This is a genomic window from Chryseobacterium jejuense, from assembly GCF_017877355.1.
Lineage (GTDB): Bacteria > Bacteroidota > Bacteroidia > Flavobacteriales > Weeksellaceae > Chryseobacterium > Chryseobacterium jejuense_A.
Genome location: NZ_JAGIPR010000004.1, coordinates 1 through 115343, shown reverse-complemented (window position 1 = coordinate 115343; position 115343 = coordinate 1). Strand labels below are relative to the sequence as shown.

94 protein-coding genes and 2 tRNA genes are annotated in these 115343 nt (G+C 34.9%); 45 read left to right on the top strand and 51 right to left on the bottom strand.

All coding sequences use genetic code 11. From position 1 onward, the window contains the following. Positions 1 to 43: 43 nt before the first annotated feature. From J2772_RS09735 to J2772_RS09700, 9 genes are all read right to left on the bottom strand, one after another. Entirely contained in the window at positions 44 to 808 is a 765-nt protein-coding gene (locus J2772_RS09735; RefSeq protein ID WP_209916085.1) for a hypothetical protein, read from the bottom strand. Positions 809 to 1041: 233 nt separating this feature from the next. Next, on the bottom strand, positions 1042 to 2667 hold the full coding sequence (gene groL, locus J2772_RS09730; protein ID WP_115970371.1) for a chaperonin GroEL: 1626 nt from the start codon (positions 2665 to 2667) through the stop codon (positions 1042 to 1044). Between the two features lie 111 nt (positions 2668 to 2778). Then, a complete protein-coding gene (gene groES, locus J2772_RS09725) occupies positions 2779 to 3057 on the bottom strand; it encodes a co-chaperone GroES (RefSeq protein ID WP_103247361.1) in 279 nt (92 codons plus the stop codon). A 180-nt stretch (positions 3058 to 3237) separates the two neighbouring features. Next, positions 3238 to 3372 (bottom strand): hypothetical protein, encoded by a 135-nt coding sequence (locus J2772_RS24295; RefSeq protein ID WP_262899063.1) that lies wholly within the window; start codon positions 3370 to 3372, stop codon positions 3238 to 3240. Between the two features lie 246 nt (positions 3373 to 3618). Then, positions 3619 to 3801, bottom strand: coding sequence for a hypothetical protein (locus J2772_RS09720; protein ID WP_209916083.1), 183 nt, complete (start codon positions 3799 to 3801; stop codon positions 3619 to 3621). A 117-nt stretch (positions 3802 to 3918) separates the two neighbouring features. Further along, a complete protein-coding gene (locus J2772_RS09715; RefSeq protein WP_209916081.1) occupies positions 3919 to 4641 on the bottom strand; it encodes a hypothetical protein in 723 nt (240 codons plus the stop codon). Between the two features lie 82 nt (positions 4642 to 4723). Then, positions 4724 to 5944, bottom strand: a complete 1221-nt coding sequence (locus J2772_RS09710; RefSeq protein ID WP_209916079.1) for a cation:dicarboxylate symporter family transporter — start codon at positions 5942 to 5944, stop codon at positions 4724 to 4726. Between the two features lie 89 nt (positions 5945 to 6033). After that, positions 6034 to 7320 carry a CitMHS family transporter gene (locus J2772_RS09705; protein ID WP_209916077.1) on the bottom strand — a complete coding sequence of 429 codons (1287 nt, stop codon included), beginning with the start codon at positions 7318 to 7320 and terminating at the stop codon, positions 6034 to 6036. 18 nt (positions 7321 to 7338) lie between these two features. After that, positions 7339 to 8031 carry a DUF2490 domain-containing protein gene (locus J2772_RS09700; RefSeq protein WP_209916075.1) on the bottom strand — a complete coding sequence of 231 codons (693 nt, stop codon included), beginning with the start codon at positions 8029 to 8031 and terminating at the stop codon, positions 7339 to 7341. A gap of 229 nt (positions 8032 to 8260) precedes the next feature. Here J2772_RS09700 and J2772_RS09695 point away from each other — a divergent pair, with 229 nt between their 5' ends. Together J2772_RS09695 and J2772_RS09690 are read left to right on the top strand one after the other, a co-directional pair. After that, positions 8261 to 9289 (top strand): sensor histidine kinase, encoded by a 1029-nt coding sequence (locus tag J2772_RS09695; protein ID WP_209916073.1) that lies wholly within the window; start codon positions 8261 to 8263, stop codon positions 9287 to 9289. After that, a complete protein-coding gene (locus J2772_RS09690; protein WP_209916071.1) occupies positions 9289 to 9987 on the top strand; it encodes a LytR/AlgR family response regulator transcription factor in 699 nt (232 codons plus the stop codon). The genes J2772_RS09695 and J2772_RS09690 overlap by 1 nt, the downstream gene beginning before the upstream one ends. Positions 9988 to 10025: 38 nt before the next feature. On the opposite strand, the gene J2772_RS09685 is transcribed toward J2772_RS09690, so the two are convergent. Further along, on the bottom strand, positions 10026 to 12410 hold the full coding sequence (locus J2772_RS09685) for a M1 family metallopeptidase (protein WP_209916069.1): 2385 nt from the start codon (positions 12408 to 12410) through the stop codon (positions 10026 to 10028). A gap of 67 nt (positions 12411 to 12477) precedes the next feature. Further along, positions 12478 to 13056, bottom strand: coding sequence for a HupE/UreJ family protein (locus J2772_RS09680; protein ID WP_209916638.1), 579 nt, complete (start codon positions 13054 to 13056; stop codon positions 12478 to 12480). A 70-nt stretch (positions 13057 to 13126) separates the two neighbouring features. Here J2772_RS09680 and J2772_RS09675 point away from each other — a divergent pair, with 70 nt between their 5' ends. Further along, on the top strand, positions 13127 to 13627 hold the full coding sequence (locus J2772_RS09675) for a DUF6702 family protein (protein WP_209916067.1): 501 nt from the start codon (positions 13127 to 13129) through the stop codon (positions 13625 to 13627). On the opposite strand, the gene J2772_RS09670 is transcribed toward J2772_RS09675, so the two are convergent. The 4 genes from J2772_RS09670 to radA all read right to left on the bottom strand — a co-directional run bounded on the left by J2772_RS09670 (position 13624) and on the right by radA (position 17070). Then, complete coding sequence (locus J2772_RS09670; protein WP_209916065.1) at positions 13624 to 14217, bottom strand: ACP phosphodiesterase; 594 nt, start codon at positions 14215 to 14217, stop codon at positions 13624 to 13626. The genes J2772_RS09675 and J2772_RS09670 overlap by 4 nt on opposite strands. Further along, on the bottom strand, positions 14214 to 14921 hold the full coding sequence (locus J2772_RS09665) for a VanW family protein (RefSeq protein ID WP_209916063.1): 708 nt from the start codon (positions 14919 to 14921) through the stop codon (positions 14214 to 14216). The genes J2772_RS09670 and J2772_RS09665 overlap by 4 nt, the downstream gene beginning before the upstream one ends. Continuing rightward, positions 14918 to 15589 carry a class I SAM-dependent DNA methyltransferase gene (locus J2772_RS09660; protein WP_209916061.1) on the bottom strand — a complete coding sequence of 224 codons (672 nt, stop codon included), beginning with the start codon at positions 15587 to 15589 and terminating at the stop codon, positions 14918 to 14920. The genes J2772_RS09665 and J2772_RS09660 overlap by 4 nt, the downstream gene beginning before the upstream one ends. Positions 15590 to 15720: 131 nt before the next feature. Next, on the bottom strand, positions 15721 to 17070 hold the full coding sequence (gene radA, locus J2772_RS09655; RefSeq protein ID WP_209916059.1) for a DNA repair protein RadA: 1350 nt from the start codon (positions 17068 to 17070) through the stop codon (positions 15721 to 15723). A 141-nt stretch (positions 17071 to 17211) separates the two neighbouring features. On the opposite strand from radA, the gene J2772_RS09650 reads away from it, so the two are divergent. The 3 genes from J2772_RS09650 (at position 17212) to yidC (ending at position 21692) form a co-directional block, all read left to right on the top strand. Beyond that, on the top strand, positions 17212 to 17781 hold the full coding sequence (locus J2772_RS09650) for a YceI family protein (protein ID WP_209916057.1): 570 nt from the start codon (positions 17212 to 17214) through the stop codon (positions 17779 to 17781). Positions 17782 to 18031: 250 nt separating this feature from the next. After that, positions 18032 to 19642, top strand: a complete 1611-nt coding sequence (locus tag J2772_RS09645) for a CTP synthase (protein ID WP_209916055.1) — start codon at positions 18032 to 18034, stop codon at positions 19640 to 19642. A 256-nt stretch (positions 19643 to 19898) separates the two neighbouring features. After that, the gene (gene yidC, locus J2772_RS09640; RefSeq protein ID WP_209916053.1) at positions 19899 to 21692 is read left to right on the top strand and encodes a membrane protein insertase YidC; all 1794 of its coding nucleotides are present in this window, start codon (positions 19899 to 19901) and stop codon (positions 21690 to 21692) included. A gap of 68 nt (positions 21693 to 21760) precedes the next feature. On the opposite strand, the gene J2772_RS09635 is transcribed toward yidC, so the two are convergent. Then, the gene (locus J2772_RS09635; protein ID WP_209916050.1) at positions 21761 to 22345 is read right to left on the bottom strand and encodes a ribonuclease HII; all 585 of its coding nucleotides are present in this window, start codon (positions 22343 to 22345) and stop codon (positions 21761 to 21763) included. Between the two features lie 621 nt (positions 22346 to 22966). On the opposite strand from J2772_RS09635, the gene J2772_RS09630 reads away from it, so the two are divergent. The 3 genes from J2772_RS09630 to J2772_RS09620 are packed head-to-tail and all read left to right on the top strand — an operon-like array spanning position 22967 to position 27867. Then, positions 22967 to 25927, top strand: coding sequence for a SusC/RagA family TonB-linked outer membrane protein (locus tag J2772_RS09630; protein ID WP_209916048.1), 2961 nt, complete (start codon positions 22967 to 22969; stop codon positions 25925 to 25927). 4 nt (positions 25928 to 25931) lie between these two features. Next, a complete protein-coding gene (locus J2772_RS09625) occupies positions 25932 to 27395 on the top strand; it encodes a SusD/RagB family nutrient-binding outer membrane lipoprotein (protein WP_209916046.1) in 1464 nt (487 codons plus the stop codon). Positions 27396 to 27417: 22 nt separating this feature from the next. After that, on the top strand, positions 27418 to 27867 hold the full coding sequence (locus tag J2772_RS09620; RefSeq protein WP_209916044.1) for a lipocalin family protein: 450 nt from the start codon (positions 27418 to 27420) through the stop codon (positions 27865 to 27867). An 88-nt stretch (positions 27868 to 27955) separates the two neighbouring features. Here J2772_RS09620 and J2772_RS09615 read toward each other — a convergent pair whose 3' ends face one another. Then, on the bottom strand, positions 27956 to 28111 hold the full coding sequence (locus tag J2772_RS09615) for a bacteriocin-like protein (protein ID WP_209916042.1): 156 nt from the start codon (positions 28109 to 28111) through the stop codon (positions 27956 to 27958). 161 nt (positions 28112 to 28272) lie between these two features. On the opposite strand from J2772_RS09615, the gene argS reads away from it, so the two are divergent. Next, on the top strand, positions 28273 to 30033 hold the full coding sequence (gene argS / locus J2772_RS09610; protein WP_209916041.1) for an arginine--tRNA ligase: 1761 nt from the start codon (positions 28273 to 28275) through the stop codon (positions 30031 to 30033). 121 nt (positions 30034 to 30154) lie between these two features. Here the strand turns inward: argS and J2772_RS09605 are convergent, their stop codons facing one another. The 5 genes from J2772_RS09605 to ccoN all read right to left on the bottom strand — a co-directional run bounded on the left by J2772_RS09605 (position 30155) and on the right by ccoN (position 41925). After that, a complete protein-coding gene (locus tag J2772_RS09605) occupies positions 30155 to 31090 on the bottom strand; it encodes a YihY/virulence factor BrkB family protein (RefSeq protein WP_209916039.1) in 936 nt (311 codons plus the stop codon). A 1-nt stretch (position 31091) separates the two neighbouring features. Further along, positions 31092 to 33419, bottom strand: a complete 2328-nt coding sequence (locus tag J2772_RS09600; protein WP_209916037.1) for a BamA/TamA family outer membrane protein — start codon at positions 33417 to 33419, stop codon at positions 31092 to 31094. Beyond that, positions 33419 to 38446 carry a translocation/assembly module TamB gene (locus J2772_RS09595; protein WP_209916035.1) on the bottom strand — a complete coding sequence of 1676 codons (5028 nt, stop codon included), beginning with the start codon at positions 38444 to 38446 and terminating at the stop codon, positions 33419 to 33421. Before J2772_RS09595 ends, J2772_RS09600 begins: the two co-directional genes overlap by 1 nt. A 293-nt stretch (positions 38447 to 38739) precedes the next feature. After that, positions 38740 to 39627: a cbb3-type cytochrome c oxidase N-terminal domain-containing protein gene (locus J2772_RS09590; protein WP_209916033.1), complete on the bottom strand. Its 888-nt coding sequence runs from the start codon at positions 39625 to 39627 to the stop codon at positions 38740 to 38742. A gap of 18 nt (positions 39628 to 39645) precedes the next feature. Beyond that, positions 39646 to 41925: a cytochrome-c oxidase, cbb3-type subunit I gene (gene ccoN / locus J2772_RS09585; RefSeq protein WP_045503174.1), complete on the bottom strand. Its 2280-nt coding sequence runs from the start codon at positions 41923 to 41925 to the stop codon at positions 39646 to 39648. 180 nt (positions 41926 to 42105) lie between these two features. Between ccoN and J2772_RS09580 the strand changes: the two genes are divergently transcribed. The 5 genes from J2772_RS09580 (at position 42106) to J2772_RS09560 (ending at position 46643) form a co-directional block, all read left to right on the top strand. After that, positions 42106 to 42417, top strand: coding sequence for a helix-turn-helix domain-containing protein (locus J2772_RS09580; protein ID WP_245365199.1), 312 nt, complete (start codon positions 42106 to 42108; stop codon positions 42415 to 42417). A 221-nt stretch (positions 42418 to 42638) separates the two neighbouring features. Further along, positions 42639 to 44057 (top strand): amino acid permease, encoded by a 1419-nt coding sequence (locus J2772_RS09575; RefSeq protein WP_209916031.1) that lies wholly within the window; start codon positions 42639 to 42641, stop codon positions 44055 to 44057. A gap of 88 nt (positions 44058 to 44145) precedes the next feature. Next, entirely contained in the window at positions 44146 to 45105 is a 960-nt protein-coding gene (locus J2772_RS09570; protein ID WP_209916028.1) for a DUF2268 domain-containing putative Zn-dependent protease, read from the top strand. Positions 45106 to 45323: 218 nt separating this feature from the next. Beyond that, positions 45324 to 45956 carry an HdeD family acid-resistance protein gene (locus J2772_RS09565; protein ID WP_209916026.1) on the top strand — a complete coding sequence of 211 codons (633 nt, stop codon included), beginning with the start codon at positions 45324 to 45326 and terminating at the stop codon, positions 45954 to 45956. 495 nt (positions 45957 to 46451) lie between these two features. Next, on the top strand, positions 46452 to 46643 hold the full coding sequence (locus J2772_RS09560; RefSeq protein WP_072410777.1) for a cold-shock protein: 192 nt from the start codon (positions 46452 to 46454) through the stop codon (positions 46641 to 46643). 212 nt (positions 46644 to 46855) lie between these two features. Here J2772_RS09560 and J2772_RS09555 read toward each other — a convergent pair. Beyond that, positions 46856 to 46926, bottom strand: a tRNA-Gln gene (locus J2772_RS09555). A 292-nt stretch (positions 46927 to 47218) separates the two neighbouring features. Beyond that, a tRNA-Gln gene (locus tag J2772_RS09550) sits at positions 47219 to 47289 on the bottom strand. A gap of 99 nt (positions 47290 to 47388) precedes the next feature. Between J2772_RS09550 and J2772_RS09545 the strand changes: the two genes are divergently transcribed. The 5 genes from J2772_RS09545 to J2772_RS09530 all read left to right on the top strand — a co-directional run bounded on the left by J2772_RS09545 (position 47389) and on the right by J2772_RS09530 (position 51507). After that, positions 47389 to 48417 carry an AMP-binding protein gene (locus tag J2772_RS09545; protein WP_209916634.1) on the top strand — a complete coding sequence of 343 codons (1029 nt, stop codon included), beginning with the start codon at positions 47389 to 47391 and terminating at the stop codon, positions 48415 to 48417. A gap of 43 nt (positions 48418 to 48460) precedes the next feature. Further along, complete coding sequence (gene arfB / locus J2772_RS09540) at positions 48461 to 48853, top strand: alternative ribosome rescue aminoacyl-tRNA hydrolase ArfB (RefSeq protein ID WP_209916024.1); 393 nt, start codon at positions 48461 to 48463, stop codon at positions 48851 to 48853. A gap of 47 nt (positions 48854 to 48900) precedes the next feature. After that, the gene (locus J2772_RS24290; RefSeq protein WP_262899062.1) at positions 48901 to 49029 is read left to right on the top strand and encodes a hypothetical protein; all 129 of its coding nucleotides are present in this window, start codon (positions 48901 to 48903) and stop codon (positions 49027 to 49029) included. A 688-nt stretch (positions 49030 to 49717) separates the two neighbouring features. Further along, positions 49718 to 50098: a GreA/GreB family elongation factor gene (locus J2772_RS09535; RefSeq protein ID WP_209916022.1), complete on the top strand. Its 381-nt coding sequence runs from the start codon at positions 49718 to 49720 to the stop codon at positions 50096 to 50098. A gap of 434 nt (positions 50099 to 50532) precedes the next feature. Beyond that, positions 50533 to 51507 (top strand): deoxyhypusine synthase family protein, encoded by a 975-nt coding sequence (locus J2772_RS09530; RefSeq protein WP_129054518.1) that lies wholly within the window; start codon positions 50533 to 50535, stop codon positions 51505 to 51507. 429 nt (positions 51508 to 51936) lie between these two features. Here J2772_RS09530 and J2772_RS09525 read toward each other — a convergent pair whose 3' ends face one another. Then, on the bottom strand, positions 51937 to 52083 hold the full coding sequence (locus tag J2772_RS09525; protein WP_209916020.1) for a hypothetical protein: 147 nt from the start codon (positions 52081 to 52083) through the stop codon (positions 51937 to 51939). Positions 52084 to 52159: 76 nt separating this feature from the next. On the opposite strand from J2772_RS09525, the gene J2772_RS09520 reads away from it, so the two are divergent. After that, positions 52160 to 52456: an MGMT family protein gene (locus J2772_RS09520; protein WP_068944649.1), complete on the top strand. Its 297-nt coding sequence runs from the start codon at positions 52160 to 52162 to the stop codon at positions 52454 to 52456. Between the two features lie 574 nt (positions 52457 to 53030). Here J2772_RS09520 and J2772_RS09515 read toward each other — a convergent pair. Both J2772_RS09515 and htpG read right to left on the bottom strand, forming a co-directional pair. Continuing rightward, positions 53031 to 53435, bottom strand: coding sequence for a helix-turn-helix transcriptional regulator (locus J2772_RS09515; RefSeq protein ID WP_209916018.1), 405 nt, complete (start codon positions 53433 to 53435; stop codon positions 53031 to 53033). A 339-nt stretch (positions 53436 to 53774) separates the two neighbouring features. Next, positions 53775 to 55667 (bottom strand): molecular chaperone HtpG, encoded by a 1893-nt coding sequence (htpG, locus tag J2772_RS09510; protein ID WP_209916016.1) that lies wholly within the window; start codon positions 55665 to 55667, stop codon positions 53775 to 53777. Between the two features lie 155 nt (positions 55668 to 55822). Between htpG and J2772_RS09505 the strand changes: the two genes are divergently transcribed. Beyond that, positions 55823 to 58705: a prolyl oligopeptidase family serine peptidase gene (locus J2772_RS09505; RefSeq protein WP_209916014.1), complete on the top strand. Its 2883-nt coding sequence runs from the start codon at positions 55823 to 55825 to the stop codon at positions 58703 to 58705. Between the two features lie 154 nt (positions 58706 to 58859). Beyond that, entirely contained in the window at positions 58860 to 60308 is a 1449-nt protein-coding gene (locus J2772_RS09500; protein ID WP_209916012.1) for a hypothetical protein, read from the top strand. A 139-nt stretch (positions 60309 to 60447) separates the two neighbouring features. Here J2772_RS09500 and recA read toward each other — a convergent pair whose 3' ends face one another. Continuing rightward, a complete protein-coding gene (gene recA / locus J2772_RS09495) occupies positions 60448 to 61449 on the bottom strand; it encodes a recombinase RecA (RefSeq protein ID WP_209916010.1) in 1002 nt (333 codons plus the stop codon). 312 nt (positions 61450 to 61761) lie between these two features. On the opposite strand from recA, the gene J2772_RS09490 reads away from it, so the two are divergent. Continuing rightward, positions 61762 to 62955 (top strand): hypothetical protein, encoded by a 1194-nt coding sequence (locus J2772_RS09490; RefSeq protein WP_209916008.1) that lies wholly within the window; start codon positions 61762 to 61764, stop codon positions 62953 to 62955. Positions 62956 to 62994: 39 nt separating this feature from the next. On the opposite strand, the gene J2772_RS09485 is transcribed toward J2772_RS09490, so the two are convergent. Continuing rightward, complete coding sequence (locus J2772_RS09485) at positions 62995 to 64179, bottom strand: oxygenase MpaB family protein (RefSeq protein ID WP_209916005.1); 1185 nt, start codon at positions 64177 to 64179, stop codon at positions 62995 to 62997. 211 nt (positions 64180 to 64390) lie between these two features. On the opposite strand from J2772_RS09485, the gene J2772_RS09480 reads away from it, so the two are divergent. Next, a complete protein-coding gene (locus J2772_RS09480; RefSeq protein ID WP_209916003.1) occupies positions 64391 to 65131 on the top strand; it encodes a hypothetical protein in 741 nt (246 codons plus the stop codon). Positions 65132 to 65268: 137 nt separating this feature from the next. Here the strand turns inward: J2772_RS09480 and gap are convergent, their stop codons facing one another. From gap to J2772_RS09460, 4 genes are all read right to left on the bottom strand, one after another. Further along, positions 65269 to 66276 (bottom strand): type I glyceraldehyde-3-phosphate dehydrogenase, encoded by a 1008-nt coding sequence (gap, locus tag J2772_RS09475; RefSeq protein ID WP_209916001.1) that lies wholly within the window; start codon positions 66274 to 66276, stop codon positions 65269 to 65271. 33 nt (positions 66277 to 66309) lie between these two features. Continuing rightward, positions 66310 to 67296, bottom strand: a complete 987-nt coding sequence (pfkA, locus tag J2772_RS09470) for a 6-phosphofructokinase (protein ID WP_209915998.1) — start codon at positions 67294 to 67296, stop codon at positions 66310 to 66312. An 83-nt stretch (positions 67297 to 67379) separates the two neighbouring features. Further along, a complete protein-coding gene (locus J2772_RS09465; RefSeq protein ID WP_209915996.1) occupies positions 67380 to 68252 on the bottom strand; it encodes a DUF4846 domain-containing protein in 873 nt (290 codons plus the stop codon). Positions 68253 to 68612: 360 nt separating this feature from the next. Further along, a complete protein-coding gene (locus J2772_RS09460) occupies positions 68613 to 68960 on the bottom strand; it encodes a winged helix-turn-helix transcriptional regulator (protein WP_209915994.1) in 348 nt (115 codons plus the stop codon). A gap of 95 nt (positions 68961 to 69055) precedes the next feature. Between J2772_RS09460 and J2772_RS09455 the strand changes: the two genes are divergently transcribed. Beyond that, on the top strand, positions 69056 to 69694 hold the full coding sequence (locus J2772_RS09455) for a peroxiredoxin-like family protein (RefSeq protein ID WP_209915992.1): 639 nt from the start codon (positions 69056 to 69058) through the stop codon (positions 69692 to 69694). Further along, entirely contained in the window at positions 69691 to 70491 is an 801-nt protein-coding gene (locus tag J2772_RS09450) for a DNA alkylation repair protein (RefSeq protein ID WP_209915990.1), read from the top strand. Before J2772_RS09455 ends, J2772_RS09450 begins: the two co-directional genes overlap by 4 nt. A 984-nt stretch (positions 70492 to 71475) precedes the next feature. Here J2772_RS09450 and J2772_RS09445 read toward each other — a convergent pair. Together J2772_RS09445 and J2772_RS09440 are read right to left on the bottom strand one after the other, a co-directional pair. After that, the gene (locus tag J2772_RS09445) at positions 71476 to 72234 is read right to left on the bottom strand and encodes a TIGR03915 family putative DNA repair protein (protein ID WP_209915988.1); all 759 of its coding nucleotides are present in this window, start codon (positions 72232 to 72234) and stop codon (positions 71476 to 71478) included. Positions 72235 to 72355: 121 nt separating this feature from the next. Next, complete coding sequence (locus J2772_RS09440) at positions 72356 to 73615, bottom strand: putative DNA modification/repair radical SAM protein (protein WP_209915986.1); 1260 nt, start codon at positions 73613 to 73615, stop codon at positions 72356 to 72358. 240 nt (positions 73616 to 73855) lie between these two features. Here J2772_RS09440 and J2772_RS09435 point away from each other — a divergent pair, with 240 nt between their 5' ends. The 6 genes from J2772_RS09435 (at position 73856) to sucC (ending at position 80254) form a co-directional block, all read left to right on the top strand. Continuing rightward, positions 73856 to 75184 carry a hydroxymethylglutaryl-CoA reductase, degradative gene (locus J2772_RS09435; protein ID WP_209915983.1) on the top strand — a complete coding sequence of 443 codons (1329 nt, stop codon included), beginning with the start codon at positions 73856 to 73858 and terminating at the stop codon, positions 75182 to 75184. A gap of 166 nt (positions 75185 to 75350) precedes the next feature. Then, positions 75351 to 76436, top strand: a complete 1086-nt coding sequence (locus J2772_RS09430; protein ID WP_209915981.1) for a hypothetical protein — start codon at positions 75351 to 75353, stop codon at positions 76434 to 76436. 1 nt (position 76437) lies between these two features. Continuing rightward, complete coding sequence (locus J2772_RS09425) at positions 76438 to 76824, top strand: DUF423 domain-containing protein (RefSeq protein ID WP_209915979.1); 387 nt, start codon at positions 76438 to 76440, stop codon at positions 76822 to 76824. A gap of 68 nt (positions 76825 to 76892) precedes the next feature. After that, positions 76893 to 77576 (top strand): hypothetical protein, encoded by a 684-nt coding sequence (locus J2772_RS09420; RefSeq protein WP_209915977.1) that lies wholly within the window; start codon positions 76893 to 76895, stop codon positions 77574 to 77576. A 79-nt stretch (positions 77577 to 77655) separates the two neighbouring features. Further along, positions 77656 to 78933, top strand: coding sequence for a chloride channel protein (locus J2772_RS09415; protein ID WP_209915976.1), 1278 nt, complete (start codon positions 77656 to 77658; stop codon positions 78931 to 78933). 130 nt (positions 78934 to 79063) lie between these two features. Next, positions 79064 to 80254 (top strand): ADP-forming succinate--CoA ligase subunit beta, encoded by a 1191-nt coding sequence (gene sucC, locus J2772_RS09410; protein ID WP_034694875.1) that lies wholly within the window; start codon positions 79064 to 79066, stop codon positions 80252 to 80254. Between the two features lie 144 nt (positions 80255 to 80398). Here the strand turns inward: sucC and J2772_RS09405 are convergent, their stop codons facing one another. After that, positions 80399 to 81283: a mechanosensitive ion channel family protein gene (locus J2772_RS09405; protein ID WP_209915974.1), complete on the bottom strand. Its 885-nt coding sequence runs from the start codon at positions 81281 to 81283 to the stop codon at positions 80399 to 80401. 96 nt (positions 81284 to 81379) lie between these two features. On the opposite strand from J2772_RS09405, the gene J2772_RS09400 reads away from it, so the two are divergent. Further along, complete coding sequence (locus J2772_RS09400) at positions 81380 to 82015, top strand: peroxiredoxin (protein WP_209915972.1); 636 nt, start codon at positions 81380 to 81382, stop codon at positions 82013 to 82015. A gap of 97 nt (positions 82016 to 82112) precedes the next feature. Here the strand turns inward: J2772_RS09400 and J2772_RS09395 are convergent, their stop codons facing one another. The 3 genes from J2772_RS09395 to J2772_RS09385 all read right to left on the bottom strand — a co-directional run bounded on the left by J2772_RS09395 (position 82113) and on the right by J2772_RS09385 (position 85832). Further along, on the bottom strand, positions 82113 to 82703 hold the full coding sequence (locus J2772_RS09395) for a hypothetical protein (protein ID WP_209915970.1): 591 nt from the start codon (positions 82701 to 82703) through the stop codon (positions 82113 to 82115). A 225-nt stretch (positions 82704 to 82928) separates the two neighbouring features. Then, positions 82929 to 83444 (bottom strand): hypothetical protein, encoded by a 516-nt coding sequence (locus J2772_RS09390; RefSeq protein ID WP_209915968.1) that lies wholly within the window; start codon positions 83442 to 83444, stop codon positions 82929 to 82931. 90 nt (positions 83445 to 83534) lie between these two features. Continuing rightward, entirely contained in the window at positions 83535 to 85832 is a 2298-nt protein-coding gene (locus J2772_RS09385; RefSeq protein ID WP_209915966.1) for a TonB-dependent siderophore receptor, read from the bottom strand. 183 nt (positions 85833 to 86015) lie between these two features. Between J2772_RS09385 and J2772_RS09380 the strand changes: the two genes are divergently transcribed. Further along, positions 86016 to 87071: a Gfo/Idh/MocA family oxidoreductase gene (locus J2772_RS09380; RefSeq protein ID WP_209915965.1), complete on the top strand. Its 1056-nt coding sequence runs from the start codon at positions 86016 to 86018 to the stop codon at positions 87069 to 87071. A gap of 114 nt (positions 87072 to 87185) precedes the next feature. On the opposite strand, the gene J2772_RS09375 is transcribed toward J2772_RS09380, so the two are convergent. Beyond that, a complete protein-coding gene (locus J2772_RS09375; protein ID WP_209915963.1) occupies positions 87186 to 89081 on the bottom strand; it encodes an ABC-F family ATP-binding cassette domain-containing protein in 1896 nt (631 codons plus the stop codon). A 342-nt stretch (positions 89082 to 89423) separates the two neighbouring features. On the opposite strand from J2772_RS09375, the gene J2772_RS09370 reads away from it, so the two are divergent. Both J2772_RS09370 and J2772_RS09365 read left to right on the top strand, forming a co-directional pair. Beyond that, positions 89424 to 89936, top strand: a complete 513-nt coding sequence (locus J2772_RS09370) for a 5' nucleotidase, NT5C type (RefSeq protein ID WP_209915962.1) — start codon at positions 89424 to 89426, stop codon at positions 89934 to 89936. 148 nt (positions 89937 to 90084) lie between these two features. Next, the gene (locus tag J2772_RS09365) at positions 90085 to 91740 is read left to right on the top strand and encodes an alpha/beta fold hydrolase (RefSeq protein WP_209915960.1); all 1656 of its coding nucleotides are present in this window, start codon (positions 90085 to 90087) and stop codon (positions 91738 to 91740) included. 165 nt (positions 91741 to 91905) lie between these two features. On the opposite strand, the gene J2772_RS09360 is transcribed toward J2772_RS09365, so the two are convergent. Next, positions 91906 to 92769: a glycoside hydrolase family 25 protein gene (locus J2772_RS09360; RefSeq protein ID WP_209915957.1), complete on the bottom strand. Its 864-nt coding sequence runs from the start codon at positions 92767 to 92769 to the stop codon at positions 91906 to 91908. 65 nt (positions 92770 to 92834) lie between these two features. Between J2772_RS09360 and J2772_RS09355 the strand changes: the two genes are divergently transcribed. The 5 genes from J2772_RS09355 to deoC all read left to right on the top strand — a co-directional run bounded on the left by J2772_RS09355 (position 92835) and on the right by deoC (position 97323). Further along, complete coding sequence (locus J2772_RS09355; RefSeq protein WP_209915955.1) at positions 92835 to 94097, top strand: NAD(P)/FAD-dependent oxidoreductase; 1263 nt, start codon at positions 92835 to 92837, stop codon at positions 94095 to 94097. After that, complete coding sequence (gene trmD / locus J2772_RS09350; protein ID WP_209915954.1) at positions 94094 to 94765, top strand: tRNA (guanosine(37)-N1)-methyltransferase TrmD; 672 nt, start codon at positions 94094 to 94096, stop codon at positions 94763 to 94765. The genes J2772_RS09355 and trmD overlap by 4 nt, the downstream gene beginning before the upstream one ends. Positions 94766 to 95140: 375 nt before the next feature. Further along, complete coding sequence (locus J2772_RS09345) at positions 95141 to 96076, top strand: endonuclease/exonuclease/phosphatase family protein (RefSeq protein WP_209915953.1); 936 nt, start codon at positions 95141 to 95143, stop codon at positions 96074 to 96076. Between the two features lie 28 nt (positions 96077 to 96104). Continuing rightward, positions 96105 to 96575, top strand: coding sequence for an Lrp/AsnC ligand binding domain-containing protein (locus J2772_RS09340; RefSeq protein WP_002976659.1), 471 nt, complete (start codon positions 96105 to 96107; stop codon positions 96573 to 96575). Between the two features lie 4 nt (positions 96576 to 96579). Beyond that, a complete protein-coding gene (gene deoC / locus J2772_RS09335) occupies positions 96580 to 97323 on the top strand; it encodes a deoxyribose-phosphate aldolase (protein WP_209915952.1) in 744 nt (247 codons plus the stop codon). 239 nt (positions 97324 to 97562) lie between these two features. Here the strand turns inward: deoC and dusB are convergent, their stop codons facing one another. Then, the gene (gene dusB / locus J2772_RS09330) at positions 97563 to 98558 is read right to left on the bottom strand and encodes a tRNA dihydrouridine synthase DusB (protein ID WP_045500813.1); all 996 of its coding nucleotides are present in this window, start codon (positions 98556 to 98558) and stop codon (positions 97563 to 97565) included. 164 nt (positions 98559 to 98722) lie between these two features. Continuing rightward, positions 98723 to 101950 (bottom strand): hypothetical protein, encoded by a 3228-nt coding sequence (locus tag J2772_RS09325; protein WP_209915951.1) that lies wholly within the window; start codon positions 101948 to 101950, stop codon positions 98723 to 98725. A 150-nt stretch (positions 101951 to 102100) separates the two neighbouring features. Here J2772_RS09325 and J2772_RS09320 point away from each other — a divergent pair, with 150 nt between their 5' ends. Together J2772_RS09320 and J2772_RS09315 are read left to right on the top strand one after the other, a co-directional pair. Further along, positions 102101 to 102907, top strand: a complete 807-nt coding sequence (locus tag J2772_RS09320) for a T9SS type A sorting domain-containing protein (RefSeq protein WP_209915949.1) — start codon at positions 102101 to 102103, stop codon at positions 102905 to 102907. Positions 102908 to 103078: 171 nt separating this feature from the next. Further along, positions 103079 to 103888, top strand: a complete 810-nt coding sequence (locus J2772_RS09315; protein ID WP_209915947.1) for a T9SS type A sorting domain-containing protein — start codon at positions 103079 to 103081, stop codon at positions 103886 to 103888. A 53-nt stretch (positions 103889 to 103941) separates the two neighbouring features. On the opposite strand, the gene J2772_RS09310 is transcribed toward J2772_RS09315, so the two are convergent. The 8 genes from J2772_RS09310 to J2772_RS09275 all read right to left on the bottom strand — a co-directional run bounded on the left by J2772_RS09310 (position 103942) and on the right by J2772_RS09275 (position 113242). Next, entirely contained in the window at positions 103942 to 106764 is a 2823-nt protein-coding gene (locus J2772_RS09310; protein WP_245365197.1) for an aminopeptidase, read from the bottom strand. A gap of 53 nt (positions 106765 to 106817) precedes the next feature. After that, a complete protein-coding gene (gene pyrF, locus J2772_RS09305) occupies positions 106818 to 108197 on the bottom strand; it encodes an orotidine-5'-phosphate decarboxylase (RefSeq protein ID WP_209915945.1) in 1380 nt (459 codons plus the stop codon). Between the two features lie 122 nt (positions 108198 to 108319). Further along, on the bottom strand, positions 108320 to 108661 hold the full coding sequence (locus tag J2772_RS09300) for a YkvA family protein (RefSeq protein ID WP_209915943.1): 342 nt from the start codon (positions 108659 to 108661) through the stop codon (positions 108320 to 108322). An 84-nt stretch (positions 108662 to 108745) separates the two neighbouring features. After that, positions 108746 to 109285, bottom strand: a complete 540-nt coding sequence (locus J2772_RS09295) for a TlpA family protein disulfide reductase (RefSeq protein ID WP_209915941.1) — start codon at positions 109283 to 109285, stop codon at positions 108746 to 108748. Positions 109286 to 109295: 10 nt separating this feature from the next. After that, the gene (locus J2772_RS09290; RefSeq protein ID WP_209915939.1) at positions 109296 to 109859 is read right to left on the bottom strand and encodes a thioredoxin family protein; all 564 of its coding nucleotides are present in this window, start codon (positions 109857 to 109859) and stop codon (positions 109296 to 109298) included. Positions 109860 to 109876: 17 nt separating this feature from the next. Next, positions 109877 to 110947: a chorismate synthase gene (gene aroC / locus J2772_RS09285; protein WP_209915937.1), complete on the bottom strand. Its 1071-nt coding sequence runs from the start codon at positions 110945 to 110947 to the stop codon at positions 109877 to 109879. A gap of 50 nt (positions 110948 to 110997) precedes the next feature. Next, complete coding sequence (locus J2772_RS09280; RefSeq protein ID WP_209915936.1) at positions 110998 to 112632, bottom strand: LIC_10190 family membrane protein; 1635 nt, start codon at positions 112630 to 112632, stop codon at positions 110998 to 111000. A 52-nt stretch (positions 112633 to 112684) separates the two neighbouring features. After that, on the bottom strand, positions 112685 to 113242 hold the full coding sequence (locus J2772_RS09275; RefSeq protein ID WP_209915934.1) for a glycine zipper family protein: 558 nt from the start codon (positions 113240 to 113242) through the stop codon (positions 112685 to 112687). Positions 113243 to 113600: 358 nt separating this feature from the next. Here J2772_RS09275 and J2772_RS09270 point away from each other — a divergent pair, with 358 nt between their 5' ends. Further along, positions 113601 to 114047 (top strand): hypothetical protein, encoded by a 447-nt coding sequence (locus tag J2772_RS09270; protein ID WP_209915932.1) that lies wholly within the window; start codon positions 113601 to 113603, stop codon positions 114045 to 114047. Positions 114048 to 115343 lie beyond the last annotated feature (1296 nt).

Sequence of the window (115343 nt, the reverse complement as noted above, 5' to 3'; positions counted from 1 at the left end):
TCCAGCATTTATTGGTATAGTAGTTACTTCAGCTCTTTTCCATTTAATGATTACTATGGTGAAAAATTTGAAAATATTTCATTAGATTCAAAAGGTTTAGTAAAGACTTTGGTAATTCATCACTACCTATTTCTAATTCAAAACGAAATACTCTTGCTAGATAAATTGTATTATATATAGTCTGTATAGTATCTGGTAGCATATATCCCACATTTTTATTAAATATGGTTTTCAATTCTTCTTTATCATTAGAAGTCAATCCACTAGTATTTAAAATCTCATTGAATGTTAAAAAACAATTATCAGTTGATATTATAAAAGATGATATTCTACTACTTGACTCTTTAATCAGGGTTAGATTTTGTAGAATTTCTTTTTTATTATGTAAAGCTATCGTTAACCTTTCTTCTCTCGTTTCTGTAAAATAAAGGTTAATTCTTTCCAAATTTTCATATAAAAAATAGATGCCTTCATTACTAGAGGTTTTAACATTGTTATTTACTAACTCCAATTTTGCTAATCCTTTTTCATATCTATCCAGTTGAACATATACAAAACTAGTCATTCGGTCATGAAGATATTGATATTTTGATTCTTTGAAATCTCTTCTTTGGGTCATCATTGAGATAATCACCCCACAAAATGCTAACGCTGAAAAAAATGTATTTAGTGCTCCAAAACTATCGCCAAATAGGCCTTGTTTACTTGAATCATCTATAAATAAGTTTAAACAAATTGGATAAAGAATAATTATAAAAAGGATAATTGCGATTATATATATTGGTTGTTTTATAAAAAAATTCTTCATTATAATAGGAAATTTGAAACTGTGATTAACACTCAAATGTATAAAACTTTAGTATAAAATATTAATAATAAGGTTAATTATTGTTAATTAGTTATCTGTCTATTTAATAACATGCTAACATCTTTACTAATTTAAAATACTTAGATAAAGCTTCCTTACGGAAATCCATAAAACCAAAACCGCTCTACAAAGCAGAGCGGTTTATATATTAAATTTGTCTTAGCGACGTGCTATTACATCATTCCTGGCATTCCACCACCCATTGGCATAGCTGGTTCAGCGCTCTTTACTTCAGTGATAACACATTCAGTTGTAAGAAGCATTCCAGATACAGAAGCTGCATTTTCAAGAGCAACTCTTGTTACTTTAGTTGGGTCAATGATACCTGCTTCAAGCATGTGAACATACTCGTCAGTTTTAGCGTTGTAACCGAAGTCTCCTGATCCTTCTGCTACTTTAGCAACAATTACAGAACCTTCACCACCTGCGTTAGCAACGATTTGTCTTAATGGCTCCTCGATAGCTCTCTTAACGATTTTGATCCCTGTAGTTTCGTCAGAATTGATCCCTGTAAGGTTGTCTAAAGCTGAGATTGCTCTTACTAAAGCAACACCACCACCTGCAACGATACCTTCTTCTACAGCAGCTCTTGTAGCGTGTAGAGCATCATCTACTCTGTCTTTTTTCTCTTTCATTTCTACTTCAGAAGCAGCACCTACGTAAAGTACAGCAACACCACCAGCTAATTTAGCTAATCTTTCCTGAAGTTTCTCTCTGTCGTAGTCAGAAGTTGTAGTTTCCATCTGAGCTTTGATCTGAGCTACTCTTCCTTTGATTTTAGCTTCGTCACCACCACCGTTTACAACAGTTGTGTTATCTTTGTCGATTGTTACTTTCTCAGCAGTTCCAAGCATATCTAAAGAGATGTTTTCCATAGTGAAACCTTGCTCTTCAGAGATCACCTGTCCACCTGTAAGGATTGCGATATCTTCTAACATTGCTTTTCTTCTGTCTCCGAATCCTGGAGCTTTTACAGCAGCAATTTTAAGAGAACCTCTTAGTTTGTTAACCACCAAAGTAGCTAAAGCTTCACCTTCCACTTCTTCAGAGATGATTAATAAAGACTTACCACCTTGTGCAATTGGCTCAAGAACTGGAAGTAATTCTTTCATAGAAGAGATTTTCTTCTCTACTAAAAGGATATATGGGTTTTCAAGTTCAGCTAACATTTTCTCAGGGTTAGTCACGAAGTATGGTGACTGGTATCCTCTGTCAAACTGCATACCTTCTACAACATCTACCGTTGTATCGATACCTTTAGCTTCTTCTACAGTGATTACCCCTTCTTTACCCACTTTTCCGAAAGCTTCAGCGATTAAAGCACCGATAGTCTCGTCATTGTTAGCAGAAACTGAAGCAACTTGCTTCACCATTTCTGTAGAATCTCCAACCGTTTTAGATTGAGATTTAAGGTTTTCAACAACAGCAGTTACAGCTTTGTCAATACCTCTTTTAAGATCCATTGGGTTAGCACCAGCCGCTACGTTCTTAAGACCTTCTCTTACGATAGCTTGTGCCAATACAGTAGCGGTAGTAGTACCATCTCCTGCAATATCATTAGTTTTGGACGCAACTTCTTTTACCATTTGCGCACCCATATTTTCTACTCTATCTTCAAGTTCGATTTCTTTTGCTACAGAAACACCATCCTTAGTTACGTGTGGAGCACCGAAAGATTTTTCGATTACTACGTTTCTTCCTTTAGGACCTAAAGTTACTTTTACTGCATTTGCTAATGCATCAACTCCTCTCTTTAGAGCGTCTCTTGATTCAATATCGAATTTTATTTCTTTAGCCATTTTATTTAGATATTAGATGTTAGACGTCAGATGTTAGACGCCAAGCATTATTTGAAAATTTATTTTTTATTCAGTTTTAAGTCTGAAATCTGATGTTTTGTATCTGGAGTCTTATCCAATTACTCCAAGTAAATCTCCCTCTTTTACGATTAAGTAATCTTTACCTTCTAATTTCAATTCAGAACCTGAATATTTTCCATAAAGAACTTTGTCACCTACCTGAACAGTTGTAGGCTCATCCTTTTTACCAGGACCTACTGCCACTACAGTACCTTCTTGCGGCTTTTCCTTTGCAGTGTCCGGGATAATAATACCTGAAGCTGTTTTAGTTTCTGCTGCGATTGGCTCTACCAGAACTCTGTCTGCCAATGGTTTAAAGTTTACTGACATAATATATTTATTTTTTAATTATTTCTGTGTTGTAATTCTCTAAATGTATGCCATGAGACATTGATGGCTGAAATGGCAGAGTTTTATTTCCGAATGTGAAAATTTGGCAGAAAAATAAAAAACAAAAAGCCGGAAATTTCCGGCTTTTATTGTAAGTGTTTAACTTTTTGAATACTGTTTTTATGGACAGTGTTGTCCCGGTCCGATCCATAGGATACATTGTCCTTTGTAATTGTACTCACAGCAATAACGTCCTGCCGCTCCGCCGTTGATTGATTTCTGAGCATCTCTGCTTAGTAATTTTGCATTTTTCATAGTTAATAATATTTAATTTGTATACTTCCTGAACATTTAAAGTCAATCAGGATTTTGACATTTGGTGTTTAAGATGATATCAAAGATAGTATTTTTCCTTAATATGTGATATATTTATTTAATAAATTTTAAATATAATTTGTTGGTTATCAGTTGTTAGTTGTTCTTTTGGTTTTGTAGATAGAAAGGGTGTGAAAAGAAGAAGCCGGAAAAATATCCGGCTTTTATTTGTTATATAAAACTGATTTATGGACAAAACTGCCCCGGCCCAATCCAACGGATGCATTTCATATTGTCATCATAATCACAACAAACAAGTTTTGCAGCAGATCCTCCATGAATGGATTTCTGAGTGTCTCTGTTTAATAATTTTGCATTTTTCATATGTGTAATACCTTTGTTTTTGTATTCCTGAATATTTAATGTCAATCAGGCTTTTTTGACAGCTGGTGTTTTATTGTTGATTCAAAGGTAAATGTTTTTAATACAGGTTGTTAAGTTGTTTGTAGACAAAGGGTGGGCGTTTGTGTTTTGAAGGACAAGTTTTTACGGGATCATCTCTAGAAACATTTTTCTTCCACCCATATCCATTTCCTGTTTTACAATTTTTCTTGTTTCAGGATCAATATAATAAGTGACAATAGAAGCTCTGTTGCTTATATCATCATTTGTTTTTACAGCCCAAACCAGCTTCCCTTTGTATTCTGCTTTTTGAGTATCCAGAATGTAGGCTTTCATCATTCCTTTTTTCTCAGATTTTGGATTGTAGTCGAAAATAGAAATTTCGGTAGAATAGTTTTCTTTTAAAGGAAGAAACCTTATCAGGATAGCATAGCTGCTGCTGTCAAAATAATGGGTGGCAGGGATTTCAATGATATCCTTTTTTTGAGATTTTTTATCCAGATAATATCCGCTGACTTTATCCTTACCGGATTTAAGGACCATATCTCTCATCATATTGTAAGATGAATGATAGATCGGAGTAAAATCAGAGGTTTTTACAAGAGTGGAATCTGTCCATTTTGCATCCGGAGCCTGCTTCAATTTTACAGTTGTTCTGATTAAAAGATCTGTTTGGTTTAATTTTTTTAGTTCCGTAATAATACTTCCGATTTCTGTTTTTGATCCTGCATTATCAGCGTACCATAATGCTTCAGATGTTTCATCTTTAATCAATTTTGAATTGATAACTGCATTTTGTGGAGAAAGCAGTTCTTGTGAAAAAAAATGAGTACTGCTTATCAATAAAAGAAAAATAAATGTTCTCATAGTCTTTTTATTAATTAGTTATTCTAATCTTTAAAAAGTTACATGCTTGAACATTAATAGTTTAGGTGAGTGTGAAATCAAATTAAGCAGAAGGAATTTCACTTTTCTGATGCTGATTTATTTTAGAGATAATAGCTCCCGAAACCGCAATGCCAATAAAATTGGTTACCGATCTGGCTTCATTCATAAAACGGTCTACAGTATAAAGAAGGGCAATATCTGTTAATGGAATTTTCCCAAATCTGTTCAAGGTAAAGATAAGAGCCAAAAATCCTGATCCGGGTACACCAGATGCTGTTTTTGAAGTAATGGAAATAATGATAAATAGCCATACATAATCATTAAAGCTTAAAGAAATATTATAAAACTGAACAAGAAAACAGCAGGTTACCGAAATGTAGATACAGGCTCCGGCAAGATTAAAATTATACCCCAAAGGAATAATGAATCTTAAAATTTTTCTGCTATACCCTTGAGATTCCATTTTTTCAAAAATTAAGGGGAAAGCGGTCTTTGAAGATGAAGTGGTGATGACCAGAATAATTTCCTCCTTGATATCCAGTAAAAATTTCCACAGGTTAAATCTGAACAGGTAAGAGATAAAGGCTAAAACCCCAAAAATAAATACAATGTCTGCAAGATAAACTGTTGCTACCACTTTACTTAATGGTAAAAGAGTATTGATCCCATACATCGCAACTCCATAAGCAATATTGCAGAAAATAATAAAAGGAAGAATAATATAAAGGTATTTAATAACAGTGTAAAACAGATTGGTCCCACGATCCAGGAAATTCAGGAACTTTTCCTTTTTTGAGGAAAAGTTCATAGTCACTCCTATCAAAATGGAGAGAAAAAGAAAAATACCATGTCTGTTGAGATACAAAACAGTAGAAAGACGTCCGTCTTTTATTTCAAAAGTCTTTGGAAGAGTAGTATTAATGCGGGTAACATCAATTCCGGTATCGGAACCGGGTTGCATTACTAAACCAAAGGTAAGACCTAATATTATCGCTATTGAGCTTACTGTCAAAAAGTATAAAATGGTTTGCAAAACAATATTACTGGCATTTTTAATTTCGGACAATTGGCAGATTCCGTAAATGATCGCCATAAAAATAACAGGAAGAATAAAAGCTTCCAGAATCATAAAAAAATACCGGCTTACTACTCCCAGTTTTATACTTTCTTCAGGAACATAATGCCCTGCCAGTACACCGCATATGATGGCAGTAAACACATACAAAGTAAGGTTTTTGAGGTATTTACCGGTGAACGTTTTTTGAGACTGCAGGAAATTCATCTGGAAATTAAACTGTCTTTACAGAACAGATTTTTAAGTTTGATTATTATTTGTGAAGTTGAAGATACTCATTATTCATCAAATTTTTATTATATCGTTCCGAGAATTAAAGCTCCTATAAGCATGATAATCGATGATCCGATCGCCCACTTTAATGTGTATTTCAGATGGTCTGAATATTCCACACCAGCTAATGATACCAAAAGATAGGTGGAAGGAACAAGCGGACTCAGCAAATGCGAGGCCTGCCCCACAAGGCTGGCTCTTCCCAATATTTCAGGTGCAATATCCAATTGACGGCCTGTAGCCTCAATGATTGGCAATATTCCAAAATAATATGCATCATTAGTAAGAAAGAAGGTAAGCGGAACACTGAAAATGGCGGTAATAATATTGAGATAGCCACCCCAGCTTTTAGGAACAATTTCGATCATACTGTTTCCCATTGCCTGCATGATTCCTGTTCCGTTGAGGATTCCTGTAAAAATACCTGCTCCAAAAATCATTCCTGCTACGGACAAAGCATTTCCTGCATGTTTTGACATGATCTTTTGCTGATCTTTTAGTTTAGGATAGTTGATAACAGACGCAATACAAAATGCAATCATAAAAGCTATTCCCAATGGGACAATGTCCAATATCATAACAGTAAGCAGAACGAGTGTCAGAAAAAGATTAATCCAGATCAGCTTTGGACGAAGTAATTTCGGATCAGCTTCTCCTGCAATGTCACTAGCACTGTATTGAGTATATTTTCCATATTTTGTAATGCGTTTTTTTTCCTTTCTCCCTAAAATATAAGCGACGAATATTACCCAAAGAATTCCTAAAGCCATAATAGGAATCATAGGGACAAAAATTTCTGTATGTCCCAGTTTCAGGGAGCTCATTACTCGTGCAGTAGGTCCTCCCCAGGGTAAAATGTTCATAATCCCTCCGGCCAGCATGATAATACAGGTTAGGGTAAGTGGATTCATTCCTTGCTTTTTATATAATGGAAGCATAGCGGCTACAACAATAATATAAGTAGAAGAACCGTCACCGTCAAGAGAAACCAAGGTAGTGAGAATAGCTGTTCCTATAGTAGTTTTTACAGGATTATCTCCAACTGCTTTTAAAATAAGATTTACTAAGGGCTCAAAAAGTCCCGTGTCTATCATTAAGCTGAAATAAAGAATTGCAAAAATGAGCATGACGCCGGTAAGGGCAATTTCTTTGACTCCGTTTTTCATCATTTCTCCCAGATGTGGGCCAAAACCCGCTATCAGTGCCATTGCTGCAGGAATAATAACTAAGGCGGTAAGAGGAGTCATTTTTTTATTCATGATGAGCACCATAAAAATAATGATCATCAGAAATCCAAGGAGGGTAAGCATAGGTGATTGTATTTGAGGTTATTTATTTTTATTTTTTCTCCAGTCAAAACTGTTTCGGTAACCAACATAAGCATAGTTACTTGTAGATCCGGTTTCCAGCTGGTTGATAAAAGCTACTTCTATAGCTGAGTTTTTCCCGACTTTTATCCCTATTCCGGCTGTTAATCGGTTACTGTCAAACGGTTCCTCTTTCACCACATTCATTCTGATTTCATTTTTCAGAATACCATAGAATTTTTCTTTTTCTCCGGTTTTGTTGAATGGAATTCGTAAAGAAATTAGGTATCGAAGTCTTACAATAAATTCATCAGGATTACTGATAAACCGTTCTTCTACCCGAAAACGATGTGATATGGAGGTTCTTCCGATATTACCTCCCAGACTCACTTGCTGGAAGGGTCTTTTTTCGTACCTCTCTCTTTTGGTGTTGTCAGATTTATAGGAGTCCAGGATAAGAAACATCATTCCCAAAGCAGGCTTTACCTCATTGGCTACCTCGTAATCAACATAAGCAGAGACCAGAAAGAGCCTGGTATCATAAGCTAGATCAAAAGACCGATATTGGGAAAGAGCAGTTAAAGTACTTTTGTCTGTCAATTTTGCCGACATAAGATATTGAAACCACATATTGTAATTGTCACGGCTTTGCGCATACACCATTTGGTTAAATCCCAATAAGAAAATAGCGATTAACGATAATTTGATTTTCATGTAACATTGAATTAATATCCTGCTGTTTCAAATATATTTATAAGAAGAAGCCGTGAATTTATTTTTCAATCAATGACAGTTTTTATCAGTGAACTGCAATCCCGGGTAAAAAAGGTCTTATATTTGGAAGATTGAAAATTGGATATTTTAGATGTTTTTTATTATCAATATTATATTTATATTGTTGGTTTTTAGGGTTTTACTTAATGGTAGGATTCTGAAAAGGCTGATGGAATATCATTGGGGGTTTTTGCTGAAATTTCAGCATGCCTTATTCTTTTTACTCTTTTTTATCATCACTTTTTTCACCGAAAATTACTTTTTAGATGTTCCGGAACTCGTCTGGTCGGTATTATTTGTGATTGTTTTCAATATTGGGATTTACTATTTGGTGTACTTTTATCTCGTTCCCCGATTTTATCTTTCCAATAAGTATCCTGAGTTTATTCTGTATGCCTTTATCTGTTTTCTGGTATCAAGTCTTTTCAGAATTTTACTGGAACCAGCAGTGTTCAATATGGAATTTAATGAGATGTTATCCAATACCAAATTTTTATACAATGTCTACACGGCACAAGGGATTGTGATTTTGGTTGCCTCATTTTTGGGGATTACGAAAGATAAATTTTTGATTGAACAGGACTTTAAAGAATTAGGAGAGGAAAAAGATGAGCTGTATCTTGCTCTTTTGAAATCCAAATTAAATCCGCATTTTCTGCTGAATACACTCAATAATATCTATTCTAAAAGCTTTAATCCGTCTGAAAATACTTCAGAATCTATTTTGCAGCTCAGTAGATTGCTTCAGTATGTTATTTATGATACCAATAAAGAGAAAATTACCCTTATGCAGGAGTTTTCATCCATTAAATCACTCATTGGGCTTTACGAGTTGAAGTATCATAATGTATTGGATATTGATTTTGATATTGATGATGAAGAAATTCTGGAACTTATTGAGATTCCACCCTCTGTTTACCTTACATTATTTGAAAATGCCTTGAAACATTCAGCAGTAGGAATAGAGGCCGATAGTTTCATAAGAGTCAATTACAAGATCCAGGATCAGGAATTTGTATTTGAAATCAAAAATTCTGTAACACAAAATAAAAATCTTATCGAGAATTCCAATGATAACGGATTGGGAAATGAAGCTGTTATCAGTATTCTGGAGAAATATTACCCTGAAAGGTTTACTTTTATATCCAAAGCAACCGAAAACAATACATACGAGACTCTTTTAAAAATTAAATTATAATGGCTAACCTGACAATTGTAGGTGTGGATGATGAATATCCCGCATTAGAACTTATCCGGCATTATTGTGCAAAGATAGAAGATGTTGAATTGCTGGAAACCTTTCAGAATTCTGAAGATGCCCTTCAATACTTACAAAAGAATAGGGTAGACCTTGTTATTTTGGATATCAATATGCCTTATATTAATGGGATTGATCTTTTACTGCAATTGCCCTACAAACCTCTATGCATATTTCTTACCTTGGAAACACAGTATGCAGTAAGAGCATTTGAACTGGATGTTGTGCATTATCTTGTGAAGCCCGTAGATTTTGAAACATTTAAAAAAGCAGTCTATAAAGCAAAAGATTTTTTGCAGTTTAAACAGTCTGCAGAAGATAAAAAACAGGAAGATTTTATTATGTTTAAGTCGAATTATATCATGAATAAAGTGCTTCTTAAAGATATAAAATGGGTTCAGGGTTTTGGAGAATATATTATCCTGATGACCCATCTGAAAAAATATATGATTCTGGAGCGGATGTCCAATTTTGAAGAAAACTACCAGAATTTAGGGTTTATCAGAATTCACAAATCATATATTGTACTGTCTTCCCATATCAGTTCATATGATTCGAATACGATCTATTTGAAAAATGGGGAACAGCTTCCACTGGGAAGAACTTACAAAAAACACCTGAAAGAATCCTTTGGTTAAATAAAAAAACAGCTTTAAAGCTGTTTTTTTATTTAGGGTTATATTTTTCCTGCTGCCTGCATCGGATTTACTTTTCCGTTTGAACTTCCTCTTACAGGAGTTCCTTCCTGTTTCTGCTTAAAGAGCTGGAATTTGGAAGTCTCACCACCGGAGCCATTGTTGGTCCATAAGTTATTGTTTGTATCAATATCAGCCGTTTCTCTCATCGGATCTAACTGAATAGATTTAAGCTTCTTATCAAAATAATACGTTTTGGAAACTTTTTGTTCATTCAGTCTCCAGATCTGTGCAGAAGATTTATCATATAATTTTGAACCATCTTCAAAAGTGAATTCAAGAATAATTGGCATTACCAATCCACCTTTATTCAAAAAGTCGATCTGATAAGCCGTAATATTTTTGAATTTTTCCTTATCCTTAGCATCCAAAGGTAGAGTAGCATCCACTTTAGTTGTATACTCTTTAGTGCTTACCTTTTCCTGACCTCTGTCATATTTGTAGTAGAAATCCTGAGCCTCTTTATCCTGGTCAACATAGAAGGTGATATTTTTATCTTCTCTGTTTCTGATTTTTGAAAGGTCTTCAAAACTGTTTACTAAAGGCTTATCAACCTGATATTTTATTTCTTCAGCTGCTTTTGGATTCGTTTCCAGGTTAGGTGTTGCTACTGTTACTTTATCGATGGCAATATCTACGGGATCAGTTCCATAGAACCACCCTCTCCAGAACCAGTCAAGGTCTTCACCACTGGCATCTTCCATCGTACGGAAAAGATCTGCAGGTTCAGGGTGTTTGAAAGCCCATCTTTTTGCATAAGTTTTGAATGCTTTATCAAAAAGTTCTCTTCCCATAATGGTTTCACGAAGAATATTTAATCCTGTAGCAGGCTTTGAGTAAGCATTTGGACCATATTGAACAATATTTTCAGAATTGCTCATGATAGGTTCCAATTGATCTTTCGGAAGCTTCATGTAATCTACAATCGTCCATGCCGGACCTCTTTTAGATGGGAACTTATTATCCCATTTTTCTTCGGTGAGATATTCTGTGAAGGTATTTAATCCTTCATCCATCCATGCCCATTGTCTTTCATCAGAATTGATGATCATCGGGAAGAAGTTGTGACCTACTTCATGGATAATTACCCCGATCATTCCGTTTTTAGTTCCTTCAGAATAAGTACCGTCTTTTTCTGTTCTTCCGAAGTTGAAACAGATCATCGGATATTCCATTCCACTGGCCGCTTCTACAGATTGAGCTACCGGGTATGGGTAGGGAATAGTAAATTCCGAATAGGTTTTAATCGTATGAGCTACTGCTTTTGTAGAAAACTTTCTGTAAAGTCCATAAGATTCTTTAGGGTAAAAACTCATGGCCATTACTTTATTATTGTTTTCAGGAATCGTAACACGCATTCCGTCCCAAACAAATTTTCTGGAAGAAGTCCATGCAAAATCTCTTACATCATTGGCTTCAAAAACCCATGTTTTTCTTTGCTTGGAATGATTTTTCTCTGCTTTTTTAGCTTCGTCTAAGGTTACAATTTCTATAGGTTCAGAAGCGCTCTCTGCTTTTCTGTATCTTGAAAGTTGGTCAGAAGTTAATACCTGATCGTAGTTTTTACATTCTCCTGTTCCGCCTACGATATGGTCGGCAGGTACATTCATAGTGACTTTGTAGTTTCCGAAAACCAGTGCAAATTCTCCTCTTCCGGTAAACTGATGATTTTGCCAGCCCTGGAAATCACTATACACGCACATCCTTGGATACCATTGGGCCATTGTGTATAAGTCATTACCATCTTCCGGGAAGTTTTCATAACCGCCACGGCCACCCATCTTCATTCTGTTGGAAATATTGTAGTTCCAGTCTACCTTGAAAACAAATTTTTCTCCTTTTTTCAAAGCTTTTGGAAGGTCAATACGCATCATAGTTTTATTGACGGTGTATTTTAAAGGACTTCCAGAAGCGTCAGTTACTTTTTCAAGCGTAACTCCGTAACCATTATCTTTTACAGGAAGTTCCGTAACCTTAAGCTGTTGGTCAGTTGTTGACGGACGGAGTACGGAAGAATTATCATAACCTGCATTTCTTACGCTGGAATGCTCATTTTCATCCAGCTGAAGCCAGATGTAATCCAGCTCATCAGGAGAATTGTTGTAATAAGTAACTGTTTCCGAACCTTTCAGATTTCTTTTATCCTCATCAAGGTAGGCAGTAATGTTATAGTCAGCTCTGTTTTGCCAGTAGGCATGCCCTGGCGCTCCGGAAGCTGCTCTGTAAATATTAGGTGTTGGTAGAATAGTTCCCAGCTGTTCAAACTTGTTTCCATGATTGCTGCCCGGGTTATTCTGAATATTTTGTGCGGTGAAACCTGTATATGCAAATACAGAAAGTGAAAGTATAACAACTTTTAGTTTCATAACCGAAATGATTTAATAATTATCAAAGATAGTAATAAGCAGTTGAAATAATAAAAATATTTCACGTTTAGAAAGGAATTCTTTCCAAAGTCATTTTTAAGGATAATGCAAAGACTCCGGATGAGACAAAAAGGATCCAATCTTTTTTATTCACCTTAAAAAGGGTAAGCAGAATAAACAGCAATATTAAAATTGCTCCAACAATAACGATTTGTCCTAGTTCCAATCCGATATTAAAACCTAATAACGGGACTGCAATACTTTGACTCTTAGTGATCATTACTCTTGCTGTGTTGGCAAAGCCCATCCCATGAACCAAACCAAAAATAAGGGCAAGGTAGTAATTGGCACGCATTAACGTCTGTTTCTGGTTCTTCATAATGATATTGTCCAGGGAGGTGAGAACGATGGTTAAAGGAATTAAAAATTCAACCCAATCCGAAGGAACTCTGAAAACATCAAGAATACTTAAAGCTAATGTAATGGAATGCCCAATAGTGAACGCCGTTACGAGAATAAGAATTTTTTTCCAATCACTATAAGAGTAAACGGCAATTAGAGCCAGAACAAAAAGCTGATGGTCTAAGGCATCAAGGGAAATAATGTGTTCCCATCCAAGGTTTAAATAAAATAGAAAATCCTGCATCATAAAGTAAAATATAATGCGTACGAAAATAATGATTAATTTCGTACACATTATTTAAAAGTCGGGATTTATGAAGAAATTATGGCTATTGTTGCTCCCAATTGTTTTTTTATTGTCTTTTACAAAAGTATGGCATCCTTATCACGTAGGATCCGTAGAGATCAACTACAGCTCTAAATCTAAAACCTTTGAAGTAACAGGAAGATTCTTTCTTGATGATCTGGAGAATGGCCTTGGGAAAAAGTATGGAGGAACTTTTCATTTTAATGATGACAAGTACAAAGCAAAACTTAATGAAGCACTGTTCAAATATTGTCAGGAATATTTTAAACTCAAAACAGATAATAAATTTCTTAAAATCAATTATATAGGATATGAAGAAGACCAGGAATCTGTAAATGTTTATTTAGAATCAGAGCCTGTTGCCAATCCTAAAAAAATAGAAGCGGCTGTAAGTTTACTGTACAACCTTTTTGATGACCAGATTAATATTGTTCATATCATTGTAAAGGGAGACAGAAAGAGTGAAAAATTAACGTATCCGAACCGATATCTTTATAAACAGTTTTAATTTTTCGGTTGAAGACGTATATTAATGTCTTTTGCATGAGCCAGTAGGTCCGGAAAAAAATCATTGTAGCACTCTTGAAGAAAGTCTTTATTATTTAGAAAAGCTTCAAAAACAGGAATATCCTTATCCAGATACTTTGCTTTGTTCAATACATTTTGGATACTGAATTTAATACCCCAGTCTTCACGGTAATTATAAAGCCAGTCGTCCTGCTCCATTTTGATCAGCATTTTCTTGAAATTTTCCGGGAGCCATTCTTCATTAGTATTTAAAACTTTGTAGACGTGTAAAGAATGTGCCTTCCATTCTGCTAGAGAGTTTAAAGAGAGATCATTAGCTACAAAATAATCCATAGAGACATCTACAAATGCACCTGCATATAGTCTTACTAAGGGAGCGAATACTTTTTTAGCTTCGTGAATGGCAGGGTGAGAGTCTGTGAAAGTGTCAATGGCTCTGTGTAAAGTAATTCCATCCTGAATATCCTTAGGAAAGGAAAAACGATCCCTGTTTCGGATAAAATCTTCCAAAAACTGACCAACAATTTGTCCATCAGTGAAAGTGAGAAGGGAGTGAGCCAGATAATTCATAAACGAATATAAAAATTTTTAAACAAAATTCGGCTATTGCTTACTGTTTCCACCCAGACTCCTTTTTCAATTTTGTGATATTTAAACTCAATGTCGTTTAAGATCACTTCTTCCGGGGAAATCAAACTCAGATGAAGTTCATCATCATGTATCTCGCATTTAAACTGAACAGGAAACGGAAAAGAATTCTGAACCTGTAGGTCTTTGTAACCATAGACAACTGTACAATCCGAACCTAAGGGTGTAAAACGTTCCTCATCTTTATAAATATCCATAGAATGTGGATGTCTTTCTAAAATCTTTAAGCCGGATTGAAGAGCCAAATAATATAAAATAGAGGAGAATTGGCAGATTCCGCCACCAAAATCACTGGAAATTGTATTGTTGATGAGGTTTCTTCCTTCCTTAAAATTATTCTTTGCACTAGGTTTTCCAACCATTTTCCAGAAAGAAAATACTTCGTTGGGATGAATGATAAGATTGTGAATTTTATCACCTACAACTTTTAAATTGTGAATTTTGTTATGATGAAACGCTCCGCTTTTGATAGGCTGCCGGAGTTTAATGGAATATTCGCCAATATTTTCTGAACGATATTCTTTGGGATAATTATAATTGTTTTTTTGATCATCCAGATACCGCTGCAAAAGTTTTATCTGCAGTTTCAATGAATGAGGAATCCAGTTTTTCAATCGCTGTTTCATACCTTTTCTAAAACACTAATGTGATAAGATGCCCAATTTTTCAGAAAGGTGTGGCAAAGAAAGATATCCAGCGGCAGAAAGAATTTTCTTATGGCTTTCGGTAATCTGTGAATAGGAAAAAATAATACTCCTGTTGTATTTTTAACTTTCCATTGGTCTTTTGAAAGTTCTGTAATTTCTGAAACTGAAAAGCTGTTGCCGGCATGCCAGTCTTCCTGTGGAGAAACAGATTTTTTTCTGCTTTTTACAGGATAATCAAAGATCAGAATCCCTTTTTTGTTTAACTTCTGATAGCATTCATTCAAAAATGCCCTCGTTTCTTCCTGATTTTGATGCATGATAACGTGAAAGCAAAAAATACAGTCAAACTCATCATGAAAAGGAATTTCTGAAATTTCACCCACAGCCAGACTTTTTTCAGGATATTTTTGACGGGCAATATTCAGCATATTTTCACTGAAATCTGTTCCATGGGTAGCAAAATTTAATAGCCTGCCTGTTCCACATCCCAGATCCAAAACCCTTGTATATTTTTTATCTTTGAAAAAAGAGGTTAAAAAAGCTCTTTCCTGATGGTCAATATATTTTCCGTAAGAATTCCCGAAACGGTTCTCATCATAAGATTCAGCGAGGTTGCTGTAATATTCCAGAATACTTGTTTTCATCATTTGAAAATCTTTTGTTAAGATCTTTAATTTTATTGATTTCTACAATTTTTATTCCGGATTTTTGATTTTTTTTAATAAAATAACCAACCTGGATGATTTTTTTAACAAGATTAATTGTGCTTATTTTTTCTCTAAAAAAGTCTTTCGTGGAAATCTTCAATTTTACTTACTTCTTCAATCTTGATTCCGAATTTTCTTTTCGGAATTTTATTAAGATTAGAAACAAATATCTTTTCATACCCCAATTTTTCAGCTTCGGTAATTCTTTGTTCAATCTGGGCAACCGGACGAATTTCTCCACTCAGGCCAATCTCTCCAGCAAAACAATAATGTTCTGAAATGGCTATATCTTCATTGGAGGAAAGAACAGAGGCAATCACGGCTAAATCCAAAGCCGGATCATCTGTTTTTATTCCTCCGGTAATATTAAGGAAAACATCTTTAGCTCCCAATTGGAACCCTGCTCTTTTTTCAAGCACAGCCAGAAGCATATTCAATCTTTTTGAATCAAATCCTGTACAGCTTCTTTGAGGAGTACCATAAACGGCTGTACTTACCAATGCCTGAATTTCTAAAAGCATCGGTCTGTTTCCTTCCAACGTTACCGCGACAGAATTTCCGGAAAGTTCTTCAAACTTCTTGGTGATAAGGATTTCCGAAGGATTTTTAATTTCCTTCAATCCCTGGGAAATCATTTCATAAATTCCGATTTCGGAAGTGGATCCAAAACGGTTTTTGTTGGCTCTCAATAATCTGAAAAGGTGGTTTCGGTCTCCATCAAAATTTAAAACCACATCTACCATATGTTCCAGTACCTTTGGCCCGGCAATCTGGCCATCTTTGGTGATATGACCTACTAAAAATACAGGAATGCTGTTTTCTTTAGCGTATTTAATGATTTCGTTGGAACATTCTCTGATTTGAGAAACCGTTCCGGGGGAACTTTCGATTAATTGAGACTGTAGTGTCTGAATAGAATCGATAATCATGAAATCCGGTTCCAGTTTTTTAGCTTCATGAAGAATTTTTTCCAGCGAGGTTTCTGTAAACAGGAAGCAGCTTGGATTTTGAATATCCGTTAACCTGTCGGCTCTCATTTTAATCTGAGAAGCACTTTCTTCCCCGGAAACATAGAAAACTTTTTTCTTCATTTTTAAGGCAAGCTGAAGCAAGAGAGTAGATTTCCCAATTCCCGGTTCACCACCAATTAAAGTAACGGAACCTAAAACAATTCCACCGCCAAGAACGCGGTTCAGTTCTTCCGAAGGTGTTTTAAGTCTCGGTTCTTCACTGGTTTCTACCTCAATAATATTGATGACATGTTGTTTGGTTTTTGAGAAGGGTACCGCTTTGCTATTGGGTTTTTCCACTACTTCTTCCACCAGAGTGTTCCATTGTCCACAGTTTTTGCATTGTCCCATCCATTGGGAGTACTGGGTTCCGCAGTTTTGACAGAAATATGCCGTTTTCAGTTTTGCCATACTGCGAAGTTATAAAAAAAGCATTTTTTTTCTGAGGTTTAAATGGATTTAAATATGAAATACTAACATAGATCAACGATAGAAATATCTTTATATCTTAGCTTTGTTCAAATTAAAATATTAATGTAAAATATAATTATAATGAAAAAACTATTTTTATCCTTCGTATTCGCATTTTTAAGTACTTTTTCTTTTGCACAGAATAATTGGGACATAGATCAGATGCACTCTTCAATAAATTTTACTATTGAACACATGGGGATCAGCTTTGTTCAGGGGAGGTTTGATAAATTTGGCGGAGATCTTACAACAAAAGGTAATAGTCTTGATAATGCTGGGTTTAATATCAATATAGATGTTGAAGGTATTAATACAGGAGTAGAGATGAGAGACAAACATCTTAGAAGTAAAGATTTTTTTGATGCGGGAGAGTATTCAGCCATTAAATTTACAGGAACTTCCGTTTCCAAAGAGAAAGATGGATCATACATATTTAAGGGTAAACTTACCATTAAAGACGTTACAAAAGATTTTAGTGTACCGGTAACCTTAGGAGGGATTACAAAAAATAAAGAAGGTAAAGAAATTATGGGGCTTCGTGCAAAATTTACGATCAACCGTTTTGAGTATAATGTGAATTATGATCCTACAGCAGCAGGTATTGCTAAGTGGGTGGAGATTAATACTTATCTTGAATTGATTAAAAGATAATTTATACTTATATCAATGAATTAAAGAAAGTGGATCCAAAATTGTTTGGATCCACTTTCTTGTATTAAGTATATTACCTTTACATATAAAAAATAAAGAAAGTTATGGCTTAACACTGTTTATGTATTCCAAACATAAATAAAAAAAATACTCAGGTTTTATAGTTGATTGAAGGGTGTTTTCTTATTTTCAAAATCTAAAAGATTGCTTCGTGTCTCTTTTTCCCATAACTTTGCACAAACCTAATCTAATGAGTAAAAAGAATACAAAGTACATCTTTGTGACAGGAGGTGTAACTTCATCTTTGGGAAAAGGAATCGTGTCTGCTTCTTTGGGACTATTGCTAAAATCACGCGGTTTTAACGTAACGATCCAAAAACTTGATCCTTATATCAATATCGACCCGGGAACTTTGAATCCTTATGAACACGGAGAGTGTTATGTGACTGAAGATGGTGCGGAGACGGATCTGGATTTAGGCCACTATGAGCGTTATCTTGATGCTCCTACATCCCAAAACAACAACGTTACTACAGGAAAAATCTACCAGACTGTAATTGAAAAAGAAAGAAAAGGAGATTTCCTTGGAAAAACAGTTCAGGTTATTCCTCATATTACTAACGAAATTAAACGTAGAATTAAAATCCTTTCTAAACAGAACTACGATATCATCATTACTGAGATCGGAGGAACAGTAGGGGATATTGAATCTTTACCATACATTGAAACTGTTCGTCAGTTGAAATGGGAGCTGGGAGAGAATAATTCTATGGTGATTCACCTTACCTTATTGCCTTATCTGGCTTCAAGCGGAGAATTAAAGACAAAACCATCTCAGCACTCTGTTCGTCAGTTGATGGAAAGTGGAATTATGGCTGATGTATTGGTTTGTAGAACTGAGCACAAAATTCCAAAAGATCAGAGAGCAAAATTAGCTCAATTCTGTAACGTTCCATTAGAAAACGTTATCGAATGTAAGGATATGGAGACAATCTATGAAGTTCCAATGTATCTTCAGAAGCAAAACTTTGACGATGTAGTATTGAAAGAACTGGAGCTAAAGAGCGATAAAGATGCTGATCTTAAAGACTGGAAAACTTTTGTGAAAAAATTCCAGAATCCTAAAAGAACTGTTGAGATTGCGTTGGTAGGAAAATATATATCCCTTCAGGATTCTTATATTTCTATTGCTGAAGCTTTCAAACATGCAGGAGCTGACCTTGAAACGGAAGTGAAAGTAAGATGGGTATACAGTGGAGATATTACAGAAGAGAATATCAAAGATACACTGAAAGGTGTAAATGGAATCCTTGTAGCTCCGGGCTTCGGAGACAGAGGAATTGAAGGAAAAGTTCTTACTGCTAAATATGCAAGAGAAAACAAAATTCCAATGTTGGGAATTTGTTTAGGAATGCAGATTATGACTATTGAATTTGCAAGAAATGTTTTAGGACATACGAAAGCAAACTCTATGGAATTTGATACTGCAACTCCTGATCCTGTAATTTCAATAATGGAAGAACAGAAGAATGTAATTGATAAAGGAGGTACAATGCGTCTTGGAGCATGGAAGTGTGCTTTGAAAAACGGATCTAAGCTGCACGATATCTACGGAAGCAAAAATATTTCTGAAAGACACCGTCACCGTTACGAATTCAATAGTGATTATCTTCAGGAATTTGAAAAGAATGGTTTCTTAGCTACAGGAACAAACCCGGAAACAGGATTGGTGGAAGCATTGGAATTACCAGGTCACCCGTTCTATGTTGGAGTACAATACCATCCGGAATACAAGAGTACGGTAGCTACACCGCATCCTTTATTCAGAGCTTTCATTAAAGCTTGTGAAACTTCTAAGTAAGAAATTTTAGTATAGGAAGAGTGTAATATTCAACCCTCCGCAAACAAATAAGGTAATTTTTTACCATAAACGTCTAAATATAAACTCAGGTTGATTTTTCTCAGCCTGAGTTTATTATATACTAATGTATTATAGTATAGAGTTTTGATAAAAAAACAGTATTTTTGTCAGCTCAAATTTGCTACAGATTTATAAGTTTTCTTATAGAATTGTAGTAAGCCAATAAATAGGAAATTTTAATTATAACAAAAATAAAATGCAACAAAACAACGGAATCGATAAGAAGCAGATGATTAGTTTCGCGGTTTTATGCCTGATTCTTTTTGGCGCGATGTTCTATTTCCAGAACAAGCAGATGAAAGAAGAAGAGTTAAAAGCTCAGCAGCAGAAAACGGAACAGGTGAAAAATGTCGTAAAACAAACTCAGGCCACCAATATCAATCCAAATGTAACTCCTAATGCGATTCAGACAGCTAATTTGTCTAACAAAGAATTGAATGTTGAATTCTCAAGTTTAGGAGGGCAGGTTTCTAAAGTTCAGCTTTCAGAATACAAAGCATACAATAATAAAACGGATCAGGCAGACCTTCCTCTTTATCTCATCAATAAAAATAATTCAAACTACGGTTTTCAGTTTAAAGATAAAACAGGAAAGGTTATCAATACTAAAGATTTAGTTTTCTCACCTACTGTTAATGGAAATGCTGTAACAATGACAGCTAACTATAATGGCGCTGTTATTCAGTTTATTTATACATTACTTCCGAAATATACTCTTGATTTTAAAGTAAGAACTCAAGGTCTTGCTGCAGTTACTTCTGATAACAAAGCAGATTTTATCTGGGATTACAGCGTAAGAAACCTTGAAAAGGGAAGAGCCCAGGAGCAGTCTCACTCAGAGTTCTCATATGCTTTCAATAATTATAAAGATTATGATTATGATGGAAGAACTACAATGGAGGAGGAGAAAGAGACTCTTAACTGGATTGGAGTAAAACAACAGTTCTTTACTTCTGTTATTGAAGCTAAGAATGGATTTACTCAAAGTAAAGGAAATCAGGAAAATGTAGAAGAAGGAGAGTATCTGAAGAAACTTAATTATGAAGGGTTCGTTCAGATGACAGGAAGTGAATTGAATCAGGATTTCACATGGTATTTTATGCCATTGGATTTACCACTATTGAAATCTTATGATAAAAACTTTGATGAAATTCTTCCATTAGGTTGGTCATTCATCGGAGCAATGAACCGTTATTTCTTCATGTGGTTATATGCAATTATTGCGGGTTGGGGATTATCTGCTGGTTGGGTGATTTTCGCAATGACAATTATTGTAAAATTAATCTTATCTCCAATTATGTACAAACAGCATAAGCTGAGTGCAATGATGAAGGTAATTCGTCCGGAAATCGATGAAGTAAATGCTAAATTCAAGGATGCAGATCCGATGAAGAAACAGCAGGCTACAATGGAAGTATACCGAAAAGCTGGAGTAAATCAGATGGCAGGATGCTTACCTGCATTGGTGCAGATTCCAATCTTTTATGCATTATTCCGTTTCTTCCCGAACTTTATTGACCTGAGAGGGCAAGGATTCTGGTTTGCAAAAGATCTGACAGCTTATGATGATTTGATTAAGTTACCATTTAAAATTCCTTTCCTTGGAGATCACCTAAGTATCTTTGCACTGGCTTGTACAATTGTTATCTTGATTTATACAGTAATGACATCAGGAAACATGCAACAGCCACAACAGGAAGGAATGCCAAACATGAAAGTATTAATGTATATCTTTCCGATTACATTCTTATTCTTCCTGAATACTTCAGCATCTGGTCTTTCATGGTACTATTTTGTATCGAATGCAATTAACATTCTAATCATTCTTGTGATTAAATATGTAATTCTGGATGAGAAGAAAATTCATGCTCAGATTCAGGCTAATAAAGAAAAACCGAAAACGGAAGGTAAATTCCAGAAGAAGATGAGAGAAATGATGGAGCAGGCTCAACAGCAACAACAGTCGCAAGAGCAAAAGAAAAAGAAATAATCTAACATACAAAAAGAGAAGCAATTTGCTTCTCTTTTTTATTTATAAGGAATTCTTACTTTTTTCAGTTAATCATATTTTAATCTGAATGATTGTCTGTGGTGTATTGTTGGTCCATGTTTGATGAGCGCTTCCTGATGCTTTTTTGTAGCATATCCGAAATTGGTATTCCAGCCATACTCTGGGTATTCTTCATGAAGTTCAATCATTAATCTGTCTCTGTAATTTTTTGCAAGAATAGAGGCTGCAGCAATAGATAGAACTTTTGAATCACCTTTAATGATGCACTGATGAGGAATATAATTATAAGGATGAAATTTATTACCATCTACCAGAATAAGCTCCGGTGTTATCGTGAGTTGGTCTAACGCTCGATGCATGGCATGAATACTTGCATTAAGAATATTGTGTTCATCAATAAATGCTGGTGGTAGTTCTGCAATAGCATAGTTTTTCACATTATCCTTGATGTAGCTGTCCAGATCCATTCTGGTTTTAAACGTTAGTTTTTTTGAATCATTAACCAGATTCTGTTTGAAATCATCATCTAAAATGACAGCTGCCGCAACTACCGGCCCGCTTAAACAACCTCTTCCTACTTCATCACATCCCGCTTCGATGTAACTGTCTGTCCATTTATGTAATAATTCCATGTTTATATGTGATATACGAGCTGTAAAATTAAAAAAAACGAATGTATTAGCTTCATATTTTGATTGTTTTTATGAAAACAGTCAAGAATAGAAATATGACCAGTTGAGTATAAGTTAAAAACTGAATTTTATAGTGAATACCAGGAAACAAACTGATATTACAAAATATAAATCTGTTTTTTTGAAAGTATTTTATTTATGATTTTATTATATTAATTTATTCATATTTTTTATTGAAACTGTAATCTATTTTTCGCTGTTTGCTCGACGTTTTTAGCCTTTTTGGGGAGTAAAAAAAATATATGCTCAGCATTGCATGTGGATGAAAAACGTAAATTTTATTCTAATAATAGTGATTTATACTATTGTAAACCAAAGTGTTAATGCGGTTTACGGTAAATATGAATATAGAAAATATCAATAATTGACGTCATTGATGTATTCAAAATAAAATATCGATTAATTTTCCTTGTTTTTGTTAAAAAGAGCGATTTTAACTTAATTTAATAGTTTATTGTCTGTATTAATTTGTAATTATTGAATAATCAATATTTTTTTCAAAAAATTCTTTGTGTTGTTAGGAAAGTTTTACAAATTTGTAGGGTACAAAATTAATTTGATATGAAGAAACTAACAACAGGTCTTCTTGTTTTAGTATTGACTTCTTCTATTGCAGTTGCAAATGCTCAGCAAAAGAAGGACACTATTAAAACAAAAGAAATTGAGGGCGTAGTAGTAACCGCTCTTGGTATTAAAAGAGAAAAAAAATCACTGGGTTATGCTTCGGAGGAAGTAAAAGCAGCGGAATTAACTGGCGGAACTACTAATACAGGAAACGTAGCGTCTCTTCTATCAGGGAAGGTAGCCGGTCTACAGGTAAATACAAACAACAACTTCGGTGGATCTTCCAACCTTTTGATCAGAGGATATAAATCCTTATCAGGAGGATCTCCGCTTATTGTAATTGATGGATCTCCAGTAAATAATACAACTGTTTCAACGGGGGCTTCATTTGACTACGGGAACTTCCTGTCTGATATTAATCAGGAAGATATTGAGTCCATCAACGTTTTGAAAGGTGCAGCAGCATCCGCTCTTTATGGAGAAAGAGGTAGTGACGGGGTAATCCTAATTGTTACTAAAAGTGGAAAAGGAAATGATGATGGTAGTTGGGGAGTTACCTTAACTTCAGGAATTACAGCTGGATTTATTGATAAGTCTACCTTCCCTAAGTACCAAAATAAATATGGTGCCGGTTATGTAAGAGACTCTTGGAATGAAGATCCAGGTCCTGGAGGTTATAACTATGCAAACTTTGTAGATGATGCATCTTATGGTCCTAGATTTGATCCTAATCAATTAGTATATCAATGGGATTCCTATGATCCTCATTCACCTAATTTTGGTAAAGCAACGCCTTGGGTTGCTGCTAAGAATGGGCCAATTAAATTCTTTGAAACACCAATCACTTATGTTAATACAGTTACAGTAGAGAAAGGAAATAAGACCTCAAATCTTTCCTTATCTTACTCTAATATGCTTTCCAATGGTTTGATGCCAAACTCAGAATTGAGAAAGAATACAATCTCAGCAAGATTTAATCACGATTTTACAGATAAATTACATGCCTCAGTTTTCACTACTTTAACGCTACAGGATACAAAAGGTAGAAATGAAACAGGGTATTCTGATAACCTTATTTCAGGTTTCAGACAATGGTGGCAGACCAACGTAGATGTATTGGCATTAAGAGATGCTTATCAGAATAATGGTGGTAGTAATTTCTCATGGAATAGATCATCATCTGAGAATGCGACTCCTCAGTACTGGAATAACCCTTATTTCCAAAGATATCAAAACTATCAGTCTGATAACAGAACAAGAATATTCAGTTATGCACAGTTGAAATATGATATTTCCAAGAATTTTGGAATTACAGGTAAATTATCCTATGATGATTTGCAAATGGTTGTAGAAGAAAGAGTAATGAACGGATCTCTACCACAGGTATTTGGAGCATCAGGGCTGAATGTAGGTTCCGGGTATGCCAGAACTAACGTGAAAAATTCCGAATTAAACTTCGATTTATTCTTCAACTATAAATTCAATATTACTGAAGATCTGAATGTGAGTGGGATTGCAGGAGGGAATGTTAGAAGGAATTTGATTGATAATGTATATATGAGTACTGAAGGTGGATTATCTAAACCAGGATTGTTTGCCATTTCGAATTCAGTAAGAACAATACTTCCTCCAGATGAAAATTATTCAAAATGGGTAACTTCAAGTTTCTATGCAACAGCATCTTTTGGATATAAGAATTTCTTATTCGTAGATGCTACTTATCGTCGTGATCAGTCTTCAAACTTACCTAAAGCCAATAACAGCTATGGTTATCCATCTGTAACGGGAGCAGTAGTACTTTCTGAATTAGTGAAACAGCCATGGTTAAGCTTCTGGAAAGTAAGAGCCAACTATGCTGAAGTAGGTTCTTCTACGGATAATTATAGATTGGTTAATACATTTAAAGCAAGAGGTGAAGGACTATTTGACCAGCCGTCTTTCCTTGCCAATCCGAATTTAAAACCTCAGAGATCAAAAGAAACCGAATTTGGTATGGAGGCGCAATTCTTCAAAAACAGATTAGGATTTGATGTTGCGATCTATAAAACAAAAACATTTGATCAGATCATCAACTTACCAGTATCTCCTGCTACAGGATATAGAACATTCCTGGTAAATGCCGGACAGATTGATAATAAAGGGGTCGAAGTTCAATTGAATGGTGTACCATTTAAATCAGATAACTTTACATGGGAGGTTAATGTTAACTGGTCTAAGAATGAGAACAAAGTAATCGCATTAAATGGAAACTCCCAAAACTACCTATTAGCGAGATACCAAAACGGAGTTACTCTTAACGCTAGAGTAGGAGAAGCTTTTGGAGCCCTTGTAGGATCAGATTATCTTTACGATGCTAACGGACAAAAAGTAGTAAGTGCAACTAACGGAAGATATTTGAGAAATGATAATCAAATTATCGGAAACGTTACACCAGACTGGGTTGGAGGGGTAAGAAACAGCTTCCGTTATAAAGATTTCTCACTAAGTTTCCTTATTGACGTTAAACAAGGTGGTGATGTATTCTCTCCGGATATGGGATATGGGATCGCAACCGGACTATATGAAGAAACAGCAGATTATAGAGAAAGCGGAGTAGTTAATCCAGGTGTAAATCCAAACGGAAATGTAAATACAACACCTACGGCTCAGCCTCATATCGGAGGACGTGTAGATGGATATAATGCAATGCCTAATAAGAGATTTGTTTATGATGCTTCTTATGTGAAATTAAGAGAAGCTAGTATTGGATACAATTTACCAAAGTCTATTTTAGCGAATACAGGTATCAGAGATGCTAAAATTTCTATTGTAGGCAGAAACCTTTGGATTATCCATAAAAATTTACCTTATGCAGATCCGGAAACGGGAACTGGTAACGGATTGGCTGCTAAAGGACAGTCAATTGGATCGCTGCCAACCACTCGTGATATTGGTATTGATGTAACTTTAAAATTCTAAAAAAATGAAAAAAATATTTTTAATCATAGGGCTTTCTTCATTAGCATTAACGTTTACTTCGTGTGAAAGAGACATTACTTCACTGAATGAAGATCCAAAACATCCAACAGAAGTTCCTTCAGGAGTGCTTTTTGCAAGTGCTGAACATGCTTTGATGGATCAGATGTTATCAGCAAGCGTTAACCGTAATATTTCCAGATTCTTTACTCAGCAATGGTCTGAGACAACCTATCCGGATGAGACAAACTATAATATGACGGCGAGACCAATTCCTGGTAACCATTATAATCGTATGATGGCGTCAGCATCTGCTACAATCCCTTCTCCAGGAGTTTTGTCTGCACTAAGAGATGCCAGAAGGTTTCTTGAAAAAGAGGATGTAGATCCTGTAAAGAAAAAGAATAACATCGCAATGATTGAATTAGTAAATGTGTATGCATGGGCTAATTTAGTAGATACTTTTGGGGATGTGCCTTATTTCGGAGCATTAAAAGCTACAGCAGATAATCCAAATAATATGGCTGAAATTCCATATGATGATGCTAAAACGATCTACTTGGATCTTATTAAGAGAATTGATGCAGCTATTGCCATGATGGATACTTCTGTAAAAGGATATGACAGAGATCTGATTTATAAAGGAGATATGGTTAAGTGGAAGAAAATGGCTAACTCTTTAAAGTTCAGAATGGCAGTTACATTGGCAGATGTTGAGCCTGCGCTTGCTAAGACTTATGCAGAAGCTGCATTTAATGGAGGACTATTCACTGATAAGAGTGATAACTTCGGGTTGCAGACTTTCCCTTCAGGATTATTATCTAACCCTGTTTATCAGGATGTAATTCAGTCTGGTAGAAATGACTTTTTACCTTCAGATGTATTGGTTGATTTTATGAATACTACCAATGATCCAAGAAGAGATGTTTGGTTTACCAAACTTAAAGGGGCCTATGTGGGCGGACTTTATGGTGAAAATAATGTTTTTGATGACTATTCTCACTTTACAGATGTTATTTCAGGGGAAAATGCTCAAGGATTTTTATTGGACTATACTGAAATTATGTTTTTGAGAGCAGAAGCTGCTGCAAGAAATTTTAGTGTAGGTGATAATGCTGCTAATTTGTATGGGCAAGCGATTAAAGCTTCTGTAGTGGAATATGGAATGCCTGATACTGCAGCAGCTACAATTATTGCTAATAATCCATTTAATGCTGCGAACTGGAAAAAATCCATCGGAGAACAGTCTTGGGTAGCAATGTTTAATAAAGGATTCCAGGCATGGAATTTTACAAGAAGATTAGACTTTCCTGTATTTGTGAACCCAGCAGGTTCAAGAGTGGAAGGAGTTCCTGTCAGAATGTTTTATCCTGTTGATGAATACTTGGTAAATAGCAGCAATGTTAAGGCTGCCGCTGCTAAAATTGGTGGTGATAAAGTAACTACAAAAATCTTTTGGGATAAATTTTAAATTAATAATGTAAATAGAGTATATGAGGTTTTTTATAGGAATTCTTCTTTTATTAGGAGTTGCATCATGTTCAAGTGATGACGATGCGAATGTAATTGTACAGGAGGTACAAGTTAATGGAAACTGGCAACCGTATAAATATGAATACAGAGGTAAAGACGTTCAGCTTAATGACTGTGACCGTAAAGGGCAGCTGCTTATCAATGCTGATTTCTCTGGAGTATATGAAAGATATTCTATTGTAGAACCTACTGGTAACTGTAATAAAGTAGAGTCTTATACAGGTAAATGGACCTATGATAAAATGAATCATATTCTTACTCTTACTTATACGGAAGGAGGAACTTCGAAAACATTAACAAAAGAAGTTGACGGATATTCAGAAACCGAACTCAGAATACTTGACAACAGTAAAAACTTAGATAATGTGCCTGGAAATGATGAAGGAATATTAGTTTTTAGAAAAGGATAAATATTCTTATAAGATAAAACCACCTTCGGGTGGTTTTTATTTTTTTATAGTATCTATATGAAAAAAGAGGTCTTTATGACCTCTTTTTTTATCCACCGCAATTTACAGATTTTGGTACACAGGCTCCCCATTCCTGGCATTGTTTATAGCCATCAGGGCATCTTCCCCATGGTTCGCAGCAAGGTGCATTTCCTGCAGTAATTTTTTTAAGGCTAGTTTTCGTGATTTTCTTTAGATTTTTCATAATAAAGTTTGGTTTGATTAGATAATAAATATATAAAAAATATAGACAAGGCTTTGATTTTCAAAATAATTATTCAAAAATATTCCAAATAATTGAATGTCTTCCTTTGCATTGTAGACTTGTCTTTTTTATTTCACTAAATTTGTACTTTAAATTTTGAGATGAATATTAAAGATATTATAGAACAAAAACTTTCAGAGGTCATTTTAAATGTATATCAGTTAAAAGACATCAATCTGGAAATTCAGGAAAATAAAACGGAATTTGAAGGTGACTTTACCATCGTTACTTTTCCGTTGGTAAAACAATTGAAGAAAAATCCTGAAAGCATCGGGGTTGAACTAGGAGAAGCTTTAACAGAGCAGACTGATATTTTTGAAAGCTTTAATGTGGTAAAAGGATTCCTTAATGTTAAGGTTAAAAACCAACTGTTTGTGGATAACTTCAGATCTGTTCAAAATGGTTTTTCAACAATAGATAAAAAAAATGCTACCGTAATGGTAGAATATTCTTCACCAAATACTAACAAGCCACTGCATTTAGGACATATCAGAAATAACCTGTTAGGATTCTCTGTGGCTCAGATCTTGAAAGAGGCAGGATATGATGTCGTTAAAACCCAGATCATCAATGACAGAGGGATTCATATCTGTAAATCTATGTTGGCCTGGGAGAAATTCGGGAACGGAGAAACTCCTGAGACAACCCATACTAAAGGAGATAAATTTGTTGGAAACTACTATGTAGAATTTGACAAAAACTATAAGAAAGAAATTACTGAACTTGTAAGCCAAGGGGTAGGGGAAGAGCAGGCTAAAAAAGAAGCCCCAGTAATGAAAGAGGCTCAAAAAATGCTTTTGGACTGGGAAAATGGAGATGAAACGGTGAGAAACCTTTGGGCAGAGATGAATTCATGGGTATACAAAGGATTCAATGAAACGTATAAGAGATTAGGCGTTGACTTTGATCAGGTTCAGTATGAAAGCAATACTTATATTTTAGGAAAAGATCTTATCCAGACAGGTTTAGATAAAGGAGTTCTATATCAAAAAGAAGATGGTTCTGTTTGGTGTGATCTGACAGATGAAGGACTTGACCAGAAATTATTGTTACGTTCTGATGGTACTTCGGTTTATATGACCCAGGATTTAGGAACTGCTGTAGAGCGTTTTAAGCAAAACAATATTCAGAAACTTATCTATACGGTAGGTAATGAGCAGGATTATCATTTCCAGGTTCTATTTAAGATCCTGAAAAAATTAGGATATGAATGGGCAGATCAGTTATTCCACCTTTCTTATGGAATGGTTGAATTACCGGAAGGAAAAATGAAATCCCGTGAAGGAACTGTAGTTGATGCTGATGATTTAATGCAGGAAATGTATGAAACAGCAAAATCTAAAGCTCAGGAACTAGGAAAGCTTGAAAGCCTTTCTGAAGAAGATAAAGAAGCATCTTACGAAACGGTAGGATTAGGAGCTTTAAAGTATTTCATGCTGAAAGTTGATCCTAAGAAAAAAATGCTTTTCAATCCTGCTGAAAGTATCGATTTTAATGGAAATACAGGACCGTTTATTCAATATACTTACGCTCGTATTCAGTCATTGTTATCAAAAGCAGCGTTTGCATATACTGAAACTGCCGATGTAACTTTGAATCAGTTTGAAAAAGAACTAATCATGCAGTTGGCTAACTTTAAAACAGTAGTGGCAAAATCTGCTGAAACGTTAAGTCCTGCTTTAGTTGCAAACTATGTATATGACCTTGTAAAATCGTATAACTCATTCTATCAGAATAATCCGATTCTGAATCAGGATGATGAAAATATCAAACAATTCCGTCTGAATCTATCAGACCTTGCCGCAAAAACGATCAAAAAATCGTTAGAGTTGCTGGGAATAGGAACTGTAAACAGAATGTAAAAAATGAGCCTCCTGATTTCAGGAGGCTTTTTTGTATTGATATCCTTAGTGATCTAGAAGTTGCTGATTTTTTTAACGAATCTGAAACCTTGAATCATCTAACTCACACCCCATACCACAATCATTCACTCTTCTCCTCATGCATCTGTTTCAAACTGTCTGCATACAGTTTGGCGGCACTCCATCGGGCATGTTTGGACAAGGTGACTTTATAACCTCTTTTGTAGGTATAGACTTTAGTGAATTTGGCTCCAAAAAATATAAGCATACAGGAGTAATTAATCCACATCATAATCAGAATTACGGTTCCCGCAGCTCCGAATGCTGAAGTAGGTTTAACCTGATTAAAATAAAGACTCAGTAGAAATTTTCCCAATGTAAATAAAACTGTTGTTAAAAAAGCTCCCCGCCAAACAGATTTCCAGCTGATCTGTACATCAGGAAGAACTTTAAACATCAGAGCAAATAAGAGCATGACGAGCCCAAAACCAATCGAAAAATTAACAATCTCAACAAGAAGGTAGGTTTCAAATCCAAAATATTGCGTGATGATTTTATTAAAAAGACTGATTAATGAAGATAGAACCATGGTAATCATGAGCAGAAATCCAAGAATCAGAATCATCCCAAGTGAATTGGCTCTATCCAGTAAAAACTTAAGTAAAGCTTTCTTGGGAGCAGATTCTACATCCCAAAGTGCATTTAATGAAAGCTGAAGTTGAAAGAATAGAGTAGTGGAACCAAAAACCAATGCTCCTACCCCTACTGCTTTCATAAAAACATTCTGTTTATCAATTAAGGCTCCTGCAAGCATTCCTTCGATACTTTTGGCTACATCAGGACCCATAATTCCAATGATTTGGGTACTTATCTGTCCGCGGATAGCTTCTTCCCCAAAGAAATTACCCAATACCCAGATAATAATAATTAATAATCCCGGGATGGAAAAGATAGCATAATAGGCAAGACTTGCTGAATCTTTTGATGCAGAAGAATTGTTCCATTCTGTAAAGGTGTCCTTGAGGACTTCCCAGAAAAACTTAATATTATGAATCATCTTAAAATGGATATCCGATGGCAATATTTAAAACAAGATTATCTTTTCTCCAGCTTGAGTCTCCGAAATTGATTTTATCGAAAGCCCACCTGTCTCCTTTCTGATAATAAGGAACTCTCAGTGGCATAGCAAGGTCCAGTCTTAGAACCAAGATGGAAAAATCCAGCCTCAGACCTACTCCGGCTCCTACCGCAATTTCATTTAAAAAGTCTTTTGAAAATTTAGCACCCGGTCTGTTTTCATCGTCGTGAAGCAGCCAGATATTTCCGGCATCTACAAAAACTGCTGCATTGATGAATTTGTATAGGTTAGCACGGTATTCAGCATTCAGTTCCAGTTTAATATCTCCGGACTGATCAAAATAAGTTCCTGGATCCATCGTTCTTGGGTCAAAACTTCCCGGACCTAGTGTTCTTGCACGGAAAGCTCTGATGCTGTTACTTCCTCCAGAGAAAAACTGCTTGGAGAAAGGAACAAATTCTGAGTTTCCATAGGGATAGGCAATTCCTGCAATGAGCCTTGTTGCTAATGAAGATTTCTCCGTAAGCTTATGATAAAATCTAAAATCATTTTCAATCTTAGCATATTGACTGAAAGGGATGCCGAAGATCTTTTTCTCTTTATCCTCTTTTACATTCGCTCCGGTAACCAAACCTGTGAGATTTCCTGCCAGATCAAGAGTGCCTTTATAATAAAAGGTATTCTTTCTCGGAAGCATAGTATTGGTGTAGGTGTATGAGTAAGTAGGACCAAAGATAAGCTGCTTTTGAACAATTCGTTTCATAGCTGGATTATTGACCGAGTTAGCTTCATATTCCGCGGTAACTTTTTCCGGAGAAACCAGGGTGATGTCAATTACTTTTAACTCATGTTCTTTTCGGGCATTTTCCTTCCATAAATATCCGAAGGAAGCAGTGAAATTATTAAGTGTGTAATATTTTGTCCTGTTCTGGAATTCATACCCCAATGTGATATTCGTTCTCGGAACAAATTCACTTGAAGAATGAAAACGGAAAGGAGCTACAATTCTTGGAATAGAAAGCTGAACATTGGTTCCGGCACGGAAAATATTATTCGCATCCTGAGCACCTCCCATCTGGAAGTCAAAAGCGCCATAGATAGATGCTTTAAATTGTTCTGCTCCTCTGAAGAAATTTCTATGGGTCCAGTTCAGATTAAGCTCACTACCTGCATAATTGGCGGAATTGGTTCTTCCTAATGCTTCAAGGCGTAAAGACTGAATTTGTCTTGGGGTTAATAAATAATAAGCATCAAATTTATGACTCAAAGAATCCGAAGTTACAAATTCATTTTTTACAAATTTGAATACTCCTAAACTGATTAACCGGTTCAGGGTAAGATTGTGATTGGAACGATTGTAAAGATCCCCCTTCTTAAAGTACAAAGCTCTGTCAAAAATCTTCGGTTTGAATTTATGCTGAGGATCAATCACGTAAATGTCATCAAATGCATGTTTACTCAGTGAATCCTTGTTCATCGGAACACTGTATTTCCCGTCTTTTACATCCTGAATATTATAATTCGGGAATACAATCACTTTATCAATGCTGAACTGTTGGGTGGCTAAAGGTGGAGTATTATCCTTTAACTTTACATTCAGTTCAACTTTATGGTTTTTGTTGACAGTACTGTCTGCCTGTACAATAATATTATCCGGATGGAAATAATAAAACCCTCTTTCCTTTAAATTGTTATCAATTCTTTCTCTTTCTGCTTTAATAACGTCCAGGTCAAATGGTCTTCCGTTTTTAAGAAGCGTCTTTCCGGCTATATTCTGGATTTCCTGATTAACAAGCGTAGAATCTTTTTGAAACTTGACACCATCAACCAAATATCTTGCTCCTGGTTTTAAGGTATAAATTACCTTAGCTTTTTTATTTTTTGAAACTGTATCATAAGTGGCTCTTGCATTGAAATATCCTTTGTTTTCAGAATAGTTTTCAATGATATCTTTATTGAATTCACGGTCTACATCTCCTAATAATACAGGCTTTTCACCCATTTTATATTTAAGCCAGTAATTGAATCCTTTGTCTTTTTTAGGTTCCTTGGCAATATTGTAGAAATAAAGCTTGGGACGCATTCCTAAAAACGTAGAATTCGGTTTTGGAGTAAGATTGGCTTCCAAAGCAGCCTGAAGGTCTTTTTTTTCTTTTTTGGAAATGGTGTCACTTTCAATCTTCACCTCAGCACCTGTATACAACATCTGGTTTTCTTTCAAAAACCTGGTATTACTACAGGAAACCACTGCCGAAGCTAATCCGGAAATCAACAGATATTTACAGTATGTTGGAAATGTATTACTCATTATTTAAATTCTACCACTTGATTGTTTTGATTCTTTTTAGGCTTCTTCTCTTTAGATTTCTGGAAAATCTCACGGAATTTGTCATAATCCAGAGTGATGATAAATCCAATTCCGGTTTCTATGATCTGCCCCTGAAGAGCCACTTGATATTCATCCTTACGATAAGCTCGCAACATATATCTTCCATCTTTGGAAAGACTGTAATCTACAGAAACATTTCCTGCAATATTGGTCATGTTTTCATTCTGACGGGCTTGTCCTTCCAATCCGAAATTACTTCCTACCGTTACTTTCAGCCTGTCATTCAATAATTTTTTACTGATGTCTACATTCAGATCGGTTCTTGTATTTTTCTGTCCGGTGGAATAATCTTCCGAAGAATCCAATCCGAAATTAAGATCTACGCCTTTAATAAGTCCTGATGCCAGATTATTCAACTGCTGAGAAAGAATTTTACTCACACTCTGTCTTGCCATCGTTTCCGCAGACATTCCTGCTCCGCTTTCAAATGGATTTTCTCCAATGAAACGGTTCAGAAGGAGTAAGGCAAATACCTGCTTATTCAATTCAGATTCCTGAGTTCTCAGCTGAGCCAGTTTCTGATCGATAACATCTTTAACATTGGATGATATAGCATTGTTCTTTTCATCTGTTGTAATATCAAAAGTAAGCTGTGGCTTTAACAGTTCGCCCTTCATTTTTAATAGTGTATTGAAAGGAACTCTCTGCTTATACTGATTCATAATGGAAGCACTTTCATTACTAATCTGCTGTTCCACAAGATCAATAGGAGGAGCTTCAGTTTTATACACTGCCGTAATATCCATAATCGCCATGGTAGGTTCTCCTGTCCAGGTGATGGTACTTCCTTTCTGGATATCAAATTTACGCTTCAGGAAACTCACCGAAAGGTCATAGCTTCCTTTGTTCACTTCATAAACTCCTACCAATGTGGTTTTTCCTGAAGGATCAATACCACCGGTTAATTCAGCTTCTCCTTGTAGCTGTACGAAATCACCATTTGCTTTATCAATAACGATTGATAGTTTCGCTTCTTTGCTTACTTCAATATTAACGCTTACATCCATTCCTTTGATGCGGCTTTGAGCATTCAGGGAATCTGTTTTGATTGTTTTGTTTAAAACTACCTGATCCTGGTCTACAAATTCTACAATACCATCTCTTTCCTGTAAAGAAGGATTAGATTGAGGAAGAACAAACGTGAAATCCGTATTATCTGCAACGCTCAGTCTTCCATCTACTTTTGGTAAGTCCAGATTTCCTCGGATACGAAGCCCTGCATCAATGGCAAGAATACCATACATCATGGCATCGTTTGATTTCTGTGAGTTAACCACCTTGAAATCCTTAGCGTTTACATTAAGATTGAATGCGAAATCTCTGTAGGTTTGGGTAAGAACCTGTCCGTCCACAACCAGAGCATTTCCATCCTTATCTTTGATCTTAAACTTATTGAATTCAATACCACGACTGGTAAAATCAATTTCATCATTCAGTTTTCTGAAATCACTTCCTGTTTTTGCAATTTCCAGCCCTGCATCATTAAACTTTACTTTTCCAAGAATATTCGGTTGGGCCGTTGTTCCTGTGATTTTCAGATTTCCGGAAAGATAACCTTCCGTATTCGTAATGGCATTCATAGAGAACCCTTGAATACTCTTCATTTGAAGTTGATTGATGGCCATATTCAGGTCGAAAGAACTTGAAGCGGTATTATAATCTCCAAGAATTCTTACATCATTATTGTTTCCGGAAAGGGCGATATCAGCATTTAGAAGTTTCGGTGAAGAATTGTTTACTTTTACTGCCAGATTTCCGACAGGGCTTCCATATACAATAAGATTGGAAACATTGAGATCAGAGGTGAAAGTCATATCTTTCATTACATCTCTAAGCTGGGCTGTTCCGTTAATGGTTCCTCTCGCCAGAACCGTATCTTTTTTGATCAATTCCGTAATGGTTTCGATTTTAAAATCTTTCAGTGCAATGTTCAAAGGGCTGCTTGGGCTTTCACTTTCTGACTGAATAGAAATTTCGCTTCCGCCATTACTTAATCTGAAATTATCTGCTAAAATTCCTTTTTTGCTGATCTGAATTTTATTGTTTTCAGCAATACTCCAATCGCTGTAGTTTAGTTTTAAACCATTTGGATTCAGGGAAACTTCTGTAATATCATTTAATGATTTTGCATTTCCGGCAATCAGGAATTGGGTAACATCTTTATCATCTTTGGTGGTGATATTATAGTTGATCGTATTGTCAGCAACATCCCCATCAATATTGATTTTTTTCAATGAAAAGCTCGAGCTTTTTAAAGCAGCAACGTTCAGTTTATATTGTAATGCCTGATTTTCATTAGTGATTTTTAATGTTCCTTTTTCAATGGTATTTTCACCATACAGCAATTGAGGAATCTGGCCATCCATCTCAATTTTTTGAGAATCGGCATCATAATTTCCTGCCAGGTTAATGGTTTCAAAGCTCTTCAGATCCGGAACAAATTTTCTGATCAGATCATCATTTTTAATTTTTGCCGTAAAGGTAAAATGCTGTCCCGGGTCAATTTTTTGTGTTTTATCCGGTTTCTGGAACTGATAATACTGATTAATGGTCTGCGTTAAAGCTCCAAAAATCTGTGTAAGTTTATATTTACCCTTCAGTTCAACATCTGCAATCTGAGAATTGAAAATGATCTGGGTGGAATCTGTAGTGGAAGAGGCTTTCAGATGAACTTCCCGTACAGGATACACTTCTTTGGTATCTGAAAAGGCAAAGTCTTTAAGGTTTAAATAGCCATTCAGGTTATTCGGATCCAAACTGGAAAAATCACCATCTATTTTTCCGGCAAGAATCATCGGTTTTTCGTAGAAGCCAAGTTTGTTGACATCCAGTTTGATGACCTCTCCATTCACTTTGACAGTCGGATTTTTTTCATCATAAATTCCTGAAGCGCTTAGCAATAAGCTGGCGTTAGGATCTTTTGAATTTAAAACAATATCGTAAGCTCCTTTGTTGACCTTACCGGTTAAGTCCATATTCTGATAGCGGTAGCCTTTGTAAGTGGCCGAAGCAACGTGCCCTTTTAAGCTGGCATTGGCATTTTTGAAATCAAAACTTTCTCCTTTAGCAGAAATCTGTGCGGTGATAGAACCTATCTCTTTATTCTGGATGATTTTTCCAACCTGTATACCCTGAAGATTGGCTTTTACATCATATAATTCATGATTTTTTCTACGCATATCCAAATTGGCAACAATGGCTGCATTTCCAAGGGTAGAGTAGAGATTGAGGTCTGTATTGACCATTTTAGTGGTTCCCTTTGCATTTCCTTTGATGCTGAAGGTTGATGGAAGGGAAATATTGGATGGAATTGTGTTCTTTGGAACTAAATTGAAAATCGTTTTAGCGTTGGAAGAAAATTCTCCGATTCTTAAGTCGTAATGCAACTGATCGGGATTCATTGCATTTTTAACTCTTCCGGATGCATTCACTCTTAACTGATCCAGTCCTGAAACTTTAAGATTCTGGATTAAAAGATCATTTACGCTTCCTTTTACATTCGCATTAACATTCAGGATAGCATTTGGGTATTTATTGAATGGAACCGTATTTTTTAAAGTAGGAACCAGATTTAAAATATCAGAAAACCCGATTTTGGAATCTTTAATATTAGCGGAAATCTTTACAGCACCCAAATTGGAAGTCAGCTGATCGATGGAGTTGTAATTTAAAATAACCTCATCGCGTAATAAAGTTTTTGGAGTTTGCAGATAAAGGTCTTTCAGATACGCTTCTTTTTCTGCATATACAAAATCCGTATTGAATTTCTGGATATCCAGACCTCTTGCCTCCTGAATTTCTGCTGAATTAACCGTTCCTGCAAAGGTATTGTTCTCCATTTTAAAACTTCTCACCTCCACATTCATTTTAGAGAAGTTCAGGTGATTGAAGTCTATACCTTGTTTAGTAGGAGCAATGGCGGTATTGTTATAGGCTACTTTTACATCATTTACAACCAACTTTCCTAAAAGAAGCTGCATAGCCTTATCCTGGTCGGAAACTTTGGATAGTTCCGGTTCTTTTTTATTTTTCGGATTGGCATTTTGAGCCGGAAGATAAAGATTGGCATTGATGTCTGCACCGGAAAGGAATACATTACCAACGTTGAATGCATTATTTTCCAGATCAAGCTTGTTGATTTTTGTGCTTAATTCTTTGAATACAACTTTAGCGTAGGTTTTTGTATTTTCATCACCGTAGTCAATATCAAAATTAGTAAGCTTGATTCCTCTTAAGCCAATATTCATAGGCTTTTTTTCATTCAGAGAATCTACTTTTTTCTCAACCTTTTTGGATACTTCTTCTACAATGCCCTGTTTAAGTTTTAATTTTAATCCATCAAGATTAATATCATTAACAGCATAGGTATTTTTATTGAGATCGAATTTCTTTACCCTAGTATCAAAAGATTTAAAATAAAGATTAATGTCATTCTTCGACTGCTGGTCATTGAAAGTAATGCCAACATCTTTTAAAGTGATTTTATCGAGAGAAATAATGAAAGCTTTGGAAGTACTTTCTTCCTTATCACTAGTTGCAAAGGCATCAATGATATAATCGAAATTGAATTTACCATCCGGTTTTCTGACTACATTGGCTCGGGCGCCTTCCAAATCTACAGAAGTAATATCTGCTGTAGAGTTGATGAGCTTCAGCATATGTAAGCCTACATCCAGTTTTTTTACCGCTAAAAGGGTGTCAACATCCTGTCCTTTGAGGTAAAGGTTTTCCATCACAAGACTGTTGGGGAATCCGATGTAGACTCTTTCCAGACTTACCTTGGTTTTAATTTTTTGCTCCAGATAGACAATTAGTCGGTCTTTGATGAAGTTTTGAACAGCAGGAAGTCTTAAGCTTAAGATCAACAGGGTAAGAATTACCAATATTGAAATAAAGGTTATTGCAATACGCCTTAAAAGTTTGGTAGTGTTGATTTTCAGTTTCAAAAGTGAGAAGGTTTCTAACAAAGATAATAATACTATTTTATATGGTCTTTGTTGTGATACCCTTTGCGAATACAAAAATCCTGCCTTGGCTGCCTTATTATGGAATTTTTAGTTGTAGTTGTCAAGTGAATAGTTGAGTAAGGCGAACCAAAGCGCGGATTTTATTTTTTAAAAAGCCCCCTTTTATCATTTTTAATGTTGAAAAGGTTAGTTAGCAAAAATGAAAATTCAAATGTTATTGTAGTTGCAAAGGGGGCTTGGCATGGTTTATATAAATTAAGATAATAAATTTTCTAGTTGTTGCCGTTTTCCCATTTCACGTCTTCTCCCTGTGGTGCGGCACCACCCTGAGCTTGGGTAATAGGAGCGGTTTCCTGGTTGATATGATAAATATAGGCTGCAATTTTTTCTGCATCTCTTCCGGTAATGGTTCCTTCCTTAATGAAAGGTCTCATCGTAGGATTGTTTGGAGAACCGTTTTCAAGCATCCAGAAAACATTTTTAAATAAACTTTTTTCTTTAATGTTGATCCAGTGTGTATCGGTAAGGTTAGGACCAATACCTCCTTTTCCTCCGTCTCCGTGACAGGTTACACAGTTGGTTTTAAACAATTCCTGACCTTCTGCGATATTATCTGCACTATATTTTGCGGACTCCAGATTAATCTGCGGAGCACTTTTTTCATACTCTTCAATAGAAGCCAGCATCATTTTAGATTCTTTTGTGTATTCAGCTTCCGGGTGGGCATAATCTGTGAAAGAAAAAGCTACCAGATACACGGCGCAGAAAATACATCCGAACCAGAACAGACCTATCCACCATTTTGGAAGAGAATTGTCAAGCTCTGTAATTCCATCAAAACCGTGGTCGATCAGGATATCTTTTTCCTCTGTAGCAGATTGTTTTTTGAAAGCAGAGTTCCAAAGCTTCTGATAATAAGGAACACTTTTTTCTTCCAGATACTGTTTTTTCTCTTCCTCAGAAAGTCTGCTGAAACTTTCGTTTTCAATCATGTCTCCAATGGAGTTCATAATCATCAGCAGGATAATCGCAATCAATATCAGTGCCCAGAAAAACGGGGAGGAAAAATATCCTGAATCACTGGCGAACATTTCAAAGGCCATGATTGTTAAGCCTATCGTTGTTGCGATATATATTGAAATTGGGGTTCTCGTTTTCATTACATCAATTTTTAATGATTACTCTGCACTTGCGGTTTGGATCTGTGTCGTTTTAATATCGGTTCCTAATCTTTGCAGATAGGCGATCATTGCTACAATTTCTCTTTGTTCAAGCGGTACATAGGAAGCTCCTTTTGCTGTTTTTTCTTTTGCCATCTGATCTTTTACATCATTAGCTTCGGAATAAATTCTCTGTACAATAGCTTTTGACTGGTTGTCTGCCCATTGGTTGGCAGAATCAATCTGAGCTTTTGTATAAGGAACATCAAATGTGTTTTTCATTAACTTCATTTTATCCACCATTTGAGTACGGTCCAGTTTATTGGTGATTAACCAAGGGAAACGTGGCATGATAGAACCTGCAGAAGTAATTCTTGGGTTGTACATGTGCTTAAAGTGCCATGAATCCGGGTTTCTGCCTCCTTCTCTGTGAAGGTCCGGTCCTGTTCTTTTAGAGCCCCAAAGGAATGGCCTGTCGTAGATAAATTCCCCAGCTTTTGAGTACTGGCCGTTCTTTCCTTCAAATCTTACTACTTCATCACGGAAAGGACGGATCATCTGAGAGTGGCAGGAGTTACATCCCTCACGGATATATAAATCTCTTCCTTCCAGCTCCAATGGGGTGTATGGTTTCACTGCAGTGATGGTAGGAACACTTTGCTTCAGTGATAAGGTTGGAACAATTTCTACAAGTCCACCAATCGCAATAGTAATGAAAGCCAGGATAGAAAGTAGGGTAGGTGTTCTTTCCAACCAAAGGTGTACGCCTTCGCCTTCTTTTCTTGTTCCCCCGATATTGGCTAATGCCGGAGCTTCCGCAGGAACATTTTTCTGGAATGAACCCACTTTAATAGTTTTGATGACGTTGATAACCATTAAAATCGCTCCTGAAAGATATAGAATACCTCCTAAGAATCTCATTTTAAAGTAAGGAATAATCGCAGTTACTGTATCTAACCAGTTTTTCCACAATAATGTTCCGTCCGGGTTGAATTGTTTCCACATTAATCCTTGGGTAAACCCTGAAATATACATGGGTACTGCGTAGAAAATAATTCCTAATGTTCCTAACCAGAAGTGCCAGTTAGCCAATTTTACAGACCACAGTTTAGTTCTCCACATGATTGGAACCAGGTAATATACCACTCCGAATGCCATGAAACCATTCCATCCAAGAGCTCCTAAGTGTACGTGACCGATAACCCAGTCTGTATAGTGACCAATTTTATTTAAAGATTTTGTTGCCAATAAAGGCCCTTCGAAAGTAGCCATCCCATAACAGGTAACTGCTACCACGAAGAATTTAAGGATAGGATTTTCTCTTACTTTATCCCAAGCTCCTCTTAATGTAAGAAGACCATTCAGCATTCCTCCCCATGATGGTGCAATCAACATGATAGAGAAGCCGGTTCCTACAGCCTGTGCCCATGCCGGTAATGCTGTATATTGCAGATGGTGAGGGCCAGCCCAAAGGTATACAAAGATCAGCGACCAGAAGTGAATAATGGATAATTTGTATGAGAATACCGGTCGCTGAGCTGCTTTTGGCATAAAATAATACATAAGACCTAATACAGGGGTAGTTAATACGAATGCAACTGCATTGTGACCATACCACCATTGTACTAATGCATCTTTTACACCTGCATATACAGAATAAGATTTCCAGCTTGTGAAAGATAATGGAACTTCAAGATTATTGAAGATGTGAAGCATAGCTACAGCAATCCATGTGGCCAGATAAAACCAGATTGCTACATATAAATGTCTTACCCTTCTTTTAGCAATAGTTCCAAACATATTGATCCCGAATACAATCCATGAGAACGCAATTAAAATATCAATAGGCCACTCATGTTCAGCATATTCTTTAGAAGTATTGATACCCATTAAGAAAGTAATCACTACGGTTACGATCATAAACTGCCATGACCAGAAGTGAATCCATGAAAGAGTATCACTATACATTCTCGTTTTCAATAATCTCTGCATACTATAATAAGCACCGCAGAAGAAGGAGTTACAAACGAAGGCAAAAATAACGGCACTCGTGTGAAGCATTCTGATTCTTCCGAAGCCCATTGCTCCCTGAGTGTTAATCAATCCCTGAATATTACCCGAAGCTAAACTTTTAATTGTTGTGTCATCTGTACCGAATAAAAATTCAGGTAATTCAGGATAAAAAAGCATCAATGCGGCAGTAAGCCCAAGCAGAAATCCGACGAGTCCGAATGCAACTGTTGCATAGAGGAATGCCCTGACAATATTATTGTCATAATTAAATTTTTGCGTCTCCATAAATTCCAATAGTGTTTACCGAAGTGATATTTGCTCTGAAAATGGGTTATTTTTTGCCGTTTTCTATGTTAAAAGTAAATATCATGTAACGTGTATAATGTTTTGCCAAAGGTATTTATTAACTTTGTTGAAGGCTAATAGCTAAACTTCTAAAATATACCGAAAACTACTAAAACAGAAATGATGAAAATATGTGGACAAAATATCAGAAAAATTCGTAGGAGCAAAGATCTTACACAGGAATATATGGCTTTCGAAATGGGTATTTCCCAAAAGGCATATTCAGATATTGAGAACTCTAAGGTGAAGATCAATCTGGAAATCCTGACTAAAATCTCAGATATTTTAGAAATCAAACCTTCCGATATTTGCAGTATTTCTCATAAGTGTGGGACCGATGATGGTTATGAAAATAAATATCAGGGTCTTGTAGAGTATATGAAAAAGAATAATATCCCGATTCCAAATGAATATCTGGAGAATAGAAAATAATACAGATATCCTACACAGGATTTAAAATAATTATCCAATCAATCAGCCTTTACCATTGAGTGAAGGCTGATTTTTTATATTTATTATAGAGTACCCCCGAAATGATAAGGGCGGTATATTTGTTTTTCCTCTTTTACTTTACTTGATTTCTCAATTTACCCCATGGAATGTGAATTTCTCTGAAAAGTTTTTATATATTTAGCAACCGAATAATTCATTCAATGAGCAACGAAAATAAAACAGGACAAAACGAGACTTTAGTTAGAGGATTAACAAATCGACATATACAATTAATTGCGCTTGGAGGTGCCATAGGAACAGGATTATTTCTGGGAATCGGGCCGGCAGCAGTATTGGCTGGCCCCTCAGTAATTTTAGGGTACGCCTTAGCCGGAATTATTGCCTTTTTTATCATGCGTCAGCTGGGTGAAATGGTCGTTCAGGAACCGGTATCGGGAAGTTTTAGTCACTTTGCCTATAAATATTGGGGAAATTTTCCGGGTTTTGCTTCAGGGTGGAACTACTGGATTCTTTATATTCTCGTAAGTATGGCTGAACTTACAGCCATTGGTCATTATATCCACTTCTGGTGGCCGGAAATACCGCTTTGGGTGTCCAGTTTATTCTTTTTTGTAGTAATCACTGCACTTAATCTTGCCTCTGTAAAGGTGTATGGTGAAACTGAGTTCTGGTTCTCCATCATCAAAGTAGTAGCCATTATTGCAATGATTGTTTTCGGAGTTTATCTGTTGATAAGCGGAACAGGAGGAGAAAAAGCTACGATTACCAACTTGTGGAATGACGGCGGATTCTTCCCGAAAGGATTATTTAATAAAACCGAAACCGGATTCTCCGGATTATTTGCAGCAATGGCCATGATTATGTTTTCTTTCGGAGGATTGGAACTCATCGGAATTACTGCTGCTGAAGCTAAAAACCCTGAGAAAACAATTCCACAGGCAACCAACCAGGTGATCTATAGAATCTTGATTTTCTATGTAGGAGCTCTGGTAATCTTATTCTCGCTAAGCCCATGGAGAGAAATTACAGAAGGTTCAAGCCCGTTTGTAATGGTGTTCCAAAACTTAAATGGGTTAGAATTCAGCCTTTTTGGTAAAGTGATTCAATTCAATACATTGATTGCGAATGTTCTTAATGTTATTGTGTTAACGGCAGCTCTATCTGTGTATAACAGCAGCGTTTACAGTAACAGCCGTATGCTTTTCGGATTGGCTCAACAGGGAAATGCCCCTAAGTTTCTGAAGAAATTGAATAAAAATTCTGTTCCTATCAACGCTATTCTTATTTCTTCATGTTTTGCAGGAATCTGTATTATCATCAATAAGCTGGTGCCGGAAAAAGCATTTCAGTATCTGATGGCTCTGGTAGTATCTACTTTGATTATCAACTGGCTGATGATATGCTACACTCATTTGAAATTTAAAAAATCGATTACTAAAGAAGGCGTTCAATCGAAATTCCCATCTATATTTTATCCGATTTCCAATTACATCTGTATTGTATTTTTAGTGCTTATTTTAGGATTGATGAGCATTACAGGAATGGAAATTCAGGTAATTCTGATTCCCATCTGGATAGGATTTTTATTTGCTATGTATAAATTATATAAACCGAGTTAAAAGGTTTAAAAATACAATATAAGATATGGTTTTTGGAAACTTTTTTAGGATTACAAAAACCATTTTTTATTTAAAAAAAGTAATATTGATGAAATATCTTTTTAGTTTTCTGTTCATGGGTTTATTTTTTGTTTCAGCTGTTGCTCAGAAGCGAGACTTTACTGTTTATATTGAAACTTCCGACATCAGGAATTTTTGGATAGCCTATGATGAGATTCAGAAGACAAGTAATCCGGAAGACAAGATATCCATATTTCAAAAATTGTATGTGGATAATGCTACTCCTGGATTAAAAGATTTTATTAAGTCAAGAAACCTTACTTCTGAACAATGGATTGAGTCTTTTGATGCAAAACCAAAGTTCTGGAATTCTATTAGAAGTAAAACAGAGAACATTCAAAAAGACTTTAAAAATATAGAAATCCTTTATCAAAATTTCAGTCGATTATATGCCGGTTTTTCTCCGTCAAAGATATATTTCACGATAGGAAACCTTAAAGGTGGAGGAACGGTCATTAACGGAAATCTTATCATTGGTTCTGAATTGGCTGCTTCCGATGCTACTGTGGATTATTCGGAGCTTTCCAGGAATTATCAGGACAGAATGAAGATCAATTCAGGAATTATCTTTCTTACGGCTCACGAGTTGGTTCATACCCAGCAAAATTTAAGAGATGCAAAAACAAACTTATTAGGTCTTTGCTTAAAAGAAGGTTCTGCAGATTTCATAGCTGAAATGCTAACTGGAAAAAACGTTGAAGCATCTTACATCAAATATGGAATGCAGCATCAGTATTCTTTGTGGAACGATTTTCAAAAAGAAATGAACGATAGCGACTTTCAAAACTGGTTATCCAATACCACTACAATAAAAGATAAACCGGCAGATCTAGGATATTTCATGGGATATATAATTACCAAAAGATTTTATGAAAGATCAAAAGATAAAAAATCTGCTGTCAATACCATTATAAATCTGGATTTCAGCAATACATCGGAAACAGAAAATTTTTTAGAACAGTCAGGATATAAAACCGATATAAAGTAAAAATATTCATGCTGTTATTTTTAGTGCGAGTAATAATAATTGACCTTTAGATAAGGTGAATCATTAAAAGCATGATTACATAATGATGGTTTGATTTGTTTTTTGTACATTAGTAAGTGGTTATATTTCAAATTATGGTGAAAATTTACTCTGTTTGAAATACCTGCGGATAAGCCGAAACCCGTTAAAAGAAATAGGCAATACCAAAAAAGACACTTATGGCCAATTTATTTCAAACACTTACCAACACAGTTAAACATTGGTATATTCCATTGATCTTTGGAATTATCTTTCTGATCTGCGGTTTTTATGTATTCAGTGTGCCGCTTGCAACGTATGTAACACTTTCTATCTTTTTTAGTGCTTCGTTCCTGTTCTCGGGGATTACAGAAATATTCTTTTCCATACAGAATAGTAAATCTCTTCAGGGATGGGGTTGGTTTCTCGTAAGTGGTCTTTTGACTACAGCAATTGGGATTTATCTGATCGCTTATCCTCAGATTTCAATGTCTATTCTTCCGTTTGTGGTAGGGTTTACCCTTTTATTCCGTTCTTTTCAGTTGCTGGGCTTCGCTTTTGATCTGAAAAGCATGAAAATAATGAGTTGGGGGAATGTAGCCCTTGCCAGTGTTGGAGGAATTATATTTTCTTTACTGTTGATATTTAATCCAATATTTACAGGAATTTCTTTGGTGACATTAACTGGTGTCTCCTTTATTTTCATGGGAATTGCTTCTATTATGCTGGCTTTGGACCTTAGAAAGGTTAAAAAAATTCCCGGAAAAGTAAGCCAAGAACTTAGAGATAAAATAAGATCTATACAGGATGAAATTGATGATCTCAAAAAATAATTTAATAATCAAATGATAGTAAAGACCTCTGATGGAGGTCTTTTTTTTGTTTTTCCTTGATTTTTTGTTGAAGTATATTGTATTTTTATCTCAGTCATAAATAGGAGAGCTATTGATGTACTTCCACTCAATCTCTAACTACATGTTAATTTCTGTTAATGAGTATGGAGAAATAAATAAAAAAATAAAAAGTGCTTGTTTTCAATAAATTATGTGTATATTTGTAAAATAATCAGGCTCCTGCCGACGCTTCTTCTGAAACTTTTGAGTTTACTCTTTTTATCAGTTTTCGCTTTTACAGCCGCTAATTTTTGTCGTCAACATAACAGGTGCAGTACCTTTTTTAACTTGAATATTTTCAAGATTCTAAAAAATATCAACATCATTTCTTGCTTACAAATCGATTTATTATTGTTTTGATATAATTATCAAGGCAGTAATGGCAACAGCCAAAAACAATTTATCAGTAATACAATAATTTTATAATACATTACAATGCAACAAGGAACAGTAAAATTCTTTAACGATGCCAAAGGATTTGGTTTTATTACACCATCAACAGGTGGACAAGATGTTTTCGTACATACTTCAGGTTTAGTAGATAATATTCGTGAAAATGATGTCGTAACATTCGATTTACAAAACGGAGCAAAAGGCGTTAACGCAGTTAACGTAAAAATAGCCTAATCTCTGAGGGTTAATAATCTTCAATCGTGATATAAGCAGATAATTTATTTTATCTGTTTTTTTTTGTTCGAATAATTACCTATCTCACTGTAATTGTATGTTTTAATTATTGACATCGGCTAACATTTATATACTAAAGCATTAATGAAATCGTGGCCAAGTGAACGAAAGTGACCAAAATAAAAAAACCATCCTTTAAAAAGAATGGTTTGTAGACCCACAGGGATTCGAACCCCGACTGACGGTACCAAAAACCGGAGTGCTACCGTTACACTATAGGTCTGTTTTTATTTTGGTGATGCAAATTTATATAATTTTTTGTTATTTGCAAATACCTCTTTTAAAAATTCTACTCCTTTGAGGAAAAAAACTAGAATTCAATTTTTTTAGCATACTAAAATGCAACAAGGAGACCAGGCAGAGAAGCTTTGATTAATTTAAAATAGATTTTATTGTAGAAATTAGCATAGATAGTTTGTGTAATTTCCTCAATTTACGTGACTGAGTCAATTCTCATCAAAAGTATTCTATCATTCTAAAAATAAAAAAAACCATCCTTAAAAAAGAATGGTTTGTAGACCCACAGGGATTCGAACCCCGACTGACGGTACCAAAAACCGGAGTGCTACCGTTACACTATAGGTCTGTTTTATTTTGGTGGTGCAAATTTACAGTTTTTTTCTTTAGATACAAGAACTTTTTGGATTTTTTTTTAAATTTACTGTAGATTTTATTCATGGAAAATATGCTGATAGACTTCAATAATCTCAATATTAATCAATTATCCTTCAATTCTGAATTTGAAAAAAAAGTTAGAATTTTTTTAGAAGAATGGACTTCTGAAGGAGAAACGGTAAAAGTACAGACATCAGGTTCTACAGGAGCTCCTAAAATTTTCGGGATCGAAAAAAAGAAAATGATTAATTCTGCAGTTATGACCTGCAACTTTTTAGGTTTAAAAGAAGGTAATGTCGCATTACTATGTCTGCCCGTAGAGTACATTTCAGGTAAAATGATGGTAGTACGCTCTATGGAAAGAAAACTTAGGTTAATCATAAGTGAACCATCTTTACATCCTGTTGAAAACTTGGATCAGGAAGTAGATTTTTGTGCTATGACTCCGCTTCAGGTAGAAAATTCATTAGATAAACTGCATCTAATCAAAAATCTGATTATTGGTGGTGCCACTGTTTCTGAAAGCTTGAAAAATAAAATTCTTCAGCTGAATTTGAAGAGTTCAAACCGTATATTTGAGACCTATGGAATGTCTGAAACACTTTCTCATATTGGCTTAAAACAACTGATGCCTGAACCGGAAGAGTATTTCACTGTTTTCGAAAATGTTTCTATTTCCTTGGATGAAAGAGGCTGCCTGACCATTTTTGCTCCTAATGTGAATGCTGAAATGTTGGCAACTAATGATTTAGTTGAAATTAAAAATGATAAACAGTTTAAATTTCTGGGAAGAATAGATAATGTCATTAATTCTGGTGGAGCTAAAATTTTTCCGGAAGCGCTTGAAGCGTTAATCAAGAAAGAAGTCCCGAATGAAGCTATCTTTATAGGACTACCCGATGAAAGTTTGGGCCAGAAATTGATCTTAATTATTGAAGGAAATCAATCTGATGATGTTGTTGATAAAGTTTCAGAGATTTCTTTTGAGAAGAATTTCCATAAGCCGAAAGAAATTATTTTTATCAATAAAATCCCAAGAACACCCAATGGAAAGGTAAGCAGAATGGAATTGTATAAACTGATTAATGAAAATAGTTAAGAACCTCTGACTCCGGAATTTAAACTCTCAAAACTAAAAAACAATGAAGGATTTTTCAAAAGAACTCAGTTTCAAAACTTCCCGCAGCAGTGGAGCAGGAGGACAGAATGTGAATAAAGTGGAGACTTCGGTAACTGTGCTTTGGAAAGCTATGGCTTCTGAATTTTTTAATGAGGATGAAAAAATATTGATTCAGGAAAAACTGAAAAACAGAATCAATGCAGATGGATTTTTATTTTTAACCGTTTCTGAAAGCAGAACCCAGCTGATGAATAAAAATAAAGCCATCGAAAAAATAACGGAAATTGTAAATAAAGCACTTGTTGTTCCTAAAAAAAGGACAGCTACAAAGCCTTCCAGAGCTCAAAAGCAAAAGAGATTGGATAGCAAGAAGAAGCTTTCTGATAAAAAAGAAAATAGGAGGTTTAAATTTTAGTTGCTCCTTTCACTGAAAGTCCTTTTTTTGCTGGAAATTTTTCAAAAATGATAAAAAAACTAATGCTGCTGGGAGCTATTTCGACTTCTTTATTTTCTTTTGACCAAAAGTTTTCATTTGTTCCTTCTGTAGGATACGCATGGAGGATTGCGGAAACACCTTCAGGATTTTCATAACAGGAAAAGGATTATATCAAAGGCTTAAAAAACGGACTTCACTTTGACCTTTCTGCTTATTATCACGTAAATAATATGGGCATCGGACTGACATTTTCCAATTATAACGAGCCAACGAAACATAAATTGATTCTTGATGCTGCATTAGGGGTTATTTCTTATACAACAAAAACAGGTAATGTAAAAGGAACCTGATCTAATTTAGGATTAGATGTAGGTTTTGGCTATCAATATGCTCTGCGTGATCATCTTTTTATAGGTCCTAAATTAAGTGTAACGGCAGGAACATTAAACAAAATGAAAATTAACGGAACAACAGTTGACCTAGGAGATGAAAAAGAAGGATTAACCAGAGTTTCTTTAAGTGGAGTCGTTACATTCCATTTTTAAGTTATATCTTTGTTAGAGTTAAAACAAAATAATAATGACAGCAACTATCTTTTTATCTGCAGAGCGTCGGGGAACAGGATTGTTGCTGTCATTACTTTATCTACATACAGATTCTTTTCTTAAAAGTTCTAAGGACTTTATCAATTAAGCCCTGTCAGGATCCAAGACGGGGAATTATTCCGGATTTTTATTTATTGCTTTTTTTTGCGGTTTTCTATAGAAGGAGACAAATTTATGTCTGGATTCTACATTGGATCGTTTGGGAAATACTGCATTTTAATCTTAAAAATTGAAAAAAATGTCCGATTATATTACGGTAACCACTGGAATTTATGATGCTATAAAAGATACACTTAGAAGAAAAAAGGTAAGCATCGGTGAAGAGAAAAGACTAGCTGAAGAACTGAGAAAAGCCAAGCAGGTACGGAGAAGAGATCTGCCTGCTGATATTGTAACAGTTAACAGAAAAGTGACTCTGAAAGATCATACACAGGATTTTGAACACGAATATATTTTTGTGCCTTCTACCAGAGAAAAGCTTAAGAAAAATAAACACTCCATTCTTTCCAATATTGCTTTGGCTGTTGTTGGATATAAAGTAGGAGATATTATTGACTGGCCTTTCAGGGAAGGTGAGAGAAAAATTGAAATTGTAAAAGTGGAAGCCTGGGAAGGATAAAACTTTTGCTAAATATCATATAGGGTTGAATTTACAAAGAAAGCGTAGTCCATTTTTGGGCTGCGTTTTCTGTTTTTTTGAGAACAGATATAAATATTGGAAAAACGCAAAAGGGCGCAATTTTTTTTACATGCACGATGTTGTTAAGAAGCAAAGATTTTATCTGCGATAAAATTGTATAATGCTAATTATTGCCACCATGCACAAGTAATTTTATTTTCCCTTAGCCTATGTGCTTATGTGGTTTAAAATATACATCCTGCTAATCAGAATCCTTTGTGCCCTTTAGTTATCCAACAAAAAACATGTAAGCTAGGGAATGTTTTTAATTTACTTATTTAACAAATGATAAAAAAGTGCCCCTCAATGAGACTTTCTTCAAGTGCTTGGGCTGCATTCCGTTTTTAAGTTTTATCTTTGCAAAAATTATAAAAATGAGCAAACCGATAACTGAATTCATAGAAAAGTATTACCTGCACTTCAACGCAGCTGCATTGGTGGATGCCTCTAAAGGATATGTTGCACATCTTAAAGATGGCGGAAAAATGATGATTACTTTGGCAGGAGCAATGTCTACTGCTGAATTAGGAAAGATTCTTGCAGAAATGATCCGTCAGGGGAAAGTAGATTTTATCTCTTGTACAGGTGCCAATCTTGAAGAAGATTTAATGAACCTTGTAGCACACTCGCACTATGAAAGAGTTCCTCATTACAGAGATTTAACTGCTCAGGATGAGTGGGATCTTTTAGAAAGAGGTCTAAACAGAGTTACCGATACTTGTATCCCTGAAGAAGAAGCTTTCAGAAGATTACAGAAGCACATTGTGGAAATCTGGAAAGATGCGGAAGCTAAAGGAGAAAGATATTTCCCACATGAATATATGTATAAAATGATCCTTTCAGGAGTATTAGAGCAGTATTACGAAATTCCTAGAGAAAACTCTTGGATGATTGCTGCTGCAGAAGCAAACTTACCAATCGTAGTTCCGGGATGGGAAGATTCTACAATGGGTAACATCTTCGCTTCTTACTGTATCAAAGGTGAGCTTAAAGCAACTACCATGAAATCAGGTATCGAATATATGACTTACCTTGCTGACTGGTATACTAAAAACTCAGCTGGAAAAGGAGTTGGATTCTTCCAGATTGGTGGTGGTATCGCAGGAGATTTCCCTATCTGTGTAGTACCAATGTTATATCAGGATATGGAAATGCATGACATTCCTTTCTGGTCTTATTTCTGCCAGATTTCTGATTCTACTACATCTTACGGTTCTTACTCGGGAGCTGTTCCCAATGAGAAAATCACTTGGGGTAAATTGGATATTACTACACCGAAATTCATCGTTGAAAGTGATGCAACAATCTGTGCACCATTAATGTTCTCGTACATCCTTGAGAATGCTTAAACAATAAACTCTTAAAGAGATTACAATAATAGCGCTTCCATTGTTGGGAGCGCTTTTTTATTTTATGCTTTCAGATTTTGTCGCAAAGATTTTATCTGCAATAAAATTGGGCGCTGCCGAATAATCGCCACGAATACACGAATAAAAAAGTGAATAATCCTATGTGTCTAATATATTAGCATCAATAAAAGAAATTTGGGCATTCGTGGCAAAAAATAAAATTGTGGTTTTGCTTAGAATCTTATATTGAGTGACGTCGAAATGTTCTTGCGTTTTAAAAATACATCCAATACTGACTAAAAAGCTTTGCGGCTTTCCAACCAAGCTCACACTTAGTAAAAAAATCTGCATCATCAGCTAAATCTGCGAGCCAACATGTAAGCATCATTGGGATCTGGGAAAATCTGTGTCATCTGTATGAAAATAAAATTAATCCAAAGAATTAACCAGTACAAAATAACGATATGCAAGAATTCCCTTTTCTATTTTTGTCAGCCTGTTCGGATTCTTCTTACTCAGCTTTGGAAGAACCTTTTTATTGATTACATTCAGTAAACGAAAAAATGATTTTTTCATATCTTTATTTTTTAATGAAACATCATTGAGGTTGTAAGAGTTCAAAAATGATGCAAAAACTTAAGATACTTTTTATATGGACGAAATTTTCAAACAACAGGTATATGAAGTAGCAAGGCTTATTCCAAAGGGAAGAGTTTCTACATATGGCGCTATAGCGAAAGCAGTAGGCTATCCAAATCATTCCCGTCATGTAGGAAAGGCAATGGGGGGTTGCCCTGAAGATGTGCCTGCTCACCGTGTTATTTCAAGTTCAGGAACATTATCGGTCCCGGAGTTTCAAAAAAAACTGGAAGCGGAAGGAATTACTGTAGAAAATCTAAGAATAAAAGGCTTTAAAAAACTGTTCTGGGATCCTATGAATGAGTTATAGTTATTCGCAGAATTTTTTCAATAAATATAAATTTGCGTATTCGTGGCAAAAATATGGAGTCTTTTTGTAGACGCAAAGTTTTCATTTTTGCACCGCAATATTTCGAGGAAGCAAAAATGGAATCAATGAAGTTGATTCTTACGAAGCTTACACATAACCATAATACCTCATCAGCGACGAAGTCGGCATTCTTAGCTTCCTAAAATAAAACATTCGAATCACTAATTCTTTGTTTGAAAAACAGAATGGATTTAAACCATTAAGAAAAATGAAGATTATAAGATGAGGTTAAGTTTTATCAAAGATGAATTTAGGATACAGCTTAATCAATAGCTTTAGCTTTTCCCTTAACTTTTCTTATCTTATTAAAATCTTAATGGTTCAAATATTTTCGAGACTTTATTGTCAGCTTAGTTCAATTAATTTGTTAATTCCAACTTAATTTTCAGCCTATTTATTTGCAAACTAACATAGAATATCAGAAAAAATTTCTAATTAAATATTATGAAAAAAAATATCACCCATACAATTAATCTGAGTGATACAAATATTTTTACAGTCTAAAACCGTATTATTATTTCTTTGCTCTTATTGAAGGACTTTGAGAACCTTTTAATTCTTCTTTCAGCCTTGCATTTTCTTCTTTTAATAAAGTAATATAGTCTTGTAAATTTTCAATAACGGCACCTGGAATATTATCATAGTTATTCTGGTTAGTAATGGCTCCTGCAGAAATAGATTTATCATTAAATACAGGATGGTCATAATTAACAACTACGGCAGCTTCCTCTTCTTCGTAAATATCTTCAACCGGTACTTCTAAGAAACGGGCAAGCTTGTCCCATTCATCTTTTATGATTTTTACATCACCACTTTCTTTTCTGCTGTAATTAGATACATCCGTAGCGATGTAATCAGCTACCTGCTGCTGAGTGTAGCCTTTTTGCTTTCTGATGAGACGTAATTTTTCTTTTTGCATGACCGACATTTTATACAAAAATGGCAAAAAAGCGCAATGTATACAATAGAAAACTGAAAAAAAGTGCTGATGAATTTTCACTATTGAGAGAAGATGAACCACAAAAGTCACAAAAGCTTTATGATTTAACATTTTAGTGCACTTAAGTAAGCTCAAGGAAAAGTATACATCAGAAGAAAATCGAAGATTTTAAAAAACTTAAGTGTTCTTCTCAACAGAATAATTTTTACTTCATAAAACTAAAGCATGATGTGTGTGAAAAATCCTTTGCATCTTTTTATTTTCCAACCTTCCTGGAAAATAAAAAAGACTGTTTCATTCGAAACAGTCTTCAGTCAATTATTTTTCAAGTTGCTTATAGCTTCTTTGGATAAAATCAGTCAGGTCTTTTCCTTTCAGAAGATTTTGAGATAACTTGGCTAAATCTAAAGCGTATTTGATTAAACTTTCTTTTTCCTCAGCATTCTCAGTTTTTAAGATCTGATTAGAAAGTTCACTGTTGGAATTCACCACAAGATTGTACATCTCTGGGAAGCCGCCCATCCCGAACATACCGCCACCGCCGGTTGCCTGCATTTCTTTCATTCTTCTCATGAATTCAGGCTGGGTAATAGTAAATGGAGCATCACTGCTGTCAAGATCTTCGAGCTGAACTGTGAATTTAGAATCCTGAATTGCTTCTTCTACATTCTTTTTCAAAGATTCCTTTTCAGTTTCGTTTAGTTTTGAAATAACAGGTTCATCTTTCTTGATAAGATTGTTGATATGGTCTGCATCTACTCTTGCGAATGATATATTTTCCTTCGTAGTTTCCAGCTTCTGGATAACATGTGAAATGATTGGAGAGTCTAATAATAACACCTCATATCCTTTATCTTTTGCAGACTGAATATAGCTGTGCTGTTCGTCAGCATTAGTTGCATAAAGAACTACCAACTTATTATCCTTATCAGTTTGTGTAGGGGTGATTTTGTCAACCAACTCATTCCAAAGGAAGTATTTCCCGTCTGTTGTTGGATATAAAGTAAATTTATCAGCCTTTTCAGCGAATTTCTCTTCTGTAACAACTCCGTACTCGATTACTACTTTAATGTCATTCCATTTTTGTTCGTAGTCTTCACGGTTTTCATTGATTAAAGAAGCCATTTTATCAGCTACTTTTTTAGTGATATAAGAAGAAATTTTCTTTACAGCACCATCTGCCTGGAGGTAAGAACGGGATACGTTCAACGGAATATCTGGAGAATCAATTACCCCTCTTAGAAGCATTAGAAAATCTGGAACAATACCTTTTACCTCATCCGTCACAAATACCTGATTTTGGTATAATTGGATCTTATCCTTATCAATATTTAAGTTGTTGCTTAATTTTGGGAAGAATAAAACCCCGGTAAGGTTGAAAGGGTAATCAACATTCAGGTGAATGTGGAATAGAGGTTCTTCAAACTGCATTGGGTACAGTTCATGATAGAACTTCATATAATCCTCGTTGGTAAGATCACTTGGAGCGATAGTCCATGCCGGAGTAGGGTTGTTGATGATATTATCCACTTCTTCAGTTTCAGCAACAGCATCTTCCGGAGCATCTTCCGGTAAAGGAAGTGTATGTGTTTTTGTTCCGAACTTAATAGGAACAGGCATGAATTTATTATACTTTAATAACAGTTCACGGATTTTTCCTTCTTCTAAAAATTCTACAGAATCTTCTGCAATGTGAAGAATGATTTCTGTCCCTCTATCAGTTTTATCAGTAGTTTCTTCAAGAGTAAATTCAGGACTTCCATCACAGATCCATCTTACAGCAGGCTCATCTTTGTAAGATTTTGTGAGGATTTCTACCTTTTCAGCTACCATGAAGGCAGAATAAAACCCAAGTCCGAAGTGTCCTATGATTCCTGAATCTTTTGCAGTATCTTTATATTTTTCCAAAAACTCTTCAGCTCCTGAAAAAGCAACCTGATTGATGTATTTTTCAACCTCTTCACCAGTCATACCGATACCTTGGTCTATGATGCGTAAAGTTTTTTGTTCTTTATCAATTTTAACCTCAAGCTTCGGGTTTCCATATTCAACTTTTGCTTCACCAATACTTGTTAGGTGTTTTAGCTTCAGAGTAGCATCTGTAGCATTAGAAATCAGCTCTCTTAAGAATATTTCATGGTCACTGTAAAGAAACTTTTTAATAAGTGGGAAAATGTTCTCCACTGATACATTAATATTTCCTTTAGTCATAATATGTTAGATTTTTTAATTTTCAAATATTTCTCAAAAAAAATACCATCGTACAGAAAGTGACAGAATGACATTTTTTCAAGTGATACAAGCCCAGAATAATGTGGATTTGTCAAAGAAATATCATACTTTTAATCCTTTAAAAATTTTTAAAAATGAAGATGAAATGTACAGTTTTTATTCTGCTCATGATGGCCTGCTGCCTGTATGGACAGAAGAAGCCCTTGGACCATTCTGTTTATGACAATTGGCAAAATATAGGTTCGAGAAAAATCTCCAATGATGGAAAATGGATTGCCTATTCTGTGGATGTTCAGGAAGGAAATTCTAACCTCTTTTTATATTCAGTTAAAAATAAAGCTTCAAAGACATTTGCGAGAGGAACAAAAGTAGATTTTACGAGTGATTCCAGATTTGCTGTTTTTCAGATCCGTCCGTTGTATAAGGATATAAAAGCGGTAAAAGATAAAAAGCTTAAAAAAAATAAATTAACAAAAGACAGTCTTGCAATAGTTGATGTTTTGAATGGCCAAGCGGAAAAAATTCCGAATGTAAAAACATTTAAAATCCCTGAAAAAATGGGCTCTTATATTGCCTATCTTCTGGAAGATACCAAAGATAAATCTTCAGATAAAGAAGACGGTGATGAAAATAAAGAGGAAGATAAAAATGTAAAGCCATTGCAGTTGGTTGTACGAAATCTTTTAGATGGAAAAAGTACAACATATGATAATGTAATCCGTTATGAGTTCAGTAAAAATGGGAAACAACTAGCTTTTGTAACCAAGAAGCCGGACGAAAAAAAGGATAAGAAAGAGGAAAAAGATGCAACAGATGAAAAATCTGCGGATAAAAAAGATACTGACAAATCAAAACCAAAGAAATATGCCCTTGAAACTGTCCAGGTAGTAGATCTACAGAAAGGGGTTGTTACTAAAATTTCGGAAATGGAAGGCGATTTTTCACAGTTGTCTTTTGATGAAGAAGGAAACCAATTGGCATATGTGGGAACTTCTTCCGCACAGAATGATCTGGTAAAGCTGTATAATTTATATTACTTTAATGTTAAAGGAAATAAAAAGGAAACTGTAACCAATGAAAATGCCCAGATGAAAAAGAATTGGGTAGTTTCTGAAAATCGTTTACCTCTATTCAGTAAAAACGGAAAGCAGTTGTACTTTGGAGTAGGGCCAAAACCTATTGCAAAAGATACTGCAATGATTGCGAATGACCATGCGGTGGTAGATATCTGGAATTACAGAGATGATTATTTGCAAACAGTACAGCTAAAAGAATTGAAAAATGATCTGAAAAAATCTTACGCTGCAGTAATGCAAACTGAAAAACCGGATTTCTTTAGGAATATTGATGGTGAGGATTTAGATACTTTGCGAGTGGTAAACGAAGGAAATGCTGAATTTGCATTGGGTGTTACCAGTTTGAACAACCGTATTTCTTCACAATGGGAAGGGTCAACAAAAAAGACCTATTTCGCGATCGACAATAAAACAGGAGAAAGAACGGAAATCATTAAAAATCTGGATGGTTCAGTGGCTGTATCTCCCCTTGGGAAATTTATTGTGATTTTTGATAGCGAAAAAGGGCAATGGTTTAGCTATAACGTGAAAACAAAACAGAGCTTACCACTCACTAACGGGTTGCCTGTTTCCTTTGTGGATGAGGAGTTTGATATGCCGGATTTTCCAAGCCCTTATGGACTTGCATCATGGACGGATAATGATGAATCTGTTATTATCAGAGACCGTTATGATCTTTGGGAATTTTTCCTGAATGGTTCAAAAAAGCCAAGAAATATTACGAATGGATTTGGACGTAAAAATAAAATAACATTTGATACTTACGAATTAGATAAGGATATTAAAAGTTTAAACCGAAAGTCTTCTATCTATTTGTCAGCATTTGATAATACTTCCAAGGCCAATGGGATTTTTAAAACATCTGTTCAGTCGAATGTTGATCCTGTAAAAATTCAAATGGAAGATGTATGGGGATATCGTAGCCTTCAAAAAGCGAAAAATGCCGAAGAATATATTGTAGTAAAAGAATCATACACAGATTCTCCTAATATTTTTACAACATCAGATTTCTCAAAACAACAAAAGCTGAGCAATACCAATCCACAGCAAAGCTATTATAATTGGGGAACAGACGAATTGGTACATTGGACAACTCCAAAAGGAAATACATCTACAGGAGTTTTATTCAAGCCAGAAGATTTCGATCCGAATAAAAAATATCCAATGATTGTTTATTTCTATGAAAAACTTTCAGATAATCTGAACCGTTATGTTGCTCCTTCACCTACACCTTCAAGATTAAATATTTCTTATTTTGTGAGCAATGGATATTTGGTTTTCACACCTGATATTTCATACACAGATGGTTTTCCTGGAGAATCTGCGATGGAATATATTAATTCCGGAGTTGAAAAGCTAAAGCAAAATTCTTGGGTTGATGGGGCTAAAATAGGAATTCAGGGACAAAGCTGGGGCGGTTACCAGGTAGCTTATCTTATTGCTCATACTGATATGTATGCCGCAGCATGGAGTGGGGCTCCTGTTGTGAACATGACTTCTGCGTATGGTGGAATCCGATGGGGTTCAGGAATGAACAGACAATTCCAGTATGAAAAATCACAAAGTAGATTAGGAAAAAATTTATGGGAAGCTCCGGATCTTTATATTAAAAACTCACCACTTTTTACAATCGATAAAGTAAAAACTCCGGTGGCTATTATGAGCAACGATCAGGATGGAGCAGTGCCATGGTATCAGGGAATCGAAATGTTTACAGCATTACGCCGTCTTGGAAAACCAGCATGGCTTCTGAACTATAACGGTGACGATCATAACCTTATAAAACGTCAGAACAGAAAAGATATTCAAATTCGCGAGCAGCAGTTTTTTGATTATTATCTCAAAGGAGCTAAAGCTCCGGTCTGGATGACAAAAGGGATTCCTGCCACTCAAAAAGGAAAAGATTGGGGATTTGAGTTGACGGATGATAAACCTAACTAATAAAAAACTCGGCGGAGCCAAAGGCTCCGCCGAGTTTTTGTTTTAAAATATATCTCAAAAAATATAGCAAAGGAGAAACTGACACAATGGCATTTTTTTTATGATGGGCCTATTGTGAGCTTTTATTATATTTACCGCCAATTTTAACAACAATATGGGAATCTTTGATTTTTTTAAGAAGAAAGACAGCAGACAGGAAAATGTCAGTGCTCCGGTTCAGCAGCAGGCAATGCCAGAGGAAAAAGTAGTAGAGCAGGTAGTGGAAGAAGAAGTGGTAGATATAGTGCCGGAAACTCCAATACAGCCAGAGCCTGTGGAAGAGAAAAAGGTGAATGAATTATATGAAAAGATCAAAATTTATGGTGATTATGTAGTGTATTCTATTGCGCTTCAATTGAGAGGAGATTTTGCTCCAATTTCGGCATTTGAAAATGAGAATGGAGAAGTAGAAGGATTCGCTTATATGATTACAGATCCTACTTATGGGCTTTCACCACAGATGGTATTGAGCAATATGAAAGAAAAGTTTGAAAATGAGTTGAAAGAAGGAAAGATCAAGTCATATGCTATCCTTTATCATTCTCAGTTCAACAATGATGGTAACCATGCGTTGGCGGTAAATCCGGAAGATCTTAAAGCTATTACACTTTCTTATCATTTTAATGATTCTGAAAAAGGTAATATTGCCTTACCTTATGTTTTCGAAAATGAAAATATTACGTTCAAAGGTTTTGCTGAATTCTCTCATGAAGAAAACAATGAGATTATGAATAACCAGCTGGTAGACGGAAAGGATTATTTTACCAACAGAGAGGAGATCAAGAGCCCGGAAAGTACCAATGAAGCCGGGATCATCATGAAGAAATCAAATGTTCACTCTCTTGCCAATATGTGGGGCGGGATTTTTGGTTTTCAGAACTTCCAGACTCAGGAAAAATTTTCTCAATATTTGATGGAGACTATGGCTCTGTACAGAGTAGATGAGATCGCTGTAGACGAAAAGGCTAAGTTTACAGAATTTAAATATGTAACATTCAAAACCATTATTTCAGACGATTTTAATACCATTTATCCGGAGGTGAAAACAGATTTCTCTCTTGAGTTTGAAACGAAAGAAATCCGTGAGTGGGAAAATGTTGAGAACAATGAAGCTATTGTAGGAGGTCTTGGAAGGGATACTTTCGGACTGTGGTTCTTCCCTACAGATTATGCAGAAAATAAAACTCAATATCAGACGCAGAATAAGCTAAATATTAATATTAGTGGAATTATTTTCGTGCTTGATCTTCACGAAAGTTTTGAGTTACCGGATGGTACCAAAACAGATGAAGAGTTTACAGCATACAAGCCTAGCCAGGATCTTCCTGATTATGGATGTATTGACTTTATTGGTAAGGTGCTGGACATTCAAGAAACTGAATTACTGCCAGACGGAAGTGTGAAAGGATTTATCCTGAAACTAAGATTGATTACCAATTCAGAAGTAGAAAGCTTCTTCACTGTGGATGCTTTCGTAAGCAAAGAAAATATGAGATTTGAAATGCTTACAATAGGAATGCAGGTAGCCGGAGCAATGCAACTTCAAGGTAAAATTGTAGAATAAAAAAATAGAAATATAAATGGGCTGTTCTAGAATGTTCAGCCTTTTTATTTTTTTGTATAACGATCAACACGAATCTATTTTGTGGATAAAAACAAAAAAAGACAGTCATTAGACTGTCTTTTTCTATTTTTTTGAAAACTTATTTGTTTTTCAATTCTTCTTTGATTTTGTTTTCCAACTCTTCAGCAAGTTCAGGATTGTCTTTTAAAACATCTTTTACAGCGTCACGCCCCTGACCTAATTTAGATTCTTCATAACTGAACCAAGAACCGCTTTTCTTCACAATTCCCATATCCACAGCTGTGTCAAGAATTTCTCCTACTTTAGAAACTCCTTCACCATACATAATGTCGAATTCTGCCTGCTTGAAAGGTGGAGCTACTTTGTTTTTCACGATCTTCACTTTCACACGGCTTCCGATAGCTTCGTCACCTTGTTTAATTGGTGCACTTGCTTTTCTGATATCAATTCTTACAGAAGCGTAGAATTTAAGAGCGTTACCACCGGTAGTTGTTTCAGGGTTACCGAACATTACACCGATCTTTTCTCTTAACTGGTTAATAAAGATTACAGTACACTTCGTTCTTGAAATAGTAGCTGTAAGCTTTCTTAATGCCTGAGACATCAATCTTGCGTGAAGACCCATTTTAGAATCTCCCATTTCTCCTTCAATCTCTGCTTTTGGAGTAAGAGCTGCAACAGAGTCAATAACAACAATGTCAATTGCTCCTGAACGAATCAGGTTATCAGCAATTTCTAAAGCCTGTTCTCCGTTGTCTGGCTGAGAAATAATAAGGTTTTCCAAATCGATTCCCAGTTTAGCAGCATAAGTTCTGTCGAAAGCGTGCTCAGCATCGATGAATGCAGCGATACCACCTGCTTTTTGAGCCTCAGCAATAGCGTGAAGCGTCAAGGTTGTCTTACCTGAAGATTCAGGTCCATATATTTCAATGATTCTTCCTTTTGGATATCCTCCTATACCTAATGCGATATCTAATCCTAAAGATCCGGAAGGAATTACCTCTATTGTATTGTCTATAGAAGCATCACCTAAAGTCATTACCGTTCCCTTTCCGTATGTTTTATCTAGCTTGTCAAGCACTAATGCAAGTGCTTTTTTCTTATCATCAATGTTACTCATCTCTATTAAAATAATTTCTCAAAAATACATAATTTATAGATCAAAAACTAATATTATTTATCCCTGAAACCGGTTTTTAGAGTTAAAAAATGATAAAATTTTGAAGCTGATGTTATTCATAACGAAGCAGATGCAGAATGTGGTATTGAGAAATGTTGAAAAAATAAAAATCTGTGTTTTTATGCTGGCAGAATAAGGATGCTTGTGTTAAATATTACAATTGGAAATTTTATATTAATGAGTATACACAGAGTTTTATTTATCCAATATAAAAAATGATTACCTTAAAACATTGTTTTTTAAGATCATTCTATGGACAGAAAATTAAAACGATTCCTGATTAAATCTTTTGCTGTACTAGCCGTCGTACATTTTGCCTACTTTATGTACGGATATGTAAAGTTTAAAGGTCTTGGGGATATTAATATTTATACAGAATTTTATAGATTTAAATTTTACGATGATGTCTCTATTTCTCACGTTTTCGTAACCGGTCTTTTTTTGTTTTTCTTTGTTATTTTTCTTCTTAGAAATCATTCCAAAAAAAGAAACGGACTTTCAAAAAATTTGGGAATTGGGATTGTACTACTATTAATTTCTTTTTTTTCTCTGACTTTTTTCATCAGTTATAGTTTTGGCTTTAATGCAAAACTACGAACTGAATTGCCTGAAAAGGATCTTAATAAAGACAAAATGCTGTTGAATGTTTTACAGCCTTTTTTATACAATTATACTTCCTACAGTTCAGAGAAACTGTTTAATCCCAAAAATATTTTATATCCCAAACCTTACCCTGTGGTTGAACTGAGAGATACGGTGTATTACGAGCCGGGTAATAATAAGGATTATTCCTCAACAGAATCCAGGTATTACAGTATTGATACCCTGACAATACTGAGTTCTGATCATGAAAAATTAAGCAATAAATCGAGATCGGTGCTTGACATTCTTGGGCTTGATGCCGGGGAGCTGGAAAAAAGAATTATTTCTAAAAAGGAGATAGGAGACAGTACCGAAATTATATTTCAAGGAATAGAAGTACATCCTCAATATGATGAGAAAATGTGTATTTTTCTTGAAAACAGACTTTTGTTCTCTTCATTGCATAAAGTTCCTGAACGGGGGCAGCAGTATCAAAACGCAGTCAAAAGATATAATTTGCTTTACAAATATAGTCAGGACTCATTGCTTTACTCATTTCAGAGATTGGATGTCCTTTTTAAAAAATACAATATAGAAACGCAGATTGTTCCGAAAGAGCTTACTAAAGATGTCTTTTATTACCGGGATCACCAGCAGGAGCCTCTGAATGCAATACGAAATACTCACGAAAGGGGTGATTTAAAAGATAAATTTGTAACCCTTGACCGTTTGTTTTATAAGCCGAATTATCTTCATCCTTCCATCGTGGGGTTTTTCATCGGTGCTGTTATTGGCGTTTGGTTTATTTTATTTTTACTGTATCTGATCTGGAATTTCAGGAACAGAAAGCTTTCTTCAGATTAACATAATTTTGAGCTTTTTGTTTCTTTGAAAAACAGAGATTTAATGAAAATTTGAATTTTGAGTGATATTCAGATAATCCTTCAATACTTTCATCTGATCTTTATTTCCTCTCTTTATTCTGGCATTCCGGCTTACGAGACGATCATACATTCTATTGAAAAATATTTTTGATTTTGGAAATAACATTTTGTTAGAAACTTCCGGAATTTGTAGTCTTTTACAAACTTCATCATCCAGCAGAAACCAGGTACAGCAGATGTGCAGATATCTCAGATTTTTTCGTTGAAATTTGAAATTTAAAATAGGATTTTCCAGTGACTCATTAAGTAAAGAATGAGCGAGAAGAACAGAATCTTTATCAGATGGAGGCTGAATGGAAGTCCATAAATAAAAATATTCTGTAGCCTGTTTCTTGTCATCAGGAAGAAGTTGCTCTGGGATTCCAAGAAGGTATCCTACATATTTCCACAGATGGAAAATTCCCTGTTCTTCTTCAACAGAAAAAGTATTTCCTAATTTTTGAAGACTATGAAGAAAAACCAGACTGAATCCAATATAAGTCGCCATCATGTCCCATGAATTGATGGGTTCTCCCCAGTTGTCAGTATCCCAATCTTTATAGTGTTTTTTGATGGAAAGTCTTGCGTAGGAATGAATCAACCTTGTTTTTATAGCAAATTCATATCCTTTAGCATGAATTTCCAATGCATTGTATCGGGTAACATTCACCCAGAAATCCAAAGTTTCCGAAAGACGTTTCACCGCTCCTTTTTTCAAGGATTCTGTCACAATGAGCGGTTTGTTGAGGTAAGCGTAGTCATAGCCTCCGATCAGGCAATAATCTCTCAAAGAAATTAAAGAATCTAGGTTGCTTCTCATACAGAGTTCAGCGCCGCTTTTTAATAAATTATAATCCAGCCAGTCTGGAACTTTCTGAGTTTGTGCGAACAATTTTTTTACACTTTCAGGAATATTATCATTTTCGGAGACTCCATTTCTGATATAACCTTCTATTTCCCTTGAAGCTTCATGGAATTTTTTAGTAAAATAAACCTCTTTTACCACATCATCTCCGGTTTCATCTACATGATAGAAGAAAGAGGCATATTGTTCAAAATCTTTAAAGCTCACTTCAGCACCGGAAAATTCTATTAATAATTTTCCGTTACCGTTCTCCCAAAAATTTCTGAAATGCGGAGAATCCTTAAATCGAGGTTGTATCATTGTTCATTCCTTTATCTATAAAAGTACAAGTTTTACACCGAAATATTATGGTGAGATTTGTCAGGATTCAAGCTCATTCTTTCTATAAATAGAGCTTAAAAAGTTTTTAAAATTCTTTAAAAATACCACAAAAGGGTAATTTCTTGATGCCTATAAAAATCTAAACTTTGTGTAATTAATAATTAGAATTTAACCCTGAAAACTAGAAAATATGAAAACAAAAATTTTATTACTGTTTCTGCTTTGGGCAAGCATTGTTTTGGGACAACGAAAAGCTTCAATAGAACAATTTCAACTATTTAAAAGTCAGGATAATAAAATAGAGCCAACTTTGTTTTGGGCACAATATGATGCTACAAGGCGAGGTTCAATGCTTTATGTGGATCAAAATCAAAGAATAAGGATGCTTTCTGAAAATCCCCCTGATGCAGCTATGGAAACTATTATGGGAATAACAGCAAAAGTAAAAGGTCTACAGGGTGATGTCGGAGAAGCAGAAGCTGCGTTTAATGCTCAAAAAAGTGTAGCTGATCTGGCAAAACGAACTGCAGCAGTTAATATGCTACGAGATGCTCTTTATAGACTGAATGAATTGTATTATGCGACAGCAGATGAAAAAAAGGATATTATACAAATGCTTCAGGATTTTAAAAATAGTAGTATCACACCAAACGAAAAAGGAATTGATATAAATTCACTTTCTGTATTTCAACCAAGCATGTCTAGTAATGATATAAAAAGTTTATTTGATAAGGTAATAACAAGTACTAAGGAAATTGCAGTGGCAGAAGCAAGTGTTGATTTTGAAGCAGAAAAATCTAAACAAGAACAAGCAAAAGCTGCAAGCATAAAATTAAATATCATCAATTTAGCATTGCAAAAAGTGGAAGGAAATATGTCCAAAGAAGAAATCGCTAAGTATATAAAAGAAATTGAGCAGCAAATAAAATGAAAAACCTATTTAGTTTTTTAGATAAGTAATTATGAATATGTGGGAAAAGAAATCTATACTATAATAAATAAATTAAAGACAAAATAATAAAAAAACCTTCCCATTGGGAAGGTTTTATATTACTCATTGCTTATTACTTATGATAAAGAAGCAGCGTGTACAAGCATATCCACTAACTTGTTAGAGTAACCCATTTCGTTGTCATACCAAGAAACAAGTTTTACGAAGTTAGGAGAAAGCATAATACCAGCGTCTTTGTCGAAGATAGAAGTTCTCTTATCTCCTACGAAGTCCTGAGATACTACTGCATCTTCAGTATATCCTAGGATACCTTTCAATTCACCTTCAGAAGCAGCTTTGATTACTGAACAGATTTCTTCATAAGAAGCAGCTTTTTCAATTCTCACTGTTAAATCTACTACAGAAACGTCAACAGTTGGTACTCTGAAAGACATACCTGTTAATTTTCCGTTTAATGAAGGAATTACTTTTCCTACTGCTTTAGCAGCACCTGTAGAAGAAGGGATAATGTTGTTTAGAGCAGCTCTACCACCTCTCCAGTCTTTCATTGAAGGACCATCAACAGTTTTCTGAGTTGCTGTTGTAGCGTGTACAGTTGTCATTAAACCTTCTACGATTCCGAAGTTATCGTGGATTACTTTAGCTAAAGGAGCTAAACAGTTTGTAGTACAAGAAGCGTTTGATAAAATTTTGATATCATCAGTAAGTTCCTTGTGGTTTACACCCATTACGAACATTGGAGTATCATCTTTAGAAGGAGCAGAAAGGATTACTTTCTTAGCACCAGCAGTAATGTGTTTTGCAGCACTGTCTTTATCTAGGAATAAACCTGTAGATTCTACTACGTAATCTGCACCAATTTCATCCCACTTTAGGTTACTTGGATCTTTTTCAGCAGTAACTCTGATTTTTTTCCCGTTTACAACAAGATCATTTCCTTCTACAGAAATTTCACCTGGGAAAATACCGTGTACAGAGTCATATTTTAACATGTAAGCCATGTATTCTGCATTGATTAGGTCATTGATTCCTACAACTTCAATGTTGTCTCTTTCAGTCATTGCTCTGAAAACAAGACGTCCAATTCTACCAAAACCGTTGATACCTACTTTAATTGTTGACATAATAGTTTGTTTTTATTAGATTTATAAAAATAATTAGATTGCTAAAATTTCTGAAATCAACATTAAGTCTTTATTGATTTCGTTATGTTTTTTAATGGCTTCTTCAATAGGTGTATACACCACATCGTTGGAGCGCATTCCTGCCATTACATTGGTTTGGCCATCCATTAATCCTACTACTGCACCATACCCAAGTCTGCTGGCCAATACTCGGTCTGCACAACTAGGAGATCCTCCTCTTTGCATGTGTCCTAAAACCGCTACACGAATGTCATAGTCAGGGAATATTTCCTTTGTTTTTTCTGCCAACCCATAAACATTGGCTAGTTTTTCACCTTCTGCTACCACTACAATGCTGGATGATTTTCCTGTTTTTTCAGCTTTTCTGAACTTTGCAAAAAGATCATCCATACTGTCTTTTTTCTCAGGAATTAAAATATCCAAAGCACCTGTAGCCAAACCACTGTTTAAAGCGATAAATCCTGCATCACGCCCCATTACTTCAACAAAGAAAACCCTGTTGTGAGAAGTGGCTGTATCACGGATTTTATCAATCGCTTCCATAGCAGTATTCAACGCAGTGTCATATCCGATGGTATTATCTGTTCCGAAAATATCATTGTCAATAGTTCCCGGAATACCGATTACTCTGATTCCGAATTCTTCACTGAAGATCTTGGCACCGGTGAAAGTTCCGTCTCCACCAATGCATACCAATCCGTCGATACCCAGCTTTACGCAGTTATCATAAGCTTTCTGACGGCCTTCTTTAGTTCTGAAATCAGCAGATCTGGCAGACTTTAGAATTGTTCCACCTTGGTTGATTATATTTTTTACGGAACGGGCTCCCATTTTCAGGAAATCATTGCTGATAAGGCCATTGTAGCCTTCCCTTACCCCGTAGCATTCAATATTATAGTAATTGGCGGTTCTTACTACCGCTCTTAATGCTGCATTCATACCTGGAGCGTCTCCTCCTGAGGTAAGAACTGCAATCTTTTTTACAGCACTCTCTTTCATCTAGTAAAAAATTTCGAACACAAATTTACAAAAACAAGTTCAGATTATCGTAGTAACTTTTCAATTGTTTTGAATATATAGAATTAAAAGCGTCTGAAATTTGTCGGTTTGAAAATATACCGCGCCGTTTTGGTCTCAGGAGCATCCACATCAAGGTCATACCATGGCGAAATATTTTTTTGGAAAGGGTTGGATAACAGATGTATAGATTGAGCAGGTGTAAATCCTTCACTCAATAAAAATAATTTTTTCCCTTCCTTATTCTTACAGACCCCGGCAATAAAAACCACATGTCCCGGGCTTCCCGGAGTGATCAGAATGTCTCCGGTTTTTAAATCTGAGTTTTTTAAGACTGGTTTGGTTTCCTTATTCAGTGAAATAGTTCCCGCATAATTAAAGATAAGGTCCAGATAATTTCTGAAACCCTGATAAGAATCATCAAAACCAGCTGTTTTTCTAAAGCTTACAGAATTGCCATTAACGAAAGCTCTTGTCCCATTTTTATAATCATTCCAGCTGAGAAGATGACCGCTGGTAAAATGAAACTTAATATCATCCGTTTTTTTATTTTTATATAAATATTCAGCTCTTAGCCGAATTACGGCATCCGCACATTGCTGGAGGTCTTTATTTCCGGTATCAATATCAAAAACAGCTTCATGAAGATGCTGTGTGGAAATAGGAGAGCTATCATATTTTAAAATCTGGCTTCCATAAGGCTTTAATTTAAAGTTTTCAATGAAGTATCCGAAAGAATCAGGTTTCTCTTCATGCCACTGATAATCTTTAGGCGGGGAAAATCTTTTCCTAACTGTATTTTTATCCTTATTGATTTGCACTGAAGTTTCAGAAGTTAGAATTTCAGATTCCTCAGAATTTCGGTTTGATGTAGTTTTATCTTGAGTACAGCCCAATAAAACCATGCTAATTACCACTCCTGAAATAATTTTTTTCATATTCATTTGATTCGGTTACAAATATGGGATTTTTTGTGAAATGTTGAAATATCAAAATATGCTTTTATTTGTAAGGTTTTTTAGCTATGAATGCATGAATAGAATAATTTTGAATGCTTCTATATTGTTTAGAACTTATTGATTAAAAATACAACCACATAGATTGCTATGTTTTATATAAATAAGATTATTTGTGCGTTTATGGCAATAATTTTACAGCATATAATTTTATTGCAGATGGAATCTTGCGCCTTAATAACACAATCTATTCAGAATAATTTTGTGTCTTTGCGCTTTTCAAAACAGTTAAATGCTAGCAGAATAAGAAATCTGCCAAATCAGTGAGATTTAAAAGCAATTTTAAACTTCAGTATTCTCCTCTTCAGGAATCAAAAGTTTTCCCCAATCATTCAGCTGCCAAAGAATAGCAACCAACTTTTCACCTAGCTCTGTCAATGTATATTCAACTCTGGGAGGTAGCTCATTAAAAGATTGTTTTGTGAGAATACCATCTTCAACCATTTCTGTCAGCTGCTGGTTAAGAACTCTGCGGTCTACTTTTGCGATTCCACGCAAAAACTCACTTGGACGTTTCTTTCCCTCATTAATCTGCCAAACAATAGGAATTTTCCATTTTCCACTGATGGTATTAACAGCAACTTCCAATGGACAGATTTTATTTTCTTCAGCTCTTCCCTTTATTTCCATAAAATTGACTTTTTTATCCCTATGGGTGAAAAATATGCGTTATTGCTTATTTATAACCACTTTTAGACCTTTGTAAAAATAATAAAATTAAAAAAATGAATACACTGGCAAAGCAGATCGAATATTTGAATCAGGAATTATCTTCACAGCTTCCACTGGAAATACTGAATGCATTTGCAAAGTCTATTGAAGATTTGAAAACAAAGAGAATGGAAGAAAATAGTGTTCAGGTTGGAGATCAAATGCCTGAGTTTTCATTACCAAATGCTTTGGGTACAATAATTAATTCTGAAGATATTCTTAAAAATGGAAAAATAATTTTAGCCTTTTATAGAGGAAGCTGGTGTCCTTATTGTAATCTGGAATTAAAATTTTTACAGGACAACCTTTCCAGAATAAAAGATAAAGATGCTACTTTAATTGCTGTTTCTCCACAAAGGCCGGATCATTCTTTAAGCATGACAGAGAAAAATAATCTTGAATTTGAAGTATTGACGGATGTTGATAATAATTTTGCTGAAAAATTAGGTATAGCTTTTCAGTTGCAGGATTTTGTACTTCCTTATTATAAAGATCTGGGAATACATCTTTCCGGTTTCAATAAAAACATGGACAATACTTTACCAGTTCCAGCTGTTTTTGTGGTGGATGAAAATAAAGTGATTACTTATAGATTTTTAGATATAAATTACATGAATAGAGTAGATGTAGAAGAATTAATAGAAGCATTATGACAGAAAAAAGAAAAGGAGCCCGTTCCATTAAAGATATTCCTGCTGATATTTTAATCCAATTGAACCGAGGGGAAATTGAAACAGCCAATCTTACAGAATGGCTGGCAGTAGATCAGAGACTTTTATTAGAAAATTTATTACAACAGAATAACAGATCAGAGTATTTAGAACCCATTGTGAAAAAGATAGACCAGTTAAAGAAACAAACGGTCAATACAATCAATGAAACTATTGGATTGGGAATTCTTGATTTTGTACTTAAAAATGAGGATGCAGAATTTCTTTCAAAGTTATCCACACATCCTGCAGACTTGGTTCGTTGCTGGGCTGCTTATACCGTGGGACGGAATAATACTTTTAATACTGAGGAGAAATTTAAAAAAATTCAACCCTTTGCTTCAGACACCCACTTTGGAGTAAGAGAAATCTGCTGGATGACGGTACGTCCGGATATTTCAAAGAATCTTAAAGAATCCTTGTCTATTCTATCAGAATGGACGAAGCACGAAAATGAGAATATCAGACGCTTTTCCAGCGAGTCTACAAGACCGAGAGGAGTGTGGTGTGAGCATATTGATGCATTAAAACAAAATCCGGGATTAGGATTGGAAATTTTAGAGCCATTAAAATCAGATTCTTCAAGATATGTACAGGATAGCGTGGGGAATTGGTTGAATGATGCCAGTAAATCCCAACCGGAATTTGTAGTGGAAATCTGTGATGAGTGGCTCAGGGAAAGTAACACAAAGGAAACTCAATATATTATCAAAAAAGCCTTACGTACCATTCGTAAATAAAAGTTATCCACAATATAGAATTGTAGAATAAATAATACTATATCTTTCACAAATCTAGCTGATTATTAAATGTCCTTACTAAAAGGTTTTTCAAGAATAAGTCTAATAAATCGAGCTGAAAAAGTTATCCACAATATCAGAATATGAATTAAAAACTTTCTCAGATTTTCCCCATTCAAAATCTCAATTTAAAAAGTAATCATCTGTGCAAATCTGCGTATTCTGTGGTTAAAAAAGTTATCCACAATATGGAAGTGTAGAATAGATAATGCTATATCTTTCACAAATATAACTGGTTATGGAATGTCATTATTAAAAGGTTTTTCAAGAATAAGTCCAATAAGGAGAATTGAAAAAGTTATCCACGATGTCAGAATATGAATTAAAAACCTTCTCAGATTTTTCCCATTCAAAATCTCAATTTAAAAAGCAATCATCTGTGCAAATCTGCGTATTCTGTGATTAAAAAAGTTATCCACAATATGGAATTGTAGAATAGATAATGCTATATCTTTCACAAATATAACTGGTTATGGAATGTCATTATTAAAAGGTTTTTCAAGAATAAGTCCAATAAGGAGAATTGAAAAAGTTATCCACAATGACAAAATATGAATTAAAAACCTTCTCAGATTTTTCCCATTCAAAATCTCAATTTAAAAAGCAATCATCTGTGCAAATCTGCGTATTCTGTGGTTAAAAAAGTTATCCACAATATGAAATTGTAGAATAAATAATACTATATCTTTCACAAACCTAGCTGGTTATAAAATGTCCCTACTAAAAGGTTTTTCAAGAATAAGTCCAATAAGGAGAATTGAAAAAGTTATCCACAATGTCAGAATATGAATTAAAAACCTTCTCAGATTTTTCCAATTCAAAATTTCAACTTAAAAAGCAATCATCTGTGTAAATCTGTGTCTTCCGTGGTTAAAAAAGTTATCCACAATATGGAATTGTAGATTCGAGTCTTTCAATTTAAGATCACCATTTCTCAGTTAAATACTTCCAATATCTTTTGGGAACATGCTGTACATGTAGCTTCAGATTTTTTCTTTCAACAATATTGGTCTTGGTAAAATATCGTTGCCAAAGCGTTTGATAATTCTTTTCATCATCATGAAACTTCTCCTGATAATTCTTGATCTCTAATTTCTCCTCCGGATAAAAGAAGTCAGAGGTTTCCAGATCATAAAGGAGTCCATAATTTCTTCGTAAATCAAAGATCATCCACTTCTGATCCTGGTAACGATCACTAAAATGTTTTCTGATTAAAGGAAGAACATTGAAATCAGGATCTATTTTTGCAAAGAAAATATCATCCTGCATTTTCTCGAAACGGACAAAGGCTGTCATGCGGTGACTTTCTCTGTCTACAGATTTACAGATTTTGGAAATCTTCATGATGTCAGTATCTGCATAGTTTTCCAGGATGTTTTCTTCAGGATTCTTTACAGATTGTTTTACGGCTGATAGTATTACTTTTTCCAATTCAGGATCTTCAGAGAAAAAAACTTTTAAGAGCTTATGAATACCCTGTTTCCTTAGATTTTGCTCCAATTTTTTTAATACTCTTTCTGATTTGTCAGTTTGGGTAACGACCTCATGAATCTCTGCAAAAATATTTTCCTGACGAAACCTTTCCCTACTCACAATTTCCACATCTTTATAACGATATTCAAAAACTTCGAATATTGCTGTGAAAAGGCCGTCAAAACTAGCGTCGTAGAGTAGAGTGGTCATGTGTAATTGGGTAATTTAAAAATGTAACTATTGAGTATTTCTGGTCATTCTGACGATGATGTCTTTGTGTTTTAATAATTTGTGATAATTTGTTAAAATATTCGTGTCATTTCTGTTTAATCTAAAATAATGTCAACTGCTGTGAAAACTGATTATGAAATTTTGAAGAACTTCCCCCCACCAATAATTTTCTAAAATTTTTATCCGTTAAATATTTCAGATAGGCATTCCCGGCATTGAAATCAATAAAATATTTAGCTCTGTTAACGGCTGTTCCTAATCGTTTCAAATGATCCAAATTTAAAACCTGAAAACGTCTCGCACTCACAATTTTTTGCGCAGATTTGACTCCAATTCCGGGAATTCTTAATATCATTTGATAATCGGCAGTCTGGATATTCACAGGGAACTGGTCCAGATGTCGTAATGCCCAACTTAATTTAGGATCTACTTCCAAATCCAGAAAAGGAACATTGGGATCAAGAATTTCCTCAGCTTTAAAACCATAAAATCTCATGAGCCAATCCGATTGATAAAGCCTGTTTTCACGAAGCATAGGCACTTCAGTAGTTAGAGAAGGAAGTCTGTTGTCTTCCAAAACCGGAACATATCCGGAATAATACACTCTTTTCAGATTGAAGTTTCTATAAAAATGATCTGCCACTTTGATGATTTGCAGATCATTTTCGTTAGTAGCTCCTACAATCATCTGAGTGGATTGTCCGGCTGGAGCAAACTTAGGTACCTTCTTTAAAATCTTTTTCTCGTCCTGATATTGGATAATCCCTTTTTGAATATATCTCATAGGGCTAATCATATCCTGCCTATTCTTTTCAGGAGCCAATAATTTGAGCCCGCTTTCTGTAGGGATTTCCAGGTTTACTGAAAGTCTGTCTGCATATAAAGCGGCCTCCTGCATCAGCTCATCACTGGCTCCCGGAATAGATTTTAAATGAATATAGCCATTGAAATTTTCTTCCAGACGCAGTTTTTTGGCAACCCGGACAAGTCTTTCCATGGTTGTATCTGCATTTTTAAAAATTCCGGAACTTAGAAATAATCCTTCAATATAATTTCTCCGATAAAAATTAATAGTAAGGTCTACCACTTCTTCTACTGTAAATGCAGCTCTTTTAATATCATTTGAACTTCTCGATACACAATAAGCACAATCATAAATGCAGTGATTGGTCAATAAAATTTTGAGCAAAGAAACACATCTGCCGTCTTCGGTATAGGTATGACAAATCCCACTTACGGAACTATCTCCTAAAGCCCCTTTTTTATTCTTTCTTGTTCCTCCGCTTGATGAGCATGAAACATCATACTTGGCAGCATCAGCAAGGATTTCAAGTTTTTCTTTAAGGCGGTCAAAATTCATACTATAAATGATTTGATATAATTTGTATCAATATATTGATTAATAGGTGTTCAAATTTAGTTCTAAAATTGATAAGTATCAATCTTTTTTCATAGAAGTTATCAACAAAAAAGAGCCTCAAAATCATTATATTTACGCCTCATTAAAGTTTATATCTTGAAATCGCTATGATTTGCGGGCACAAATAAGAATGAAACGACGCGATTGCATATAACCTTTGAAAAAATAAATTATCTATATATGAATCATAAACCAATTGAAGGTTTTTCCAAGCTTTCAAAGCAAGGGAAAATCGAGTGGCTTGTAAGCGAATATCTTGAAGGTAATCAAGAATATCAAAATATATTGAAACAATATTGGAATGAAAATGCAGATCTTCAGAAGCTTCATGAAGAATTTTCTGAAAATACGATATCCAATTTCTATATGCCGTACGGAATTGCTCCGAACTTTTTAATTGATGGAAAACTATTGGCATTACCAATGGCCGTTGAAGAAAGTTCAGTAGTAGCAGCAGCTTCCAAGGCCGCAAAATTCTGGATTGATAAAGGAGGTTTTAAAACAACCATTATTAATACTGAAAAGTTAGGACACACTCATTTTATATTCAATGTAGAGTCGCACAAATTATTACACTTCTTTAATTTTAGTTTAAAGAAAAAATTGTTTGAATCTACACAGGATATTACTGCCAATATGAGAAAACGTGGCGGTGGAATTCTGAACATCAGTCTTGTGGATAAAACTGCAGAAATGCCGAATTATTACCAACTGAAAGCAAGTTTTGATACGGTAGACTCAATGGGAGCTAATTTTATCAATTCGTGTCTTGAACAGTTTGGGAAAACTTTGAGACAGGAAGTAGCAACCAGTGAAGATTTCACTCAGGATGAGAAAAATTCATTACAGATTGTGATGAATATCCTTTCCAATTTTACGCCTGACTGTATTGTAAGAGCTGAGGTTTCATGTAAAATGGAAGACTTAAAAGATGACAGCGGAATTTCTCCTGAAGAATTTGCTTCTAAATTTAAACAAGCCGTAACCATTGCTGAAATTGAACCTTACCGTGCAACAACTCATAATAAAGGAGTAATGAATGGAGTAGATGCTGTTGTAATTGCAACCGGAAACGACTTCAGAGCAACGGAAGCTTGTGCTCATGCCTATGCTGCAAGAGACGGACAATACAGGTCTTTAACACACTGTACAACGGATAATGGAGTTTTCAGATTCTGGATAGATCTTCCGATTTCTGTAGGTGTTGTAGGAGGTTTAACGAATCTTCACCCTTTGGTAAAATTCTCTTTAGCATTACTTGGAAAACCATCCGCTCAGGAATTGATGAGTATTCTGGCTGTTTCAGGATTGGCACAAAACTTTGGTGCTCTACGTTCATTAGTAACAACTGGAATTCAGAAAGGGCACATGAAAATGCACTTACTTAATATTTTGAACCAATTGGGAGCTACTGAAGAAGAGAAGGAGCATTTTGTGACTTACTTCAAAGATAAGACGGTAAGCCATCATGAGGTAATCAATGAGTTTAACAGAATGAGAGAAAACTAATGTTACAGATTATTCTGCCTATTATATTTCTCATCTTTGGATTCTTTTTGAAGAAAACAACTTCACCGGGCTTCCAAAGTTCAAAGAGATTTGCCAATATGTTTATCATACTGGGAATTTCTACTTTAGTGGCCAAGTTTATTTTAATGTATTTAAATTCGAAATAGTGAAAAAAAGTGTCTTGTTTTTCATGCTGATTTCCGGATTAAGTTTTTCACAGAAAAATTTAAAAATATCGAATTTACAGCCAAAGACTGAAGACTCAACTTTTCCGGTGGTTTCCTATGCAGAAAATCCCTTAGTGGAAAGCAAAATAAATACATTTTTACAGGTCAACGAATTGGAATATATTCCCAATTCAGGTTCTAATCCTTTTAAACTGGTTTCTACAGGAACAACTTCTTATTCTAATTATGTTTATTTCTATAGTTGGGAAAAGCTGGAAACGCCTAAAAATATTTTGAGTATCGGGATGGATGGAGAAGCTTCTGGTGCTTATCCTGAAAACTTTGCGATCTGGAAGAATTTTGACCTGAGAACCGGGAACTTTATCAATGTTCAAGATCTGTTTCAAGTTAATTCAATTAAGACTATTGAACATTTGCTTGAACAGAAAGTAAAGAAAAGAGTTAATGATTTTTTGGCTGAGTTGAAATCTGCCAAAAATCCACCCGAAGAAACAGAAGATCAGATCGGTTTATATGAAGGTTGTTATACAGAACAATCTTTGGATGATATCCAATATTTTTTTGGAAAAGATAAGCTGACATTTGTAGCCGCAAGATGTTCCAATCATGCAATGAGAGCCTTGGATGATCTTGGAAGTCATGAACTTGAATTGACATATAAAGAATTGGAAAAATATTGGAGTCCTTATGCCAGAAACTTGCTTAACGGATCTGAAAAAGTAGGGGAAACTAGCTTCAGAAATAAGCTGTACAAAGGAAAAATTGATGGGAAATACCCCATTACAGTCCTTGTTACCCGTTTTTATCCGAATAATGATAAACCCGGAATAAGTTCTTTTCATGCAGAATATTGGTATGATAAAAATAAAAAGCTCATTAAATGGGACGGGCAGCTGAAAGGAAATCATATTTCCATCACAGAGAATGACCGTTATGATGATGCCACTAGTCAATGGATCCCGAGAGCTTTTTTAGAGGCAGAAATGAACGGAAATAAAATTTCCGGAACATGGCAGGATTATAAGACAAAGAAAAATTTAAGTATAGAATTAGAAGAGTTATAAAATGAAAACAATTACCCTGATTTTTGGAGCAGTTTACGGAATGGTTTCTGTTATCCTTGGCGCATTCGGAGCTCACGCCTTAAAGAAAATATTATCGGTGGAAAGACTGGAAAGTTTCGAAACCGGAGTACGATACCAGATGTATGCAGCCTTTTTCCTGCTGATCATCGGATATATTTTAAAATTTGAAACTTCCACAGAAAAATGGACATCCATTTTAATGATTGCCGGAACACTGTTGTTCTCAGTAAGTATTTATTTCCTGAGCCTACAGGATTATTTAGGAGCCAATCTTAAGTTTTTAGGACCTATTACTCCGCTTGGTGGATTATTGATGATCCTGAGCTGGGGAATGTTGATTCTTTATTTTGCTAAAAATAGAATTTAATCTTGCAATTCAGGCAAAAAAGAATATTTGCAATATATTATATAGGTTGTTTACAGAAAAATAAAACCATGAATCAATGTTTTTTATTACTTGTTATTGCTCTGACAATTTCTTGTATAAGTGTTCAAAAAATAAATGCACAAGGGAAGAAACTGTTAAACAGAAATATTTTAGTAGAAATAAAAGATATACAAAATCGCTTTTCTGATAGTATTAAACGTTATGATTACAAAAAAGATGAGGTTTTATATACTCAAAAGTATAAACTTTTTTATGGTGAAAAATTAAAAAATCTGAAAGATTTGTATCAAAGCATCTATGACAAAGAGGTAATAATCGGAAAAATAGATCCCAACCTATCATTTAAAGCAACCAACGGAGTACAGATTGAAAACAACGTACCCCAAACAGAAATCATCCCTCTGGAAGCGGAGAAAAAGAAATCTATTGATATTGCTGAGGTTGAAAATTATCAACAGCTTGCCGAGTTGAAAAAACAGTTGACGGTGAATTTCCCTGTTTATTTAATAGAGGATTTTGCCGGCGGAATCTATCGTTGTAAGTTGAATTTTACAATTGATGTAGATGGGAAGTTCAAAAAAGTAAAGTATAGTGAGTCATCTGATACAGAGTTTAGCATTATCAGCGGATTGTTCCTATATGCTATTGGCGGTTTGGAAAAACCTTTGATTTATAAAGACAAACCAATTATACAAACCTTTGCACAACCTATTGTATTAAGATTCGAATAAATAAAGAGCGTATTGTAAAAGTTCTCATCATCAGTAAAGATAAATGATGAGATTCTTTTACTATTTACAGTTAATTAAAATGAAAATCAATAGAAGGAGACGCTTAATCAAAACATTTAATCTCTTAGATCAACCTATCAGATTCAATCCTTTTGTATTCAGCCGTACTTTTTTCATGTGGGCTTTTACAGGTCTAGTAGGAGGTGTTATTGCTGGCGGATATTGGATCGTGCTTGAACATTTTACCGAATTTTTAGCTCACTTTCAAGGTTGGCAGGTGATTCCAGCCATGGCCATTTGTGGTCTGCTGGCAGGACTGGTGATCCATTTCATAGGAGATCCCGGAGAAATCCATCTGATTGTAAATAACATCAGATTTAATAAAGGAAAACTAGAACCCAAAAATAATCCATCCATGATTCTGTCTTCACTTTTTTGTGTAGCATCAGGGGGAAGTCTAGGGCCGGAAGCACCTTTAGTACAGGTTACCGGATCTACAGGAACCTGGCTTGGGAAAATCTTCAGATTGAAAGGCGAAGAGCTTCGTTCATTAAGTATTGCCGGGATGGCTTCAGGTTTTACCGCTCTTTTTGGAGCTCCGCTGGGAGGAAGTCTTTTTTCCTTGGAGATTCTTCATCACAAGCATGCCGTTGAGTATTATAAAGCCATTATTCCTGCATTGGTAGCCAGCTGTTTCAGCTATCTGATGTTTGCTTTGATTATCCATCTTGGAATTGGAGCAACATGGGATTTGAAAGCCTATCACTACACCGGCGTATATGATTTTTTATATGCTGCTTTATTCGGAATTGTAGGAACCCTTTTCGGTTGGATTTTCATCTTTGTGGTAAAATTTTTCAAAAAGATTTTTGAATACAGAAAATTCCCCATCTACATCAAAACATTAGTAGGAGGAATTGTTTTAGGGATTATTGCTTACAATTTTCCCATCACAAGATACTTTGGACATAACGAGATCAATCAGTTGATCGGTGGGAATTTCGGATTGAATTTTCTGATCTTGGTTTTGATCTTTAAAATATTAGCTATTGCCATCACGGTAACTTCTGGTTGGAGAGGAGGTTTTATCATTCCGTTGTTCTTTGTAGGAACAACTTTGGGTTTAATTATCCATAATTTATTTCCAGGTGTAGACACTACTTTGGCTATTGTAAGCTGTATGGCAGCTATTAATGCCTGTGTAACAAGAACTCCGATGAGTACAACCATTATTCTGGGAACATTAACCCGGTTTACTTATTTTGTTCCGATATTGTTTGCCAGTCTTACGGGATATTTCTTGGCTCCAAAGATTCCATTTATCGGATCTCAGTCTGAAAAATTAGCGGAAGAATAAGGAAAAATGTATAAACATGTCAAAAATCAAGGAAGTAATCTTTAATTTTTGAATGAAGAATCTTGAACTTCCATGTCTTTTTAGTAAATTTGTCAACCTTTAAATATTAAAATAAAATAATAAAAATAATATGAATCTTCACGAGTATCAATCAAAAGAGATTTTATCAAAGTATGGAGTAGCTATCCAACGTGGTTTCGTAGCAAACAACGTAGATGAAGCTGTAGCAGCTGCTGAAAAATTGACTGCTGAAACCGGAGCTCAGGCTTGGGTTGTAAAAGCACAGATTCACGCAGGTGGTCGTGGTAAAGGTGGGGGTGTTAAGTTTTCTCCAAATATGGATAAACTTAAAGAAAACGCTCAGAATATCATCGGAATGCAGTTGGTAACTCCACAAACTTCTGCTGAAGGTAAAAAAGTACACTCTGTTTTGGTTGCAGAAGATGTTTATTATCCTGGAGAATCTGAAACTAAAGAATTTTATGTTTCTATTCTTTTAGATAGAGCTGAAGGGAAAAATACAATCGTATATTCTACTGAAGGTGGTATGGATATTGAGCACGTTGCAGAAGTAACTCCTCACTTAATCCACAACGAACTTATTGATCCAGCTATCGGTCTTCAAGGATTCCAGGCTAGAAAAATTGCTTTCAACTTAGGTCTTGAAGGAAATGCATTCAAAGAATTTGTGAAATTTATTTCTTCTCTTTACAATGCTTATACAGGTATTGATGCTTCTCTTTTCGAAATCAACCCAGTGTTGAAAACTTCTGATAACAAAATTATCGCGGTAGATGCTAAAGTAACTTTAGATGACAACTCATTGTTCCGTCACAAAGACTTAGCTGAATTAAGAGATACAAGAGAAGAAGATCCAATGGACGTAGAAGCTGGTGAAGCTGGTCTTAACTTCGTAAAATTGGATGGTAACGTTGCTTGTATGGTAAACGGTGCTGGTCTTGCAATGGCAACTATGGATATCATCAAATTATCAGGTGGTAACCCTGCTAACTTCCTTGACGTAGGTGGTACTGCAGATGCTCAGAGAGTACAAACGGCTTTCGGAATCATCTTAAGAGATCCAAACGTAAAAGCAATCTTAATCAACATCTTCGGAGGTATCGTAAGATGTGACAGAGTTGCTCAAGGAGTTGTAGATGCTTACAAAGCTATGGGTAGCCTTCCGGTTCCATTGATCGTAAGATTACAAGGAACTAACGCTGTAGAAGCTAAAAAATTAATTGATGAGTCTGGTCTTCCGGTTCACTCTGCAATTACTTTAGAAGAAGCTGCAAACAAAGTAAAAGAAGTTTTAGCATAATCTAAAACTTTCAGATAAAACAAGAAACCGTTCCATTTTTGGAACGGTTTCTTGTTTTTAAACCGCTCCAATCATTTGAAGCAGCTTTCTATTATGTTAATGTATCCACAAACATCTGTGAAATTTGTGGGAAATTAAAATCAATTATTTATCCTGACTTTCCGGTAAATTGCTTTCTCCATTGGTAATACTAATACTTGTAGGAGTCACCAGCTGAATTTTATCCACATCAAATCTTTCTTTAATATTTAAATAGGCCTTACTTTTCACCTGTGCCAGATTCGCTCCTATTTTGATCCAGAACTTAACCTGAAGATTGAAGGAACCTTGTTTAAGATCAGTAAAAATAACTTCCGCAGTATCTAATTTATCTACATTATCAAGATTTTTAACTACTTCAAGAATGCTTTTTTGTGCTTTACTGATGTCTTCATCAGCAGGAATTTCAAAGTTTAGAATAATTCTGCGCTGAGGGGATGCTGTAATGTTGTAAAACGGAGCATTAAAGACTACCTGATTCGGGATATAGGCTTTCTTTCCATCGTCTGTAAGGATTTTGGTTGTTAAAAATCCAATCTCCTGTACCGTCCCGGAATGAGCTCCTATAGTAATATAATCTCCTACTTTAAAGGCTTTATCAATACCAATTAACATTCCAGAAAAGATACTTGAAACAAGGTCTTTTAAAGCAACCCCGGCAATAACCCCCGCTACTCCCAAACTTCCGATAAACTTCCACAGGAAACCACTGAGGCCCATAATTTCTAGGGAAATAAATGTTCCCATCAGCATAATTAAAAACCTGAATACGCTGATTAAGGTAACTAATGAGCTCTCTTTCTGGCTTTTTGGGAAGAACTTGTGAAATAATTTTACGGCAATTTGGCTCATGTATTTACTTGTAATAAGAAAGAATGTAAATACTAAAATACCGACAATCAGTTTAGGAGTAAGCTCTGCAAACGTTACATACCAATTTTCCAATACCTTATACACCATGTCTATGTAGGTGAGTCCGGTTTTCTCCATGAATAAAATTTTACATTAAAGATATAAATTTTCCAGGAAAATTTTGTTAGCATTAAAAAGTCTACTAAATTTGTAGACTAACAAACGCGAAATATTATGTCAATCAAATTAGGAGATACAGCACCCAACTTTCAGGCAGAATCGTCTTTAGGGGATATTAATTTTTATAATTATCTTGGAGATTCATGGGGAATTTTATTTTCACATCCGGCAGATTATACACCCGTATGCACTACAGAGTTGGGATATACTTCTAAATTACAGTCCGAATTTACCCAAAGAGATACCAAGGTGATTGCTTTGAGTGTGGATGGGGTAGAGGATCATCAGAATTGGGTAAAAGACATTAATGAAACCCAAAATACAGATGTACAGTTTCCGATTATAGCTGACAAGGAAAGAAAAATTTCTGAGCTCTATGATTTTATTCACCCTAATGCTTCAGCTACAGCAACGGTACGTTCGTTATTGATTATTGATCCCGCTAAAAAAGTAAGACTTATTATTACTTATCCTGCTTCAACGGGAAGAAATTTTAATGAAATCCTGAGAGTATTGGATTCTTTACAGCTTGTGGATAATTATCAGGTGGCTACTCCTGTAAACTGGCAGAATGGGGATGATGTAATTGTTCCACCTGCTGTTTCTACAGAGGATGCCATCAAAAAATTTCCTAAGGGAGTTACTGAGATAAAGCCATATTTAAGATATACGCCTCAACCGAATACATGATTTATTTGATTTTTTATAGTTTAGTTTTAATTTGTACGAAAAGCGGCCCGAAATTTATTTCGGGCCGCTTTCAATTTTTTTATAAGTATTTCAGTGATTACTTAACGTCATTGATGATTTGTTTACCCTTTGAAGTTGGTAAATAAATACTGAATCCTACGTTGAAAGTTAAAGTAGAAGTTAATCCCTCACTACCAAATCCTGCAACACCATTATATTTTACTAAACCTTCCACACCAATGTTTGGAGTAATAAAGTATGAATAACCAGGACCTGCTCCAAAATCTAAACCTGTTGTAGAATTAGATCCTTCAGTAGAAGTACCTCCAACACCTGCATTTCCTTCAAAGAACCATCTTCCATGGTGTAATAGGTTATCTACTCCTTTTTCACCCGGAGAAATATAATACCTACCTAAAGCACCAACTTTATAAACAAAATTAGTAGGTGATCCATTTGTTACTTTATTAAATCCTAAATCTACATAGCCTCCAACAGCAACATTGTCTTGAATAAAGTAAGCTGCTTTTGGCTGTAATGAAATATTATATCCACCACCTGTATTTAAACCAAAGTTACTGGCTACGATGCTACTTCCTACCATCCAATTACCTTTCTGAATCTGAGCGTTTGCAGTTGCTGTTAATCCTGCTACGGCTAATACTCCTGTTAAAATAAGTTTTTTCATAATTTATTATTTTAATAATTAAATGTTTATTATTCACGAATTATAGAAAAAACAATAAATGTGCCAGACTCTTAATTTTAGACAATTTTTCTAAATTAATGTTAATAATATCAATAAGATAGGATGCGTGTTTTTAACTTTATTATTGAATATTTCATAATTAATGATGAAAATGCTAAGAGGTCAGGAAAGTGATATTACTGAAGTTTTAAAAAATCTTAATTCTTAAATACACAAAAGAATAATAGATATAATAAGTCCTGCAATCGTAAATTTGATGCCTCGTTTGAAGGCTTTTGTTTTAGGATTAAACATCCAGAAACTTGAGATCACAAAGAAGAAAAGAGCCACTCCGAAAAATACACTTAAAGGCGCAATAGCATCTTTAGACTGTGATTTGTGAAGAGAAACCATTTTATCCAGTACAAAAGGTAATTCCATTTTTGAATACTTAGCTACCCCTGTTGCGGAATCATAAGTTCCTCTTTTAAAGTGAAGAAGAGTACCTTCAGTCTTTTCCACTTCAAGACCTTTCATCTTGAGTTCTTTTTTCAGTTCTTTTTCAGATAGGTTGGCAGATAAAGTCTTTTCATACTTTTTTTCACTCTTTAGAAAATCGGTGTCTCTATAGACCAAAATAATTCCACTTACAGCATACACAGCCATTATACCAGCCAGGAAATATCCCAGATAACGGTGGGTAATTCTCATGAAACTTCTTGTGTCTTTAATCTTATCCATATCGTTTTTGTTTTGTTTTTAAATTTCAAAAGTGGAAACTGCAAAAATGCAATTTCCACTTTTAATAAAGAAGTCATTATAAAGTTAATTCTACAGCTTGTATGTCAATGTAAAATAATAATTTCTTGGAGTAATTGGGTTTACTGAGTAATTTTCGTGAACGTTGTAGTTTACAACATCAAATAGGTTACCCACTCTTCCCTGGATAGAAAACTTATTCCACTCGTAACCAACAGATACGGAAACAGTAGTGTAGTCTTTTAGATCAAACATTCTACTCACGTTGTTTCTACTTGTATTTGTAGATTTTGAATCATTCCATCCCGCGATTCTGTCTCCAATGTAGTAGATTCCAGCTCCAACTTTTAATCCTTTTACATAATTTGTAAATTTATAGAAAACAGAAGCATTCGCTGTTGTAGCCGGTGTTCTTACCAATCTTTGTTTTTCAACGTATCCCTTTTCAGGAGTGTCAAGGTAAACAGAATTGTTATAAGAGAAACCTCCGATGATAGATAAATTTTCTGTCGGATTTCCTGTAATGTCTAATTCCACACCACGGCTTCTCATATTTCCTGCAAATTCTTTAAGATTGGTATCTGTTGAATTTACTGGTGCTGCATTGGGTGTAGTGCCAGGGATGAACCAATATGTTTGATAATAATTGTTGTACATAATCTGGTAAGCCGTTAAATTAACAGCTAAAGCATTGTTCCAGAAATTCTTTTTAACACCAATTTCATATTGATCAACTGTTGATGGCTTTATGCTTTGTTTTGATAAATTGGTTAACTGATCTTGAATTTGCGTAGCAGATTGATTGGTATTTACTGTACCAAATTGATCTGAAGTATATCCTGCATTGGAAGCAAACGAATTGGTATACGTTGCAAATACCGAAAGATTTTCATTTGGAGCATAAACCAACCCTACTTTTGGTGAGAATGCATTATCAGATGTTGAAGAATTTGCTACTTCAAATTTCTCGTTTGATCCAAAACGAGTGGTCAATGTAGGCATATTTTCTACATAAGACCATCTTAACCCGGCAATTACTTTTAGTTGTTTTGTTAAGCTGATAAAATCTTGTGCATAGATCCCAATTCTTCTTGTATTGATTCTGTTTCTTGTATTAAGAGTAGAATTTGGCATAGCAATATTTCCCCATGTTGAAGGATCATCTAAATAGAGAAGGTTTTTTGGGTCTGTAACATTATAAGCATAAGCATCTGCTTGGCTATAATCTGCATCTGAACCAATTAATACCTTATGGTTGATTTTTCCAGTATTGAATTCTCCATTGATGTTTACTTGTGCAGAAGTATAATTTTGTTCGTTGTAAGTTTTACCAAAAGGTCTTTTCCATGATAATCTGTTGGGATCTACCAATCCAGTTTTATCTTTAGTGTCATAGATCCATTGTACTCTTTCAGAAGAAAAATAATCTTTCGTATAGTTTTGATAAGAAGCTGTAGCATTTAAAGACCATCTTTCGTTAAATTGATGATTAAAAGTTACGTTCGTAGAAGCTTGCTGCACATTTTGATATTGCCAGTCGGTTCCGTAGAAAATGTTTCTGGATAAACCATCATTCAATCGGTAGCTTTGGTCTTTTTCAGTAATAGACCCAAGTCCGAAATCCGGAGTGAAGTTATTTTTAAGGTAATCTGCCTCAACTATTAATTGAGATTTATCACTTAAATTAAATAAGAATGAAGGATTGAAGTAATATTTTTCAGATTGTACAACATCTCTGAAACTTTCAGCATATTCATATGTTCCGTTTACTCTGAAAGCAATATTTTTAGATAATGGCCCGTACACATCAACTGTTGGCTTGTAAGAATTCCAGCTTCCGCCATTTAATCCTATGCTCCCCCCAAAATTGAATTTAGGCTTTTTCGTAATCATGTTGATAATACCACCTGCAGCAGTATTTCCGTAAAGCATAGCGTTGGCTCCTTTTAAAACTTCAACTCTTTCAAGACCACTTACCTCAGGGAAAACTCCACTGTTTATTCTTGATCCATTCTTGAAAATATTATCATTTCCTAAAATAAATCCACGTCCACCAAAGCTATCCTGAGAATTTCCTCTGGATGAAGTGATATACATCCCGTTTACATTCTGAAGAACATCACTCAATTGTTTTGCCTGCTGTTGCTCAATGATTTCATGTGTAACAATAGCAATAGGCTGAGGGGTTTCCATTACCGTCAGATTAGACTTTGTAGATAATGGTCGCGCCTGGTTGGGATTTCCTGTTTTATGAAGATTAATATCTTCAATTGTTTGAGTTCTGATGGTGTCTGCTTCAACGTTTTTCAGCTGCGCACTGGCTGAAACAGCGATAAATAGAAGACCTAAGGAAAGTAATTGTCTTTTCATTTTATTTTTATGTAGAACAGTTTTAAATAAGGCGCAAATGTAAGTATTTGTTTAGAATAGTTAAAAATAATTTTATGATTTTTATCACATCTTTTAAAGGTCAGGTATATGGATTGTTTCTATCCTTATTGTTAGTGCAGTATCCAGCGTTTTTTATGAATATATTTGTTGAAAAATTAAAATATGCAACTGGTAAAAGCAGGGCTTTGTGCCTTTGGTATGAGTGGAAAAGTTTTTCACGCGCCTTTTTTAAAAGAACATCCGGGGTTTTTCATTTCTGCAGTCGTGGAAAGAAGTAAAGAAGAATCTAAAGAGAAATATCCTGAAGCTACTATTTACCGTTCGGTGGAAGAAATGCTTCAGCATGCAGATATAGAATTAGTGATTATCAATACGCCGGTTCAGACGCATTATGAATATGCCAAAAAAGCTCTGGAAGCAGGGAAAAATATCATTGTTGAAAAACCTTTTACAGTAAATGTAGAAGAAGCAGAAGAATTGGTAAAGCTGGCAGAAGAGAAAGGATTATTTTTAAGTGTATATCAAAACAGAAGATTTGACCGTGATTTTCAACAGGTGCAAAAAGTTTTAAATGATGGAAAGCTGGGAAATATTAAAGAAGCCGAGATTCGTTTTGACAGGTTCCGTACTACACCAAGTGGAAAGCAGCATAAAGAAAATCCGGATCAGATAGGTTCAGGTTCATTGCATGATCTTGGAGCGCATCTTGTAGATCAGGCCGTACAGTATTTCGGGTATCCTGAAAAACTTTTTGCCGATGTATTTTCCATGAAAGGGCCGGCATTCGCCAATGATTATTTTGAGATCCTGTTATACTATAAAAATGATCTGAGAGTACGACTAAAATCATCGGTATTTACTAAAGAAGACCATTATGCCTATAAAATTCATGGAGACAAAGGAACGTTCCTGCAGGAAAGAACCGATAATCAGGAAAATGAATTGGTGGGCGGAGCCATTCCTGTCTATGGAAAAGAATGGATGCAGCCTTTGAAAGAAGCAGATGGAATTTTAAATTATCTGAATGAAAATTCAGAAACAGAAAGAATATTTACTTCAAGCGAAGCAGGAAATTATATGGGTTATTACCAGCAAATTTATGAACATATTGTTTTCGGATATCCTTTACCATCACCAGGAAAAGAAGTGATTCAGAATATGAAGATCATCGATGCTTCACTGAAAAGCTCAAAAGAAGAAAAAGTAATTATACTATAAATGATTAAATGTTATGAATGAGTTCAAAGTTCAAGGTTCATTATAGTCAGAAGTAGAACTTGTCTGCTCTTTTACTCTCAAACTCTTTGAACTCATTCATAATTCATCTATTTTTTACATGATTTCCTGAAGTTCAAGCCATCTCATCTCATGATTCTCCAGCTTTTCTGAAACTGTTTCCAGTTCAGCAGAAAGCTTGGCTATTTTTTCATAATCGGATTCGTTGTTAAGCTGATCCAAAATTTTTGTACGTTGCTCTTCCAGTTCAGGCATTTCTTTTTCAATGGTTTCTAACTCTCTTTGTTCTTTGAAAGTTAATTTCCTTTTCTGAGAACTGGACGATGAAGGAGTTTCTGTAACAACAACCGTTTCTTTTACCGGTTCAGGCTTTGCAACAGTATTTTTTTCTAAAGCTTCTTCACGGCTTCTGGCTTCACGATATTCCGAGAAGTTTCCTACAAAATCTCTGATTTTTCCATCTCCTTCAAAAGCAAGAACGTGATCTACAATTCTGTCCATGAAATATCTGTCGTGAGAAACGATGATTAAAGATCCCTGGAATTGCTGCAGGAAGTTTTCAAGAACAGTTAGTGTAGGAAGATCCAGATCATTTGTAGGTTCGTCAAAAATCAAGAAGTTAGGATTCTGATATAAAATATACATCAGGTGTAATCTTCTCTTTTCACCTCCCGATAATTTTGAGATAGGAGAGTATTGTGTTTGGTCGTCAAATAAGAATAATCTAAGGAATTGCGATGCTGAAAGACTTTTTCCATTCGCTAAAGGATAAAATTCTGCAATTTCCTTAATGAAGTCAATCACACGTTCATCCTCTTTATAAGTAAGACCTTTCTGGGCAAAATATCCGAAAGAAATAGTTTCTCCCGTTTCAATTTCTCCTTTGTCTACTTTTTCCAATCCCTGGATAATATTCAGTAGTGTAGATTTTCCGGCTCCGTTTTTTCCGATGATTCCTACCTTTTCACCACGTTGGAACTGATAGTTAAAATCTTTTAATAAGATTTTATTTCCAAAACTTTTATCAATATGTTTCAGTTCAAGAATTTTATTTCCCAGACGCTTCATTTCAAAATCAAGTTCAAGACCTTGTTTTCTGGTATCAGTTTTAGCAACCTTTTCGGTTTCATAAAAGGAATCAATTCTACTTTTGGATTTTGTGGTTCTTGCTTTAGGCTGTCTACGCATCCATTCCAATTCTTTTCTGTAAAGGTTGTTGGCTTTATCAATGGTAGCGTTAAGATTATCTTCACGAATCATTTTATTTTCAAGATATGTAGCGTAGGAACCATTGTGAACATAAAGATTTTTGTCTTCTATTTCCCAGATAATATCACAAACACTGTCTAGGAAATATCGGTCATGGGTAACAAGCAGTAATGTTATTTTTGCTTTGTTCAGATAGTTTTCAAGCCATTCTACCATATCCACATCCAAGTGGTTGGTAGGTTCATCCATGATTAGAAGTGTGTGTTTATGTTCAGCTCTGGTTTCTGTTAATAGTTTAGCCAAAGCAACACGTTTGACCTGTCCTCCGGAAAGAGTTCCCATTTTAGCCTCAAGATCAGTGATTTTAAGCTGAGAAAGGATCTGCTTCATCTCATTTTCAAGATCCCATGCTTTGTGGGCTTCCATGTCAGCCAATGCTTTTTCAATAAAGTCATGATCTGTAGAATGAAGAGATTTGTGGTAGTTTTTCAAAGCAAGGATAGGTTCAGAATCCAAAGTCATCATGAATTCATCAATGCTTAAATTGGAATCAAAATCAATTTCCTGATCGAATAAAACAACCTGAATATCTTTATTAATGATCGCAGTGCCGCTGTCTGCAATTTCTTTACCCATTAAAATTTTCAGAAGGGTAGATTTTCCACTCCCGTTTTTGGCAACAATGGCAATTTTGTCTCCTTCATTAATATGAAAGGAAATATTTTCAAACAAAACTTTGATGCCATAAGATTTGGTAAGATTTTCTGCAGAAACGTAATTCATTGGGAATTAATAGTTTGATTTTAATTTTGAACTGAACGGCAAAAATACGAAAATGTAACCATAAAATTTTCCAGAACCGGCTTTATAAAAACGAATATTTATGATTTATTAATAAACTATATCCATTGCCTTAAAAAACAATTCGGTAAATTTGATGATAGAGGTTTAAAAGTAGGAAGCTGGAAGAGGGAAGCTGAAAGTTATTATTGAACATGTTTTGATGAAGTTTTATCATTTCAATCATTAAAGACGGACTCCATTTATATGGGGAGCTTAGTATATTCCGCCATCCAGCTTCCAACCTCATAATATTAAAAAATAATAAAAATCTGATTTGAAGCAATGAAAAAAGTGATTATTGATATGGATGGGGTAATGGCAGATGTATATCCTCAGCTGATTGAATTTGAAAAAAGAGACTCTGGAATAGAAGTAGAACCTGATGCGATGACAGGCAAACCAGAAATGGACATTTTTCCCAATGGGAAAAAACATGTGAATGAAGTAGGGTTTTTCAGAACATTGCCGGTAATGGAAGGAAGTCAGAAAGCAATAGAATACCTGAATAGCAAATACGAACTGTATATTGTTTCTGCAGGAATGGAATTTCCGAACAGTTTAAGAGAAAAATACGACTGGCTGGCTGAGCATTTTCCCTTCATTACCTGGGAGCAGATTGTTCTTTGTGGAAGCAAGAAAGTAGTGTCAGGAGATGTAATGATTGATGATTATCCTAAAAATTTAGATCATTTTTCAGGGCAGAGACTGATCTTTACCCAACCTCATAATGAACTGATCGAAAATGAGACCTATAAAAGGGTGAATTCATGGGAGGAAATCATGGAGATTTTATAGAATAACAGCGGTAATTAAGCGTTTTTTAGAATTAATGCTCTAAAATGGGAAATATTTAGAATAATTTTAACTAAAAAGGAATTTAATTTAATAAGATGTTATGAATGTTGATGATTTTAAATAGATATGTTTGCATCAAACTTTTAACATGAAAAAACTTAGTGTTTTATCCTTTATTCTTACGGTTTCTGCCTTCAATGCACAGGTTGTTTCCGGAACCATTATTTCTAAAAATGAAAATCAGCCTATTTCTTATGTGAAGATTGGGGTAGATAAGAAAACTATTGGAACGATTTCGGACGGAAGCGGAAATTTTTCAATCGATCTTACTGGTCTGGACCCACAGCAAAAAGTAAAAATCGAAGTACCCGGATATGATCTGTATGAAGAAACAGTACAGAATTTCAAAAAGAACGATCAGCAGAAAGTATTTTTGAATGAGAAAACTAAAACCATCAAGGAGATTGCTATTAAACCTAAAAAGCTGGTAGATAAGAACTGGGGTGTAAAAACGAAAACCAAAAGTATTTTATATTTCGTTAATCCGGCAGGAGATAAAGCTGGTTTTCTGGGTGAAACAGCTTTGGAATTTAATGCAAAGAAAAGGTCTAAAATTAAGAATATTAATCTGAATATCGCCCGATATACTTCTACGGAACCGGTTATAATGCGATACAGCATTTATAGTGAGAAAGACGGTTTTCCGGATAAAAACTTACTTGACGAAGAAATTACAGTACAGCTTACTGAAGATATGATTAAAGACGGAACTTATACACTGGATGTTAATGACCATAACATTTGGGTGAAAGGAAAGTTTTTTGTAGGAATTCATTTTTTAAAAGCATTTAACGGAAGCATTAAAATCAGTGCTGCATTGTTCAAAACAGGATTCATCAGAGAGTTTTATGGAGACTGGAAAAAAATGACTATTGCTGCACCAGCTATTAATATCGACGTAAAAATGGATAAAAACGGAAAAGATACAAAAGACGATGATGGTGGCTATGTAGATGATGATGTCTCTCAGGGATGGATGGCAGATAATTCAAAAAATATAGAGGAAGCCAATCAGTCTATATATGGTAAAAATGAATCTGCAGGGAAATATTTAAAACTGAAAGATACTGATATGTATTATGAAGTATATGGTGAAGGTGAACCTTTGGTATTGCTTCATGGAAATTCAGGCAGCATCAAAGATTATTATCAGCAGATCCCGGTTCTATCCAAGCAATATAAAGTTATTGTGGTAGATACAAGAGGACAAGGAAAAAGTAAAGATACTTCCAAAAGAGATTTTACGTATAAATTATTTGCAGACGATGTAAAAGCATTAGCAGACGAGTTGAAGCTTGATAAAATTAATATTGCCGGTTGGAGTGATGGTGGAAATACAGGGCTTGAATTTGCACTGAAATATCCAGAACGTCTCAATAAATTGATAACGATCGGAGCCAATACTTTTCCTGAAGGAGTAGAAGAAAAGCTTATCGAACGTTTTACCAATCAGATGAAACAGTTGAATGATATGGCCCCTGAAGAAACATTTGGCGAACGCAGACTTTTAAAAATCATGTTGACGCAGCCTAATATTAGTAAAGATGATTTAAATAAAATAAAAAGCCCGGTTCTCGTTATTGCAGGAGATAGAGATGTTATCAAACCGGATCATACGGAATTTATTTCCAAACAAATTCCAAATGCTAAAAAGAAAATTTATAAGGACACCACCCACATGGTTCCTTTTGAAAAACCGGATCAGCTGAATGCAGACATTTTGAATTTCCTTGAGAAGAAGTAGGAAGGAAGCAGGAAGATGGAGGCTGGAAGTTAATGTAGGTTTGTCGATTTTGGTATGGTAATTAAATTGAACAGATTTCTTTTGGACGGTTGAGAAAATAAAGCGTAAAGTTGTTTTTTCAAACTTCGAAAACTTCCATCTTCCCGCATCTATCTTCCAAGCTTCTTAATCCAATGTCAGTCTTTTCAAAGACCAGGAATTACCATTGTAAATATCAAGATCTACCTTTGTATTAATTCCGTGAACAATTCCGTTTTCTGTAAATTGCCAAAAATCCCATTGGCTATCGGGAGATGGAGTAGGAACATCATTATAGTTGGCCAGCCATAGAGGGTAGCCTTCAAATTCCCCTTTCAAAAAATCTTTATAATAATGGTAGTATGTGTAAATGATAGGTTTCTCACCATAAGTCTCTTCTACGATTTTACACCATACCTTCAGGTCTTCTATTAATTTTTTATTCGTCTTTCGTTTCGGAATTTTTTCAATATCCAGAATAGGTGGTAAATCTCCACTTTCCAGTTTTACATTCGCTAAAAAATTATTTGCTTGGATCACCGGATCTTCATCAGCTCTGTAAAAATGATAAGCACCACGGATCAGATTGTGCTTTTTAGCCATTTCCCAAAACTCATCAAAATGTTTATCCGCACTTTTATTTCCCATGGTTGCCCGCATTACTACAAACTCAAGAGGAATGGTCTTGTTGCCAATGCTGAGGCTGTCCCATTTGATGTCCTCCTTATTTTGATAGTGAGAAACATCAAAGCCATAGGTTTTATCAAGATTGTTGGCTAATATTCTTTGAATTCTTGAACTTTCTTTTTCGCTGTTATGAAGTTTTTTATGGGTAAATTTATTAAAGTACAACGCATAGTAATAGCTTACGGATTGCTTAAGATAAAATCCCGTCCCGATTAAAGCTACAATTAAAATGGCTAATATCACCTTTCGACGGAAAAAATAGCTGTTCCGTCTGTTCTTATGGATCTGTTTGGCAGTTTTTTTGGTGTACTTTTTTGGTGTCATAAAGTTTTGCAAAACTAACTTTTTTCACTACTAAATGCTAAATAAAATCAGTAAATTTGTGTATTATGGAAACACGCGAAAAAATCATCATTATAGGAGGAGGATTTGCGGGGCTGCAGCTTGCAAAAACATTGAATAACAAGAACAAAAAGGTTATTGTTCTGGATCGTATGAACCACCACATGTTTCAGCCGCTTTTTTATCAGGTAGCCTCTGGAAGAATAGAACCTTCCAACATTTCTTTCCCATTCAGAAAGATTTTTCAGCAATCCAGAAACACTCAGTTCCGAATGACAGATGTAAAGGAAATTGATGCCGCTAACAATAAAGTTATTACTGATGAGGCAGAATTCACTTACGATAAACTTATCATTGCAACAGGCTGTAAAACTAATTTTTTCGGTAACAAAGAACTTGAAGGGAAAGCCTTCGGGATGAAGAATACCCAGGAAGCCATCAGTATCAGAAATCACATTTTGATGACCTTTGAAAAACTGATTATTGAAAAAAGCCGTAGCGATGACGGAAATTGGAATATCGTTATCGTAGGGAGCGGACCCACCGGTGTAGAGCTTGCAGGTGCTTTTGCCGAAATGAAAAAAGATATTCTTCCAAGAGATTATCCTTATATGAATTTCGATCATCTGAAAATCATTCTAGTAAGTTCTACAGAAAAACCTCTTGCTGTAATGAGCAGCGAAGCTCAGGAGAAATCTGAAAAATATATTAAAGATCTTGGGGTAACCTTTATGAGTGGAGAAGTGGTTACAGATTATGATGGGGATAAAGTGCATTTGAAAAGCGGGAAAGAAATACCGTCTAATAATGTCATCTGGGCTGCGGGAGTTACAGGAAATGTAATCGACGGTTTCCCTGAAGAAAAATTAGTGAGAAACAGATATATCGTAGACCGATACAACAAAATAAAAGGGTATGATAATGTGTATGCAATCGGAGACATTGCTTATATGGAAACCCCTAAATATCCACAGGGACATCCACAGGTTGCCAATGTAGCCATTAATCAGGCCAAAAACCTAGGAAAAAACCTGTTGAAGAAAACTCCGGGTGAATGGAATGAATATGAATACGATGACAAAGGCTCTTTAGCAACCATAGGAAAGCACAGAGCCGTTGTAGATTTACCATTTATAAAATTCCAAGGATTTTTAGCATGGTATTTCTGGATGTTTCTCCATTTAATGCTAATTTTGAGCGTTCGAAATAAGCTGGCTATATTCTTCAACTGGATGTGGAGCTATATCAACAAGGATTCTTCCTTAAGATTAATTATTATACCTACTAAGAAAAACGGAACATTACAATGAGAATTGATATCATAAGCGTACTTCCAGAATTGATGGAAAGTCCATTTAAAACCTCTATTTTAAAGAGAGCAATGGACAAAGGATTGGCAGAAGTACATTTTCATCACCTGAGAGACTGGGCAATTAATAAGCACAAACAAATTGATGATGAACCTTACGGAGGCGGAGCTGGAATGGTGATGATGGTAGAGCCATTGGATAAATGTATCTCAGAATTGAAGTCTCAAAGAGATTATGATGAGGTGATCTATCTGACACCGGATGGAGTAACGCTGAACCAGAAAATTGCCAATTCTCTTTCGATAAAAGAAAATTTGATTTTTCTTTGTGGACATTATAAAGGAATAGACCAGAGGGTGAGAGATCTTCATATTACCAAAGAAATATCTATTGGTGATTATGTGCTTACCGGTGGAGAGCTTGCTGCATGTGTATTAGCCGATTCTATCATAAGACTGCTTCCGGGAGTTTTAAATGATGAACAAAGTGCTTTGACAGACAGTTTCCAGGATGATCTTCTGTCGCCACCCATTTATACTAGACCTGAAGTCTATAAAGGGCTGGAGGTTCCTAAAGTTTTATTAAGCGGAAATTTTGGGAAAATTGAAGAATGGCGTCACGATGAAGCAGTAAGAATTACTAAAGAAAAACGTCCTGATCTTCTTTAATACAGCGTTTCAGGGTGTTTAAACCCTGTTTTTTTTATTTATTCTATTTGTCTACAGATTAAATGGAATAATATTTGTTATTATTGTAGATGAAAAGGAAAATATTATAAATTTTGGTCTTTTAATTGAATTTTTGTTTTCATTATTTTAAATTTTATTCATTATTTTAATTTCGATATATTGAATGGAATTGTAGGTTAATTGAAAATTTAATTCACTATTTGTGGTTTTATTGATTTTTTTTATTACATTTGAAATATTTCTTATTATAAATTGATTTGCTGGTGTTGTGGGCAAATTAATGTGATTTGAAAAAAAAATAAATTTACGATTAGAAAAAAGAACATATTAATTAAAGTATAGAAATTTGTGTTGATGGAACTGTTCTCTTTTTATAATGTTGAAAATTTATTTTTACCCGATCCTAAACCTGTTCATAAATTAGATCCTACAAAGTCAGGTTTAAGAAACTGGGATGAGAGAAGATATAAAAATAAACTTTTTAAAATCTCTCATGTATTTCAATTGATGAAGGAGGAAAATGGAGTATTGCCATTTATTATAGGATTATCCGAAGTTTCCGGAAGGAAAGTTTTAGAAGATCTTGTAGAAATGGAGCCCTTTAATTCTGAATATGGAATTGTACATTACAATTCTATGGACGAAAGAAAAGTGGATGTAGCCATGTTATACGATAAAAATAAAGTAGAGGTTATAGATTCTGAAACCATTACTTTCTTTTTTGAAATAAACTATAAAAACACTGGAAATTACGACACTACGAGAGACGTACTTTTTTCGAAAATTAAATATAAAGGGGAAATTATTAATGTCTTTATCGCCCATCTTCCCTCTAAGCGCGAGAAAGATATCAATAAACCTAAAAGAGCCTTTATATTGAATGAGGTCCGGCAGCGGATCATGAAAATTGTAGATGCTGATAAGGAACATGTCATATTGTGTGGTGATTTTAACGAAAACCCGGATGATGAAAATTTAGTTCAAATTCTCTATGACAACGATCATGAGAAGGTTTTGATGAATCCTTTTCAGGAGTTGTTTTCTACAAGAAATTACTCTACTTTTCATTATAAGTCTGGCTTGTTGTACGATCAGATTATGATGTCGAGGTCCCTTCTTGACAATAGAACGCTGGCTTTTCAGGAAGCCCGTGTTTTCAATTCTGATAAACTCAGCAGCAGGACCAGAAATTTTGAAGGACGACCTTTCCGAACTTATGTCGGTACCCGGTATTTAGGCGGATACAGCGATCACTTTCCGGTTTTTGTTAGGTTTAAAAGCTTATCATAAAAAAACATAAATAATAAAAAAGTAGAAAATGAAAAATTCGAGCAACACAAGTTATCATTTAGATTCCATCGACAAGGAAATAATCTACATGTTGATGGATAACGCTAAAACTTCTTTAGCACACATTTCAAAGAATGTTGGGATCTCTACAACAGCAGTACATCAAAGGATTAAAAAACTGGAACACGCAGGAGTTATTGAAAACTCAATTTCATTCCTTAATCCTAAAAAAATCGGATATAAAGTGATTTCTTATATCGGAGTGTTTTTGGATCAGCCAAGCCATTACCCTGAAGTGGTAAAATCTTTGCATGATATCAATGAAGTAGTAGAAGCCCACTATACGACAGGAAATTATACAATATTCCTTAAAGTTCTTTGTAAAGATAACGATCATTTGATGCAAATTCTTAGCAAACTCCAAAAACTGAAAGGAGTTACAAGAACAGAAACTTTTATATCTTTGGAACAAGGTATTTACAGACAATTGAAAGTATAACGATATGAACATAGCCCAATATTTGGATTCAACTTACTTGAAGACACCGGAACAATCAGGTATTTCACATGAAGGAACTCTTCAGATTGACAAAGAACTTGCGCAGGTAGCTATTGGTAATGGCATTTTTGCGGTAATGATTAGGCCGGATTATGTAGCAGAGATTAAAAAATATATTCAGGAGAGAAATTCAAATGTTGCAGTAGGAACTGTAATAGGATTCCACGAAGGAACATACTCAGTAGAAGAGAAACTTGCAGAAGCTTCAAAAGCTATTGAAGACGGTGCAGATGAACTGGATTTTGTAATTAATTACAATGCCTATATTCAGGGAAATATAGAATTGGTAAAAGATGAATTTGTAAAATGTACAAAGCTGGCTTTGGAACATCATAAAATTGCAAAATGGATTATTGAAATTGCAGCTCTGACTGATGCGCAGATTGCAGATCTTACCAAAAATATTTCGAACTGGGCAGAAGAAAATTTTTCAGCTGATGATTTACCTTATATTTTTGTTAAATCATCAACAGGTTTTTATGAAACTACAGATGGAAAGCCTAATGGAGCAACATTTGAAGGAATAAAAATCATGTTGGATAACGCTGGAAAACTTCCTGTAAAAGCTGCCGGAGGAGTAAGAACTCCTGAGGATGCTGAAAAAATGATTACTATGGGAGTGAAGAGAATTGGAACTTCCTCAGCATTGGCACTTATTAAAAATGAAGCTTCATCAGGCGGATATTAAATTTGATATTCAAGAACAAATAAAAAAACCATCAATTTAATTTGATGGTTTTTATTTTGGTGACTATATACAATTTTACACCACTGTCATTGACTACGTCGAATCTTCGATTTCTGACGAAGGAAGAATCTCATAATATGGCTTAGATTCTTCATTTCACTTCGTTACATTCAGAATGACAGAGTCATAATAATAAGATAACCGCATTAGTGTAAAATTGTATATAATTACCTTTATTTTTATACCTGAGCCTGATACTCTTCGTAGAATTGCTGGGTTTCCTTAATAAGGGCATCCATTTCTTCTAATGTGAAAACTTCCAGGAATCTTTTTCTGAAGTCTTTGAAGTGAGGAATACCTCTGAAATAGTTGCTGTAATGCTGTCTCATTTCTACCAGACCTAATCTTTCACCTTTCCATTCTGCACTCCATTCAGCATGCTGGCGAACTGCTAATAATCGGTCTGAAATAGTAGGAGCAGGTAAATGTTCACCTGTTTTAAAGAAATGCTTGATCTCATTAAATATCCAAGGGTAGCCAATAGCCGCACGTCCGATCATAATTCCGTCACAAGCATACTTCTGTTTGTATTCCAGTGCTTTTTCCGGAGAATCTATATCACCGTTTCCAAAAATCGGAATTTCAATATTAGGATTTTGTTTAATTCTCGAAATATGTTCCCAATCTGCTTCCCCCTTGTACATTTGTGCACGGGTTCTGGCATGTATGGTAAGTGCTTTAATTCCGGTTTCCTGAAGACGTTCTGCCACTTCATCAATATTGATGCATGTGCTGTCCCATCCCAGACGGGTTTTAACGGTTACAGGAAGGTGGGTAGAGCTCACTACGGCTTTTGTAAGACGAACCATAAGGTCAATATCTTTCAAAACTCCGGCTCCGGCTCCTTTGCAAACCACTTTTTTTACAGGGCAACCAAAATTAATGTCTACCAGGTCCGGATTTACTGTTTCAACAATTCTCGCAGACATGGCCATTGCTTCTTCATCACCGCCGAAAATCTGTATTCCGACTGGTCTTTCATAATCGAAAATATCCAGTTTTTTACGGCTTTTGATGGCGTCACGAATTAACCCTTCGGAAGAAATAAATTCCGAATACATTAAATCTGCACCGTGCATTTTACACAAACGTCTGAACGGAGGATCACTTACGTCTTCCATCGGAGCCAGCAAAAGTGGAAATTCCGGCAGTTCTATATTGCCTATTTTTATCATGGTGCAAATTTACAAAATTCTGAATACTAGAAAATATGATATTATCTATTACTGTAAATGATGAGTTTGAAAAGTGTTTTAGATTAGAGTGTAAGGGTTTTAGGGTATGAGAGTGGGAGAATTTAAAGTTTATGAATAATAACTAACCTCAAACCTTGGGGTTTCTAGAAACTTGCTTTTACCTGCATGCTTCCAATATGAATAGTTCTTTCCCCGGAATTTCTTCCTTCGTAATTTAAGTTCAATTGGATAAATGAATTAATTGCCTGTTGGATGAATACACTCCATACCTGGTTTTTTCCGGGTTTCAGCCCATCAAGCATCTGGTTTCCTACAATGCTGAAATTATTACCATTGAAATTATTATTGATGAAAGAGAAATTTCCACGAATGGAAGTCTTTCTGAATTCCCATTGGATGGTTCCGGTAATATCAAAAGCTTTTAATAACTCTTCACCATCTACCCTTTGCTTTTGGCGGTAAGCAGAAGAAAGTTCTGCCTGAATGGCATCTGTAAATTTATAGGTGGCCTTTGGTTTGGTTTCAAAATTATTTAAACGGTAATCTCTTGTTACAAATAACTGTGAAGTATTTTTGATATCATGAACAGAGTTTTCCCAGTCTATCCTGAACTCCTTATTAAACCAATATCCAATATTCAGGAAATGGGAAGTCTGTTCACGTTCTTCATTACTGAAATTAGCATTGATAAGGTTGTCATTTGTAATGAATCGGTAGTTTCCATTCCATCCGGATTTATCGGTCGGATTGAATTGTACCGAGGTTAAAATATTTTGATTTTTAAGGATCTGATCGCTGTTTTTCTCAAACGGATTTAGTACCAAAACCTTATCTTTTTTATAGAATGAATTTTGAGAATTTAATGAAATATTGAAGTTCCAGCGCTTTAAGAAAGCATTTTCCGAATTAAAGACAATAGCAGGATTTACAAATAAAGCCAACTGTAATTTGTTTTTATTGGATGGAATGTATCGTACAGAATTGGTATAAACCCTGATGTATTTAGCTAGGTCGGAATATTCGGCAATTTCAAATTCATCAAGCTGCTGAATACCATCACCGTTGTAGTCAGTCCATTTATAAACACCTTGGCCATCCGTTACTTTAATATACTGAAATTCCCTTTGTGCTTCCTGTCCGTTTCCAAGCTCATAGAACGCCTGTAAACGCATTCCGTTTCTGAAAAGCTGTTGATTGTAAAGAATATTTCCAACTACAAAGTCATTATTTCTAGTGACATCACCTTCTATTCCTGAATAAAAGAATTTTCTGTAATGAATCAATGCATTTAAAGTTGTTCTTTCTGTTTTGATAATCTGACTTTCCGCCATGATTCCCAGTATATTATTCATATTCTGAAGCCTGTTGTCACGAACAGAGTCATTATCTCTCATGTATACTTTGGCAAGTAATTTTGTACGGGTACTGTCTCCAATTTTCTTTTGAACAAAAATTTCTTTCCAGCTAAAACTTGTGACATCCATAAGCTGGGTATCATTGTATTTCTTCTCATTATGCTCCATACTTCCTCCTATAGCCCAACTTCCTTTCTTTCCTGTAAATTCTGTTGAAATTCCACCACGGATAAATTTGGTATCCTGAATTATTGCATTGGTGCTCAGGTAAGATAGATTTCCTTTTGTAAAGAATTTCCCGGTGATCCAGCCGAAATCAAGATCATTTTTAATACCCTTATAAGAATCCTGCTCATTTAAGTAATTGATACGGTAATTTAAAGTAGATTTATTATTCCACTTGTTTAAAAAGCTGAAGATAAAACGATTTTGAGTTTTTTTGTTAAACTCCTGTGTTAAGTTGAAGTCTCTGGAGAATTCCACATCATTAATACGGTCCAGGATATGGAACTGTTTGTCTATATACTGGTATTCAAAGCTTGGAGTACCTTTCCAAGAGCTTTTTGTAAAGGTTTTATTTCCAAAGATACGATAAGCATACCCTGTATTCTGATCAGAATCTTTAGATGAAAATAGGTTGACGTCATAATTACTCAGGGAAATATCTGCACCTATTTTTCCTTCATTCAGTAGATATTCAGAATTAAGAGAGAATACCTGAGATTTCTGTGGCGAAGGAAGTTTTCTTACCGCTTTGTAATCCCCGGCATTGGGTCCGACATACTCAAAAACACGTCCGTTATTGGTTGTTTTTGCCGTTTTATAATCTCCCTGGTTAGCTCCGAAATAAGTAAATGATACCTGATAAAGCGTTTCATTAGGATCTGTGGAAAGTTCATAGAAATTTCCAGCAGGATTTAAGCGGTATAAAATTTTGTTAACATCATACTCCGTAACAACTCCCGACGGAGCGTACATTAGATTAGGATCATTTCCTGCGTTGGCCAGAATCTGTTCATCTTCTTTTGATAAACTTAAGGCAAGAGGAGCATTTTTGTTATCATTTTCCATGAACCAATTCAACCCAACCTTGAATTTTTCCCTTTGATGCTCAAGCTTTCCGGTAAATAAATATCTTGAATAATTCCTATTGGCGTAGTTGTATGAAATGGTGATGAAGTTCTGCTGGAAAATAGGACGGAAACTGGTAAAGGTAACCTCACCTGTGTTATAGTTGATAACATAGTCCTGGTTTTCCCCACGTTTCATCAAGATACCGTCAATAAATACCTGTTCAGAACCTGAGATCAAAGTAATGAACTGTTCTCCATTTTTCCCTGTCAAACGGTAAGGTCCCTGGTTTCCTTCAACCCCCTGGAAACGGATTCTGTGAAATTCACTTCGTGCTACACCGGCAGAAATATCCACAAACGTTTTATTTTCTTTCCCAAATTCCGTCTGAAACTGAATCCCCATACTTCGTCTCTGGTATTTGGCAAAATAATTTTTAGACTCCATAAGGTCAAGGTGTCCGGCTCTGAGAATAGATTTATCCTTAATGTTCAGCTGCATGTAAATTTTGTCAAACTCTTCTAGAGTCTGGGTATATCCATCAGCCTGAATGGGTAAATTATGATCGGAAATACTAGCCAAAATAGTGACATCTTTGGAAAGTCGTCCAGATATCTGAAGATCCATAGAACTTTGTACAGACTGGCCCTGATTATTACCAAATGTAATTCCACGGATAATGGAACCTTTGGAGTTAAGCTCCCCTAAAAATCTTTTTTTATCATTTTTTGCCAAAACAGCCTCGTCAACAACAATTCTGTTATGAGTCCGGATAAAGTCTAGGGTGTCTTTTGCAAAAATATCCTGTTCAAGCCTTGCGGTGAGAATACTGTCTTTTTTAACACTGTCTTCAGGAACGTTGGGATTTTTCCATGAAAATACCTGAGCATTTCCTGAAAATATGCCAAAGAAAAAAACAATGAATAGGATAAAAATATTCTGCAACTCCTGAAAAATAATTCGTAAAAGTAATTAAAAAATGTTAATGGCAATGGACCAACTATTATTAACAAAAAGTTAACTTATTTATTGTGTTAAATTCGAAAATTGATGTAATTTTACCGTGTAAATTATTAATAAATAAAATTTTAAATCATGAAAAAACTTTATTCGTTTTTTGCTACAGTTGTTGTAGCAAGTGGAATTTTTGCTCAACAAACAATAGCTTTATCTGAGGATTTTGCTGCTTACACAGCTGGTGGTAATACAGCTTCAACAGGTACTTCAGCTCCTAGTGGAACAGACGTTTACAATCCAGGAGGCGCTACTAACCCAATTCCTCCAGTTGCCAACTTCCCTAGTGGTGCGAAAGTATACAGTGCAGGAGGTATGGCGAAATTAGGAACAGGTTCTGTTATCGGAACTATGACTTCAAAATCTTTGGATTTATCAACTGATGGAGGTAATGTAGTAATCACTTTTGATGTTAAGGGTTGGACAGCTACTCCAAGTACTATCATTGTAAAAGTAACTAACCTGACAGATCAAACTGTATCTTATTCTGCTGTAATGAGTGGTACTCCTGAATCAAAAACAGTAACGTTTACCGGAGGACAGGCAAATTCAACAGTTACATTTGAAACTCCGACTACTTCTTTTAGAGCTTATTTGGACAATATCGTTATCAAAACTGTTGCTAATGGTTCTTTAGCTGTTACAGAAATCAATAAAGGGAAATCTATCGCTAACTTCGTAAAAAACACTTTCGTTAAAAACAACGAAATCACTTTCGGAGCTGATGTTAGAGATGTTAAAGTTTTCAATATGTTCGGACAGCTTGTAAAAGAAGCTTCTGTAAAACAAAACGGAACCATAAACGTTTCTGAATTAGCAAAAGGAAACTATATCGTAACAGGTACAGTAAATAACGAAGCAGTATCTCAAAAAATCTTAAAAGACTAATTTCGTTTTAGATTAAAATAGAGTCCGGCCATTTCGAAGAAATGGCCGGATTTTTTTATGCTTATTCATTTAAACTTTATAACATATTTATAGATGTTTTTTTGTAAATTTCCAATTAAAAGGTATTGTTTTTGATGTTTTTAATACAATCCCATTTCTAAAATTATTTATATGAAAAAAATCTTTACTATTGCTGGTTTAGTTGTGATGACAGCTTTTACCAATGCCCAAATTGTGATCAATGAGATCTACGGCGGAAATGGGAATTCAGGGGCGGTTTTCAAAAATAATTATATTGTCCTGAAAAATATAGGAACCACTCTGGCTTCTTTAACAGGAGCAAGTATACAATATGCTCCCGCAATTGGAGCTTTTACAGAATATCATACACTGCCGGATTTTACGTTGGGGCCAGAGGAAACCTATCTGATTCAGGAAGCAGCAGTGGATGGTGGAGTAGAGGCATTGCCAACACCGGATTTTATAGCAACTACAGTTACAAATTTTGATGGTACCCCCAATAAATCTGTTGGAATAAGAATTTCAGGAACATCCGGAAAGCTGGCATTGGCAGGAAATATTGTACAGGTAGTGAACCCTTCATCTTCCAATGTGTTGGATTTTGTAGGCTATGGGGCTAACGCAGATCAGTTTAAAGGGGATGGACCAGCTCCTTCTCCTACAGCCTCAACAGCAATCAGAAGGACTTTAGAGAATAACAGTGATAATATGGCAGATTTTTCTGCTGAAGGAGCTGCAAAAGCAGGCTTTGTGCAGAATCCTTTTGTTAAAGATGGAAATGTGCTTTTCGGAATGCAGATCAAAGATGTAAAAATATATGATACTTTCAGGCAGGTTGTGAAAAAATCGCCTACAAAATTTGCCCAGAATATAGATATTACTGAACTCCCGAAGGGAACTTATATTGTGACAGGAACTGTTAACAATGCTCCTGTTTCACAAAAAATTGTAAAAGATTAGTTTTTCAATATTTTTGATAAGGAGCATCTTACTTATAAGCTGTTCCTTTATTTTTAATACCAGCCTCTTCTTGCTGCATTGATGATGGATCCGAGATTAAGAATCAGTGTATATCGGATACGTTTTGCATAATCTTTAAATCCGGGTTCAAATCCCAATGAAGACTGCACCGGAAAATAAACCTCCAGGAAATCTGGAATGATCCTTACCTTAATCCCACTGTCCCAGATGAATTTTGCAGAATGATCTTTGTTTTTATACATTCCGGCATCGGCATACACATGAAATATTTTCCATATGCTGGAATCTACATTCACAGAAGTGATCCATTGGTTAACCGTTCCCGGAAGAAATGATTTAAATCCGCCGTCAGCTAAAATAAACTGTTGAGAAAGAAGGCCACTGCTGGCACTTTCGCCCAAAAGATTATAGGAGAATGTATAATTGGATACCCTTGAAATTCCATAGTTGAATAAATTATTACGCGTATCATTTCTAAGGAAATATCCGGCAAATAAACGGACACTTAACTTTTGTCTTGGAGCAAATTCCCATCTGTAGAATCCTTCAGCGGTAATTTTATTGAAATCTTCCATACCCTGTGCACTCAGACTTAAACTTTTCTCATGAATCATCTGACTGTCACTATAGCTATATCCCAGTCCCCAAAGATTGTATTTTTTATAATCATCAATGGCAATCATGACAGGGCTCAGATCTCTTTCAAAATAGTTATAGGAAACACCAAGACTTCTGCTTATCGTACTTCTTGGGTTTTTTCTGAAGTTTAGGGTTGAAAATACAGAACCTTTTCTGTACGCTAAGTCATAATCATAATGAAAGTATGATCCGGAAACTCCAAATGTAATACTCCTGAAGATACTTTCAGCAGGCAGGAAAGAATAGGATACACTTCCTGAACCGGTCAGTTTTCCTGTTCCTGTACTGTATGTTGGAGTAAATGAATACAGGAATTTCTGGTCAAAAAATGACTGGTTTTTAAAGTTAGCCCCCAACAAAAACTTATCATAAGTATTGTTGAATCGAACTCTAGGGCTTACATAAATTTCGTTGTATTCAGGATTTGGAATATCCTTTATGAGTTTAAACTTAATTCTTTTTGTATTTGAAAATATACCTTTGGCATACAGGAAGTTATCCCGATAACTGGACTCTGGAAAAATGTAGCCATTATTTAAGGTTACTTTATAAATGTTATCTGATGCAGGAAGAGAAATTTCTTTTATTTTCTCATTTTCTTCTGTTTCTATCCAATAAAATTTTTTTTTGCCCTCTCTGGTTTCGGTTTCAAGCTTTACTGGAATAGAAACGTCTGTATTTTTTGCGATTTTAATCTGTAAAGAATCATTTTCTTTACTAATATGTTTCAGCTTAAAATTTACCCTGTTTTTCTGTTCGAAAAAATTTTCAAGATAATGGGCCGATTTTTCTTTTTCTGATAGTTTTTTCAAAAAATCATCCGGATTAATTCTACTTCCTGAACTTTTTGAAACATACTCTTTTACAAGATTATTAAAAGACTGATCGCCCATTTTATCAGCAGAATAATTGAACAGACTTCCTGTTTCAAAGCTACTGATAGCCATGTCATTGAAGTTACTTAAACTGTTGAAATCTTCATCAATTTTCTGATCCAGATTTTGAAGCATGATATATTGATAAGTCAGTCCGTAACGGTCTATAAGTTTTACCTTAGAGGCATGAAACAACTTTAAGGGTTTGAGCCCCAGTAATTTGGTTTCAGGGAGTGCCCCTAAAAGTTTGGTGTCTTTATAGAATTTTTTCAGATAGTGGATTTCAAGATAGGATTTTAAACCATTTTTAAACCAATGATCTTTTTGCTTATCTGCAATGATTTTCTCATCCAGAACTTTTTTGGTAATGATTCCGAAATAATCAAGATCAGTTTTTTCCGCATCTGTAAATAGCTGAAATCTGAATTTCCAGAAAGTAATATCATTATTCCCGAAGAAATCTTCTTTGGTTCTGAATTTATCTGAAATAAATATGCTTTTCGGAAGAGAACCTATTTTTTCTTTGAGAAATTTTAAATGAAGAGGTAAGTAAAACTCCAGATTTTGTTTCTCTTCGGGCTTAAGGTTATAGCCAAACTTTACTTCAATATCAGCGCCGTCAATATTGGCTTTTACAATAGGATAAGTATTTGGAGAAACTGAAAATTCAGGGTCTGAATCCAGATAGCCCTGAAAAGAATTCATCTGAATTTGCGGCAGATTACTTTCGATGAAACTGTTCACCGGAATATCAAAATTTACAGTCCAGAAAGTATTGAAACTTACCGGTTCTTCAATATCGTGGTATTTTCTTTCAGAAATATTGTCCGGATCAAAATGATCCGGAACAATAAAGAAATATTTTAAAGCAGTATTCTGACCGGATGTTCCATATCCCGTAAATTTTTTATCGGGAAGCTGCATACGGTAGTTGAGCTGCAGAGTAACGCTTTCGCCGGGTTTTAAGACTTGTTTCAGAGGAAGAAAAAGGTTTTCATCTGAAATTGAATTGACTGATATTTTCTGGTTTTCTGAATCTTTAATATTAAGTTCCAGAAGTTTTCCCAGTTCATGGCTCTTTGCAAAATGCAAATCATTATTTCGGTCTTCCAGTTTTCTGTAAACCAAAGATGTTCCACGTTTGTTATAGGCGGAAATCCAATTCAGAAGTTTTACTGTCTGCAGGTCTTTGCCTGAATGATTGTAATAAACAATCTCCTGATTCACCTCAAGGGTTTTCCTGTCAGGAGAGAGTTTTGCTCCAATGTATATACTATCTTTCTGTGCAGAAATCTGTATAACTCCACAAAATAAAATAATGCAAATGCTGATCTTTTTCAAATATCCGTGATAAAGCTCAAATATAGTTTATTTTGTATATACTTTATAGGATTTTAGTTCTGAATTGCTTTTTTTTCCAAAGAATTAATATAGGCACTCCAACCTTCATTTTTATAGGTAACTGCTGCTGCTTCCGGATCTTCAGACTTATAGATTCCTCTTCCTACAATGATGAAATCTGTGTGTAAAGTTTTGAAAACATGCTCCGGAGTATTATACTGTTGTCCTTTTCCATCTCCTGAATCTGCAAGGTTTACCCCTGGAGTGAATAATAAAAGATCTTCAGGGATTTTATTCTGAGAAACTCCACCAATTACATTAGGATGAGATACAGCTACTTTTAATGCTTCTTCACGGTAGCTGGCTGTAGTTAATGTGCCTTTTGAAGACATTCCAACAATCGCTACTACTCCCACATTTTTGAAGCAATCTAGAGATTCAAAACCACCAATAACCTGAGAGGTTACAAAATCAGCCCAATCTGTAATTTTGAAAACTCCACTTGTAAACTGTAACTCCTGAGTATTTCCTATGTCTGCAAATTTTCTGTCCTCCATTAATAAGAACTGGTGTCTTGCAGCGATCTCTTTTAAGGGAGTGATTGTTTTTTCATACTCAAAATCAGAAATAATATCGATGTGTGTCTTTAAAGCAATGATATGCGGACCCACTTTTTCAGCAAATGCTAATAATTCCTGAGTCGTTGTAACATCAGCCGAAGCAATCAGGTTAGATTTTTTTGCTAAAGCTGTTTCCAGTAATTTTTTTGAAACAGAATGTTGGGTATTGCTTAGTTTTTGTTCATAAGAAGCTCTCGTTTCTTCTTCAAACTGAATGTGGTTACCCTGTAAGAAGTCCTGAATTCTTTTCACTTCTTCGTCCGATAACTCACCAGTCTCCTGAAGAACTCCACATACTTCTGAAATATTGAAAAGAGTGTGTACTCTATATCCTTTGCTTTCTAAAAGTTGTTTTCCACCCTGTTCTCTGTCCAGTACTACTACAATGTCAGAAACTTTAAGATCTTCCTGTTCTATTTCCGGAATGGTCTCTAGTAAAGATTTTCCTGAAGTGATAACATCTTCTACCAATAGGCAGTTTTGCCCTTTCTGATAAATTCCTTCAATCAGTTTTTTGGTACCGTAGCTTTTCGCTTCTTTTCTTTTAATAATTAATGGAATATAGCTTTCCAGTGACATTGCTGTTGCCATAGGAAGAGCAGCATAAGGAACTCCACATATTAAATCAAAATTATCCAATGGAAGCATTTCCAATAAATAATTAGCCAGATTTTTTAAGATTTTAGGATCTGAAGCCAAAGGTCTTAAGTCTACATAAAAAGGGCTTTCGATACCACTTTTCAAGGTAAACCTTCCAAATTTAATGATGCCTAGCTTGTAGCATTCCAAAAAGAATTCTTTTTTACTTTCCATTATTTTCTATTAGATATTGCAAATTTAAGGATTTGAAATAAGGCTTAAAAATTTATCGTTCAATTGCTCAATAAAAAACCATCCTGTAAGTTCCAGAATGGTTTGAAAATATAAATAAACTATTATTTTAAGATTTCAGCGTCAATCACCTGAGTGCCATTATATTTTTGTTCAGCTTCCCAAAGCAAGAACTTGTCAACCTCTTTGATAAGCTTTGGAATGGTAAGTGACAATACTGCCAAATCATCCATAACTCCAAGTAATGGGATGGCAAATTCAGGAAGGAGGTCAATAGGAGAGATGACATATAAAATTCCTAATAGCGGAAGAATAATGTCAATGGATTTTATAGGATAAACTCCTTTTCTCCACATTTTTACCATTCTGAAAATATCAGGGATCTTTTTTACAAAGCCCTTGTGACTAATAGCTTCTTTTGCAAGATTTAATTTTGAATATTTCATTTTGTGTTTGGATTTAAACAAATTTTTCAACATTATAAATTTCACAAATCCTGTACCAACAAATTATAAAATTTAGTTAAAAAATTATTTGATGATATTATCAATAAACTGGTGTACGGTCTCTGAGTCCCAGTCTTTTGTAGCATCTTCCTTAATAAGGATTCTGCCTGTTTTATCTAGAAGGAAAGTCGTAGGGAAAACCTTTGGAAGAATCTTCTCAGATATAGGGCTTTGAGCAATATATACCGGTACTGTATAATTATTTTCCTTTAAAAATTTTCTTACATCTTCTTCCTTATCATTCATGGCAATAAGAACAAAATCTACATGATCTTTTCTGGAATCATACAGTTTTTGAATAGATGGCCATTCTTTTCTGCACGGTGGGCACCATGTTCCCCAAAAATTAAGGAAAACAGCTTTGTTCTTAAAATTCTTAAGGTTGGTACTTGGTGCGTTGATTCCTTTAAGTTCTATGTCATAATCTTCTTCATTGATATGTACGGCATTCTCAATGGTAGCAATTGGGAAGAATTGGTTTTTCAAAAAATCCTTCACTCCAGGTACAAATAGAATAATACCGATGATAGCAATAATTGCAATATAAATGATGCTTTTTTTCATATCCTATTTTTTATAACAGATTTAAGATTTCCTGAACGGCATCTTTTCCTCTGTTTTTAGCATAATAGATCTGCAGGTCGTTATAGAAAGTGTCTTTTGGATAACCTTCAGGATCTGCTTTATATTTCATCAGTAACTCGTAACCATACTTTGGACGTGGTCCCCATGAATTTTTTACATTAAAATCTTTATCCAAGATCAATACTTTAGGAATAGACTCTGTACCGTTGGTTAAAAATTGATTGATAAGGCTTTTATCACTGTCTCTTAAAAAAACTCTGATTTCATTATGCCCTTCAAAGAATTTAAATAGAGCTGGAACGGTTGCACTGGCATCTCCACACCAGGCTTCGGAAATGATTAAAATCTTTCCATCGAAATTCTTAGCTTCTAATTCTTTTCTCTGATCTTCATCCGGAACATACTTTTTTACAGTTCTGTCCATTCTCTGAAGTCCAAGCTCATAATATTGTTTATATTCAATTTCCTGTTCGTTGGCAGGATTGTCTAATCTTTGCTGTGCAATTTGAAGGTATTCTTCAAAAGAAATTGCCTGATCCCAGTAATTTTTCATTACCAAAAATATTTATATTAAAAATTATTGATGTTTCTTGTTTTATTAATCAAAAATAAGTCTGCCAAAACAAATGCTGCAAGGCTTTCCACTACAGGAACAGCTCTTGGTACCACACATGGATCGTGACGTCCTTTTCCTTCCACAATAACAGGATTTCCTTCCTTATCAATACTGTCCTGAGGTCTTAAAATAGTAGCTACAGGTTTGAAGGCTACACGGAAATAAATATCCATTCCGTTGGAAATTCCACCTTGAATTCCACCTGATAGGTTAGATTTTGTAGAGAAATCGGTGTTGAACGGGTCATTATGTTCTTTTCCTGTCATTTTTGCTCCACAGAATCCACTTCCATATTCAAAACCTTTGCAGGCGTTGATATTCAGCATTGCTTTTGCCAGTTCTGCCTGAAGTTTAGAAAATATAGGTTCACCAATTCCTACAGGAACGTTTTTGATAACGCAGGTAATGGTTCCTCCAATTGTATTTCCTTCTTTTTTAATTTCTTTGATTCTGGCAATCATTTTTTCTGCTGTCTCAGCATCCGGGCAACGTACATCATTGCTTTCCGTTTGAGAAAAGTCAAGAGCCTGATATGGTTTTTCACAGAAAATATCGCCTACAGAGGAAACATAAGCATTGATTTCAATCTCTGGTAAAAGTTGTTTAGCTAATGCTCCGGCAACTACCCAGTTCATAGTTTCTCTTGCCGAAGATTTTCCACCGCCACGATAATCTCTTAAACCAAATTTTTGGTCATAAGTGAAATCAGCATGACTAGGACGATAAGCCTGAGCAATATGGTCATAATCCTTTGATTTCTGATTTTCGTTTTCAATGATAAAACCGATGGGCGTACCTGTTGTTTTCCCATCAAAGATCCCGGAAAGAAACTTTACTGTGTCGCTTTCTTTTCTTTGAGTAACAATAGCAGACTGGCCGGGTTTTCTTCGGTTCAGTTCATATTGAACCTTATTGAGATCTACCGTTAAACCTGCCGGAAAATTATTGATGATACCGCCATAAGCCACTCCGTGACTTTCTCCAAATGTTGTAAGACTAAGAAGATTACCTAATGTGTTGAACATGATACAAAATTACCTTTTTTTCTTCAGATAATAAAGTTTCAGCATTTGTTCTATTTATGAATTTTTTCGATAATATTAATAGTCGCTGCTGCTTCCTTTTTTTCTTCAGAAGTCATTGTCTTCCAAATGAATCCTTTAGAAATATCATTTTTGTTGATAGGTTGAGGGAAAATTCCGGCCTTTGCATCGTCAAAAATAAAGCTTGCGGAAATGGCAGGAAGAGGTGTTTCAAAGTTGTAAGGATAGTTTTTTGAAACATTAAATTTTAGATTTCCTACTTTAAAAGTGTCAAATTGATGATATTCATAAACTGATGGTTGGTAAAGTTGTTCCTTTTTAAATCCAACCATAAAATTCCCCAATTGAAAGCTTGGAATATATTGTTGAATAAGACCAGGAAAAGATAATAATGAAATAAAAAATAAACTGAGTACAGAAAAAGTAACAATAGAGTTTCTTTTATTCCAGTATTCATGGAAGAGAACAAAAAATATAACGAAAAATACATCAATAAAAAATCTGTACTGTGCGGAAAAAGCCAGTACAAATGCACTTTTTATTAACAATGAAACACAGATCAGAGTAATGAGTTTCTTTTTCTTAACCCATGCAAATATTGAAACAGTACATAAGCTTACTATGAAAAGAATATTGATTTTTGATTTGATACCTTTCAGAAAGAACCAGTTTTTTATATGCTCCCATGTGGAAAACTTTTGGATTTCTTCATACGAATACTGCATATCATAAGTTTTCAGGATAGCATATTGTGAAGAGGTTTTTAATACTTCGGGATTGGGTTTCCAACTGAAACCAAAGTCGCCGATAGCTACAGGGAATATGGGATATCCGAAGGTCCAGATATTTTTTATAAGGAATAAAAATAAGATGGCACTTCCCAAAAGAAGTCTTTTAAAATTTGATTTGTGAATAAAAATATTAGAAAGGAAAACCAGTAGAGGCAGCCATATCATGGTCGGTTTTATAGCAAAAACAAAAGCTGAAAAGGCAAAGAGTAGACTGATGTTTTTATTTCCGGATATCATTTCGTTTAAAATAATTAAAGAAAAGATAATCACCGGAAGGTCCGGGCTTGGAGACTGTGCAAAAAGTAATAAAACCGGGAGAAAACATAGATGAATCCAGTTTTTTCTTTCAATACTATAAATACTATAGATGATGAGTAGGATCGAATTGATTCTCAGAAAAGGATCTGAAAAATTGGAAAACCCCGCCTGGAAAATATGCCACACTGACATTTGTCCCAAAGTAAGGTCCAGATTGGAAATTCCCTTAACAAGTCCAAACTCTGTCAACCATTTAATAGAGGGAACATAATATCCGAAATGATCTAATATATAAGGATAGGAGGCTCCGGTAAATAATATAATAGCGGAAATGAATGCTATTAATAGAATATCCTTTTTTGAAAATCTATAGAATTCCTGATAAACTTTCTCTTTAAAGAAGTAGAGTAGACCTAGTAAAACGGTAGGAATTTCCATATAAATATTCAGAGGAATAAAAAAAGAAACAGCTGTCCATACAAGGCTTACTCCCATAATTCCAGAAAGTATTTTTCCGGAGATTCCCTGAAATAGAATTCCAAAGAATTTTTCGATAATTTTCCCAAGTCCGGATAAGACCGGAAGGAGGAAAATAGTGGAAAACAGAATCAATATCATAAAAAAAGATTGCTTAAAAATAAGCAATCTTTATATGTTATGGTGAAAAAAATTATCTTCTCGGTTGTACTCTTCCGTCTTTTCTATCCTGTGATCTACCGATGGTATATCCGGTAGCTCCACCTACCACACCTCCGATTACAGCTCCAAGACCTCTGTTCTTCTTAGCAACAATTGCCCCGACAGCGGCACCACCTACAGTACCGATGATAGTACCTTTGGCAGCTTTACTCATTCCTTTTTTCTGAGTGGTTCCCTGTGAAGCACTGCTTCCGTTGTCTGCATATCCTCCGTTACTTCCACCTCCTGAATTAGAATTGGAGCTTCTATCACGGTATACCGTTCTTGTTTCTCTTATCACTTTTGGTTTCGAATTATTTTCAGCGGTAGCTTTTGCTTTTTTGCTTTCAGAGATGCTGTCTGCTTTTTTCTGAGCTTCATATACCAGCTTTTCTTTTTCAATAGCCAGTTTTTGTCTCTCGATTTCTAACTGTCTTGATTGGAATTCAAGCTTTTGCTCCTCCAGTGATTTCTCAGCAACTTTGTCGTCCTTCTTGCAGGCCGTTAGTAAGAAAACGGATAAAAAACCTGCTAATACTATCTTTCTCATAAATCAAATTTTAATAAGCTTAAGCCGAAACGACTTTAGATTTAATTTTATTTTCAATTATGAAGCCAAATTTCAGTTAAAGAGTGTTAAAGTTGATGATAAAAGAATTATATTAATTTTAATTCCTGATAAATCTAATGATAATAGGATGGATATGGAAAAATTAGGTATCCAGTTTGTGAAGGGAAATTGTAGTTTTCAGATTTAAAAATTAATCTTCTAAACGAGATTCATCATAGTTCCCAGGTTATGTCATGGCATTTTTTATGAGAAGGAATTCGTAAAATATAGTTAATTCTTAGTTTTTGTTGAATTAATTTAGGATGCCTATTTTTGGATAAACTAAATTACTTTCAATATGAAAAAATCAATTTTTACAGTATCAGCTGTAGTAGGATTGCTGGCTGTTACTACTTCGTTTTCTTCTACTGATCTTGTAGAAGCACCATCTAAAGCTCGTACAGAAGCTTCTGTTCAGGAAGCAAAAACAAAAACATATCCTGTTCGTTATGGACTTATATCCAAAAGTGGAACAAAAATGCTTTCTGGTTCAGGATTTGATCTGGGAGGTTTTGTTGCCAAAAATACTGCTACAGGAGATGAGTATTTCACTAGTCAATACAATTACCGTGCACTTCCGCAATATTCTGAGGAAGATCTTCCGGAAGGAACTTATGAGTTCTCAGGAATCCAAGGTCAGGGAGGCTGGGTAGGTTATGGAACAGTAATTGCTACTTTATCGGATGATAATATAGATGATGACGGATACATTACTATATATATTCCAATCACCTGGGAAGAATAACTTTGTGAATGAGAAAATATTTATTTACATTTACCAATCCTCGAATGAGGATTTTTTAATCAATATAGAGTAATTAATAACTGATAAATATATCAAAACTCTTTACGGACGGGATATATAAACAGTTTATATTATATTCTGTTTGGATTTTTCTGAATAGATTTTTTTCATCATTTGTGTTTTTTAGGCCTCCTGAATGGGGGCCTTTTGTATTTTTATTCATCAAAAGTGAGCCTGCCATCAAAAGGATGACCCCAAACTATAAATATACGGTCATTTAATCTTCTAACAGGAGCTTGTACCATTTCATATTCGCCTTTTTCATTCAGTCTTGGTACAATAAGATCTATACCTTCCCCTATTTCGCTTATTTTAAACTCAATCTGATATTGCTCTTCATCGTTTGGAGTAAAATCTGTTTTTTAAATTGTTTTTGTGACATGATATTAGATTTAAATGTTATGTTAAATAACAGAATAAATTGTGCCAAGTTGTAGTTTTTTGTGTCTTCTTTGCCTGCATGCCGTGTTTCGGAGAATTTTTTCCTTTACCTTATTTTTTTATTTTAAAGTTTTTTTAGATTATTGAATTGTTAATTATTGTAAGGTTTGAAATAGTTTGTGTGGTGTTTAGTGGAGTTATTATTTTTATATATTTAATGTTCAATGTGTTTTGAGTATTAATTTTTTAATTTTGTTTTCTCTGTTTATGAAGAAAATTTTATTTTTTTTTCAAAAAAAATAATTCTTGGCACGATTTTTCAATATACCAATGCAACTCATGTTTAATTTGAGTTTTCATGGTTATTAGTTTTTATCCTCGGAATTTCCGAGGATTTTTTTGTTTCTATATGGCAGTAGTACTCATAAAAGGCAGTATTGGGTTCATTTATCTTTGACTAAGATAATTTGGAATCAAATTGGAACAGCCTCAAAAATTGGGGGATAATATTGTTTGTATTTATGGAATTTAATTTGACACAAAGTTTTTAGCACCTTATCTCATATTCTTAAGGAAGCAAAGAATGGAATCAATGGATCAGCCTCAAAAACTTCAGAATGCAGCTCGGAGGAGTGAAAGACAGAACATTTTTTCTCTTCAGATTAGCCAAACTTTTTGCTTAGCCCCCAACTTTTACGCTTGATCCGGGGAAAGCTATTATGTATGGGAGATTGTAAATTATATATAGCCGGAGATGAACTGACTAGTCCTGAAAAAGGTTGACTAGTTTAATATTTCAAATATACTTAAATCAGAGTAGGAATTTTCCTATTCTGATTTTGTTTTTTATAGGTT

Coding starts and splice junctions, on each gene's coding strand:
- J2772_RS09735 (WP_209916085.1), bottom strand. CDS start 808: ATGAAGAATTTTTTTATAAAACAACCAATATATATAATCGCAATTATC.
- groL (WP_115970371.1), bottom strand. CDS start 2,667: ATGGCTAAAGAAATAAAATTCGATATTGAATCAAGAGACGCTCTAAAG.
- groES (WP_103247361.1), bottom strand. CDS start 3,057: ATGTCAGTAAACTTTAAACCATTGGCAGACAGAGTTCTGGTAGAGCCA.
- J2772_RS24295 (WP_262899063.1), bottom strand. CDS start 3,372: ATGAAAAATGCAAAATTACTAAGCAGAGATGCTCAGAAATCAATCAAC.
- J2772_RS09715 (WP_209916081.1), bottom strand. CDS start 4,641: ATGAGAACATTTATTTTTCTTTTATTGATAAGCAGTACTCATTTTTTT.
- J2772_RS09710 (WP_209916079.1), bottom strand. CDS start 5,944: ATGAATTTCCTGCAGTCTCAAAAAACGTTCACCGGTAAATACCTCAAA.
- J2772_RS09705 (WP_209916077.1), bottom strand. CDS start 7,320: ATGCTTACCCTCCTTGGATTTCTGATGATCATTATTTTTATGGTGCTC.
- J2772_RS09700 (WP_209916075.1), bottom strand. CDS start 8,031: ATGAAAATCAAATTATCGTTAATCGCTATTTTCTTATTGGGATTTAAC.
- J2772_RS09695 (WP_209916073.1), top strand. CDS start 8,261: ATGGAATATCATTGGGGGTTTTTGCTGAAATTTCAGCATGCCTTATTC.
- J2772_RS09690 (WP_209916071.1), top strand. CDS start 9,289: ATGGCTAACCTGACAATTGTAGGTGTGGATGATGAATATCCCGCATTA.
- J2772_RS09685 (WP_209916069.1), bottom strand. CDS start 12,410: ATGAAACTAAAAGTTGTTATACTTTCACTTTCTGTATTTGCATATACA.
- J2772_RS09680 (WP_209916638.1), bottom strand. CDS start 13,056: ATGCAGGATTTTCTATTTTATTTAAACCTTGGATGGGAACACATTATT.
- J2772_RS09675 (WP_209916067.1), top strand. CDS start 13,127: ATGAAGAAATTATGGCTATTGTTGCTCCCAATTGTTTTTTTATTGTCT.
- J2772_RS09670 (WP_209916065.1), bottom strand. CDS start 14,217: ATGAATTATCTGGCTCACTCCCTTCTCACTTTCACTGATGGACAAATT.
- J2772_RS09665 (WP_209916063.1), bottom strand. CDS start 14,921: ATGAAACAGCGATTGAAAAACTGGATTCCTCATTCATTGAAACTGCAG.
- J2772_RS09660 (WP_209916061.1), bottom strand. CDS start 15,589: ATGATGAAAACAAGTATTCTGGAATATTACAGCAACCTCGCTGAATCT.
- radA (WP_209916059.1), bottom strand. CDS start 17,070: ATGGCAAAACTGAAAACGGCATATTTCTGTCAAAACTGCGGAACCCAG.
- J2772_RS09650 (WP_209916057.1), top strand. CDS start 17,212: ATGAAAAAACTATTTTTATCCTTCGTATTCGCATTTTTAAGTACTTTT.
- J2772_RS09645 (WP_209916055.1), top strand. CDS start 18,032: ATGAGTAAAAAGAATACAAAGTACATCTTTGTGACAGGAGGTGTAACT.
- yidC (WP_209916053.1), top strand. CDS start 19,899: ATGCAACAAAACAACGGAATCGATAAGAAGCAGATGATTAGTTTCGCG.
- J2772_RS09635 (WP_209916050.1), bottom strand. CDS start 22,345: ATGGAATTATTACATAAATGGACAGACAGTTACATCGAAGCGGGATGT.
- J2772_RS09630 (WP_209916048.1), top strand. CDS start 22,967: ATGAAGAAACTAACAACAGGTCTTCTTGTTTTAGTATTGACTTCTTCT.
- J2772_RS09625 (WP_209916046.1), top strand. CDS start 25,932: ATGAAAAAAATATTTTTAATCATAGGGCTTTCTTCATTAGCATTAACG.
- J2772_RS09620 (WP_209916044.1), top strand. CDS start 27,418: ATGAGGTTTTTTATAGGAATTCTTCTTTTATTAGGAGTTGCATCATGT.
- J2772_RS09615 (WP_209916042.1), bottom strand. CDS start 28,111: ATGAAAAATCTAAAGAAAATCACGAAAACTAGCCTTAAAAAAATTACT.
- argS (WP_209916041.1), top strand. CDS start 28,273: ATGAATATTAAAGATATTATAGAACAAAAACTTTCAGAGGTCATTTTA.
- J2772_RS09605 (WP_209916039.1), bottom strand. CDS start 31,090: ATGATTCATAATATTAAGTTTTTCTGGGAAGTCCTCAAGGACACCTTT.
- J2772_RS09600 (WP_209916037.1), bottom strand. CDS start 33,419: ATGAGTAATACATTTCCAACATACTGTAAATATCTGTTGATTTCCGGA.
- J2772_RS09590 (WP_209916033.1), bottom strand. CDS start 39,627: ATGAAAACGAGAACCCCAATTTCAATATATATCGCAACAACGATAGGC.
- ccoN (WP_045503174.1), bottom strand. CDS start 41,925: ATGGAGACGCAAAAATTTAATTATGACAATAATATTGTCAGGGCATTC.
- J2772_RS09580 (WP_245365199.1), top strand. CDS start 42,106: ATGATGAAAATATGTGGACAAAATATCAGAAAAATTCGTAGGAGCAAA.
- J2772_RS09575 (WP_209916031.1), top strand. CDS start 42,639: ATGAGCAACGAAAATAAAACAGGACAAAACGAGACTTTAGTTAGAGGA.
- J2772_RS09570 (WP_209916028.1), top strand. CDS start 44,146: ATGAAATATCTTTTTAGTTTTCTGTTCATGGGTTTATTTTTTGTTTCA.
- J2772_RS09565 (WP_209916026.1), top strand. CDS start 45,324: ATGGCCAATTTATTTCAAACACTTACCAACACAGTTAAACATTGGTAT.
- J2772_RS09560 (WP_072410777.1), top strand. CDS start 46,452: ATGCAACAAGGAACAGTAAAATTCTTTAACGATGCCAAAGGATTTGGT.
- J2772_RS09545 (WP_209916634.1), top strand. CDS start 47,389: ATGCTGATAGACTTCAATAATCTCAATATTAATCAATTATCCTTCAAT.
- arfB (WP_209916024.1), top strand. CDS start 48,461: ATGAAGGATTTTTCAAAAGAACTCAGTTTCAAAACTTCCCGCAGCAGT.
- J2772_RS24290 (WP_262899062.1), top strand. CDS start 48,901: ATGATAAAAAAACTAATGCTGCTGGGAGCTATTTCGACTTCTTTATTT.
- J2772_RS09535 (WP_209916022.1), top strand. CDS start 49,718: ATGTCCGATTATATTACGGTAACCACTGGAATTTATGATGCTATAAAA.
- J2772_RS09530 (WP_129054518.1), top strand. CDS start 50,533: ATGAGCAAACCGATAACTGAATTCATAGAAAAGTATTACCTGCACTTC.
- J2772_RS09525 (WP_209916020.1), bottom strand. CDS start 52,083: ATGAAAAAATCATTTTTTCGTTTACTGAATGTAATCAATAAAAAGGTT.
- J2772_RS09520 (WP_068944649.1), top strand. CDS start 52,160: ATGGACGAAATTTTCAAACAACAGGTATATGAAGTAGCAAGGCTTATT.
- J2772_RS09515 (WP_209916018.1), bottom strand. CDS start 53,435: ATGCAAAAAGAAAAATTACGTCTCATCAGAAAGCAAAAAGGCTACACT.
- htpG (WP_209916016.1), bottom strand. CDS start 55,667: ATGACTAAAGGAAATATTAATGTATCAGTGGAGAACATTTTCCCACTT.
- J2772_RS09505 (WP_209916014.1), top strand. CDS start 55,823: ATGAAGATGAAATGTACAGTTTTTATTCTGCTCATGATGGCCTGCTGC.
- J2772_RS09500 (WP_209916012.1), top strand. CDS start 58,860: ATGGGAATCTTTGATTTTTTTAAGAAGAAAGACAGCAGACAGGAAAAT.
- recA (WP_209916010.1), bottom strand. CDS start 61,449: ATGAGTAACATTGATGATAAGAAAAAAGCACTTGCATTAGTGCTTGAC.
- J2772_RS09490 (WP_209916008.1), top strand. CDS start 61,762: ATGGACAGAAAATTAAAACGATTCCTGATTAAATCTTTTGCTGTACTA.
- J2772_RS09485 (WP_209916005.1), bottom strand. CDS start 64,179: ATGATACAACCTCGATTTAAGGATTCTCCGCATTTCAGAAATTTTTGG.
- J2772_RS09480 (WP_209916003.1), top strand. CDS start 64,391: ATGAAAACAAAAATTTTATTACTGTTTCTGCTTTGGGCAAGCATTGTT.
- gap (WP_209916001.1), bottom strand. CDS start 66,276: ATGTCAACAATTAAAGTAGGTATCAACGGTTTTGGTAGAATTGGACGT.
- pfkA (WP_209915998.1), bottom strand. CDS start 67,296: ATGAAAGAGAGTGCTGTAAAAAAGATTGCAGTTCTTACCTCAGGAGGA.
- J2772_RS09465 (WP_209915996.1), bottom strand. CDS start 68,252: ATGAAAAAAATTATTTCAGGAGTGGTAATTAGCATGGTTTTATTGGGC.
- J2772_RS09460 (WP_209915994.1), bottom strand. CDS start 68,960: ATGGAAATAAAGGGAAGAGCTGAAGAAAATAAAATCTGTCCATTGGAA.
- J2772_RS09455 (WP_209915992.1), top strand. CDS start 69,056: ATGAATACACTGGCAAAGCAGATCGAATATTTGAATCAGGAATTATCT.
- J2772_RS09450 (WP_209915990.1), top strand. CDS start 69,691: ATGACAGAAAAAAGAAAAGGAGCCCGTTCCATTAAAGATATTCCTGCT.
- J2772_RS09445 (WP_209915988.1), bottom strand. CDS start 72,234: ATGACCACTCTACTCTACGACGCTAGTTTTGACGGCCTTTTCACAGCA.
- J2772_RS09440 (WP_209915986.1), bottom strand. CDS start 73,615: ATGAATTTTGACCGCCTTAAAGAAAAACTTGAAATCCTTGCTGATGCT.
- J2772_RS09435 (WP_209915983.1), top strand. CDS start 73,856: ATGAATCATAAACCAATTGAAGGTTTTTCCAAGCTTTCAAAGCAAGGG.
- J2772_RS09425 (WP_209915979.1), top strand. CDS start 76,438: ATGAAAACAATTACCCTGATTTTTGGAGCAGTTTACGGAATGGTTTCT.
- J2772_RS09420 (WP_209915977.1), top strand. CDS start 76,893: ATGAATCAATGTTTTTTATTACTTGTTATTGCTCTGACAATTTCTTGT.
- J2772_RS09415 (WP_209915976.1), top strand. CDS start 77,656: ATGAAAATCAATAGAAGGAGACGCTTAATCAAAACATTTAATCTCTTA.
- sucC (WP_034694875.1), top strand. CDS start 79,064: ATGAATCTTCACGAGTATCAATCAAAAGAGATTTTATCAAAGTATGGA.
- J2772_RS09405 (WP_209915974.1), bottom strand. CDS start 81,283: ATGGAGAAAACCGGACTCACCTACATAGACATGGTGTATAAGGTATTG.
- J2772_RS09400 (WP_209915972.1), top strand. CDS start 81,380: ATGTCAATCAAATTAGGAGATACAGCACCCAACTTTCAGGCAGAATCG.
- J2772_RS09395 (WP_209915970.1), bottom strand. CDS start 82,703: ATGAAAAAACTTATTTTAACAGGAGTATTAGCCGTAGCAGGATTAACA.
- J2772_RS09390 (WP_209915968.1), bottom strand. CDS start 83,444: ATGGATAAGATTAAAGACACAAGAAGTTTCATGAGAATTACCCACCGT.
- J2772_RS09385 (WP_209915966.1), bottom strand. CDS start 85,832: ATGAAAAGACAATTACTTTCCTTAGGTCTTCTATTTATCGCTGTTTCA.
- J2772_RS09380 (WP_209915965.1), top strand. CDS start 86,016: ATGCAACTGGTAAAAGCAGGGCTTTGTGCCTTTGGTATGAGTGGAAAA.
- J2772_RS09375 (WP_209915963.1), bottom strand. CDS start 89,081: ATGAATTACGTTTCTGCAGAAAATCTTACCAAATCTTATGGCATCAAA.
- J2772_RS09370 (WP_209915962.1), top strand. CDS start 89,424: ATGAAAAAAGTGATTATTGATATGGATGGGGTAATGGCAGATGTATAT.
- J2772_RS09365 (WP_209915960.1), top strand. CDS start 90,085: ATGAAAAAACTTAGTGTTTTATCCTTTATTCTTACGGTTTCTGCCTTC.
- J2772_RS09360 (WP_209915957.1), bottom strand. CDS start 92,769: ATGACACCAAAAAAGTACACCAAAAAAACTGCCAAACAGATCCATAAG.
- J2772_RS09355 (WP_209915955.1), top strand. CDS start 92,835: ATGGAAACACGCGAAAAAATCATCATTATAGGAGGAGGATTTGCGGGG.
- trmD (WP_209915954.1), top strand. CDS start 94,094: ATGAGAATTGATATCATAAGCGTACTTCCAGAATTGATGGAAAGTCCA.
- J2772_RS09345 (WP_209915953.1), top strand. CDS start 95,141: ATGGAACTGTTCTCTTTTTATAATGTTGAAAATTTATTTTTACCCGAT.
- J2772_RS09340 (WP_002976659.1), top strand. CDS start 96,105: ATGAAAAATTCGAGCAACACAAGTTATCATTTAGATTCCATCGACAAG.
- deoC (WP_209915952.1), top strand. CDS start 96,580: ATGAACATAGCCCAATATTTGGATTCAACTTACTTGAAGACACCGGAA.
- dusB (WP_045500813.1), bottom strand. CDS start 98,558: ATGATAAAAATAGGCAATATAGAACTGCCGGAATTTCCACTTTTGCTG.
- J2772_RS09320 (WP_209915949.1), top strand. CDS start 102,101: ATGAAAAAACTTTATTCGTTTTTTGCTACAGTTGTTGTAGCAAGTGGA.
- J2772_RS09315 (WP_209915947.1), top strand. CDS start 103,079: ATGAAAAAAATCTTTACTATTGCTGGTTTAGTTGTGATGACAGCTTTT.
- pyrF (WP_209915945.1), bottom strand. CDS start 108,197: ATGGAAAGTAAAAAAGAATTCTTTTTGGAATGCTACAAGCTAGGCATC.
- J2772_RS09300 (WP_209915943.1), bottom strand. CDS start 108,661: ATGAAATATTCAAAATTAAATCTTGCAAAAGAAGCTATTAGTCACAAG.
- J2772_RS09295 (WP_209915941.1), bottom strand. CDS start 109,285: ATGAAAAAAAGCATCATTTATATTGCAATTATTGCTATCATCGGTATT.
- J2772_RS09290 (WP_209915939.1), bottom strand. CDS start 109,859: ATGAAAAATTACTGGGATCAGGCAATTTCTTTTGAAGAATACCTTCAA.
- aroC (WP_209915937.1), bottom strand. CDS start 110,947: ATGTTCAACACATTAGGTAATCTTCTTAGTCTTACAACATTTGGAGAA.
- J2772_RS09280 (WP_209915936.1), bottom strand. CDS start 112,632: ATGATATTGATTCTGTTTTCCACTATTTTCCTCCTTCCGGTCTTATCC.
- J2772_RS09275 (WP_209915934.1), bottom strand. CDS start 113,242: ATGAGAAAGATAGTATTAGCAGGTTTTTTATCCGTTTTCTTACTAACG.
- J2772_RS09270 (WP_209915932.1), top strand. CDS start 113,601: ATGAAAAAATCAATTTTTACAGTATCAGCTGTAGTAGGATTGCTGGCT.